The sequence below is a fragment of the Corynebacterium nasorum genome (genome assembly GCF_022345765.1).
GTDB lineage: Bacteria > Actinomycetota > Actinomycetes > Mycobacteriales > Mycobacteriaceae > Corynebacterium > Corynebacterium kefirresidentii.
Genome location: NZ_JAKRDR010000002.1, coordinates 169,688 through 281,253 on the forward strand (window position 1 = coordinate 169,688; position 111,566 = coordinate 281,253).

The following is a 111,566-nucleotide window of genomic DNA, read 5'->3' on the forward strand; positions in this document are numbered from 1 at the left end:
TCAACGAGCTGGCGAGATTCCAGGTCCTGTGCGTCCAGCGCCGCGCGAGCGATGGTGCGGATTTCCTCAGAGACCTTCTGCTCGTGCTCCAAGGAAGCCTGGAAAGCATCCTGCGGGTTAGCGGCCTTCACCGAACCAACCGGAATGTCATTGAGCTCTACGCGATAACCGCGGGAGAGCAAATGGTCCGCAATCTTTTCAGCATGCACGCGCTCTTCTGCTGCCTGACCCATGAACCAATCGCGCATACCCGGGAAGGAGAGGTTGTCCATCTCGAAGGCCAACTGGGTATAGACCATGGAAGCGCCGTACTCGCTAATGACCTGGTTGTTCAGGAGGGTTTGTAGTTTCTCGTCCATTGTAAAAACCTTTCTGTGCAGGGAAATCAATAAGTGCTAAGCACCACACTACCGAAGATTCCCCTGCGATCCAGCAAGGCCTACTTAAGTAAACTTGCACGTCATTACGCTTTTTTAGATTGGATAACCTAAGTTAGCCAAGACAAAGCTTGCCACCACACGCAGGCAAAGTTCCCCTAAGAACGCGAGGTCATCGCGGATCCTTTGCATTTACGCCAACGTGAACTCAAGGTCAGTTCGGCGCCTACTACTTAAGCCCCTGCACCCTAGTCCATAAATGTGATTTTAGTCACCTAGGTGGCCGCTAAGGCGATTAAGGCGCTGCGCACTAGCTCCCTCCAGGCCGCGAAACTCTACTTCGATGCCCCGCTCGGCATATTTCTTCTGCACCGCATCCAGCGTCGCCACCGTAGAGGCATCCCATACCTCGGCCTCCGTCATATCTACCACCACGCGCTGGGTGTCCAGCGTGTAGTCAAAGGCATAGACCAAGTCATTGGAAGAGGCGAAAAAGAGCTGGCCCCGCACCGCATACTCGGCATCGCCTACTTGTTTTACCTCCACCAGGTGCGCCACGCGACGGGCAAAGCCAATGGATGCTGTCACCACGCCGAGCACCACACCGACCGCCAAGTTATGCGTGGCCAGCGTGCCTACGACCGTCACCAGCATCACCAGCGTTTCTGATAGCGGCATGAGCTTAAGCGTGCGCGGGTGAACCGAGTGCCAATCCACCGTAGTTGCGGCCACGATGATCATCACCGCCACCAGGGCGGCCATCGGAATGCGGCCGACGGTCTCGCCCAGAAGAAGGCAAAGGATAAGGAGGAAGGCGCCCGCGAGGAACGTCGACAAGCGCGTGCGCGCCTGGGATGCCTTCACGCCGATCATGGTCTGGCCAATCATGGCGCACACGCCCATACCGCCAATGGCCGCGGCGAGGATATTGCCCACGCCCTGGCCAAAGGACTCGCGCGTTTTATCGGAGTGGGTATCCGTAATATCATCCACCAGCTTCGCCGTCAGCAGCGACTCCATGAGCCCCACCAACGCCATGCCAAAGGCATAGGGCGCAATCAGCTGCACGGTATCCAGGTTCCACGGAATATCCGGCACGAAAAGCCCCGGCAGCGAGGTAGGCAGCTCGCCTTGGTCCGCCACATCGGGGACCTTCCACCCGGCCGCGACCGCAATGATGCTGACCACCACAATGGTAACGAGCGGGGCGGGAATCACCGTGGTCAGCCGTGGTAGCCCCAGCATGATGGCTAGGCCGATGGCCACCAGCACATAGACCATCCACGGCACATCACTAAGGTGCGGCAGCTGCGTAGTAAACATCATGATTCCCAGCGCATTGACAAACCCCGTCATCACCGAGCGCGGGATAAAGCGCATGAGCTTGGCGACGCCCACCGCGGCAAGCACCACCTGCATGATTCCCGCCAAGAGCACCGCGGCGACCACGTAGTCATGCCCATGTTCATGCGCGAGCGGTGAGACAACGAGCGCCACCGCGCCGGCCGCTGCGGAAATCATCGCCGGCCGGCCACCGGTAAAGGCAATGGACATTGCCATGACGACGGAAGAAAACAATCCCACCCGCGGGTCCAAGCCCGCAAGGATGGAAAAGCTTAAGACCTCCGGGATCAAAGCAAGCGCCACCGCCAGACCGCCGAATACCTCTTTGCGCAGCCGCGCGGGCGAGGAAAATGCATAACGGAAACTGGCGATGACGCCGGTTGGGGCAGGCTGTTCTTTAATCACGCCTGCACATCCTAGTGGACTTTAGGAGCCTTCCTTAAAGGAGCCATCTGCAGTGATAACTGGCAGCACGGACCAGGCGAAGTTGATCCACTGATCGGTCTTCTTCCACGAAAAGTCCGGTTCAAAGATGGTCTTCGGCTTGGTATAAATGACGGCCGAGCGCACCTCGTCTGCGGTTTCCTTAAGCAGATTTACCACCAGATCCAGGGTCTTGCCGGAGTCCGCGACGTCATCTACGACCAATACCTTCTTGCCCTTCAGCGAATCCGTGTCCAGCTGCGGGGACAAGATGATCGGCTCTTCCAGGGTCTGCCCGATATCGGTGTAGAACTCCACATTGATAGCGCCCATGGCCTTCACACCGATGGCATAACCGATAGCACCGGCTGGAATGAGGCCGCCGCGGGCGACGCCCACGATGAGGTCAGGGAACCAACCAGATTCCACAATCTGTTCCGACAGGTTACGGCTCGCCTCGCCGAAGACCTCCCAGGTGAGGTTTTCCCGGTCCGGGTGGATCCAATTTTCAGTCACGATTGTGTGGCTCCTTATGCGTCATGGGATTTCTTTGTAGTTTAACGAGCATTGCCTGCCAAAGAAAAGGCACCTACCGGAATGGAACCTCGCCCAAAGTCCGGCGCAGCTTGCGCGTGCGCAGGCGCTCCGGATTTTCGGCTAGATGCTCCATCGCACGCACCGCGCACATCACGTGAGCTTCCTTCGAGTTGGAGTAGAAGGCCTGCGCCTGGGCCGGCAGCTTCGGCACCGCGTGCAGCGGCAGGTCAGAGACCGAAAGGAGTGTGCCGTAGGGAACGCGGTAGCGATAGCCATTGGCCGCGAGCGTGCACGATTCCATATCGACAGCCACCGCGGTGGAGGTACGCAGCCACTCCCACAGATCCCGGTTAGTGCGCCACTCCCAATTGCGATCATCGGTGGAGAGCACCGTACCGGTTCGCATGAGCGAATTATCGTCTCCATATACCGCCTTCACCGCAGACTCAAGCATGCGCTGTACCTCCGGAATCGCCGGGATGGGAGAGGTCGCCGCAACCTTTTGGTCCAAGATGTGGTCATTGCGCTGGTAGGCATTGCCCAAAATCAAATCCCCGATGCGCATGCGCCCATCCATGCCAGCGCAGTGGCCAATCATGATCCAGGCTTCCGGCCGCAGTACCGCCAAGCAATCCGTGATCGTCTTGGCGTTGGAGGGCCCTACACCGATATTGATCATCGTGATGCCATCACCACCGGCAGTGATCAGGTCAAAGCGCGGCATTTGGAAGCGAGACGTCAAGGTCAGACCGTCCACATCGAGGTCCACCGCATCGTTGGGATGAATGGTCTCCCCATTGGGCAGCACCAAGGCGGTATAACGCGAGTCTTCCCTGGTCAACTCGCGCAAACCGAATTTCACAAACTCGGTGGTGTGCATCGCGTAGTTAGTAAGCAAAATGTATTTTTGCACCGTATCGACCTCGATGCCGGTGTAATGCTCAATGCGCGCACACGCGATATCAAAGCGCTGGGCACCAAAATGAAAAAGCGGCTTTTCCGCACCGTGGAAGGCATCCCATTCGCCATCAATGATTGCATCATTGACCTCATCCAGCGTCGGACGCGGAATAGGCCCGCGTTCCTGCGGGGCTTTCCTTGTGTCCTTGATGTACTCCGGTGGAATGCGCTGGTCGGATTGGCCAACAAAGATATCGCACGGATAATTCCCCGCCAGGCGAGTCAGCTGCTCGTGCAGGTAGTCCCGAATGATGTGCGGCTTGGAGATTACCGCCGAGTACTTGCCCGCCTCGTTGACGTAGCCAAACGGCTCGGAACGATCGATCGGCTGCCATTTGCGGATATCCACCGTGACCTTTGGATAGACGACATAGCGATAGTCATCAAGGTTTCCTGATTCCAAAGTCTTGCGCGCAAGCTCGCAGGAATTCTCGTAAATCTCAATCAGGCGATTTACCGCCTCATCAACGGAGTGGACATGCTGCAGATCGGTCATAAGCGCGAGTGTAGCGGGGACTTCGCAGCGCGGCAGCGGTCCGCGCATTTCATTATCAGCAAGAAAGGCGCAGGAAAGTTGAAGGGTGCCTAAGCCTGTACCCCAGGGGAGGTAACAAAGCGGTATCCCAATCCAGGTTCAGTAAGCAGATATTGGGGATTAGATGGATCTGTTTCCAGTTTGCGGCGCAGCTGCGAGGTATAGATGCGCAGGTAGTGGCTTTGCCCTTCGAAACCCGGGCCCCAAATCTCTGCGAGGAGGTCTTCTTTGCGCACCAAACCGCCGTGGGCACGCAACAGCGTCGTAAGCACGCCCCACTCAGTAGGGGTCAGGTGAAGCGGCTTTCCTGCCTTGGTGATGGAGTGTCGAGGGACGTCGATCAGCACATCGCCCGCCCGCACCATCGTGGCTTCCCGCTGGGCAGATGGATGCTGGGGACTGCCATGCCGCAAAGCCACGCGCACGCGGGCCAAGAGCTCTTCCATAGAAAAGGGTTTGGTCACATAATCATCAGCACCGCGATCTAGGGCCGAGGCACTAAATAGGGGATCGGACCGGGCCGTAAGAATCAGAACGGGAATTGCTGACCACCCTCGAATCCCATCGAGGACCTCCCGCCCATCCATATCCGGCAGACCCATATCCAAAATCACCACATCGGGCTGATGCTGGGAGACCACCTGCAGACCCTCCGCCCCGGTGCTGGCTGAATACACCTCATACCCACGCGCTTTAAAATTAATGCTCAAGGTGGTGAGCAAACGCGGATCATCATCCACAATGACAATCGTGGCCTTCTTATCAGTCATGGCTTTTCTCCTCCCGCAGCGGGAAACTCAGGATAAAGGTCGCTCCTGGAGTGGCCTCTACGGTGATAGTACCGTCCATGGCCTCCACAAATCCGCGTACGACGGAGAGGCCTAAACCCACCCCGTTGTCATTGCTGGTATCGCCCAAGCGCTGAAAAGCTTGGAAAAGCTCCTGCTGCTTTTCTGGTGAAATTCCCGGCCCTTCATCGCTCACACTCAGCTCCACACGTTCATCCTTAACCTGCGCATCAACGTTGACTGGTCCGCTCGGCGCATAGCGCAAAGCGTTATCGAATAGATTCGCCAGCACGCGTTCGAGCAAAACGCTATCCGCGCAACAGGTGCGGCCACGGAGTCCAGAACCAATATGAATGCGACCAAGTTGGTCCTTGCTATGTCCAAAGGCACAGGAAGCAATAGCCCGATTGGCTACCTCATATAACTCCACAGTATCCCGGCGTGCAGTTACCGCTCCTGCACTCAAGCGCGAGTGATCCAATAAGTTGGTCACGAGCAGCGTGAGTTGATCGATGCTAGCTGCGGTTTCCGCCAGCAGTATTTCTTGATCCTCTGGACTGAATTCGATTTCGGAATTCCGCAAAGAGGACACAGCCAGCTTGGCCGTTGCTAGGGGCGTGCGCAGATCGTGGCTCACGCTCGATAGCAGTGCACGACGCAATTCATCAGCGGCAGCAATGGCATCGGCACGTGCGGCTTCAGCCGAAAGCTTGTCGCGGCGCACTATGCCGGCTAAATAGCCTGCCACAACCGCCACCAAAGCACGGTCGCGGGCGGATAACGCTGGGCCTTCCATCACAATCTGGACCGTAGTGTCCTCGCTGGAGACCAACGTTTCTACCTCACGTTTATGAGTCTTTGCGGGGATATGCAGGTGTCTACTTTGCCGGGGCGAGGCCGCCGAAGCGTGCCAGGTAGAGAGTATGTCCCCGGAGGCGTCAAGAAGCACGGCCTTATGGCAGCCGAAGGTCTCTCCTACCTTGCGAAGCACTGCGTCGATGGGAGATACGTCCGCACGGCGGTTGAGGGCTGCGCGGGAAAAGACCGTCAAGAGCTCAGCATCGCGCGTGGCAATGGCCGCATTATGGTGCTCTATTTTGGTGCGCCGCACTTGTAGGCCCACGGCCAGGGCAATGGCTACCATGACCACGAGGATGACAGCGTTAGCCGGCTCAGCAATATCGAAGGTGTACAGGGGTTCGGTAAAGAACCAATTGACCGCCAAGCCCGAGGCAAACGCAATAATTACCGCCGGCCACAGGCCAGCAAGCATGCTCACGAGGAGGATCAGCGCAAAGTAAAAAGCAGAACACGTACCTGTTCCCAATGCCGAGCCGTCGATGCCTTGCAACAGTGCGGTCAAGGCGATGAAAGCGACAGCCGCGCCCACCCAAGACACCGCCCGGCGCGGGAGGGAATGCAATGGTCGCAGCAGTGGTGAAAGAGGCGAGGGTTTATCGGACGGAAGATTAACAATGTGGCAGTCAATCTTGCCCGAATCCCGCAGCACGGCCTCAGCAACGGTGCCGCGCCAGTGCAGGCCTAAGCGACGCCGTGGTGAAACCCCCAGGACCAACTGGGTGGCGTTGACGCTGCGGGCAAAATTAAGCAGCGCTTCTGGCACCGAGTCACCGGTGACCTGATGCAAACGGGCACCCACGTCCTGAGCCAAGGATTGTAATTTGGACAGTTGTTGAGCGGAACCGGCAACGGAAGATCCACCGGATGAAAAGGAATCCCCAAAAATTACGTGGACCACATGTAGCTCGGCTGAGGATTTGGACGCGATGCGGCGCCCGCGGCGAATGAGCAGTTCTGCGTGCGCAACGTTCTGAATGGCCACAACCACCCGTTCCCGCGCCTCCCAGGTATCGGTAATATCCTGCTCAGAACGGTAAGATGCGAGAGCCTCATCAACCTGGTCCGCCAACCACAACAGGGCTAGCTCCCGCAGTGCAGTCAGATTGCCCACCCGAAAATAATTATTCAACGCTGGGGCAATGCGCGCTTCTTTATAGACTTGGCCATCACTCAAGCGGGTGCGCAAGAGCTGCGGGGATACATCCACCAACTCGATCTCGTTCGCCGCACGCACCACCTCGTCCGGCACCGTCTCCTGCGGGGAAATACCGGTGATCTGGTTTATTACGTCATTGAGGCTTTCAATGTGCTGGATGTTCAGGGTAGAAATCACATCGATTCCTGCGGCTAGGAGTTCCTCTACGTCCTCCCAGCGCTTAGCGTGTTCCTCACCGCGCGGATTGGAATGGGCAAATTCATCGACCAGAACGGTTTCCGGCTGGCGCGAGATGATGGCTGCAGTATCGAGTTCTCCGGTGGATAGCCCGGCGGCGTAGCGCCGCGGGATGGTCTCAAGGCCATCACACAGCGCCCGAGTGAATTCGCGCCCATGATCTTCCACGATGCCAATGACCACATCGCGGCCGGCCAGCACAAGGCCGTGCGCCTCGTTGAGCATTGCACAGGTCTTACCAGACCCAGGCGCCGCGCCGAGGTAGATCTTCAAAGCGCCACGCTTGGTGCGCGCCGGAACTTTCTTGTCGTTCATATGGCACTCATCTTATGAGCAGGACGGTGGATTGGGCAGCGCTCGGTTGAGAGTAGTGACGTTGACTGCGTCTTCGCCCAAGAACCCGAGGCTGGCATACTCCGTGTTGTCCTCGATGAGGCTTCGCACTTCTTCGGTGCTCATCCCCTGCTCTCGAGCGACACGTGGAGCCTGTAGTTCAGCGTACGCAGGGCTAATGCCAGAGTCGACACCAGAGCCGGAACCGGTTACCGCATCGGTGGGAACATCTTCTGGAGCGGCGCCTTCACGCTTGGCGATGTCCCCGCGCCGCTCCTGCACGGCTTTTTCTAGCTCGGAGCTACTAGCGCCGTAATTGCTCATGCCTTCGGAACGGGGGAAGAAGTACGGGCCTTCGGTCTGGCCATCTTGGAGCTGGGTCGAGCCAGCTAGGCACTCACCTTGGTAAATGAGGTTGCCCTCGGCGGAGTCCGGCTTGATGCGGGAGATTCCCCACACGGCAGCAGGATAAATCATTCCCAGTGCGATAACGCACAATAGTACGGCTAAGAATCCAGCGGCGAGGTTACGAAAATAGACACGCATTTTTGGTCCTTCTTTTTCTATATACCTGGAAGCAGGTTGACTACCTGGTCAATGAGCCAGATGCCTAGGAATGGGGTGATAACGCCGCCCAGGCCCCAGATGCCCAGGTTACGGCGTAGCAGGGACGAAGCAGAGGCCGGCTTATAGGCCACGCCCTTGAGCGCCAATGGAATAAGAGCAACGATGATGAGCGCGTTGAATACGACTGCAGACACAATGGCGGATTGCGGCGAGTGCAGGTGCATCACGTTGAGGCGCTCAAGGTGCGGAAGCTGGGTAGAAAACAGGGCCGGCAAAATGGCGAAGTACTTCGCTAAGTCATTGGCCAAAGAGAAGGTGGTAAGCGCCCCACGGGTGATAAGCAACTGCTTGCCAATGCGCACGACATCGATAAGCTTGGTCGGATCAGAATCCAAGTCCACCATATTGGCGGCTTCCTTCGCTGCAGAGGTACCCGTGTTCATGGCCACGCCCACGTCCGCCTGCGCCAGCGCTGGTGCATCGTTGGTACCGTCACCGGTCATAGCGACCATGCGGCCATGCGCCTGTTCCTCGCGGATCCTGGCCAGCTTATCTTCCGGGGTGGCCTCCGCGATGTAATCATCTACGCCTGCCTCTTTCGCAATGGCCGCTGCCGTCAACGGGTTATCGCCGGTCACCATGATGGTTTTGATGCCCATCTGGCGCAGTTCGGCGAAGCGCTCCGCCATGCCCGGCTTGACGACGTCGCTGAGCTGCACCACCGCAATAACCCTGCGGGTGCCGTCGGATTCTTCCACAGCAACGGGCAGCGGGGTTCCACCGCCTTCAGCAATCTGGGTCACGGAGTCTGCAATTTCTTGTGGCCAGTCGCCACCTGCTTCAGTTACCCACCGGCGCACAGCATCGCCTGCACCCTTACGCAGCTTTCGGCCTTTGAGATCAAGCCCAGACATGCGGGTAGAAGCGCTAAATGGAATGACCTCGGCGGTCTTTTCTTCCTCTCCTGCTTCGGCAGAAAGGTGGTAGTTTTCGGTCAACCACGACACGATGGAGCGACCCTCTGGGGTCTCATCGGCAACCGAAGCAACGCGGGCTATTTCCGCAGCTTCCTGCTCATCGACACCGCGCGCAACGATAAGCCCGGTAGCCTGCCGGTTGCCATAGGTGATGGTGCCGGTTTTATCCATGAGTAGGGTCGCTACGTCTCCCGCCGCCTCCACCGCTCGTCCGGACGTAGCCAGAACATTGTGGTGCACGAGGCGGTTCATTCCCGCGATTCCTACTGCGGATAGCAGGGCAGCGATGGTGGTTGGGATGAGGCAGACCAACAGGGCCACCAGCGAGAGCGGGGAGAGCTCCGCGCCGGTAAACAACCCCATTGGGGCCAGTGCGGTAACCGCAATGAGGAAGAGGATAGTCAAGGTAGACAGGAGGATGCTCAGCGCGATCTCATTCGGGGTCTTGCGGCGCTCCGCTCCCTCCACCAAGGCAATCATCGTATCGACGAAGGTTGATCCCGGCTCCGAGGTGATCTGTACCAGGATGGAATCAGACAAAACCACGGTACCGCCGGTCACAGCACAGCGATCTCCACCGGCCTCGCGAACCACGGGAGCAGACTCGCCGGTAATGGCAGATTCATCGACGGTTGCCGCGCCTTCAATGACGTCGCCGTCGCCCGGGATAGTCTCTCCGGCCTCCACGCGCACGATAGCGCCCTTGGTGAGCTCAGAAGCGGCAATAACCTCGATGCCGCCATCGGTGACTAGGTTCGCGGTGGCGTCATCGCGCACGGCGCGCAAGCTATCCGCTTGGGCTTTACCGCGGCCTTCGGCATATGCCTCAGCGAACGCGGCGAACGCAATGGTAAACCATAACCATACGGTCACCACCCAGCCATAAACGCTGGGGCTAAAGATGGACCACAGGGTAGTCAGCGCGGCGCCTACCCACACCACGAACATGACGGGGTTGCGGGCTTGGGCGAGCGGGGACATCTTGTGCGGCAACGATTTAAACGCTGCCGCAGCCAACCCACTGTTTTTGGTGGCAGAGCGCTGGGGAGTGCGTTGCTCAGTGGTCATAGTTGGTGTTGTCATGAGAGTGCCTCCGAAATGGGACCCAAGGTAAGAACGGGGAAGAAGGTAAGGGCGGCGACCAACACAATGACGCCGATGGTAAGCAGCGCGAAGGTCACACCGGACGTCGGCAAGCTGCCGGCGGTAGTGGCCTGCCGGCGTTGACCGGCTAGGCTGCCCGCCAAGTACAGGGTGAAGACGATGGGGAGGAAGCGGCCCAGCAGCATGGCGATACCGAGGGTGACTTGCCACCAGGGCTCGGTTACCGTCAGGCCCGCGAAGGCCGAGCCGTTATTATTCGACGCCGAGGTAAAGGCATAGAGCACCTCGGAGAGACCGTGCGCGTTATCCGAGGTTCCCGGCGCGCCGAAGTTGGTCGCGGAAAGCTCCACCAGCTTGCGCTGAGCCACCGATGCGCCCACGCCTACTAGGACGAGGACCGGCATGGTGAGGATGTACAGGCTCACCGCGGAGATTTCCTTGCGGCCGACCTTATTGCCCATAAACTCCGGTGTGCGCCCAACGAGCAGGCCGCCGATAAATACGGCGAGGATTGCTACCATCAGCAGACCGTAGAGACCCGTGCCCACGCCGCCTGGTGCAATTTCGCCCAGGAGCATATTGAGGATCAACAAGCCGCCACCCAATGGTGAGTAGCTATCGTGCATCGAATCGACCGCGCCGGTAGAAGTGCCCGTGGTAGACACCGCAAAGAGTGCGGAAGCGTCAATACCTAGGCGCTGTTCGATGCCCTCCAAGTTGCCGCCCGCAGCGTGAGCTGCCGCACCGGTGGTAGTGTGCTGTGCCCATACCACCAAGGCAACCATAACGGTCCAAATGCCGCCGATGACGCCAAGCAGGGTCCAGGTATGTTTTTGCGATTTCAGCATTACCCCATAGGCACGGATAAAGCAGAAAGAGATAACCAGCAATGAAAAGATTTCCACGAGGTTGGTAAAACCAGTGGGGTTCTCAAAAGGGTGCGCCGAGTTGGCGCCGAAGATGCCACCACCATTGGTTCCCAGCAGCTTAATTGCCTCCTGGCTAGCTACCGGAGCGCGCGGAATATCCACGCCCGCGGAGCTCACCAGGTTGGACCCGAAGGTTTGCATGGTTCCGCCCAAGATGAGGACGAAGGAAATCAGTAAAGAAAGCGGCAAAAGAATGCGCACCAAACCGCGGGTGAGGTCAACCCAGAAATTTCCGATGAGGTGCTGTCCACTCTCAGTGCCCAACTTGTCACGGCTATATCCCAAGTGACCGATACCGCGAATGAGCGCAACCGCCACACACATGCCGACAGCCGCGGAGGCGAAGTTCTGGACGGTCAGGCCAAGCATCTGCGCACCATTGCTCAGGGTTTCTTCGCCTGAATAGGACTGCCAGTTGGTATTGGACACGAATGACGCCGCCGTATTGAACGCCATCCACGGTTCCACCGCTGCAGAGCGGGAATTGCCAAAGCTAGGCAAAACGGTTTGTAGGCGCTGCACCGCGTAAAGAACGAGTACGGATGCCAAGCTGAAACCAAGCAATGCACGGCTGTAATTCTTGCTGTTATGCCCACGGTTTGGGTCAACGCGCAGGACCTTATACACCGCACGCTCTACCGCCCAGTCCTTGTCAGAGGTGTAGCTGCGTGCGATCCAGTTGCCCAAAGGAACATATGCCGCCGCGAGCAAGACGACGAGGGCGAGGAACTGCGGTAACACCGCCCCAATGCCGGCGATCATGCGAAACGCTCCGGATCAACTAAGGAAATGATGAGGTAGGTCACCAACGCCACAACAATGACGAGGCCAATGACCGCTGTAATGGTGTTCATGGTTATGCATCACCGTCCAGAAGCTCGTTGAGGACGGAGGGACAGCCAACCGTCAGGATGGCTATCAGGATTGCCACGATGTCTAACATGTGGGAAACCCCCTTGTGCGAGTGAAACTTTCCTGTGCCTGACAGGTATGCCTGCCAGGTGCCGGTACCAAGGCAGCACCTGCTACGCACAAACGTTAGGACCACACCCCCGCTGCCCTAGGCAATCTTTGCGCTATCTTTACGCCTCCCGCTCGCAATTTTTATATTTCCTTTACACCCCTTGTGCGCCACCTTTTCTTCAGGCCGGGAAGCGCCCTTTATCCACAACGAAGGCCCGCCGACAGCGCATCGGCGGGCCTTCTCCCCATGACTAATCTCTCGGTACCCAAGGAGGGAATGGAGCGCACCCTCCTACAAGCACCGCCCGTGATTAGGCAAGCCTAAGTTTATAAACCTTTCGTAGGATGGTCAAGGGTTTGCCCATAAATTTCTTAACTCCTGACAAAAACACAGTTAACCTGCAATAACGAGTACAATCCGGAACCATGGCTGAGTTGAAATCCACTATTTCCGAACAACTCCGCAAATTCTGGCGTGCCAGCGAGAAGGAATTGACCGATTCCCCGCGTCGCGGTGTCGCCTCCCCTGCCGAAGCCACGGCACTGCGCGAGGAGGTCGCGGCCGAGATTGCGGACCTCATCAAAGCACAAAAGGTCAAAACCAGCCCCGGCGATACCGCCCTCGACGCCGATGCGGCCGCCACCCTCCCGCTAGGCGCACGCATGAAGCCACGTGGGATCTTCGAAGATGACTGGGGCGCACGTCCTACCGCACAACGCCCCTGGCCGGTCATCCTCATCCACGGCACCTGCGATACCAAGGGCGTATGGCAAATCCTCGGCAATGAGCTGCGCCAAGACGGCTGGGCGGTCTTCGCCCCTGACTACGGCCGCCGCGCCACCCAACCCCTTGCAGAATCCGCCGAGCAACTCGATGCCTATATCCGCACCGTGCGCATGGTCACCGGCGCGAACAAGGTCATCCTCATCGGCCACTCGCAGGGCGGGCTCCTCGCCCGCTATTGGATGCGCATGATTGGCGGCGCCGAGCATGTCCTCCACCTGATGTGCATCAGCGCGCCAAACCACGGAACTACCTACGGCGGTATCGTCAGCCGCCTCATTCGCACCCCGCGCCAAGAGGCGGTAATGCGCTCCGTCATCGATGGCTGGTTTGGGCCGGCGGGAATGGACCAAATTGTCGGCAGCGAAGCGCTACGCGAGGCCAATCGCGATGGCGACTTGGAATCTGGCGTGAGCTATACCTGCATTGCCACACGGTCTGATGCCGTCGTGGTCCCACCCGAAACCTGCTTCCTTGATCCCCGCGGCGTCGCAGAGGGCACCGTGCGAAATATTTATGTCCAAGACTTCGACCGCCGAGCAGTGGTCATGCACGAGGATATGCCCATGGATAAGCGCGTCCATGCCATCGTGCGCACCATCTTGGAATTAGTAGAGACTATCCCCCGCTAGTTAGAGCTCCAGCTCATCAAGGACCGCGTCAAAGGCTGGGCCCACCTGCGTGCGCCACAGCGTATCCACCTTCTGATCACCCCGGCCGGGGCCGCCATTGATGACGGCTACGCGCTTGCCCTGCTTCTTTGCCTCCAGCACAAAGCGATACCCACTCATCACCGCAAGAGAGGACCCAGCCACCAGCAGCGAGCGCGCCTGTCCCAACACGGCAAAGGCGGCATCGCGGCGCTCAGCCGGCACGGGTTCGCCAAAGTAGACGACGTCTGGTTTCAATAATTCCGATCCACAGCTCTCGCATCCGGCCATGCGAAACGCTGCCACGGCGGCCTCATCCAGGGTCACGTCACCATCCGGATTCACTTGGTCCGCCTCCACCACTAGGCGCTCCAAGTACCCCGGATTTGCTGCGGCCAAACGCGCATCGAAATGCGTCCGCGCCTCCCGATATCCGCACATCAGACACACGACGGTTTCCATATCGCCATGCAGCGCCACCAAGTTCGCGGTCCCGGCCTGTTTATGCAGGCCGTCCACATTCTGAGTAACCACGCCATTAATCAGCCCGGCGCGCTCCAGTTCCACCAGCGCATAATGCGTACGATTCGGCGCCGCAGCATCCATGACTCGCCACCCCACAAAACTGCGGGCCCAATACCTATGGCTCGCGGCCGGGTCGTGGCGAAATTCCTGATAGGTCATCGGACGGTGCCTACTCAGCGAGCCACGCGGCCCCCGATAATCTGGCACCCCTGAGTCCGTAGAAACCCCGGCCCCCGTTAGCACCATCACTGGGCCCTCGCGCAGCTGCTTGACGACGTCCCCTAAAGCCCTCCCCGGCTCCGTATGCGGCGCCGATTCCTCTACCACTCGGGCGATCGAGCGCAGCGCGGACTGGTGGGCAAGGGAGACGGCTGGATCCATTCTCCCGATGCTAGCTTTCGGGCAAGTGCTCTACGTATAGCCACTCCGAATCCAGCTCCCCGTGGCGCGAGCACTTGGTATGCCAGCCATCGGGGCGCACCTGGGCCACCATGCGCCGGCCACAAATTTGGCAATAGCGCGGCACATCGAGGCCAGCTGCGGCTGCAGGGTGCAGCGTAAAGACCTCCTCAATCGGTTTGCCGGTATTCGGATGGAAAATCGGCTCTTCCCCGGAAAGGACGGCAGCGGCCAAATCGGAAGTCGGCTCGGATAAACCAGCCACTACAGGGCCTTAATCGGCAGATCGATGCGGTTCAACATGTCCACATCCTTTTCAATCTGCTGGCCCAGGGTGGTCAGGTAGTTGCCGGCAATGATGGCGTTGATGCCGCCGAGCAGGCCGCGCTCCGTGCCGTCGTCGCCAAGCGAAAGCTCGCGGCCACCGGCAAAGCGCAAGGTGGTAGACGGCATAGCCAAGCGGAATGCCGCCACGGCGCGCAGGCCTTCACCCAGCGGAACCAGCGGGCGATCCGCAAAGGGGGTGCCCGGGCGCGGATCCAGGAAGTTCATCGGCACCTCGCAGGGATCAATTTCTGCCAGCTGCGCAGCGAACTCGGCGCGCTGTTCCAAGGACTCGCCCATGCCGATGATGCCGCCGCAGCAGACCTCCATGCCTACCTCGCGCACATAGTCAAGGGTCTGCTTGCGTTCCTCCCAGGTGTGGGTGGTGACCACATTGGGGAAGAAGGAACGGGACGTCTCCAGGTTGTGGTTATAACGCTGCGCGCCCATGTCCTTTAGGCGCTGCGCCTGCTCGCGGGTCAGGGTGCCCAGGGAGCAGGAAATCTCGATATCGACGGCGTCATTAATCGCTGCAATCGCCTCGCCTACCTGGTCCAGCAAGCGATCATCCGGGGACTTCACCGCAGCGACGATGCAGAACTCAGTAGCACCGGTCTTGGCGGTCTTCTGCGCTGCCTCCACCAACTCCGGGATGTTGAGGCGCACGGCGCGCACTGGGGACTCGAAGAGGCCAGACTGAGAACAGAAGTGGCAATCTTCTGGGCAGCCGCCAGTTTTAATGGAGATAATGCCTTCCACCGATACGTCTGGACCACACCACTTCAGGCGGGTCTGGTGGGCGATATCGGCGATTTCCTCCAATTGGGAATCCGGAACCTGTAGTACTTGCAGCAGTTCTTCCTGGTTGAGGCCTTTGCCTTGCTCCAGTGCTTTTTCGCGGGCGATGTCAATAATGCTCATAGTGTGAACCATACTTGAACAGCGTTCAGCTTTGGTTAAAATCACATAAAATTTTTCCCAGCGTTAGGCTCGATAGCATGACGCTTTATGATGACACCCTCTCCCTCCTCCAAGAACTTATCCGCAATGCCTGCGTAAACGACCTCACGCCGGACTCCGGTCACGAGGTACGCAATGCGGATAGTTTAGAAAAATTCTTCGCGGGCGAAGACGTGCAGATTGAGCGCTTCGAGTCCCACCCAGGCCGCGTTTCCATCGTCGTGACCGTCCCCGGCGATCCGGACAAAGAACCGCTCACCCTCATGGGGCATACAGACGTCGTCCCCGTCGACGAACCTAAATGGACCAAGCCTCCCTTCGAGGCGCTCATCGAGGACGGCAAGCTCTACGGCCGCGGTTCCGTAGACATGCTATTTATTACCGCCACCATGGCCGCCGTCACGCGCGAGGTCGCCCGCACCGGCAATACGGGCGGCACCCTTGCCTTCGTCGGCATGGCCGATGAAGAGGCCCGCGGCGGTCTCGGCGTGCGCTTTATGTCCGAAAACCACCCCGATGCCTTTTCCTGGAAGAACTGCTTATCTGAAACTGGCGGTAGCCACCTGCCCGGCGCGGTGGGCTTCAACGTGGGCGAAAAGGGCGCCGGCCAGCGCCGCCTGCATGTGCACGGCGATGCCGGCCATGGCTCTACCCCTTATGGCAAGGACTTTGCCATCGTAAAGATCGGTGAGGTGGCCCGCCGCATCGCCGCCGCCGAACCGCCCACGGCCTCCAATGAAATCTGGGAGGGCTTTGTGCGCACCTTCAAGTTTGACCCCCAGACCGAGCAGGAGCTTATCGACGGCACCGGTGACTACTCCAAGTTCGGCAACCTCGACGCCTACGCGCATGCCTTTAGCCATACCACCATCGCCGAGACCGTCCTGCGCGCCGGCGGCGCCATCAACGTGCTGCCTTCACATGCCTACCTGGAAATGGACGTGCGCCCCTTCCCCGGCCAGACCCAGGAGGATCTGGATGACTTCCTGCGCAGCGCGCTTGGAGACATGGCCGATGAGGTAGAAATCGAACACCTCATTACTGAAGATGCCACGCAATCTTCCACCGATACCGAGCTGTGGCGCGCCATTGAGGCCACCTCCAAGGAATTCTTCCCCGATAAAGACGTCGTCCCAGTTCACGCCACCGGCGGCTCGGATCTGCGCTTTGCTCGGCGCAAGGGTGGCAACGCCTATGGCTTTGCCATGCACGCCGAGGGCCGCGATATGGCTAGCGCCAATTCGCAGCTGCACAGCCACGACGAGCACCTCTACTTGGAGGACCTCGAGCTCACTGTGCGCGCTTACCGCAGCCTGGTCAATCGCTTCCTAGGCCTGTCACAGGCTTAACAAGTGTGGCAAGATGTCTGGCATGAGCTTTGCACGTAAGTCCGCGCTGCTATCTGCAGCTACCGCCCTGACCGTAACCCTCGCCGCCCCTGCCGCTGCCCATGCCGACGCCGTTGACAACCTCCTAGCCAAGATGCCTGCCGGCCAGATTTCCTGCTCCCAGGCGAAGCAATACTGGACCAACTCCGCTGACTACAACCAGAAGAAGTCCCAGGCCCTCGCCGTTGCCACCGTGCACCCACGCGGCAACGAGGTTCGCGACGCCATCGGCCGCATGGACGAGGCTATTGCCCGCTGCGGCCTAAACGGCACTACTGGCCAGGGCAAGCCGGTCAACACTGGCGGCCAGCGCGGCAATGCTCCCGCACCAAAGCCGGCTCCGGCTCCGTCCCCAGCGGCAGCCAAGAACACCAAGGTCATCGAGCTGGGCACCATCCCTGGCCAGCCGACTGTCGACGTCCCGTTCTTGGGCCAGACCTTCCGCATCCCGGACGCGGCCAAGATTGCCCAGAACGCTATATCCCAGTTCCAGCTGCCGCAGATTCCGCAAATCCAGCAGCTACAGCAGCTGTCTTCTTTCTAGCGGTCTAGCTGAAAATAGATCCCGGCATGCGCGCTGCAGCCGGGATTAAATTTATGCCCGCAGTGGGGACACGCAGGCGCGGCGGAATAAGCGTGGTAGTTCATCTCGGTGCGGCAGGCGCCGCAGAGGACTGAGGGGGCGTCGGCAAGCATGGGCCCAAACTCATGGTCAGTGAGTTCGGCGTGGCACAACGCGCAAGCAAAATACTTCCCGCAGGTGGCGCACTTATTGGCCACCACGTCCAACGGGGAATGCCAATGCTTGCACCGGCCTTCCGCATCAATCGCGCCGTGAATCTTCATGGCCGTCAGCATACGCGCCACCCTGTTGCCACTGCTGCTTCTTTTCTTCAGACTTTTTGGCATTGCGCACTGCCTGAATGCCCACCACGATGGCAATGATGATCGGCACCCACACCTTGCTGTAGTCCATTAAGAATACGAGCCAATCGGGCAGGTCTATGTCAATATTAAGGTCGATATTTGGCACGGGCAGCTCAATCTGCGGCAACTCCGGAACCGGGAGCGCGATATCCGGCAGGTCGATATCCGGCAGCTCCCAATCCGGCAATAACCGAGACAAGATGCGGCTAATGATCGGACCAAGCACGATCACGCCAATGGCCCAGCCGGACTTTCCCAAGCCGCCCAGGAGCGGATACAACACCCGCTTAAAGGAGCTTTCCTCCATGGCCGTGCGGCGCTTTTCTCCTAGTGAGTCGGCCGGTGGATCGAGGGCAACTGCCTCCTCACCATTGCGGTAGTAGACGTCTAAAAGCTCGCCAAAGGGAGAGGCTTGGATATCCAGATAAGGTTTGCTGCGCGAGGCGGAGTTCTCAAAAAGGGTGAGGTCTTTTTCAATCTTCTTCTTAAGCGAATACCGGCCCGCACGGGGCCGATCGTGGCGGCTACGTACCTCCCCGTTGACCACAATCTGCAGGCGCGGGCTGGGATTCTTCCGCCACAGCTGTAGACGCTGCAACGGCGAAGCATCGCCCGGTACCGGGGTATAGTCCTTCGCCTTCTTCGGCCACTCACCTAGCTCAGCGAACTCGGCATCGTATCCGCGCTGCACCTCAATAGTGCCCACCTCGGGGTGCTCTAGGCGCCAGGTCTCCATTAGCTCTTCCCCGCCTTGGAGCCCACCACGGCACCTAGCTTGCTCGCAGCCCATGCCAAGAAAACAAACACTGGGAGGTAAATCCACGTTCCCTCATTGAAATACAGGGACATGGCGGCAAAATAGGCCAGCCCAGCCACACAGAAGATGGTCCAGGAGGCGCGGAAAGTGGCGCCGTCGACAAGAGCAATGATCACCGTCAGCACGGCCATGAGGATGAGCAGGATAAGGCCGGAAACAAGGTGGTAGATAGCGGGCGGCAGGACAACGAAGACCGCGACCATGGCGATGGGCGCCCACCATTGCCACCAGACGCGGCTGGGCTCGTCTTTCGTTTCCGCTTCTTCTAGCTCCTCAAACACGCACCCAACCTATCACAGGACTTGGCAGAACTTATGGGGGAGAAATCCTCCCTATGTCCGGCTTAATCCTCCCCGCGGAGGATACCGCGCTGAGCAGGGCATACCTAGCGTTGAGTACATGAAAAGCACACCACTCATCCTCGCGGCGGGCGTGATATTTGGTGCCATCTACGGCACCAATGCACTCCTGCCAGACTTTTATGACAACCCTACGTCTGAAGTGCAGGCCGGCCAGGCCCGCATCCCCGGACTGTCCTGCACGGAAGAAGATGGTTCCACCGGCAGTGAGCCGCGCTGGGACTGTGACGGCACCCAGATCCGCGCTAAAGAAGTCGGCGTACAGGACAAAGACCAAGCCACCCGCCGGTACCTCCGGGCAATGGGGGAAGGTACGGCCATGCCGGAAGGAGACATCGACCGCGACGGGGATAAGCGCACGCTTAGCGATGGCGACCTCGTAGCCATCAGCATTGAGGGCGATGGCCCCACCACGTTCCTCTCCTTGCACGGACCGCGCGCTGCAGAACTTGCCCAGGAGGTAGAAAAGGCATGAAGAATCTGTACTGGCTATCTATCGCTTTCGGCCTGGTAGTTTCCGGCTTTTTCTTTGTTGATCGCCGGTTTACCGAGGTGGGGCTCATCGGTGCGCTCATCTGCGCTGGCCTGACACTCGGTCTGGGACTCTGGTGGTTTAGGCCGCGGCCGATGTGGCAGGGCATCCTATGGGGTGCGCTCGCCCAGCCGGTGGTGGTGAGCCTCAACGATCAGATGGTGGGGATCTCGGACAAGCTGGGGCTCACCCACCTAGACGCGGCCTTCTACTCGCCGCTTCCGGAAGAAACCATCAAGCTCCTCGGCGTTGTCATTATTGTTGCAGCCTTTAAGAACGTGCGGCATCCCTACCAAGCCGCCGCGATCGGAATGGCGGTAGGCCTTGGCTTTGATGTCATGGAAAATATTCCATTCATCCTGAGCGCGACCATCACTAACCTGGATGGCGATCTCTGGGGCGCCATTATTACCGGTACCGGGCGAATCCTCACTGGTGCCTTTAGCCATGCACTGTATACGGGGGTTGCGGCGTGGGGCGTCGGCAAGCTCTACGCGGGGGCACGCCACGGATACTGGCAGGTGGCCGGATTCTGGCTGGCCGCTATCGCCCTGCATACCCTGTTCAATGCCTCGCTGATCATTACGGGTGATTGGCCGGTGACCTTTTTCCTTACCGCTCTCATTACGTGGACACTGATTATCTGGGGCCTGCGTTTCATACGCAAGCAAGAGAAGAAATATGCGGCACAAAAAAGCGAAACTACTCTACCCACCAAGGATCCAGAATATAGCTCTTGAGCTGTGTAAATACGAAGGAAGGGGCTCGTGTCCGAGGGGTGTTATAAGGTGTAATTCGTACACAGGTTCACACGATAATTTAGGTACGATGCGCCATGGAAGAACCCTACTTTTCCACGACCAATACCACCGACCCCACCACACGCTTAGCCTTTGAGATGCGAAAGGCGGAATACGAGTTCTGGGTGAACCAAGTCCCAGAACTCGATTCTGATTTCGAATTAGTCACCAACTCCCTCTACCGCACCACCGGCGTCAATGAAGGCCGGATTGGCCATATCCTCATGGCACTGCACCGCTTGGAGGAGCTGCCCAAGCTCCAAGCGCTGCAGCACCGCCTCTATCACTTAGACCTCGACCGGATTATTGCCATCAATAAGTCCCTCAACCGCTTGGGCAATCCGACGCCAGAGGTGGTGGCGCGCATCGATGAGCAGCTCACTGCCTACCTCACCCCTACCCGGCCGAACCAGACCATGCGTACGCAAGCACAGATCAAGCGCAAGCTCAACGAGCTCATCAACCTCGCCGATGACACATTGGCCGTCACCCAGGGCCCTACCCAGCCGCGCTACACCATGGAAAACTGGGGCGATAACACCTCGGCGGTGACTTTGAGTGCGGACCCGGCGGTTATCGCGAGCGTCGATAAGTGCATCCGGCAGACCGCGCTAGAGCTAGATTGCTCGCTTGCCGACGCCGCCGTTGCACTCCTCACCGGCCGCACCCAAGCCCCCGAAATCATCCTCAACGCCTATAAAGCCACCGACGTACCCAATTCCCCGGCCTTTATTGAATCCGTGGGCTGGCTCGACCCGGCGCGCTCGAATGCGCTGCCCTACACCAAAATCCGGGCGATGGACCCTAACCACGAGGTCAAGGGCTACGTCACCCCGGCGGCCATGGCTGCGTACTTAGAAGGATTTGACGGCACCTGCCGTTATCCCGGCTGCAATCGCCCGGCCACGGCCTGCCAGAAGGATCACCGCATCAATCATGCGGATGGCGGTCCGACTACTCCGGCTAACTTAGCCTGCCTCTGCCAGCACCATCACAATGTGAAGACCGATGGTCGTGCTTTCTACGTCATGGACCCACATACGCGCGACATCATCTGGCTTTTCGAGGATGGAACCTGGACCGCCACGGAGCCCTCCGGGCCACTAGCGCCTAAGAACAAGAATTGGGTGCAGACCTTTGCTCAAACCATGACCGCCCACCGCGCCCGAGCATATGAAGAGGCCCAAGAACTCATGCGCCAGCAGAAAACCACCCCTAGGGAGGAGGAATAATTCCACCAGCTGCCCTACAGTGGCTGGCATGACGCAAAATTTATTCACACTAGATGAGCTCGTAATTACCCAGACCAAGTCCTTCCTCAATGATCAGTTCATGATCACCGATATCGACAACACCCCTGTGGGCACGATCCTGCAATCCACCAGCCTCAAAGACATGGTGTTTAAATCTTCCCGCAGCTTGGAGGTTGCACTCACGGATGCCGAGGGCAACCCTCTACAGACGGTCATGACGATTTCGGATCCGCCGAATTTTCTGCGGGATACCTACGAGGTGCACTTGCCGGGAATCGAACAGCCCATGGCTGTCATTACCAAGCGTTTCTCCATGCTCAAAACAAAGCTGGAGCTGACCATGAAGGGCTTTCCTGACGTCGAAATTCGCGGCGATTTCTGGGACTGGAATCTCTCCATCACCTCCCACGGCCGCCAGCTTGCCAACGTCACCAACGAGTGGACCGGCGTAGGCAACTACTTCATGGGTAAAAATACCTACTGCCTGGCCATCACACCGGGCCTCAACGAGCAACAACATGCTGCCATCATCGGCGCCGTGATGAGCATGGATATGCTGCGGACGAAGGAAAAGAATAGAGAGTAGATGTCTGCTACGATATGAACATGTTCACTGAACCTGTTCATAAAAACTCACGTGCGCGCTCGAAGAACACAACGCGCCTAAAGGTGTTAACCGCTGCAGGCGAACTTTTCGAAACTACGGGATATGCCGATACCAGCATTAGAGAAATTGCGAAAAAGGCTGGTGTCAGCGTTGGCACAGTCATGTCTGTCGGCGAAAAGCGCGCACTGCTGGTTCAAAGCATCAGCCACAAAATTGCAAAGATTCATGACGGACTCAGGACTCAACCACCTGGAGATCTCATTTCGGTCATCAATCCATTTTTGGAGATGTTTGCAGGACACAGCGAACTATCCCGCGCTTACGCATCTGCTCTCATTGAACTTGGCGATCAAGGGCAAGAGCTCAGACGCTTGGAACATCTTCTCACGGAAGAAATCCTTCGACGTCTCGCGGCATCAAGATTGACCGAGGATGAGTCTCGCGATCTTGCAGGAGTCTTGTATCACGCCTATCTAGGTTTGCTAATCGGCTGGGCCGCCGGACTTTATTCGTCGCAAGAACTAAAAGACCAAGCACGCACAATCATCAATCGCCTAGAAAGCGTATTTGGAGTCCAACTATGATTTTCGACGAAACAGCCCCTATCTGGCCTTCCATTCTCCTTGCCGTCATTCTTTCAGGCGACGTCATACTGTCAATTCGTCCCGTTAAGTTCATTGAAAAATGCCTCACCGGCGTAAAATTCCCACGCCAATGGTGGTGGGCTCTCATCTATATCAAATGCGTCGCGATTTCCGGGCTGATAGTCGGACTTGCCTACCCCGGAGTCAGAGTTGCGGCACTAGCAGGCATCGTCACATATTTCTTTGCTGCAGCCTTCGCTCACCTGAAAGCCAAATTCACCGGCACCGAATTCTGGGCTAACTGTTTGGGCATGCTTATCCTTTCCATCGCGGCGCTAATTGTAACGCTCGCCGCATAATGCAGAAAGGAGTTCTACATTCCCGTAGGCACTTTCAGATCTAACCCCTATTAGGTGGACACCTGATGCCCAGTCCGGTTAGGTTGGGTACAAAGGTAATCTACCACCATGTCTAGGTACTCCGAACAGTTCAAACGCGATGCCGTAGCACTCTACAAGAACAATAAGGAGAACTCGCTGAGCTCAGTGTCAGCATTGTTTAGAATCAACCGTGCATCACTGCATTCTTGGACTAAGCTCTACGCACCGTCAAACACACTCGTACGAAAACCGTCCATGATAAAGCCCATTCCGCTTTTTCACCGTGGTAGAGATATTTGCGTATTCTTTGCGGCATAATCTAAGGGATACACAACGGATTGCTCAGTACATGGGGATTTCTGGACCTTGGCCACGGAAGTTTTCGGTCAAAAATCCGAACTCGACTTCCCATATATGATACTCACTCGGTAAGAATGAAGGCTCCTTTTTCTGCCGAGAAACGACCTCAGTTTGAGCTGCTTCACGCGTGGTAAATGCAGCCAATATATCTGGGCTCATTTCTTGGAAACACACGGAGGAATGTTGCGCATACCCCTCCCTAAAAACGAGATAGACAAGTCTCGGGAAACGAGACTTGTCTAGTTTTCCGTCCCAGCCGTCAAGGGGAACTTCTTCAGTCCAACAGGTTATACTTGGAGAATCAACATGCTCGCCCATGGCACGCTCCTGCTCTCTGGTTAAAGCTATTCCGACAAATTCTTCGTCAGACGTAGCTTCCGTACGCGCAAAGAGCACAAAAATTTTAGCCTGGTTGCTGCTATCTGAAATTCTACCTATTAAGCCTTGCATACTTCTCTAAACGGTTTAGTTTTAACAGTCGCAGTGTAAGTTTTATCGGAGCGTGTCAAATTATTTGTGTGTGGAAAAACTTTTATTCCCGTTTATGCCGCCAGGGTAGAGAAACCACAGCACCAATAAGCAAGATGGCAGTGACACCTACTAAATATGCTATGGATACCCAGGGGATTCCATCGCCGCCAAAGAGGCCGTATCTAATGGCTTCACTTATGTGGACAGCCGGGTTGGCTTCTCCCACTATCTGAAGCCACGAAGGCAACAAGTCTTCAGGAACGGCAACCGGGCCGAGACTTAGCAGCGTAATAGCCAATAACAATGAGATGGAAGATGCCTGCTCAAGGCTGGAACATAATGCTCCAATTATCATTCCGGCAGAAAGAAAAGCACAACCAGCAAAAAATAGGGCTGGAATGATAGTGAAAGAAGGAGATAAAGAAAGCCCGAGAATCTTAACTACCGCAACTGGAGTTATGAGCAGTGAAGGAGTAGCTAAGAGACTAAAGGCGATAAAGCTCCCCACAACAAACTGGAGGCGCTTTGCCCCAGTAGCAGCTAGTTGATCTAGAGCTCCATTCGCCTTCATAAAGGAAATATTGGTGGCAATTTTACCCTGCAACTCGAATAGCAAAGAAAAAGATAGACCACCAATAACAGCGTACTCAACGGCGGCCCCACCTAAATTTTGTGCGTACACACCAAGCCCTAAGGACATTAGAACAGGAACGACAATCCCAGTAAGCAGCATGGACGGCCAAGACCAGCGCCAATTAGTCAGCTGTATGCGTGTAAACGTAAAGGTGTTACTCATGCTTCATTCGTTTGGGATGCGATTAGGTTGACAAAAACATCCTCGAGATTGGGTGAGCTAATAGTAATATCGCCGGCTCCTTCGTCACATAGTTTCGAGACAATTCTCGGAACTTCGTCGACACCTACTATCTGCTCGCAAGGTTCTGAACTTTTATCACTATTGGACTCAGTGCGGTACGCAATGGTTCGTCTATTTTGAACGTTTTGCATGACTTGGTTAACCGTGCCGTTGGCAATGAGCCGCCCTTTATCCATAATTCCGAGATGAGTTAGGCAGGATTCAACTTCGGAAACTGCATGAGTGATTACCAATACGGTAACTCCCTTATGAGAGAGTGCCTCAATTTCGTCCCATACTAGACGGCGATTTAACGCATCCAGCTCATTCGTGGGCTCATCCAGAATGACGAAAGGGCGGTTTGAGGAGATAGCGATTGCAAGTTGGACAAGTTTACTTTGTCCACCAGATAGCGATCTCACCTCTCGATTGCGGAATCGAAGAATGCCTAGCTTTTCTAGGAGATGTTTCTGCTGCTTGTTCGATGATTTCGTCCCGTACAGCCGACCAAAGAAATTCATTGATTCCTCTACAGTCATGGTGTTTAGGGCTAGCGGAGATTGCGACAAATATGCGACGTTTGACCTCTGCCAGTGAGTGGTTGCGGACGCATCTCTGCTTTCATTTATCCAAATGTGGCCGGAAGTAGGGCGTAGTATGCCGGTGAGGATACGAGCTAAGCTGCTCTTTCCTGAACCGTTGCGCCCAATTAAACCGTAGACACTACCCCTGTCGATATTTAGCGAAACGTTGTCGACTGCGGGCTTTTCTCGATTAGGATAGGACTTACAGAGACGCTCTAGTCGTACAAGTTCTGACATGACCCACTGTCCTTTAGTTGACGACGAAGCTGCCTAGACTTACGGCGGACGACGTTAAAGCAGTCGAGATGTGCAATGTCATCATCCGAGAATGATTGCGATAGTAGCATTCTCAACGCTTTGCTGATCATGGTCATAAACAGCATTACGGTTTGGACACCAATGTAAACTGTGGGCCTGACCCTCGGAAAGTAGACACGTCGGGAGTAACTTTGCTGCTTGCCATATTTACCATCGCCAAATAAGCGTACTCACCTGATTAAATAGTCCCATCAAGGTCGAATATATAATCGCTCACCGCTGTTTAACGCCTATCGCAATGGAGTTCTTACCCAGGGCAAAGAGCGTAAGTACTGCTACGACTGACACGAGGATAAAAGTAACTGTCACCGATAAGAAACCGGAATACTCCAGTAACAGCCCAGCCAAAATAGCACCCACCATCATTCCAGCCGGCGGAAGCATTTCAACACGCCCCCGTGCAGCTGGATTAGCTTTTCCGAACAGGTGTTGTTGCAAAGTTGGGCGGAGAGCAGCGAAGACTCAGTTTCTCATTCCCTGATGGCCGCTGCGTGTGGGCGTTGTTAGGTCGTCTCGAAGACCTGGTTGACGATCACCGCGTCCGGGTTCGGTTGCCCGTAGGCAAACATCGCGCCTTGCCCTTTCCACAATGATTGCATAGCCTTCATCCCTTTCAACGTCCGATATACAGATGTCCGGTTCTTAAACGCGCCTTTCGGCCCGAGGATCCGCTTCAGCCGACCATGGTCGCCTTCCAGGATGTTGTTGAGGTATTTCACCTACCGGTGTTCCATTGTTGGCGGGCAGATTCCCTCTGACTTCAACTCGGCGATTGCCCTGGCAAGGGAGGGTGCTTTATCGGCGTTGATCACTCTGAGATACCCGCCTGACGCATTGAATCTGAGGGCCTTGGCCAGGAAACGCTTCGCTGCGGCCACGTTCCACTTCGGAGAGAGGTAAAAGTCCAGGGTCTGGCCACCGGCGGTGATCGCCCGATAGAGGCAGCACCACCTGCCGCCGACCCGGATATAGGTCTCATCCACCCGCCAGGAACTAGCTTGCCAGTCAGGTACCTGCCGGCACCACCGTGTTTGCTGGTCCAGCTCAGGCGCGTATTTCTGGACCCAGCGGTAGATCCTGGTGTGATCGACCGGCACGCCCCGCTCGGTCATCATTTCCTCCAGAGCGCGGTAGCTCACCCCGTAGCGGCAGTACCACCGCACTGCCCATAGAATGATGTCACGGGGAAATGACAACCGGAGAAGATACCCATGGCTGTGATTACATCACGTCGCTCTTCCTACTGCCCCAACTTTGCAACAGCACCTTTCAGGGTCATATGGGGGCAGTGGAGAGAAGTGGTGGATCAGTGGACGGCGGTGGATGCCGGAGTAGGCGTGGTGTGTTCCTCCTTCGACTCGGTCGAAGCCAGGCGAGCCGGATCCAGATCAATGCGGCGCAGCAGCTGGGCGTTCAGGGCCACCACGATGGTCGAGGCAGACATCAAGATCGCGCCCACGGCCGGGGACAGCACGAACCCGATCGAGGCGAGCACTCCGGCAGCCAACGGCACGGCGAGGATGTTGTAGCCAGAGGCCCAGATCAGGTTCTGGATCATCTTGCGATAGCTGGCCTGGGACAGCTCAATCATCGACAGCACTGCCCGCGGGTCATCACTGGCTAGGACCACCCCGGCAGATTCCATAGCCACATCCGTGCCGGCACCGATGGCGATACCGACGTCCGCGCGGGTCAGAGCGGGGGCGTCATTGACACCGTCACCGACCATGGCCACGCTCAAACCCCGGTCCTGTAGCTGCGTGACCTTGGTATCTTTGTCCTGGGGTAGGACCTCGGCGAAGACCTCATCAATGCCTAGGTCCTGACCAACCGCCTGGGCCACCTGCTGCGCGTCGCCGGTGATCATCGCGACCTTCACCCCGCGGTCCTGCAGGGCTTTCACGGCGGCGCGGGATTCGGGGCGGATCTTGTCCTCGACGGCCACCGCACCGATGATCTGACCGTCGCGGACAATATGGAGCACACCGGCCCCACGCCCGGTCCAGGCGCTGGTGGTGTCGGTGAGCTCGGCCGGGGTGGTGAGGTTGAACTCGCGCAGCATGTTCGGCCCGCCCACGAGGATCTCAGCGCCATCGACAGTGGCCCGGACCCCTCGGCCGGAGGCGGCGCTGAAACCAGTTGCACGGATTTGCCGACGGGAGGCCTCGGGATGGGCGGCCGCGGCTGCCACGATGGCGCGGGCCACGGGGTGCTCGCTGTCGGCCTCCGCGGCGGCGGCTAGGGCCAGCAGCTCGGCCTCGGTGACGCCGACAGCTGCCGCGACACCGGTGACCGCGTGCGCACCCTCGGTCAGGGTGCCGGTTTTGTCGAAGAGCACCACGTCGATGGTGCGCATCCGCTCGAGCGCCATCCGGTCCTTGATGAGCACCCCGGATTTCGCAGCCCGCTCGCTGGAGATCGCAATGACCAGCGGAATCGCCAGGCCCAGGGCGTGCGGGCAGGCGATGACCAGCACCGTGACTGTGCGCACCACGGCATCGTCCGGGCTGCCGATGATGGTCCACACCACCGCGGTGATCAGAGCGGAGATCAGCGCGAACCAGAACAACAACGCCGCCGCCCGATCCGCCAGGGCCTGGGCCCGGGAGGAGGACTCCTGGGCGTCGGCAACCATGCGTTGGATCCCGGCCAAGGCGGTGTCCCCGCCGGTAGCCTCCACCCGGATGCGGACGGTGTTGTCGGTGGCCACGGTACCGGCGACCACCTTGTCACCGGTGTCGCGGAAGATGGGACGAGATTCGCCGGTGATCATCGCCTCATCGAATTCGGCGGCTCCGTCGAGGATGGTTCCGTCGGCCGGCACCCGGGCACCGGCCCTCACCAGCACGACGTCGTCGACGACCAGCTCGGAGATGGCCACGGTGCGGGTGGTCCCGTCGATGACTTTCTCGGCCTCATCCGGCAGCAGGGCAGCCAGCGCATCAAGCGCGGAGGACGCGGCCCCGAGAGCGGACATCTCCAGCCAGTGGCCCAGCAGCATGATGGTCACCAGCAGGGCCAGCTCCCACCAGAAGTCCAGCTCAAAACCGCCCAGCCCCAGAGTGGTGACCCAGGAGGCGACAAACGCCACGGTGATGGCCATGGCGATCAGGAGCATCATCCCGGGTTGGCGGGATTTCAGTTCTTTCCATCCGCCCTTGAGGAAAGGCGTTCCGCCGTAGACGAAGATGATCGTGCCCAGCACCGGGGGGATCCAGGTGGATCCGGGGAATGCCGGGAGGTGGTAGCCGAGCAGGTGGGCGACCATGGGGCTGAAAATAACGACGGGAATGGACAGAATCAGCGACCACCAGAAGCGGTCGCGAAACATTGCGGTGCTGTGTCCAGCGTGTTCGCCGTGACCATGAACGTGGTGGTCTTCGTCCGGGGCGGAATGCGGGTGATCGTGGGGCATCGCCTGGCCGTGAGTGTCGGCATCTGCGTGGTGTTCGTGGCTGGCATGATCCGGGTGGTGGGTGTGGTCTGTTTCCGGAGTGGGGTGATCACCATGGTGATCACCGGAATGGTGGGGAGTGCTCATGACGTTCCTTTCGCTCAACCCGGTCGGGGTCGAGATGATGGGTAAAACTGATCAGGATAAGACGGTGTAGCCGGCCTCCTCGATGGCCCGGCGAACCATCTCCGGAGGTACGACACCGGTGACTGTGACGGTGGAAACACCACCAGCAGCGAGATCAATCTGGACGTCGTCGACCTGGGGGAGAGTCTGAAGGGCCTGGGTCACGCTTTTCGCGCAGTGCCCGCAGGTCAGGCCGGTGACCTGGTAGCTAGGGGAGGACCCTCCTGCTGACGAGTCGCTGGCGGCAGGGATGGAGGCAGTGTCTGCACGTGAGGCAGGTCCGCAACAGCTGCAACCGTGGGAGGCCATCGGCAAAAGGCGGGGCGGGGAGGTGATCATGGAAAAGCTCCTTCGGTTCGGTGGGGTGCGGCGATGCCGCCCTCTAGCGTATACCCCCAGGGGGGTATATTTTCAGCATACCCCCCCGGGGTATATTTTCAAGGGTGGAGGGCGCGGCCCTCACGCGGGGCAGGGTGTGGTCACCGAGCAGCCTCCTCACTGTCGGGAGGGGACAGCGGGAGGCGGAGGGCAAACACCGCTCCGCGACCGGGTCCGGGGGAGGTGGCGGTGAGAGTGCCACCGTGGGCCTCGATCAATGCCTTGGAGATGGTCAGACCGATACCGGACCCGCCGTCGTCCCGGCTGCGGGCGGCATCCCCCCGGTAGAAGCGTTCGAAGATGTATCTGAGCTGGTCAGGTGGGATGCCCTCGCCGTCATCGGCGACGTGGATGAGCGCGGTGGACGCCCCCTGTCGGTGGACGCTGATCCGGACCTGCCCGCCAGCCGGGGTGTGCCGTAGCGCGTTCGACAGCAGATTGCTCATCACCTGGCCGAAGCGTTGCCGGTCCACGAACACCCGGGCGGTGTCTGTAATGGTCTCGACCTGTAAATCGACGCCTTTGTCAGCATAAGCTTCCCCCGCGGCAACAGCGGCGGTATGGAGCAGATCCCCGAGCCCTTCCTCCGCCAGGTCCAAATCGATCCGGCGTTCCTGGGCCCGGGAGACATCGTCGATGTCTTCCATCAACCGGGTCAGGCGGGTGAGTTGGTCAGCCATGATCGTGTGGGTGGCATTATTCCAGTCCACGACCCCGTCCTGGAGACCATCGAGGTAGACCGTGAGCACCGATAAGGGGGTGCCCATTTCGTGGGCCAGATCAGAGAGCATCTGGCGGCGGACCTGTTCGGTGTGTTCCAGCCGGTCGGCCATGGTGTTGAAGGCATGCGCCAGGGTGGTGACCTCGGGGCCTGCTTTTCCGGCGGGCACGCGGATACGGGAGTTGCCGGCCGTCAGATTGGTAGCGGCGCGGGTGAGATCCTGCAGGGGGGTGCGCAGACGACGCGATAACCACAGGCTGGCCAGCAGGGCGCTGATCAAGGCGGTGGGCAGGGCGACGGCCAGAGTGATCAGGTTGGCTCCCCGGTAGGCCTGCTCGGCATGGAACAGCTCCAGCGAGGGGTCCTCCCGGCCGGTCATCAACATATGATCATGGAACAGGGTCGGGCCCACCATCGTGGCCACGGCCGCGGCCACCAGCAGGCTAATCACCACGACCAACACCTGGGCGGCCAGGAAGCGGAAGGTCAGGCCGGGTCCGTGATTCATGGCAGCCCCACCCGGTAGCCCACGCCACGCACGGTGTCGATAAACCCCCGGCCCTGGGTGTCGGTGCCGAGCTTGCGACGCAAGTTGCCGATGTGGACATCGACGATGCGTTCATCACCGACCCAGGTGGTGTCCCAGACCTCGGTGACCAGGTCGTGGCGGGTCAGCACCTGGCCGGGGCGCAGGGCCAGGGCAACCAGCAGCTCGAACTCCGTGCGGGTGAGCTCCACGGTCGTCTCCCCCACCCGCACCTGATGGGCGACGGGGTCAAGGATGAGGTCACCAACGATCAAGGGGGTGGTCACCTGCGGTGGGGTGGTGCTGGTGCGCGGGCGGCGCAGCACCGCATGCACTCGGGTCACCAGTTCCCGGATGCTAAAAGGTTTGGTGATGTAGTCATCCGCCCCCAGGGTCAAACCGCTGATCTTATCGTCCTCGCTGCCACGCGCGGTGAGCATGAGGATGTAGCAGTCCGAGAAGGTGCGGATCCGTCGGCACACCTCCAGGCCGTCGAGTTCGGGCAGCCCCAGATCCAGCACCACAACATCGGGGGAAAAGCGACGGGTCTCGTCCACGGCCTGGGTGCCGGTGTGCGCCTGGCGGGTATCGAAACCGGCCCGGATGAGGTAGGAGGCCACCATCTGAGCCAGGGGTTGTTCATCATCGACGACCAGCACCCGCCCCGGGGGCGTGGTGGTGGTCGGTGTGCGGTCAGCCATAGACCCCAGTATCGCTCCGGTCAGGGGGGAATACCACCCTCGCTCAGTGCCCGGCGGGGAAATCTTCATCAAATCTTCAAACATCACCCTTCGACCGCCGTCGCCCCTGTGCCCCACCCCGGGCCAGCAGCATCGCCTCCCCTGGTCGGTTCAGCAGGAGCCACCAGGGATTTCACTGCCTGCACCGCATACCCGGGGCGAGTAGAAGGACATCGCCCACGGCTGTGGGGTGGTGTCCCGGTGGTGACCCAGCCCACCGAATTCACCCTCTTTTCGCCCTGTTATAAAGCTGTGAGCAGGGTTTTTGATTTCTAGTCCGTCAGGCACCCGTGCTAGATAAAGGTATGGCATCGACCTTGAGGCGGTGCCTTCTCACGGTCTTACCACGATCCAAGGAGATTGACGTGAAACGAGCAGCGATCGCAGCCGCCGCCCTCGCCCTCACGGGGTGTTCGGCCGCGGACCCGGAACCCACCGCCGACGGGACGGTGTCCCAGGATACATTCCTGACTACCCATGGCCTGGCCGACATGGACGCGGTGGAGATCATTGATCACCTCGACCGGCAGAAGGTCACTGAGCGTCCCACGGATCTGAAAGCCTCAGTGCGTGCCGATGAACTGCTGCTCTCGAGCGATGACCAGGAAGTCGTGGTCGATCTTCCCGACAATCAGACGTATGTCTCGATCGCACCCTATCTCACCTCCACCCACGACTGCTTCTACCACAGCCTCACGACCTGCCTGGGGGAACTCGACAATGAGGATATCCAGGTCACGATCACCGATGAGGCGACTGGTGAGGTGCTGGTGGACGAGGCGACAACCACCTTCGACAACGGGTTTATTGGCTTCTGGCTTCCCGATGATGCCACCGGCCTGATTGAGGTCAGCTACCAAGGGCGCACCGGCACCGCGGAGTTTTCCACCGCCGACGACGGTGCCACCTGTGTCACAGACCTGCACCTGACGTGATGGCTCAGCAGGGTCCTCACCTGCGCCTGTCTCCCGTGTCACTGAAATCTAACACCAAGGAAGGTTAAATCATGATGAACGGATTTTCCCGACGACAGTTTCTGCTCGGCGGACTCGTCCTCGCCGGCACCGGGGCCGTGGCCGCCTGCACCAGCGACCCTGGACCCGCTGCCTCGGCACCAGGTTCCTCTCTTCGCCCCACTCCCACCCCCACTGCGCTCGGTGAGCCGACGGTGCGCCGGACACTGACCGCCCGGCCCCTCTCTCTGGATATCGGCGGCATCGAAGCCAAGACGTGGGGATACGTCTCTGACACCGGGGATGCGGCCATTGAGGCCACCGCCGGCGACGTCCTCCAGGTCGATATCACCAATGAACTGCCTGAGAGCACCTCCATCCACTGGCATGGCATCGCACTCCACAACGCAGCCGACGGTGTGCCCGGCATGACCCAGGACCCCATTGAACCTGGCGAGTCTTTCTCCTATGTTTTTGAAGTCCCCCACGGTGGCACCTACTTCTACCATTCCCACTCCGGCCTGCAGCTTGATCGCGGCCTCCACGCCCCACTGATCGTCCGTGACCCGCAAGACGCTGAGGACCAGGACGTCGAGTGGACCATCGTGCTCGACGACTGGGTCGATGGCATTCAGGGCACTCCCGACGATGAGCTCGACAAGCTCACCGGAATGGGTTCGGGCGACCATAACGGGAAGAAGGGGATGGGAGGCCACGGCCATATGATGCACGGCACCCCGGACCGGGTACTGGGCGGGGATGCCGGCGATGTGATGTATCCGCACTACCTCATCAACGGACGTATCCCCCGTGCTCACCGGACCTTCGAGGCTCGCCCGGGCGACAAGGCCCGCCTACGGTTTATCAACTCCGGCGGTGACACCATCTTCAAGGTGGCCCTCGGTGGTCACCGCATGACCGTCACCCACACCGACGGCTTCCCTGTCCAGCCCAGGGAGACCGAATCGATCTACCTGTCGATGGGCGAGCGTGTCGACGTCGAGGTCATCCTCGGCGACGGCATCTTCCCGCTCACGGCTTTGGCGGTGGGTAAGGACGACCGCGCCTTCGCCGTCATCCGCACCGCCGGCGGCCAGGCCCCCCACCCCGATGTCGACTTCCCCGAGTTGTCGTCCACCGGACTGCTTCTGTCCTCCCTGAAGCCAGCAGACCGTGCACTCCTACCCGAGGACACACCAGACCGAGAAGTCAGCATCGACCTGGACGGGCAGATGATGCCGTATGAATGGAGCATTCTCACCGACGGCCAATCCTCCTCCGCGACCGTGCAGGAGGGCCAGCGCCTGCGGATGGTCATGCGCAACAGGACCATGATGCCCCACCCCATGCACATCCACGGCCACACGTGGGCGCTGCCCGGCAGCGGCGGACTACGCAAGGACACCGTCCTCCTCCGCCACGGTGAAACCATGATCGCCGACCTGATCGCTGACAACCCCGGTGAGTGGGCATTTCACTGCCATAACGCCTATCACATGGAAACCGGGATGCTCAGCTCGCTTCGCTACGAGTAACCCCCACAGCAGGGTTGAGTGCCGAGGTGGGCGGGGGTGTCCCCCGAGTAGTGAACACGGCGTTGGTGTCAGGGGTGAGCAATGTGTGCCAGGAGTCAACGGGATTGAAGTATGCGTCAGCGCGCACGGCAGCAAGTCCAATGATGCGGTCGTAACGCTTGTTAAAGCCGGTGGTTTCGGTATCAATGACCGCAAAGACCGGCTTGCCCGGTGTGCGCGGGGCGTAGCGGTTGAGGAGGTTTTCTAAAAGCCCATAGCCCCAAGCCTAGAGGCCCGTACCGACATGCCCGCCTAAACGCTATCGAACACTGCAACCAACGTGGATTTCTGTGGATAACCACACTAGCCCTGTGCGGGTTGTCCACAAGGTTAGTGTGGTTGGCCTTTCGTAGCGGACGTGGGTGTGGTTGCCTTAGTGCTATGAGCACTTCGCAGGACTATCCGAACTCCACCCCAACCCCCGCTACTACGACCACTGGGGAGGGTCAGCGGCGGGGCCGAGTTTGCGGGATATTTCCCAGCAGGAATTAAATACTGCTACCCAGTACATGATTGATGAGCATGGATATGCTGCGTACTAAGCAGAAGAACTGCGACTAGGAAAAATAAAAAGAACCGGAGTGGAAACTTCTGTGGTTTCCATCTCCGGATTTCGATGGTGTGATGTTCACGATGGCAGCTCAGCATGGCTTTTCAAAGAGCATATCCCGTACTGCGGATATGGATTCTTCCCTAGTGCTTCCAACGACGAGAAGCACTAGGGGAGTTTCCTTTTATTGAGCGCCGTTTTCCTTCGGCCGGCCAGGGGTTTCGTGGAAAGATTGAAGATGTTTCTTGAAAGCCCCGTGACGGACGAGGGGCTTTTATGAAACTTCCTGACCAGATGTATTAGGTCCGCGGCAACACCCCGGTTACACGCAGTTTCGCCTCGGGTTACACAACAGAAGTAAATTTTTGACGTGAGCAGGAGCGCTCCTGAGAACGGGAAGTCAGGAAATTCCGCTTCCGACTCTTCCTGCCTCTCGGCAAGCTCCACGCTCCACGGTGAACGTTCGACAAGTTCGTCAAAGGTGAGCACCTCCGGTGACTTATGGTTCGAGCGGAAACTTTCAACGCTACGGAACTTCGAGCCAATTCGGTTGCCTTCGGCGCGGCACAAATCGCACATGGGCCGATCATCAGAAACGAGCGTGGTTCAGCTGTTTTCGCAACTTTGCCGGAATCTGCGCCATCTCTGCTACTTTCACTGTCTCTTCAGCAGCGCACACAGCTGCACCGCTACCCGGAACTTGACTAGTTCAGCGATCGCTGTATAGTTCAGCGCATGCTGACTATTGCTTCGCGTCTCGACGTGATGAACCGCCTGGGTCGTGCACTGGCCGACCCCACTCGATCCCGGATCATCTTGACCCTGCTCGACCATCCCGCCTACCCGGCGGAACTATCCCGAGATCTGGACCTGACACGCCCGAACGTGTCCAACCACCTGACATGCTTGCGCGATTGTGGGATTGTCGTCTCCGAGCCAGAGGGGCGTCGGACACGATACGAGATCGCCGATCCGCACCTGGCACAGGCACTGACAGCACTGGTCGATGCCACCCTGGCAGTAGACGAAGACGCCCCGTGCATCGATCCCGTCTGCACGCTTCCCGGGTGCTACGCAGCTGGGGAGGACGCATGATCCTCACCTCGGCCTTGCAGGCGATAGGCCTGTTCGCAGCTACCAACATCGACGACATCATCGTGCTCTCCCTCTTCTTCGCGCGAGGGGCAGGCCAGCGCGGCACCACCGCCCGCATTCTGGCCGGCCAGTACCTCGGATTCGCGGGCATCCTCGTCGCCGCGATCCTTGTGACCACCGGCGCCGGAGCATTTCTGCCCCCGGCAGCCATTCCATATTTTGGTCTCATCCCTCTGGGCCTCGGCCTCTGGGCCGCATGGGAGGCCTGGCGCGGAGACGGTGACGACGATGACGAGGCCAAGGTTGCCGGCAAGAAGGTCGGCGTGGGGGCGGTCGCAGGCGTCACCTTTGCCAACGGTGGCGACAATATCGGCGTCTACACCCCTGTATTCCTCAGCGTGGAGCCTCTCGCAGTAGTCGCCTACTGTGTTATCTTCCTCGCGCTCGTTGCGGTCCTGGTGGCCCTGGCAAGGTTCGTCGCAACCCGCCCCCCGATCGCGGAAGTGCTCGAACGCTTTGAGCACATCCTCTTTCCCATCGTTCTCATCGGCCTCGGTATCGTGATCCTCGTCAGCGGCGGAGCCTTCGGGCTCTGACGTAGCGGCAGCGTTCCAAACGGCCCCGACCGGGCGTTATCGGTGGCTCCTATAACACCTGGAAGGTCTTTTTGAAGCGCTGTCGGGGCGTGTGAATCTAATCACACAAAGTTTACAGAATCCCAGCAATTAAACTTTCGGCTACCCAATTTCACCCGCGGACGCAATGAGACTAGCACCGACGCTTTCCCCAACGCGCCACCGCTTGCGGCGTAGCCCGACCAAAGCCACCGGTTGGTTCTCAAACGAGGACGAAGCCCGTGGCCTAGAGCTCGTGTCGGAGTAAGCACTGCTGATGCGGTCGCCGAAGAACTGGGGATGTCCCGACGATAGATATACCGACTTCTGACACGCCACCGCGAGGGTTCAGGGGTAGTAACTGATCTGCTCGCGGATTTTCCCGCGCGGTGCGCAGCTTGTCCCCGCTGAGCAGTGGTGGCCGGCTTTCCGTGCGGCCACGAACCCAGGCAGGCTCCAGACCGGCCTGTCTCCGCCCCCGGATCAGATCACATTCAAACTCCGCCGGGCGGGAAGATGTGGAACACTTTTCGGCCCCGGAGGATGAGGTGCCGGTGTTTCCTGCAGCGATCGAAACTCCACTCCTCTCGTTGTGCTGACGACAGAATGCCCCTCGGGGTTGCCAGCCAGGCGGGGATTACTTGACGGTCATGCCGAATGAGTCCGCGATAGTCCGCGCGGTCTGCTTGGCGTAGGGGCCTACCCCGGTGAGCGTGGCGGATCCGGGGCCGGTCCAGTCGCCGTAACCGACCAGGTGCAGGCCCGGGTATTTTGGGGTCGTGCCGTCTAGGAGCCGGCGCACCGGCCCGAGGGACGGCCGAAACCCGGTACACCAGATCAGATGATCGGCCCGTACTTCGTTGAGGGAGTTAAACATCGGCGTCGCCGCCAACCATCCGGCGTCGCGGGCAGCGCGCACCTGAGGCAGCACGACAATGTCGCCGAGCTCCGAGTCGGCCCCTGGATCGGTCTCGCCGCGCTGGACGGCCAGGGCGCGTTGCCGGTTCCGGCGAAACAGCACCCGCCCGTCGACCTCATCGGGCATCCACCGTGGTGGATGGCGGGTATACCAGGTGACTTCGGCAACACCGGTGAGCTCGGCGGCGATCTGCGCGGCGGAGTTCGCCGCCCCCACCACAGCCACGGACGACCCCCGGAAGGGGCCCACCCCCGGATAGTTCGCCGAATGCCACTGCGTGCCGGTAAACAATCCCGGGTAGGCCGGAACGAAGGGAGTAGACCAGGTACCGGTGGCGGCTACGACATGGGGAGCCGTCCACGACCGATCACCGGCGTGGAGGCGGTAGCCTCCAGCCACCCGCTCGACGCGGTCCACGTGCACGGGGCGCTCGACGGGGATCCGGTAGCGCTGCTCATAGTCGGCAAGGTAGTCGATGACATGGTCCGACGGTGGAAACCCCTCGTAGGCTGGCATAGGCTTGCCCGGCAGGCTGGAAAACTCCGCGGTGGAAAACAACGTCATTGATGGCCACACATGCCGCCACGCCCCACCCGCATCCTCCTGATCGTCGAGGACCAAGATGTCCACGCCTGCTCGCAGCAGGTAGTAGGCGGTGGCCAGCCCCGCCTGGCCACCGCCAATAATGATCGCCTCGAAGTCTTTGCTGGTCACGTGTATGGTCATCTCCTTCTCGTCGGTGGTGATTCAGTCCATTTGCAACACGGTGCGCAGCTCCGCGAACAGCTCCGGGCGCACCTGATGGGTCACCGTCCGGCCGACCCGGACCTTGTCCAATAACCCGGCCTCGGTCAACCGCTTCAGGTGGTGCGACACGGTCGGCTGGCTCAACCCCGATGTCTCTGTCAGCTCCCCGACGCTGACCGGGCCGCAGCCTTCGGCCGCTAACTGCGATAGCAAGCGCAGGCGGGCGGGATCGGCCAACACCTTGAACAATGTGGCGTAGCGTTCGGCCTCAACACTGGTCAAGGGGCCAGCACCCAGTGAGCAACAGTCGGACAAGTCTGCCAGCGGGAGAGTCTGCGAGAGTGTCATACCAACCATTCTATATTGACAATCATCAATATGAAAGCTACTTTTTGTATTGATGCTTGTCAATACTGTGAAAGGCTCGTATGAATATGAATGTTGATAACCGCCCACGCATGACCTTTTTAGATCGCTTCCTGCCGGTCTGGATCATTCTCGCGATGGCCGCTGGCCTACTCATCGGCCGGGTGGTCCCCGGTATTAGTGACGCCTTGGGCGCTTTAGAGGTCGGTGGGATTTCCCTGCCGATAGCGCTTGGCCTCCTGGTGATGATGTATCCGCCACTGGCGAAGGTTCGCTACGACAAGGCCGTCGAGATCGCCGCCGATAAACGCCTGATGACGGTGTCCATCGTCCTCAACTGGCTGGTCGGTCCGGCTTTCATGTTTGCCTTGGCTTGGATCTTCCTGCCAGATCAGCCGGAACTGCGCACCGGGTTGATCATCGTCGGCCTGGCTCGGTGTATTGCGATGGTGCTCGTCTGGAGTGATCTGTCATGTGGTGACCGAGAGGCCACGGCCGTGCTGGTGGCGATTAACTCGGTGTTCCAAGTCATCATGCTCGGCGTACTCGGCTGGTTCTACCTCCAGGTCCTGCCGGCCTGGCTGGGCCTGGAGACTACCTCGGCCGAATTTTCCTTCTGGTCGATCGTGGCTTCCGTGCTCGTATTCCTTGGCATCCCGCTGGCCACCGGAGTGGCCTCCCGGATCATCGGTGAAAAAACCAAGGGCCGTGCCTGGTACGAAAACACCTACCTGCCGAAGATCTCCCCGCTGGCACTGGTCGGCCTGCTCTATACCATCGTGCTGCTGTTTTCCCTGCAGGGCGAGCAGATTACCTCCCAGCCGTGGACCGTCGCCCGCGTGGCTGTGCCGCTGCTGGCCTACTTCGTCGGCATGTTCGCCGTCGGACTGATTGCTGCGAAGGCGTCGGGAATGAATTACGCCCAGTCGGCGTCGGTGTCGTTTACGGCCACGGGCAATAACTTTGAGCTGGCCATCGCCGTGGCCATCGGCACCTTCGGGGCGACCTCCGCACAGGCGCTGGCCGGTACGATCGGCCCGTTGATCGAGATCCCGGTGCTTGTCGGCCTGGTCTACACCATGCGGTGGCTGGGACCGAAACTCTTCCCCCAGGATCCGACCCTACCCGTATCCTCGACACTGTCCTCGCAGACTGCTGTATCCGAGAAGGAGAACTTCACCTCATGAGCACCCACCCAACAGTTCTGTTCGTTTGCGTCGGCAACGGCGGCAAGTCCCAGATGGCCGCAGCCCTAGCCGCTAAGCACGCTGGTGACCGGATCGAGATCCACTCCGCCGGCACGAGACCCGGCACGAAGCTCAACCCCCAGTCCGTCGAGGTCATCGCCGAGGCCGGTGCCGACATGTCCGCAGGCCACCCTAAGGGTGTAGATCCACAGCTGTTGCGCGAGGTTGACCGCGTGATCATCCTGGGAGGTGATGCCCAGCTGGAGCTTCCCGACGACGCCCACGGAACGTGTGAACGGTGGGTGACCGACGAGCCGTCTAGGAGGGGGATAGAGGGGATCGAGCGCATGCGTCTGGTCCGTGACGACATCGACACGCGTGTACGCCGGCTCGTTGCCGAGTTGCTCGAGAACTAACCACCCCACCTCACACCATCAACGACCCCGCGCGAATTCGCGCGGGGTCGTTGATTCCTGAACTGATCATCAGCGTCGTCGGCCTGAAACCGGACATGCTGGTAGATACCAGGAGCGTGGCAGGTTAGGACTGAGCCTGCGGATGCTCCTCCTCCTGGTCACTGGTGGTGTCGGTGTCGTCGTCGGCGACGATCTCGACACTGCAGCAATCGGAGTTCGTATTCTTCTTGTGAAACAGGTCTTTGAAGCCCATGAGGGTCTCCTTTCGTTAGAGGTACGTGGTTTAGAGGATGATCGTCATCGCGTAGCCGGCCAGCATGGCCGCCAGCAGAATGGTGATCACGAAGGTGGCCAACAGTTTCGGCTTGAACACTGCCGCCAACATCGAGATTTCCGGTGGCGAGGCCCCGGACCCGCCGATCATCATCGCGAAGATCGGGCCGATGGCCACCCCGGCACCCGATAAAGCCAGGGCGACCGGCAGCATCGTCTCCAGTCGGACATACAGCGGGATACCAATCGCCGCAGCCAGTGGAATCAGCCACCAGACGTTTCCACCGGCCATAAATCTCAGGCCGTCTTCGGGCACAACCCCGTAGATGAATGCACCGATGGCCACGCCGATGATCATCGGAAGGAGCATGGGGCGAAGATCGTCCCATGCCTGACGGATTGCTGCCGGGGTTTCTTGTTTGATTCCACGCCACGGGGTCCCGTCCAGCTGGCGCCCGCCCTTGACCTTGACCTTGCGCAGCTGGTCTTCCATGCCCAGCGCGGTCCAGACCCAGGGTGCTCCCAGCGACAGCAGCACCATGATCACTGCGTAGCTGATCGCGACCTGCCAGGTAAGGGTCAGCCAGATCCCGCCGACGATAACCGGGTTGAGCAGCGGCGAAGCGATCAGGTAGGTCACGGTGGTACGAAAGGCCACCCCGGCTTTGAGCATGCTGACAAACATCGGGATCGTCGAACAGGAACAAAACGGAGTGATCGCCCCCAACGCCAGTCCCTTGACCTGACCGGGAACCGCTCCACCAGCCATCCAGCTCTGCAACCGCTCCGGGCCGAAGCGCCGGTTGATCAACGCGACCACATAGGAGATCACCAGAAACAGCAGGAGCAGTTCGACCAGGAGGGTAGCGAACGTGCCGAGCGCGCTAATCAGCATCAACGACCTCGTTTCTCAGGGAGGTGTCCGTGCAGCAGGCGCGTTGTCCCTCCGGCGTCAACGTCGCCAGGTGCGCCAGCCAGCGCACCGGATCAGCCAGCTGAGCACAACACACCGAATTCAGCGTGGCACGACCCGTCGGCTCCGAGTCCACCAGTCCGGCCTTGCGCAGGGCAGCCAGATGATGGCTAACCAACGCCTGACTCATCCCGGTGACCTCATGGAGCTGGCGGTTGGTCATCGACTTCTCCGCCAAGGTGAGCAGGATCGTCAACCGGTTTTCATCCGACAGCGCGGACAGGGTGGGCACGAGTAACTGGGCCCGCTCGGCGGGACTGAGATCCGACGCGGGGATGGATAAGGAAATCTCTGTAAGCATACTCCAACATTAACAAGCGGTTACTTGTATTTCAAGCGATGGTTTAAACGTCGGAAAAGGGGACCCTTCCCGCCTTTCCCGAGTACCTCACTTCTAAGGAAGCGAGACACCATTAACGACAATAGATTGAAAATACATAGCCCCAGGAGGAGCATGTCTCACAAGTCACACTCCAAAAGAACAGTTTTGAATTACAAACGCCCTCGCAAACATCATGTGAACTTGCCTCCGAAAATTGGACTGGTTTAACTTCAGGCGGTTAGGGTTTCAAGGGTCTGACTCCGATATTGCATCGGGGCCAGGCCCTTGAGTCGTTGTTGGAGTTGTACCACTGGATGTACTCGTCGACTGCAGCGGTGAACAAAGCTATTCAAGTCTCAGAATAAAAACGGCCACCTCGTCTATCCAACAGTTTATAACTGGCCGAAGAGACGAGGTGACCTATACGACTTAGCTTCGGCAAATCGATATTTGCATAGTTCTTAGTCGGGTATGACGGGTAGTTGAACCACTTGTACCCCTGCCTGGTCAACGACCGAATTAATTACCTCCTGTTGCGCATTGGCTCGTCGTAACAGGAACGGTGAGGAGGTCTCGGTTGCAGGGAGCGACTGGTTGATTACCCATGCCCACGGCTCAATACCTGCTCGCGACAGGTCAGCTGCGAGGGATTGCGCCTCGAGCATTGGCGTGGTTTCTGGCAGTGTCACGAGGATTGGCCGGGTCACTTCCGCATTTTGCAAGTGTTGGAGCGTGGTCGCAGAATCGTCACGTCCAGATTGACGCATGAGTTCGCGGTGGTAGGACCCAGTGGCGTCCAGTAACAGCAGGGTGTGCCCGGTGGGGGCGGTATCGAGGACAACCCACTGGTTTTCGGCCGTTGATACGACCTCAGAAAATGCGTTGAAAACGGCCACTTCTTCTGTACATGGGGAGCGCAGGTCTTCCTCCAACTGTGCGTACCCGTCGGCATCGAGAGAAGCGCCTTTGCTGGCGAGCACTTCTTCTCGGTAGCTAGCCGTCACCGCGTCAGGATCGATAGACGACACCGTCAAACCTTTGACGCTGTCTTCGAGGGAACCATCGAGGTGATTCGCAGGGTCCGTGGTGGACAGATGTACCGGCTTGCCGCGCTTAGCGAGCTCCAATGCCAGCATTTGCGCCACGGTGGTTTTGCCAACCCCACCTTTGCCCATGCACAAGACGAGTTTCGGTTTCCCCTCTGCTAGCTCATCCACCAGATTGGATAAATCAACGTGCGAATTTGAAACGGACTGCGTCAAGCCCGGCTCTAGGGCGCGACCCGCGTTCGAACTTTCATTATCGTCAGGCTCGCCCAGGTGTAATAGGCCGTCTACCCCCATCACCGGGTTAGCCTTCAACTCGAGCCGTACCGTTGGAATACTATTGATCGCGCTCAGCTCAGGATTTGCGGCAAGGCCATCAAGTAATGCCTGCTCCCTGGCATAAATTGACTCCGACAGCTGATCAGTAGCGGCGCCTACTGGCAGGATGCCATTGATCACCAACAGTGCCGGTTCGATTCCCATCTCAAGTAGTTCACCGGTGGAACGGTTAGCTTCCTGCAGAGTCGAGATTTGAGCTCTGGCCACCAGAACCAGTGAAGTTTGTGCCGGGTCAGACAGAGCGGCGACCGCCTCGTGATAGGTTTGCCGATTCTTCTCCAGCCCCGACATCGGCCCCAGACACGAGGCATCGCCCGCGCCTTTATCAATGAAACTTGACCAATCGCCAGGCAAGGACAGTAACCGCAGAGTGTGTCCGGTCGGAGCGGTATCGAAAATGATGTGGTCATAGCGGCTAGTAATGTCTTCGTTAGTTAGATAATCGACGAATCGATTAAAGCTAGCGACTTCAACGGTGCAGGAACCGGACAAGGTTTCTTCGGTTGTTGCTAGCACCTCGGGTGGCAGCAAGCCACGAACCGGCCCCAGGATAGATTCGCGATACCGCTCCGCTTCTGCTTCCGGGTCAATCTCTACCGCATCAAAGCTGGTAGCGCCGGGCACAAGGTCGGTTAGCTCTGCTCCGCCCGATCCGATCTCACGGCCGAATACCTGCCCAATGTTCGAGGCTGGATCAGTTGACACTAGCAGCACTCGTTTACCTTCACCTGCCGCACGGGTGGCTAGAGAGCAAGCAACCGTGGTCTTTCCGACTCCACCTTTACCAGTGAAAAACGCAAACTTGGTGCTCAGCTCAGGAAGGGACACTAGCAGCACCCACTTTCGCCACAGCAGCCAGACTCAACGACGGGCAAAGTGGTCTTTTCCTCCGGGGATACCCCGGCGAATTGACGGAGCTGATCGACTTGCGGGTAAGAACCAGTAGCAACGATAGTGCCATCGACCACAGTAACTGGCAGGCCGTCTGTACCCGCCACCTCGACATATGCGCGAACTGGCTCGCACGTCGCAAAATCATTGGGGGCAGACGCCAGATTATGCCTAGTCACGGTAATACCCTCCTTTTCCAGAGTGGTCAACGCTGCATTGAAATCAACGAGAGCTTGGTCTACGTCGGTTCCGCAGACCCCAGAAGAACAGCACAAAGCCGGTTCATAAATATCGATTTGACGCACAATTAACTCCTTACATTTCGATAGTTGCCGTACTGACTCGAACTCTATCACGTTTCGATGTTTATCGAAACGTGATAGAGTTCTTGCATGACCAACCAATATGCTCCGAATTGCTGCCCCGCACCTGCAGTTGCCGACGAAGGACGGTGTCGGGACGTGACGAGTATTTTTGCGGCACTTAGTGATGTCACGCGGCTGCAAGTGGCTCTGTTCATATACCGCTGTTCACCGAACCCGGTGTGCGCATGTTCATTCCCCGAGGTTTTTAATATCAGCCGGTCAACCATTTCGCACCATCTCACCAAGCTGGTAAATGCTGGCATATTAGGCCGTGAACAGCAGGGTAAGTGGGCCTACTATTCGATCGCCTCGGAATTTGATACTCAACTCCTTGACGTTGTCGCTAAACACGTGCCTCAACAAACCACACGCCGAAAGGAAGCCGCCGTGACCAAAATCCTTTTCGCCTGCAGACAAAACGCTGGTCGCTCACAAATGGCAGCTGCCATTGCGCAAGAACTAGCAACATCTGACGTGACCATCATGAGCGCAGGCACCGAACCGGCCGAGGAAGTACACCCCGAGGTACGCGACGCCCTCGCCGAAATTGGGTTAGAGCCGTTTGCGCAGCCAGAAAAACTGGATCCGGCGAAAGTGAAGATGGCCGATTGGGTGATCACGATGGGATGTGGCGAATCATGCCCAATTTTCCCCGGAACCCACTATGAAGACTGGGAGGTCGCTGATCCGTCGGAGGAACCCACAGAGGTCGTACGCGAAATCCGCGACGATATTACCAAGCGCGTAAAAGAGTTGTTGAGCCGAATTTCTTAAGGAAAATCTGCGCACCCCTAAGGGGGTGCTGTTGCAAAGTTGGGCGGAGAGCCGAGACGACCCAGTCTTCATCCTCTGATGCTCGCTGCGGGTCGGCGTTCTCAGGCAGCCTCGAAGACCCGGCTGACGATCACCGCATCCGGGTTCGGTTGCCCGTAGGCAAACATCGCGCCCTGGCCTTTCCGTAATGAATGCATCGCTTCCATCCCTTTCAACGTCCGGTACGCCGAGGTCCGGTTTTTAAACGCCCCCTTCGGTCCGAGGATCCGTTTCAGCCGCCCATAATCTCCTTCAATGACGTTATTGAGGTATTTCACCTGCCGGTGTTCCACGGTCTGCGGGCAGATTCCCTCTGACTTCAACTCGGCGATTGCCCTGGCCAGGGAGGGTACTTTATCGGTGTTAATCACCCGCGGGAACCCGGTTATCGTGTTCGACCTCAGGGTCTTGGCCAGAAAACGCTTCGCTGCGGCGACGTTACGCTTTGGGGACAGGTAAAAATCCAGGGCATGCCCACCCGCGGTGATGGCCCGATAGAGGTAGCACCACTTTCCCCGACCCGGATATAGGTCTCGTCCACCCGCCAGGACCGGGCCTGCCAATCCGGGACTTGTCGGTACCACCGGGTCTGCTTGTCCAGCTCAGGAGCATATTTCTGGACCCAGCCGTAGATGGTGCTGTGATCGACCGGTACGCCGCGTTCGGTCATCATTTCTTCCAGATCGCGGTAGCTGAGCCCGTAGCGGCAGTACCACCGCACCGCCCACAGGATGATTTCACGGGGGAAATGCCGACCGGAGAAGATGCCCATGGCTGTGATTATTTCACGCCGGTCTTTCTACTGCCCCAACTTTGCAACAGCACCTTATAGGCTCAGTTTTGGTTGCGAGTGCTGTGGTGGCAACTGTCAGTCCAGAGGCCAAGAAGCTTTTGGCTCAAAATGCACCAAAGGTATTATCCTCAACCGCCAAAATGTTACTTCCAGGTAAGAAATAGTCCCTATGTATAGATAGCTCCTGGCGGTTAATCCTGTCATCCTGGCTCTCGTCGAGCTGCAACTCTCGCATAGCGTGGTTGCTAAGGAGGTGTGCCCAATTGGATTACAAGTACCTACACACTTGATCGGTGCTGCACGTTTCAGGGTCCGGGTGTGCGGCGTCCTGTCTGAGGTCCGCGATAGTGTCGCGCAGCACGGAGAGCTGCGCGATCTGCTGCTCGATCTCAGCGAGGCGCACGTCAAGCAGGTCGCGCACGTGCTCGCAGGGCGCCTGGCCGCCGTCGCGGATGTCGAGGATCTGGCGGATCTGGGCGAGGGTCAGCCCGGCGGCCTGGCCCCGGTGGATGAACCCGACCCGACCCACGGCATCCTCGGCGTAGTCCCGATAGCCGGAGGCCAATCGCTCGGCCGGAGGGAGCAGCCCCGACTCCTCGTAGAACCGCAGGGTCTTGGTCGTGGTTCCGGTTGCTTCCGCAAGCTGTCCGATCCTCATGTTCGCCGATTCCCCTTCCAATGGCCACCACACTTGACCTTCCATTGTACTGGAAGGTTCACAATGGTTCCATAGGAACTTTTGAACCACAGGGAAGAGACATCTGGAATGACAAACGAAAAGTTCGATCTGGCGATTATTGGTTCCGGCGGCGGAGCGTTTGCGGCCGCGATCCGGGCCACCGGACTGGGCAAGCGCGTCGTGATGGTGGAGCGCGGCACCGTGGGCGGGACATGCGTGAACACGGGCTGCGTCCCGTCGAAGGCGCTCCTGGCTGCCGCGGAGGCCCGCCACGTGGCGTTGGATTCGGCCCGCTTCCCTGGGGTGGCGGCCTCGGCGGGCCCGGTGGACATGCCGGCCCTGATTCAGGGCAAGGCCGCGCTGGTTGAAAGCATGCGCACGGAGAAGTACGTCGATCTGGCCGCGGACTACGGGTGGACGATGATCTCGGGGGACGCGTCGTTCACCGGAACCCAGGACGCACCGCTGCTCCGGGTGATCTCCCCGGATGGTGCAGTGAGAACGATCGAGGCCGGGCACTACCTCGTGGCCACTGGCTCCGCACCCTACGTGCCGCCCGTTCCCGGACTGGCCGAGGCCGGGTACCTGACCTCGACGACGGCGATGGAACTGGACGAGGTGCCCGAATCAATGCTGATCCTGGGCGGAGGCTATGTTGCCCTGGAGATGGCACAGCTTTTCTCCCGGCTGGGCTCCCGGGTGACCATGCTGGTCCGTTCCCGGTTGGCCTCGCAGGAGGAACCGGAGGTATCCAAGGCGTTGGCGGGGGTGTTCGCCGACGAGGGGATCCGGGTGGCCCGGCGGGTCATGGCCGACTCCGTGGCCTCCGGCCCGGACGGGGTCTCGGTGACGGCAAACGTGGCCGGGGGCGAGGAGGTGTTCCGCGCTTCCCGCATCCTCGTGGCACTGGGCCGCCGCCCGGTGACCGAGGGACTGGACCTTGACGCCGTCGGGGTGAAGACCGGCGCATCCGGCGAGATCGTGGTCGATTCCCGCCTGGCCACGTCCAACCCGCGGGTTTGGGCCGCCGGGGACGCGACCGGCCATCGGGAGTTCGTTTACGTCGCAGCGGCCCACGGCGCCTTGGCCGTGGACAATGCGTTCACCGATGCCCTGGCCGAGGTCGACTACCGGCACCTGCCCCGGGTCACCTTCACCAGTCCCGCCATCGGGGCGGTCGGGATGACGGAAAAGGAAGCTGTCGCCGCCGGGATCAGCTGCGAGTGCCGGGTCCTCCCCCTGGAGTACGTGCCGCGAGCCGTGGTCAACCGCGACACCCGCGGCTTCATCAAGGTTGTCGCGGACCGCGACACCGGACGGATCCTGGGCCTCTCCGCGGTGGCCAAGGACGCCGGGGAAATCGCCGCCGCCGGCGTCTACATCCTCGAAGCGGGCATGACCACCGCGCAGGTCGCCGCCGCCTGGAGCCCCTACCTGACGATGGCCGAGGGAATCAGGATCGCCGCCAAGGCCTTCACCACCGACGTCTCCGAGCTCTCCTGCTGCGCCTGAGCTGCAGCCCCCACTACCGAAGCAAAGGAATGCCATGACCGCCACCGACCAGGCCCTCACCTATCTGTTGTCCCCCGAGCACCACCGCACCGACCACGGCACCGCCTGAGTCCCCATCCCCATTCCTGGAAGGAACCACCAGACACCATGACATACCCGAGATCCCGCCGTTCTCTGTCCGTTCCCCGGCCCAGGCACCTCGCCTCCGCCCTGTTTCTGGCAGCGGTCATGGCACTGACAACCGCCTGCGCCAGCTCACCGAGCGGCCCGTCGGCCGCGCCAGGCGGTTCGTCGCCCGACGCGGCCGGTGCCGTTGCTGTTACGGTCTCCGACATTGACGGCACTACCCGGACCATCCCGGAAGGTAAGCCCGCAGCACTGTTCTTCTTCTCTGCCGGATGCGGTGAGTGTGCGGAAGGGGCCGATTCCCTGAACAAGGCCTCCACGGCCCTGGGAAGCTCGGCCGACTACCTCCTGGTGGACGTGGACCCCCGAGAACCGAAGGAGACCATCAACGGATTCCGCGATTACATCAAGGCCCCTGAGCTCCCTGCCGTCATCGACACCGAGGCCACACTGACCACCCGGTACAAGGTCACCTCCATAAGCACCCTGGTGGTGGTCGACGCGAAGGGCGACGTTACCTTCCGGGCCACCGACCCGTCTGCGGAAAAGATCCAAGAAGAACTCACCAAGGCCGGTGCCCAATGACAGCCCTGCTTGCCCTGGCCTTCGCCGCTGGAATGATTGCCCCGGTCAATCCCTGCGGTTTCGCCCTCCTGCCCGCCTGGATAGCCCAGACCATCGGGGACGCCCGGACGCGCCCGCTCGCGCTGCGTCTGGCCCACGGGCTCCGGGCCGGGCTCGCGCTCAGCCTCGGCTTCGCCGGGACCCTGGCAGCCTTCGGGCTGATCGTCAGCGCGGGCGCCAGGACCCTGATCAGCGCAGCGCCCTGGCTGGGAATGGCCACCGGGGTGATCCTTCTCCTGCTGGGCCTGGCCATGCTCACCGGACTCACACCACGGCTCCGTCTGCCGGCCTGGGCCACGAAACCCCGCACACAAGAAGCCGCAGGGGCAGGTCACAAAACCGGGCGCATGGTGGCCTTCGGGATCGGATACGCCGCAGCATCCCTCGGCTGCACCCTCGGGGTGCTCCTGGCCGTGATCGCCCAAGCCCAGGCCGTCGCCAGCTACGCCGGGCTGCTCGCGGTCTTCGCCGCCTACACCGCAGGCTCGGCCACTGTCCTGATGCTCGTTTCGGCAGGCACGGCCATCGCCGGGGCCGCCCTCGGGCGAAGAATCACCGGCCTGGCCAAGCACAGCAACCGCATCGCCGCCTTCATCCTCACCATAACCGGCGCCTACCTCAGCTGGTATTGGTATCCCGCCGCCACCGGCGGAACCGCACAGGCCAACAGCCTCGCCGTATGGTCAGCCGCCGCCAGCGCCTGGATCAGCGACAACAGCACCCTGATCGCAGCCCTCGCCGCAGCCGTGGTGCTCGCATCGGCATTGGCCGCCCTCAACCGGCGCAGGAGACTGCGCATCAGACAGGGAACGCCGCCCACAGGCGAGGGCCCCGGGCAAAGCGGGGAACCCGACTGCTGCACACCAACTCCGGACAACAACTCGACCGAGGACCGGCCAGGCACGATCCCGTAGCTGGCCGAGGACTCCCAAAAAGCAATGGGGAGAGGGAACCTTGCCCATCTTCTGGCAAACGAGGCGCCCGCCTATCAGGACAGGTTGGTACAGCGGCATCAGGCCGGAAGTCAATTCGTGCAGAGGACTTCGGGCAATCCGTCAGGAGCCCTCTGTACCGCCCCCGCAATGACGGGAACGTCAGTGTGGTGGACTTCGGAAAGCCACAGTGACACCCACTAGTTGTACTCGACCGTGACGTTGGTGGCACTTTCGGTCTTGTGAAATAGCTAGGCCTCCTGGCTTAGTGGAGCTGTCTAGTTCTTCACTGCCAGGAGGCCTCTATGCCCAACGGTAACGCCCGCTTGACCACGCATGCGAGAGCGTTGCTGGTGGCCAGGCAAGCTCATCCATATCGATGTGAAGAAACTCAGCCGCATCCCCGACAGCGGCGGTTGGCGAGTCCACGACCGATCCGCGACCGGAAGACCCGATCGGGTTCGACCACGTCCATGCCGCTGTCGATGACCACACCCGACTCGCTTATATGGCCCACTAGCGGTCGCGGAGCGTCCTGAAAACCTAAAGTTTTATGAGACACCCGGCAGGAACTGGAATGTGAGACCGTTTCATGGGGCAATTGGCCTCCTCCCCGTCTCACTAAAGCGTCTCGCCCTAAGTTGTCGCAGGGTGGTGCTCGGTAGGGGTTTGTGAGGCATAATCGAGACATGAGGCTTTGGGGTACACCCTATTGTTACGCCGGTCTGTCACAGAATGTTGCCTGTAAAATAGGGTCACTTCGGCCATTGTTTTACATGTTCCTAGTGAGATCTGGGCCTTATGTTTGCAGATGGGGGTGAGTGTAGTGTCGGCAGCTAAAGATCCCGGTTCGCATGGGCAGCGAGTGGACTATATCCGTGTTTCGACAGTAGAGCAGAAAAATCAGCACCAGAAAAAATACTAAGCGCTTCCGGCAGGATTGACCGGTTCTTTGAGGATATGATTTCCGACCGCATCAAGAATGATTAAAGGATGGAGCCAATATTCAGATCCAACGGTAGCGTTTGCTGCATGGATAACCGACAATTCAGTCCGAAATATGCAGGGTAATACTATTGCTTTCATCAACAAAGAACATGTGTTTTCTCCTAGTGGTATAACCTTAAGACGCTTTATCAACGGGTGCTTCTTGGACTTGAGCGGTAGTGCCGTCGCCGCACTCATGCATTCAAGCACCGGCCCTCAGAAACCCGTCCTTTCGGTTCCTCCTATTCCCCCAATCCCATCCATCTCTCCTATTCCCTCTATCGAACCAGTGCAGCCCGTATGGCCGATCCCTCCATTGAGAGGGTCCTCTACCAAATGGGAAGACTTTATAGGGGCCTAGTTGCCGTCAGTGCAGTGGCACTTCACCGAAACATCGAAATTAACCTCTGTTAAGCTCAGCCGAACTTCACCAATCGTAAGAGACTTTCACCCCTGAGGGCACTCTAAACATCCGAAGCCTTACTCCACCGCCCCCGCGAGTGAAACGAAAGCCATCGTTCCTTACATATCTCCAACCACAAGGCTCTAGAGGACTCCTAGAGTGTCAGCGCACCTTTTACCGTTTTCAGCAGAGAGTTTACGACGGCATCCCGATGCCCATCAATGGTTTCTATGATTCAGGATTTGTGGTCCCGCTATGGCGTTTCGCAAGTTCATTAGCTAGCTCAGCAATGATTTTTACGGCTTCTGGAGGATGAGTGATCCAGATGTGGTCCCCAAATTGAAGTAATTGCCTTGCCCCCTGAATATCCGCATATCCCACCACGATACGGACAAAGTCTTCGTCCACGGATTCTTGATGGATAAGCCGTGATCCTAAAATACGAGATGCCATATCAAGCCTATTCGCTCGAAGAAGTGCGGTGATACGAACTGGCATGTTCCCTTCCAATTGCGCAACAAGCTGCGCCCACACCCTTGCCAAACTTTGTCCTGGACGAAGCTGAGCAGCTTGACCTAAAACGCGAAAGGTTTCCAAGCGCGAAACTGCCAACATCCTTGGTTCCCCATCGATATCGACGACCAAGTACCAATTGCTACCCTTGTGCACAAGCCCATAAGGGTCAGCCACAGCTCGTTGCCGCTTCTTGTTCCCACTTCGGCGGTACAACACCTCAATTCGAGCTTCATTCCGTACAGCCTCTAGCAGACCTTCTAAGTCGCTTTGGGTTTCATTGCTAAACCAGCCACTGGAATCAAGTAGAACCTTCTTGTCCAAATTATGAGTATCGGACGCTTTCGAGAATGAGACTGCGTTCATTTTCTTCTGCAACAAGGCGATGTCCTGGGCAAAACCCAAGTGTGCGAGTGAATCTGCCCCCACACCCAGAACCCTCAGCAGCTGAATCTCAGTCGGATCCAAGCGAGAAGCGTTCAACCGAGAACGCCTATCGAGCACAATCCCACCATGAATACCTTGCTCCGTATAAACAGGTATCCCTGCGGCCGAGAGCGCATCAACGTCACGCAGTATTGTGCGCTGCGAAACTTCAAAATGTGACGCCAACTCGGCAGACGTAGCACGGCCTCGTGTTTGCAACAACAAGAGCATAGACAACAGTCGCGCCGATCTCATGCCCCAATTATCGCCGGAACCAAAATATTTTCGGATTATGACACTCTTTGTCAGGTTTGTTTGGTCCAATGCTCTTTGGCCACGTAAACAACACCACTCACCGAGAGGAGAATGGCAGTGCCAGCCCCCAATCTTTTTCTGACTTATGTCTCTGATGTCGAGACCTCGACTGCCTTCTACAGCGATTTATTCGACATGCAGCCATCGTTCATCAGTCCTCGATATGTAGCATTCGAAATTTCACAGGATGTCCTGTTTGCTGTATGGACCGGCCATAACACCCACATGGAGAAACAAGCACCGCGAACGAGCGAAATAGGTTTGATGTTGGATGGACCGGCAATCCGCATTGATGAGACATACCGTCTATGGAAATCAAAAGGAGTCCAAATTGTGCAGCCACCCTACGATGACGTCTTCGGCCGCACCTTCGTAGTTGCTGACCCTGATGGAAACCTTATCCGCGTCAGCCCAGTCGATTAATTCTTAAATCGGGATTCAACAGCTAGGAAATCCTCCAACACCCCAAGGAAAACATCTCAGTTGGAGGATTCCAATTGCCCCGAATCAGGATCTAAAACCAGGGCGTCAGATCAAAATAACAAGCAAAATGCCTTGTTGATACGTTCGAAAACAAAAGTACGAAAGCCGAGAGCGGGAGTTCGGATGTAAATCCCCACACTTACAATCCTCGACCGCCAAAGTTGAGAAAAACAAAGAAACCGGAGGTCACGAACCCTTTCGAGTTTGTTACCTCCGGTGTCGCAGTTTGTACAACTGCTCATGGTGCCCGGGGCGGGACTTGAACCCGCACGTCCTTATCGAACACTGGCACCTGAAGCCAGCGCGTCTGCCAATTCCGCCACCCGGGCAGGGTGTGGATGTCTTAGCGACTTGATAAAGATACCACGAATGCTGCTCAGAACTACAAATCGGCAGGAAAAATAAACTATTTCGGGGAAGGAGCAGCGAAATTTCTGGGAACTTTCGCGTCGCCATCTACGTTTCGAGGGGGTGAACAAACTATACTGATCGCTACTGATCGCTGCATGGTGGAAAGGAGAATGGCTCGTGGCGTTTTTAGAAAAGCTGGCGAAGCTGGACTCCGCCATGCAACGCGGCCTTGATAACGGCATGGCCCTTGTCTTCGGCGGCAAGGTCGTTCCCGCGGAAATTGATGAGCTTTTAAAGCAAGAAGCTCAGGACAATCTCGCGCGCGGCGACGATGACAACCTTTATAGTCCGAACGTAATGACTGTGGGTGTCTCCTCCAAGGATTTGGAGAACTTGTCGCAGGATCGCAATGTGCCGGCCGATTGTGCAGACCAGTTGACGCGCTTTATTCGCAATAGCGGATGGTCCCTCGCGGGCCCCGTGATTGTGCGAGTGGCCGAAGAATCTGGTTTGCGCACGGGTCAGCTTCGCGTGTCCTCGTTTATTGATCACGAGCCCACGGAAGAGACCGGATTTGAGGCTATTTTCCACGACTTTGATGGTCAGGAGGACCAGATGACCGAGCAGCACGAGAATACGGCTGATGACGCGGTAACTACCGCTTTCATCGCTCCAGATAGTCAACCCGCCCCGCAGCCGCAGGGCCCCGCAGTCAACCTGATGCTGCAGGATGGCTCCTCGCGCGTTTATCACGTGCAAGAAGGCTCCAATATTATCGGCCGCAGCAACGACGCCGACCTGCGCCTTCCGGATACGGGCGTATCCCGTCAGCACGCGGAAATCACCTGGAACGGCCAGGATGCGGTTTTGGTGGATTTGCAGTCCACCAATGGCACCACCGTGAATGAAACGCCGATTGATAATTGGCTGCTTGCCGATGGCGACGTGATCACCATGGGCCATTCCCACATCGAGGTCCGCATCACGGGCCTTGATTCGCACAGCTACTAAGTTCAGTTAAGGAAGGGAGGTCGCCATGGATGCAGTCATCATGCTGGCGCTTCGCATCGGCTTGTTGGCTCTGCTCTGGATTTTTATCCTGGTGGCCTTGAACGCCATGCGCCGCGATACCAATAAGTCCGCCGGTGCTATCCGCCAGCAGTCGAAGAAGGTGGGGGCACCGCGGCGTCGGGAAGCGATTAAGCAGCTGTCCATCGTTGAGGGGCCGTTGCAAGGCTCCCACATGGAATTGGGCACACTAGAGGATTGCACGCTGGGCCGAGCCTCTGATTGCGATTTTGTCACGGGCGATGATTATTCTTCTGGCCACCATGCCCGGCTATTCCGCCGCGGTAGCGAATGGGTAGTAGAAGATTTGGAATCTCGCAATGGCACTTTTGTCAATGGCGTGCGCATCGACCAACCCGAGGTAGTCGGCGCGGACTCCGAAATTAAGCTGGGCCGCACTACCGTGAGGTTGAACGCATGACACTGAAGCTGAACTTCTTTGCTAAGTCCGATCGCGGCCTCATTCGCGATAATAACGAGGACTCAGGCTACGCCGGTCCTCACCTTTTGATCTTGGCCGATGGCATGGGCGGCCACGCGGCAGGCGAGGTTGCCTCCGAGCTGATGGTCAACCACCTAGAAATTTTGGACCAAGATCCGGGCCAAGAAGACACTAAAGCACTGCTGGAAGCGGCCGCTGACCAGGCCAATGAGGCCATCAGTGATCACGTCAAGGCCCATCCAGAAACCGAAGGCATGGGCACCACGCTAACCACCATGCTCTTCAACGGCACGGATTTCGGCGTCTGCCATGTGGGTGATTCCCGCGGATACCTGCTGCGCGACGGCAAACTCGAGCAGATCACCAAGGATGATACCTACGTGCAATCCCTAGTGGATAAGGGCGAACTGGACCCAGGCGATGTCTCGTCGCACCCGCAGAAGTCCCTCATTCTAAAGGCCTATACGGGCCGCCCGGTCGAAGCAACGCTATTTACTCTCGGCGCCAAGCCCGGCGACCGTATCCTGTTGTGCTCCGATGGGCTTTCGGATCCGGTAACCGCCTCCACTATTGAGACCGCACTGGGGCAAGGCAGCATTGAGCAGGCCGGCTCCACCCTAGTGGACCTAGCCATCCGTTCCGGAGGCCCGGATAATGTCACCGTGGTTATCGGTGAGGTAACTGAGGAAAGCCCCCAGGAGCACGAACCATTCCGCGTCGGCGCCCTCGCGGGCCCGACTGAAGAGCCAACCCATCCGGATTCTTCCGCCTCGCGGGCGGCACAGCTCTCCCGCAAGCCTCAAGTAATTCCACCGGCCGTCATGTCCGATGGTGAGGAGGAGCGCCCCGAGCCAGCTGATGAAGAAGCGGAGGAGGAAACTTCCGGCCGAAAGACCGGCTGGAAGGTCCTTCTTGCCCTGCTCATCGTCCTCGCACTGGTCATCGGTGCCGGACTGTGGGCAAAGAACTTCTTGTCCAATAATTATTACGTAGCTACCAACGAGGCACAGGAAATCACCATCCAACAGGGTGCTGATTACTCCGTCTTTGGCAAGGAACTACACTCCACGAACCAATACGTGTGCATCAATGACAGCAATTCGCTCCTCTTTTCCGGCGAGCCGTGCAAGGGCGACTTTGCACCGCTAAAGGTTACGGACCTACCGGAATCTGAACGCAGCGCCGTCGACCATCTCTCCACTGGTGATCTGGGTGAGGTGCAGCAGCAAGTCAATGATTTGGGCGATAAGGCGCTCAAGCCATGTATTACTGCGCCGAGCCAAAAAGATAAGAAGGATGCCAAGAAAAACAAGCCTGGCGTCACCTGCCGGGAGGTGTAGGTTGTGAAAAAGTTTTTTAGCCGAGGGACCGAACTCGGCCTGCTCATCCTAGCCGCCATTGTCTTCGCTATTACCTTGGTGAGCTTGGAGCTTTCCCAGGACAACGCTCTGACCATGGACTTGGTTTATCTCATTGGCGGTTTCATTGGCGTCTTTACCGTCGCCCATCTGGTGATGTGCTTCTTAGCACCTTATGCCGATCAGATCATGCTGCCCATCGTGGCGATCCTCAATGGCATCGGGCTCATCATGTTGGCCCGCCTAGATCTGGTTAAAGAAAGCGGGCTCGCGGTGCGTCAGGTCATGTGGACCGTCGTCGGACTCGTACTCTTCGTGCTGGTCTTGGCCATTTTGAAGGATCACCGCTCGCTGACGCGCTACTCCTATATCTTGGGTGCCGCAGGCCTTGTCCTGCTGGCTCTGCCGCTGGTATGGCCGCAGCCTGCGGACGTGGAGGCACGCATCTGGATAAACTTGGGTCCGTTTTCCATCCAGCCCGGCGAGTTCTCCAAGATCTTGCTGATCTTGTTCTTTGCCATGCTGCTGACGCAGAAGCGCTCCCTATTTACCGTGGCGGGATACCGAGTACTGGGTATCTCCCTGCCGCGCTTGCGCGACCTCGCACCCATCCTGATCATTTGGGCCGTCGCGATCGTCATCATGGGTATCTCCAATGACTTCGGCCCAGCGCTGCTGCTGTTTAGCACCGTCCTTGGCATGCTGTTTATGGCCACCGGCCGCGTGAGCTGGCTGCTTATCGGCGTTGTCCTCGTCGGAGTGGGCGGTTTTGGTATTTATCAGATCTCCGCGAAAATCCAGCAACGCTTTTCTAACTTCTTAGACCCGCTGGGCAATTATGACGTCACGGGTTTCCAGCTCTCCCAGTCGCTATTCGGCTTGTCTTCCGGCGGCATCTCTGGCAGCGGCTTGGGCGAGGGGCATCCAGAACTCGTTCCGGTGGCCCACTCGGATTACATCCTTGCTGCAATCGGTGAGGAGTTCGGCCTCATTGGCCTTGCCGGCGTACTGGTGCTTTTCGGTATGCTGGCCATCCGCGGCTTTGGCACTGCGCTGCGCACCCGCGATACCTATGGCAAGCTGGTGGCTTCCGGTCTTTCTCTTACCTTGGCAGTCCAGGTCTTCGTGGTCACCGGCGGCATTTCTGCCCTGCTGCCGATGACCGGTTTGACCACGCCGTTCATGTCTGCCGGTGGTTCCTCTCTCATGGCTAACTATGTGTTATTGGCGATCTTGCTGCGGATCTCTAACGCGGCTCGTCGCCCCATGCAGGAGACCTCGAGCAATGCGCCGAGCGATACCTCCATGTTCCCGTCGGTCCAGGAGGCTCACCGATGAATAGATCCATCCGTCTAGTGTCCTTATTCGCCATCATTTTGACGGCCATCTTGCTGGTCAACTTGACGGTGATTCAGGCTTTTTCTGAAGATAAATACGCCCATAATCCGCGGAATATGCGCGGCTTCATGGAAATGCAGACCACCCCGCGCGGCCAGATCTTTGCGGGCAATACCGTGTTGGCACAGTCGACGCAGAACCCAGACGAGACCTACTCACGCTCCTACCCCATTAATTCACCGGCCTTTGGCAACTTGACCGGCTACCTGTCTAGCCAATTTGGTGCCTCGGAACTTGAGTCCTCCCAAAATGACATCCTCAATGGCACCGATGATTCTTTAATGAAGCAAAACTGGCTCGATGCTCTGGCCGATAAGCCGAAGCAGGGCGCCAATGTAGAGGTCACCATCGAACCTGCACTCCAGCAGGCTGCCTATGATCAGCTGGTGGGCCCGGGTTACGAGGGCTCTGCGGTTGCCATTCAGCCTTCCACCGGCAAGATTCTGGCTATGGCCTCCAACCCTGGCTATAACCCGAATGATCTGATGGGCGATTCCGCCGAGGATATTTGGGCCAACCTGCAAGAACAGGAGGGGCAGCCGCTGGTCAACCACGCCGGTGCAGAAACGCTGCCTCCTGGTTCCATTTTCAAGATCATCACCACCGCGGCCGGTCTGAACAACGGTTTTAATCCTTCCTCCACCTTGACCGGTTCCAATGTCATTACCTTGCCAGACACGGTGACGGAGCTGACTAACTATGCCAACCAAAAGTGCAACGGCCAAGATGCGGTAACCCTGCAGACCGCCTTTGCACTGTCGTGCAATACCGCTTTTGTGGAGATGTCGGAGCAGCTCGGCGCAGATGAATTGCGCAAGTATGCCAAGGCCTTTGGCGTGGGCGAAAACTATGACCTCGGCGTCTCCACCTCCGCCGGCACCTTGGGCGATTTGCCGGATGGGGCGGCCACGGCGCAGTCCGCCATTGGTCAGCGCGATGTCACCATGACCGCGCTGCAAGCCGCTGTTATGGCGGGCACCGTGGCCAATAAGGGCACCCGCATGCAGCCTTACCTGGTCAATCGCATTACCGACTCCCAGATGAAGGACATCCGCACCACCAAACCAAAGAAGGCGGACCAGGCGGTTAACGAGGAAACTGCGGCTACGCTTACTGATTTGATGTATGCCTCGGAGCGTTCCTCCGCTGGATATGATGGCAATGGCTTTGCTTCCAAGACCGGTACCGCTGAGCATGGCGAGGGCCTAGCCCCGCACGTGTGGTACGTTGCCTTCGATCCGGAGCGGGATATCGCAGTGGGCGTCGTGGTAAAAAATGGTGGTAACTTAGGTGAGTCCGCGACGGGCGGCAAGGTTTCCGGCCCAATTGGCCGCGCTATCCTGCGCGCATACCAGGGGGAGCAGTAATGAATAGCGCCGAGAATAAGGAACATCTCCAGGCACTGATTGGCAGCGACTACGAGCTGCAGTGGGTAATCGGCCACGGCGGAATGTCCACCGTGTGGTTGGCCGATGATACCCGCAATGATCGGGAGGTCGCGCTCAAGGTTCTCCGCCCGGAATTTTCCGATAACCAAGAGTTCCTCTCGCGTTTCCGCAACGAGGCGAAATCGGCCGAATCTATTCAGTCCGAGAACGTGGTAGCTACCTATGACTACCGCGAGTTGGAAGACAACGGCCGCAAATTCTGTTTCATGGCCTTGGAATACGTCCGTGGCGAATCCCTTGCAGACCTGCTGGCGCGCGAAAATACGCTGCAGGAGGAGCTGGCTCTCGACGTCCTCGAGCAGGCTGCGCATGGCCTGTCCATCATCCACCGCATGGAGCTCGTGCACCGCGATATTAAGCCCGGCAACTTGCTCATTACGCAAAATGGCCAGGTCAAGATCACGGACTTTGGCATTGCCAAGGCAGCCGCAGCCGTGCCGCTTACTCGCACCGGCATGGTGGTAGGCACCGCACAGTATGTGTCCCCCGAGCAAGCACAGGGAAAGGATGTCACGCCGGCTTCCGACGTCTATTCGCTCGGCGTCGTTGGCTATGAAATGCTCGCCGGCAAGCGTCCCTTTACCGGAGATTCCTCCGTATCCATCGCTTTGGCCCACATCAACCAGGAGCCGGAGCCACTATCGACGAATATCAGCGCCCCTGCGCGCGAGCTCATTCGCATTGCGTTGCGCAAGGACCCGGCCACCCGCTATGCCGATGGCAATGAGTTCACCCTGGCCATCTCCGCAGTTCGCTTGGGCAAGCGCCCGCCGCAGCCCAAGTCCGCTCCGCTAGCGCAGCGCGCACCAGAGCCATCGCCGTCCGCCTCGACGGAGATGTTGGGCAACGTTGCCCAACCCACCACGATCCATCCGGCAGCGGGAACCGCTCCAGTTAAGGAATCGAAGGGTGGCTCCTCCTTTCTGAAGGGCCTGGGCATCACCTTGCTCCTCGCGGCCTTGGCCGGCGGTGGTTACCTCGCCTACCAGCAGCTAAGCGATAGCGAGGGAACGAGCGCACCCTCCAGCACGCCGGAAACCTCGGTGGTTACGGAGTACCGCGATCCCACCACCACCCACCAAGACACTCCGGAAGAAGATACCCAAGAGGCCCCAGCACCGGTGACGGTGACAGAGACCGAGCCGCAGGAGACGGAGCAAGAAGAGACTCCGCGTACTACTCACCGGGAGACACCCACGCGCCACTCGCCCACCCACCAACAGCAGCCCCCGGCCCTACCGACGCAACAGAATCCGCAGGATACGCACGTTGAAAACACACCTGAGCTGGATACTCCAGTAAACTCGCAGGCTAATGAGCTCCCCGGAGACTTGGCTGATTTACTGACACAGGAGGGTGACTAAGCGATGGTCAATGACCGCTATCGGAGAGGCGAGATCATCGGAGCCGGCGGCATGTCTGAAGTCTATGCTGCCGAAGACACTGTCCTAGGCCGCCAGGTTGCGGTAAAGATGCTCCGCCCGGAAATGGCGCGCGACGTCAACTTCCGGGAGCGTTTTTACCGCGAGGCCCAGAACTCGGGCAAGTTGAATCACCCCAATATCGTGGCGGTTTATGACACCGGGGAAACCGAGCTGGATGGCATGACCATCCCGTATATCGTCATGGAGCGGGTCAATGGCCGCACCTTGCGCGATATCATTCGCGAGGATGGAGCACTATCCGCCCAAGAAGCGGCGGATATCCTCAAACCGGTAGCGGATGCACTGCAAGCCTCGCACGAAGCCGGCATTATCCACCGCGATATCAAGCCAGCAAATATTATGCTCACCAACACCGGCCAGGTGAAGGTGATGGACTTCGGCATCGCTCGCGCCTTGGATGATTCCACCTCGGCGATGACGCAAACCTCCGCCGTTATCGGCACTGCCCAATATCTTTCTCCCGAGCAAGCCCGCGGTAAGAACGCGGATGCCCGCTCGGATGTCTATGCACTGGGCTGCGTGCTCTACGAGGCCCTTACCGGTCAGACCCCATTTGAGGGCGAAACCCCGTTTGCGGTTGCTTATCAGCACGTACAGGAAGAGCCGACACCACCGTCGGAGCTCATCGCGGATCCTTCACTAACCCCCACCCAGCGCGTCAATATTGATGCGGTGGTGCTTACCGCAATGGCGAAGCACCCTGCGGATCGTTACCAATCCGCCTGGGAGATGGCCGGCGATTTGGAACGCCTGCGCAATGGACAGGTCACCGCAGCAGCGCGCATGCACGTTAATGAGGACGAGGTCGAGCAGCCTACCGAGATGGTAGGTGCCGCCGCGGCCCCCGCGGCAGCGCACCGCGCACCGATTCAATCCACCCGCCCCACCGAAGAGGATGACAAGCAGGGCGGCGGCTGGATGAAGTGGTTGGCTGCCTTCTTGGCCGCCCTCTTGGTAGCTATCGTCGGCTACTTCGCATGGGACTTCTTCTCCAATGACAAGGAGGATCCCGAAAAGCCACGCCAGACCCAATCTGCCCCGCACGACAAGATCATCGTGCCAGAGGTGGAAAACCGCCCACGCAATGAGGTGGTTAAGGAACTCGAAGACATGGGCCTGCAGGTTACCGTCAATGAGGAAGCCAACCCGGATATCCCTCGCAATAATGTCATCCGCATCAACCCCGCCCCGGGTTCCGAGCTGCAAAAGAATGCCTCGGTTACGTTGACTGTGTCCTCTGGTAAGGAAATTACTGATGTCCCGGACATCACCGGCATGACCTTGGATGAAGCCTCCCAGGCCCTCGAAGAGGCGGGCTTGGCACTCAACTCCGACGTTTCGGAGGAAAACGATGAAGCACCAGCCGGCCAAATCATCAAGCAGGATCCGGCCGGCGGCACGCAGCTGTCTAAGGGATCGAAGGTACGGGTGACGGTATCTAAGGGCGTCGAAAAGAAGCGCGTGCCCAATGTTTCCGGCATGAATGTAGAAGACGCTCAGAGCCGCCTCGAATCCAGTGACTTTGATGTAGACGTGCGCGAGGTCGATTCCTTGGAGCCGAAGGGCACGGTGCTGAGCGTATCCAATGAGGGCGCGGAGCTGGAAAAGGGCAAGCCGGTCACCGTTGAGGTCTCCAATGGCATGCTCTTTAAGGCTCCTGACCTGGTAAGACAGAGTCAGAAGCAGGCCGAAGATGAACTCCGCGCGGCTGGGTGGACTGGCCAGCTGGTGCCGGGTGAGCCCGTGCCGACCGGCGCGCTGGTGGATAACAATAAGATTGGCTGGGCCTCTGTGAATCCAGGCGATACCATGCGTAAGGATCAAAACATTGAGGTCCGCCTGTGGAATTTCGACCCCGCTGCACTTCTGCCGCAGCCATAGCTGCTGGTATCCTAAGGTCTCAGTACGAACTTAGATAAGAACTTAAATCTAGAAAAGGTATTTTATGCCGAAGTCAAAGATTTCTCAGAGCTCCTCCGTCCCTACCTCGAGCTCTGCTACCAACCGCACCCCCGTCAAGATCAATTCGGAGGGCACCCCGAAGTGGTACGTAGCCATCATGCTAGGCCTGATGGTCATCGGTTTGCTGTGGCTCGTGGTCAATTACCTCGCTGGCCAGGACATCCCGTTCATGGCGGACCTCGGCGCTTGGAATTATGGCATCGGTTTTGGCTTGGCCATCATCGGCCTGCTGATGACCATGGGGTGGCGCTAAGCTAGACCTCCCAGCCTGTTCCCTCGCTCCCTGCTTCCTGTAGGTGGCGAGGGTTTTTCATATCTAGGAGCCACATGTCTCGCCACATTCTTGCTGCTGGCCTCATCATTTCGGTGGCCTACGCGGCCGTGCACATCGCGTTTGCCGACCCCACCCTACTCACCGGCGCCGCTCCCCTCCGCCTTTCCGTGCGCAACTACCTAGGCAATGTCCTGGGCTCGGGCATGGTGTGGGGAATCTTTAGCTACCTCATAGGCAAGAATTATTCGGGCCGGTGGCTCAAGGCACTCCTGGCCGGTACGGGAATTATCGTTTTGATGCTGGCCGTGCACTACGCCTTGCTCGTGGTCTTCGGTGTGTACAACTGGCGGGAGGCATTTGAGTACAACGCCCAGTGGTTTATCCTGGCGCTCATCTCTGGACCGGTATTGGGGCTGGCCGGCGCGGCCTCGGCCCAGTTCCGGTGGTTCGACTATCTCGCCGTCCTAGGCTTCCTCCTCGAGCCTGTCATAGCAGGACTCGTCCCAGGCAGTTCCTACTTGCCCCGCACCACGACCATCCCTGGGTACTTCGCCGCTGCGACTCTCTGGCTCATCGGCGCAGGCTTCCTTATTTGGCAGCGGCGAGCACGACCCAAGGTACAGCAGGATTAACCGTTAAGTGCGACCAGGAATACCACGGCGTTGTTTACGCAGTGTATGAGAAACGGCGCAGTGAGGGATCTAAACCACAGTCGTGCCACAACAAGTGATGTGCCAGCAAAGAAGAGGTAGACCACGACCATGGGGATGCCGTGCATTACTGCAAAAATGGCCACTGTTGCGGAAGCAGCTGTGGCGGTAGGCATCTTTCCTTGCAACCAATCAAAAAGGATTCGTCGGAAGGCAACTTCTTCGATTAGGGGAATGACCACTGCACCGCACACGGCCGCGAGCACAGAAGCAACAGGACTGATGCCTATACCATCAGCAATACTTGAAGATTTTTGCTCAGTACCAAAAAGCCATCCAATCACTCCCGTAGCCGCGCCACCGCCCAGCAGGGTAAGCGGTATCCACCACAGGAGGTGCCAAAGCGAATGTGTACAGGGGAGAAATCCGAGTTCGCGGTGGGACCAGCCTAGACGCCGACAGAAACCGTACCATAAAATGCCCAACCCACTAATCGCGCCGCCTAGTGAAACCCCCAGGGCAACCCAGGACCGCTGCCCGCCGGAAAACAGCCCACAGGCGATACCGACAATCGCCGCACCAGCGAACATGGCAGCTACACTTGCTGCCGCCCACGCCATATGCACACCTCGGACCGGAGGATGAAGCTGAGAATTCTTCAATACAGTAATCATACTGTCTAACGTTCCATCCCCCGTCTAATACTTGGGAATGATTTTATTTGCGAGTTCCGTGCTTCCTCGGCGGCCCACCATCCCGGCATACCGTGCACACCAGCACCGGGAGCGGCGGAGCTGGAGGCCATATATACTCCCGGAGCGAGGCGATGCGGATGGGGCGAAAGGCGTGGCCGCAGGAGAGTTTGCAGCCCAGTCATGGATCCGCCGGCAATATCGCCGCCCACCAGGTTGGGATTCCACCGCTCCAGCTCGGCTGGGCTAGTGGCGTGGGTAGCCAGGATGGTATCCCGAAAACCGGGGGCAAAGCGTTCGATCTGCGCAGTAATCAGCTCGGTTACCTCACCCGGATAGCGCTCCGCATAGCCGCGCGGGACGTGCGCATAAGTCCACAGCGTAAGCCCACGGGAAGGGTCGGCCACGTATTGTTGGCATGCCATTACTAGGGGGTGATCGGGCATGCGCCGCTTGCCGACGTCCCCCTCTGCCTTACAGATCTCCTCCACCGTGCCTCCCACATGCACGGTGCCGGCCTGGCCCACGCGCGGGTCGGTCCACGGCACGGGCTCGCTGAGGTGGAAATCCACTTTGAAGACGGCGCTGCCATATCGCCAGCGCGTCAGGCTGCGGCTAACACGGCTGGGAAGCTCCAGCCCACGTAGCCCCAGGATCTGCTGCGGGGTCAGGTTCACAATGATCGCCTCGGCTGCGGGCAATTCCCGCAGGTCGCGAACCTCGCAGCCGGTGTGGAGGCGGGCATGATGGGAACGGAGGAGGTTTAAGAGGGCGTCGATAAGAGCGCCGGTGCCGCCCTCCACTACGGGCCAGCCGCGGGTCATGCCTAGCCCGCCAAAGAGCAAGCCGAATGCGGAGGTAAATGGCCTCGTAGGCGAGGTAATCGCGTGGACCGCGCTGCCCGCGAAGAGGGCGCGGGCCTGTGGCGTAGCAAAGGCCGCTCGGCCGAGCTGACTGGCGGGCACGATGCCGGCCGCGCCGAACTGTGCCAAGCGCACGGGGCGATCGGGCCAGCGTACCAGCGGCGTTAGTGCATTCCCCACATGCTCATCAATGTGCCGGACAATGTGTCCGTGCAACCGCGTCCACGCGCGGGCATCGGCTCCCAACTCCGCGGCCGTATCCGCCAAGGAACCCTGCAAGATCCCGGCCGGGGCTCCCTCTAGCGGATGGGCCATGGGATAGGGGGCGTTAAGCCACCGCAAACCATGGGATTCCAGATCGAGGGCGCGGAACGCCGGACTCGCCGCGCCAAAAGGGTGCCCGGCCGCTCCGAGATCCACAATCGTGCCCGGAAAAATCTCCGCCGAGGAGGCTGCCGCACCACCGGCCCAGTCGGCCCGTTCGTAGATATCCACGCTCCAGCCAGCCATGGCCAAACGCGCCGCGGCCGTGAGTCCATTAGGTCCTGCGCCGACGATCACAGCGCGAGGTTGATTATCCACAATGCTCCTTATGCAGGTCAGTACCCAAATTTATCAGTCTTGCTCACACAGTGGGTAGAAAGTTATCCACAGGCTGTGGAGAAAGCCTGTGAAATGTGAATTTCACACAATTATTAACACCCTGTGGATAACTGTTTTCACGGACTTCCACAGGCGGATTTTCTTACTTCCGCACGGTCTAGACCAGCGTGATCAGGGAAAACTCCGGAAAAGCGTTCGGTAAATTACAAAAATGTAGTTATCCACATTGTGGATAAACATTGTGGAATTCTTTCGCACATGCTTTCCGGTGATCAAAATTCACAGTTATCCCCAAAACCCAGCTTGTTGGGCCAAGAGCGCGAGGATTACCGCGGCCACCACAACAACACCGCCCCAGCGAAGAAAGGGGCTTTTTCGATAGAGAAAAAGGCTCAACACGAGGCCTGTGCACAACCCACCCAAGTGTCCCCACAGGGATACGCCATTGGCCAGGAAGGTATAGGCCACGTTCGCCACAACCAAGGCGATGGGTGCGCGGAGATCGAGTCCGCGCTGGCGATAAGCACCTACCAGCATGACCATGAGCGCGAAGAGCGCACCGGAGGCGCCGACGGTGGGGGTATTGAAGTCGAATTTCAAGATCATGGCGGACGCGCCTAGGCAAGAGGTGAAATAAGCGGCAAGATACAACCCGGTGCCAAGCGTCCGCTCCACTTCCCTGCCTATGAGCAAGAGCATGATCATATTCACCGCCAAATGGCCCACGTCTAGGTGCATGAACTCCGAAGACAGCGCAGTCTGGGGGCGGAAGGGATAATCCGGTCCCCACAGGCCCCAATCCGCTGCGAGCGGGGAATCATAGAAGGTGGCTCCTAGCGTGCGCGCCTGCACCGCGGTAATCAGCCAAGCGATGATGCACACCGCGGCAATGAGCGCGGTCGCTGGGGTAGCGCGGACATAGTTTCTCACCATGGTCATGAAGTTGTCAGTCCTTTAGGCGGGGGTCTAGCTATGGATAGCTCGGGGAAAACTGCAACGAGCCCGCCGCCGCACGAATAATGCGGTGACGGGCCCGAGGAAAAAGGCGATTATGCGATATCGATGGACTCGATAACAACGTCCTCGTGCGGACGGTCCATGCGGTCGGTATCCACCTTGGCGATCTTGGAGACGACCTCCTGGGAAGCAGCGTCAGTTACCTCGCCAAAGATGGTGTGGTGGTTGTTCAGGTGCGGGGTCGGCGCCACGGTGATAAAGAACTGGGAGCCGTTGGTGCCTGGGCCGGCATTAGCCATGGCCAGCAGGAATGGGCGATCGAACTGCAGCTCCGGGTGGAATTCATCCTGGAACTGGTATCCCGGGCCACCGCGGCCGGTGCCGGTCGGGTCGCCGCCCTGAATCATGAAGTTATCGATGATGCGGTGGAAGATTGCACCGTCATAGAACGGGCCGGACTGCTCGCCCTTTGCATTCTGGGAGGAGTAGTCCTTCTCGCCCTTGGCCAGGCCGATGAAGTTTTCAACGGTTACCGGTGCATGGTTACCGAAGAGATCGATAACAATGTCACCGTAGTTGGTATGCATCGTTGCAGTTGCGGTCTTCTGAGTCATGCCAGCCATTGTAAAGAATTTAACGCGTGCCTGCCGCGCATGACATAACGCTGTCAGCGATCGCGCTAGCCTGAAGGCATGATTCGCGCGCTTCTTTTTGATCTGGATGACACCTTGCTCGATCACACCGGCGCGGCCCGAGACGCGGTGGATCAGTGGTGCCGCGAGCTCGGCCTGCCCGAGGGTCAGCATGCGCGGTTCGCGGCTATTGAACGAAAGTGGTTTCAAGCCTATGAGCGCGGCGAGGTCTCCCACCACGGCCAGCGCGCGGCGCGCTGCCGCGAATTCCTCGGCCGGGACATGAGCGATGCCGAGGCGCTGGCCGCCTACGACGGCTATCTTTCCGCCTACCGGGAGCAATGGCGCGCTTTTTCCGACGCCCTGCCCACCCTCACCTGGGCCCTCGAGTCCGGCTTTCAGGTAGGCATACTCACCAACGGCGAGCGCGAAATGCAGCAGGCGAAGCTGGAAGCTACGGGCCTTGCGCTTGCCGACGTCCTTCTCATCCCCACCGTCGACCTCGGCTGCCCCAAACCACAACGGGAGGCCTATCTCGCTGCTTGCCGCCAGCTCGGCGTGGCCCCCGCAGACACGCTCATGGTGGGCGATTCCCTGGCCAATGATGTGCAGGGCGCGCGCACAGCGGGGCTGCGAGCGCTCCACCTCGACCGTACCGGTAAGGGAGATCTGAACTCGCTTAGTGCGCTGAGAGAGGTTCTCCCCCAAAGAGCCAGCTGACCACGATGGCGCCCGGATCGGTAACGCCCTTGCTGCGATCTCCCAGGTAGGAGGCGCGGCCCTTCTTTGCAGCAAGGTCCTCGGTCTCGAGGGCGCCGGCATGGGCGGCGTCGAAAAGCTCCTGCAAGGTCTCCGCGTCCGGATCCTTCGCACCTAGTTCGCGGGCCTTTTCTGCAGCCGGAATGAGGGCATCGAGCATGGTGCGATCCCCGCGCTGGGCGCCGCCGAGCTCGTGGATTAATTCAGCCGCTGCATTGAGCCCGTCCGCCAGCGACTCCGCCCGAGCCAATTCATTAAAGAGCGTGCCGAATACAGCGCCGGAGGTACCACCGGCGAGGACGAGCAGGCGCTTGGCCAGCCCGGTGAAGATCTCGGTATCCGTGCCGCGCAGGGGGAGCTCAATGCCGCCGAAGGCCGCCTCCATGTTCTGGCCAAAGTCGCCGTCGCCGGCTTTGCGGTCCAGCTCAGTAAGCGCCTCGAAGGAGGCTTGGAGACGCTCCACAAAGGCGGTGAGCCACTGGTTCTCCTCGCCCTCGGTAGGAAGTTCATCCTGGAAGGTGATGGTGGCGGGTTCTACCGCCTTCGCGCGGCCCAGGGCATGGGGCCAGGCAGGGGCGGCAGTGGGGGCGTCGATAAGCTCGAGCAGCTCCGCATCTGCCTTGAGCAGAGTAAAGGAAGCACCGTGCATATTGACTGCGGTGACATAGGATCCCACCAACGACCGGGCTACGGTGACGCCTCGCTGGGCCAGCTGCGCGGAGGCCTCACCAAAGAGCAAACTCAGCTCCAGCGGGGTGGTGCCGCCTAAGCCGTTGACCAGGCATACCACTTCATCGCCTTGACCCAACTTAAGGGCTGGCACGATCTTATCCAGGACCTGATTCACGATGGCGCTCGCGCTATCTACCTGCTCGGTATGCGTGCCCGGCTCACCGTGAATGCCCACTCCCACCTCCATCTGACCGGTTGCAAGATCAAAGGTCTCGCGGCCGGTAGTCGGCTTAAAACCGGCACCCAACGCCACGGACATGCTGCGAGAATTATCCGCAGTGCGCTGCCCTAATTCAGCAACCTTATCCACGTCGTCCCCGCGGTAGGCAGCAGCGCCTGCGACCTTTTCCACCAGGATGGTTGCCCCCGTGCCGCGACGGCCGGGGCCATCCTCGTGGCCATCAGTGGCAAGATCATCGGCTACCAACACCGTGCGCGTGGTTACCGCCTCAGCAGCATTGCGGGCGACGGTGAAATTCATGACGTCTCCGGTGTAGTTTTTCACCACGTGGACTACTCCCCTGCCTTGGTCAGCCCACTGGGTGGCCTCGCTGACTTGCACCGCGTTGGGGGAGGTAAACAGCAGTCCCGGACAGGCCGCAGCGAGCATGCCTTGGCCTATGAAGCCGGCGTGCATCGGTTCATGACCGGAACCGCCACCGGAAATCACCGCCACTGCTGGATCACCGTCTTCGGTGCGCAGCGATGTGGTGCGGCCGATGAATCCGACGTCGTGCCAGCAGGCATCGGGGTGGTTGGCGATGAGCCCGGCAAGGGCATCAGAAAGGAAGGTGTCTTGGCTATTGCGGAATGCGGAGTGATTCATACTCCCACGCTAGTGGTGTTTCTTACCCGAAAGCCAAGACGAGAAAAGAAACATACCGGTTCCATTCGGACACCCAGCTGATTCGCAGCATTTTCGCAATGTGCAGAGGATACTAAAGAAAGCACTACGAAAGGATCCACACATGGATTTCTTGTCCTCCCTCCACAACCTTATGGATGCAGGCTCCCTGCTCCACAGTTTTGGACCCTATATTCTGCTCGGCGTAGCCGTGGTCATCTTCATCGAATCCGGCGTGCTTTTCCCCTTCCTGCCGGGCGATTCGCTGCTCGTTACCGCCGCAATCCTGCGCCACGAGCTAGACATCAATGCCTGGCTGCTCTTTGTCGTAGCAGCAGTGGCTGCCTTCGCAGGCGACCAAGTGGGCTTCTATTTGGGTCGCCGCTTCGGGCGCAAACTCTTCAAGGACGATGCCCGCGTCCTGCGCACTGAGCACCTCGATAGCGCAGAAGACTTCTTCCAGCGTCACGGCCCGGTGGCCCTCGTATTGGGCCGCTTCGTACCAATCGTGCGCACTTTCGTCCCCTTCGCCGCCGGCACCGCGGAAATGGGCTACTCCTCCTTCTTGCGCTGGAATATCCTCGGCGGCATCGGCTGGGTAGGCTCCATGCTGCTCGTCGGCGTACTTCTGGGCGGTATCCCCGGCATCGCCCACTCCATCGACATCATTATGCTCATCGTCGTGGCAATTTCTGTGCTGCCAATGATCATCGGGTGGATCAACAAGCGCCGCAAAGCAAAGCGCGAAATCCCGGCCAGTTAAGGGCAAGTTGCCCATTTCCCAGCCGGGATTCTATGAGGCTAAGAGGACTTAGAGGGAATCACGTACCTCATCGCGGGCCAGAACCATATTGCGTAGGGAGGCCTCGGTCTCTTCGTAGCCGCGAGTCTTAAGGCCGCAGTCCGGGTTAACCCACAGGCGCTCGACCGGTACGTGCTTGAGCGCGGCGCGGATAAGCTCGGCCATCTCCGCCACGGAGGGCACGCGTGGGGAGTGGATATCGTAGATGCCCGGGCCGATCTCGGAGTGGAAGGTCTCGTCAATATCCTCCAGCAGCTCCATGCGGGAGCGGGCCGCCTCGATGGACAGCTCCATGCGGGAGCGGGCCGCCTCGATGGAGGTGACATCGGCATCGAGGCCGGCAACGGCATCGATGATTTGGCCGAACTCGGAGTAACACAGGTGCGTGTGGATCTGGGTGGTCGGCTTGGCCTCGAGTGCAACGAGGCGGAAGGAGCGCACGGCCCAATCCAGGTAGGCCTTGCGGTCTTCCTCACGCAAAGGCAACAGCTCGCGCAGGGCGGGCTCATCGATCTGAATGATGTCGATGCCGGCCTCTTCCAAGTCACGGACCTCATCCGCCAACGCGACGCCGAGCTGGTCCGCGGAGACGGACTGGTGCACGTCATCGCGAACGAAGGACCAAGCCAGGATCGTCACCGGGCCGGTGAGCATACCCTTGACGTGGTGCTCCGAGAGCGACTGTGCGTACTTGGACCACTCGGTGGTCATCGCAGCCGGGCGGGAGATGTCACCTACGACTATTGGCGGGCGGGTGCAGCGGGAGCCATAAGACTGGACCCAGCCGTTTTCGGTGGTTACGAAGCCATCGAGCAGCTCAGCAAAGTACTGGACCATGTCATTGCGCTCCGGCTCGCCGTGCACGAGTACATCGAGGCCGAGGCGCTCTTGCAGCTCAATGACGGACTTGACCTCATCCTTGAGGGCGGAGTTGTAGTCGGCGTCGGAAAGCTCGCCCTTGCGGTGCGCCGCACGCGCTTGGCGGATTTCCTTGGTCTGTGGGAATGAACCAATGGTGGTAGTCGGCAGCTGCGGCAGGCCGAGTTCCTTTTGCGCCTCGTTGCGCTCGGCAAAGGCAGGCTCGCGCTTGACCTCGCCGGCCGGCAGCTTCTCGATGCGCGCCTTCACCGCCGCATTGTGGATACGCTCAGAGTCAGCACGGGTGCGCACTGCGCGGTCGCTGATGTTGTACGCCTCCGGTGCCTCCAGCGGACCCTGGGAGAGGGCTACGACTTCCTTGACCTTCTCGTTAGCAAAGGAGAACCACGTAGCGACGTCGGCAGGCAGCTTGGTTTCTGCCTCCACGGTGTGCGGCACATGCTGCAGGGATACGGAGGTAGACACGGAGAGGGAGTCAAGGCTTCCCTCTAGGTCCTCGTACTTGGAGCGCAGGTCACGTAGGTTGGCGGCCCAGACATTGCGGCCGTCGATAAGCCCAGCAACCACGTGAGAGTTCAGCTTCTTCACGCGCTCAAGGTAGCCCTCATCGAGTGCCAGGGTGCCCACGGAAAGATCCACCTGGACGGCCTCTGGCTTAAGTTCCGCCAGAACGTCAAGGCCCTTGCGCGCGGAGCCATACGGGGTGGTGAGGTAGACCTGCGGGCGGTTGTCCGCGCCCAAAATGGCCTCGTAGGCGCGCTTGGTGTGGGCGGCCAGTTCCTCATCGTTGGCAATGGTCAGGTCCGCTACCAGGGCAGGCTCAGCCAGCTGTACCCAATTCACGCCGGACTTATCCAGCTCGGCCAGTACCTCCTGATATGCCTTGACGGCATCATCCAGGCGGTCGAGCGGGGACTTGGTAGCGCCCTCGGCCTGCTTGGACAGGGCCAGCAGGGTAACCGGGCCGACGAGGTATGGGCGCACGGTGTGGCCTGCTGCGCGGGCTTCTTCCACCAGCTTGATAACGCGCTGTGGGTGCGCTTTGAAGTCCTGGCCATCAGCAATTTCCGGGACGATGTAGTGGTAGTTGGTATCGAACCACTTAGTCATCTCTAGCGGCGCGGTGTCCTTATTGCCGCGGGCCAAGGTGAACTCATCATCCAAGGTTTCGCCGGCTACGGCGCCTACGGTCAGTGCGGTCTCGAGCACCTGGTCGTAGTAAGCGACGTCGGCAGGAATGGCATAGTCCTCAGTAAGACCGAGGTCGCGCAAGCGGTTATAGGTGTCCAAGCGCAGGGAATGTGCGGCGGACTCGAAGGTTTCCGCATCGATGCGGCCGGCCCAGTAGGATTCCAGCGCGCGCTTGAGTTCGCGGTTAGCGCCGACGCGAGGGTAGCCCTCAATTGTCGCCTTGGGGAAGTTAGTGTTCGTCATTGCTTACTCCGATTCGAGATAACAGGTCTTGGGTAATGTCGGGATTGTTGTGGGTATAGATATGGAGGCCGTCCGCGCCGCCGGCCACGATGGTGCGGGCCAATTGGGCGGTAAGCTCCATGCCGATTTCGTATTCCTCTTCTGGGGTTGTCGCTGCCGCGAGCTGAGTGCGCACCCTCTCGGGTACAGTCAGCCCGGACAGCTGGCCCATTCGCTCCAACCGGCGCAGGCTGGTCATGGGCATAATCCCCGGAATGAGGGGGATTTTCACCCCGGCCAACTCCGCCCGTTGGGCGAAGCGGAGGAAATCCTCGGCGTCAAAGAAAAGCTGGGTGATGGCAAAGTCCGCGCCGAGGCGCTGCTTATTAAGCAGGACGTCGAAGTCCTCGTCCTCGTTCTTGGATTCGGCATGGCCGCTGGGGTAGCACGCCACGCTTACCGCGAGGCGGCCGGCGGCAAAGCGGGCCGCCTGGTGACTTTCCAACTCACGGATGAGGCGAACCAGTTCATCGGCATGCTGGAGGTAGTGCTCTGGCATGCCCCCTTCGGGGAGGTCGCCGCGCAGGGCCAGCAGACCGCGCACGCCAGCATCTACCAAGCGATTAATCCACCCGATGAGCTCATCGCGCGAGCCGGCCGTGCACGCCAGGTGCGCCAGCGGACGCATGGAAGTGTTCTGCGAGATCTTCTCGATGAAGGCCGCAGTTCCTTCCAACCACCCGGAGCGCTGAGAGCTGGTCACAGCGATGTAATCGGGGTGATAGCTTTCCAGCACCTCTAATAAGCGGTCGATTTTGGCGGCATCGGCATCGTGGCGCGGTGGGATTACCTCGAAAGAAAGGGCGAGGCGCTCAGGCACATGGGACTCCTCTTCGCTTTCATAATCCAAGGGCGCGGAAGCCGAAAGTCGCGGGCTCATGGTCACCTCCTTTGCTGGTCGTCGTCGGTATGTTGAGAAAACGTACCAAGCTGTTCAGTTTGCGCGGTAGCGATTTTGCAATGGTATTACCATTGCAAGCCTGCAAACTGCGAGGTTGGCGAAAAATTGGCTGAATAATAATCGCACATTCTGAACCAAGCGGTCTATTTCTGGCACGTTCCCCCTGCACGCCTTCGCGCTCACGGTGGTACACCACCCGACACGTCACTATGCTGGGTGAAAGCGAATTGATAAATCTGAGTTAAGGAGTGTTCCACCCCATGAACCCCACGACACTGAACGTGGCCTTCAAGACCGCATCGAACCTGTGGAGCCAGTTCAACAACTACCGCGAAGAAAAGTCCCGCGAAGCCTACACCGCCCTGGAGGAGGCCGCGCAGAAGATGGACGAGCGCGATAACGGCAGCTTCGCCGAGTCCCGCCGCCAAGCGGGCGCCGTCACCCGCGCCGCACACTCCCGCCTCGAGCGTGCCCTAGAAGAGTTCAACAACTACCGCGAGGACGCCACCGAGCGCTTGAACGACGCCAAGGAAGAGGCCACCAAGAAGGCTAAGAAGGCCCGCAAGCAGGCCAAGAAGGATTCTCAGAAGGCGCAGAAGAACCTCAAGAAGAAGTCCGCCAAGGTAGCCAAGAAACAGAAGAAGCAGAAGTCCTCCAAGGGCTGGATCTTCGCCGGCATTATCGCTGTGCTTTCCGCCGCGGCCGGTGCCGCCTACTACTGGCTGCGCTCCAACGACAAGCCATCCCAGACCCCACCGCGCGTGGATGACTTCCAGTCCGCTTCGCACACCGCCCCTGAGTCCACCTTGGTCTACACCTCCACCAGCGAGAATGACACCCAGTCTGACCTCGTTGAGGAAGGCGCCGTACGCGATGAGGAACTGCTAGGTTCCATCGACGAGCAGCTGGCCAAGCACCGCGAAGAAGAAGCAGCTCAGCCAGCCGATACCACCCGCATTACCGATGACCACCAAAACGAGGGCAAGCACCGCCTGTAGGTCAAAGAATAAATACGCTTTCCACCCCGCCGTGGGGGTATATTCAGCGTTGCCTAGATCTCATTTCTTTGCTTAGACAAAAATCTCTTGATTGAATTCCCACATTAGGGATCTTTCTACAAGGAGATGAACAATGAGCTTTGAGACCCTTACCGTCAAGCTCAAAGACGGCGCAACGTACTACTTCCCAGCGGGTGCGGTGTCTAAAGACCCTTCCTCTCGCGTGGATAACCTGCGCTTCGCCATCGATAACGGAACCACTTTCCACTCCGTAGACGAGGCCGGTATCGAGCGCGAGTTTAACGGTCACGACGTCCGCAATTACCACCTAGCCTAAGCGGCAGCCGCATCCCTTCCCACAGGTCACTGGCCTGTGCGGAGGGGATTTTCGCATGCGTACCCCGTGTGCACCACTGGCGACTATCGTGGATTCCATGGAACTTCGCGCAACCCAAGAATCTGACCGCACCTATCTCGCCCGCCTCAACTTCCTCACCGATACTTTCGGCGACGAGCACGGCGAGCTCTCCCCTGACTTCGCCGCTGATTTTGCCTTCTACGTGGAAAATTGGGATCCCAACCAGGGCGGTTTCATCGCCTGGGAGGAGCTTGTCCCGGCCGGTGGCGTGTGGCTCAATTGGGGCACGGAGGACAACCACGGCTTTGGTTTTGTCGAGCCCGCCATTCCGGAGATCGCCATCGCGGTTGAGGCCCGCTATAAGGGACAGGGCATTGCCACCGCGCTTATCGACGCCGCTATTTCCCTCGCCCACACCCTGCATGCCCCCGGCATCTCCCTAGCCGTCCACCCCGATAATCCCCGCGCCAAGGGGCTTTATGAGCACCTCGGCTTCGAACACGTGGGCAGCCACGAGGGTCACTTTGTGATGCTGAAACGCTTCTAAAGCGAGCGCAGGCGGGCGTGCGTTACGTAAATCGGCTCATTATCCACGGCCGTCTTAAATTCCTCGGTCAGCCCGGCCATAACCGCCTCGCGCGCCTCTTCGCGAGTGCCGTGAAAGCTCATGACCTCGCCATCCACTGCGGCCTCGCCACGTTTGCGCACCACAACGTATTCTGCGCCCTCCGGCGCCGAAGCTTTCTTCTCTGTGGAGGTAAAGGGATCGTTGTAGCGAACGTTGGCGGCCATGGTTAGTCTCCTAATGGTTTCGCGTAATAGTAATAATTCCCCACTTACTGTACTTAAAGTTTCCTCCCCGCGACCTTGCACTATCTGTCCGGACTTCCGAAGATCAGGACTTTTGTCCATCTAAACCCCATTTTTCGTCGACGGTTTTGCTGGTTTAGATGGACAAAAGGCGCGACATAAACGTATATCCACCCATTGCATTGAAAAAGTCCGGCGCCCTCCGAAGAGGAAGCCGGACTTCATGCTGTGGAGCATAGGAGAATCGAACTCCTGACCTTCTGCTTGCAAAGCAGATGCTCTACCAATTGAGCTAATGCCCCAGTGCCTACACACTTTACTACCGCAGCCGAAGCAACCACAAACCGCTCAAAACCCAGATCTCTCAAATCACTTTGGACACTTTAGGCATGTCCTATCACTTTGGTTACATTCGGGCGCTAGGGTCATGGGCACATCATGTCCATTTTCCCTCATTTTTAGGAACACTATGCGCCGCATCCTCACCTCTGCACTCACCGTGCTTATTGCCGCCGCCATGCCAGCAGCCGCTCATGCACAGTTACCGCAAATCCCACGATTGCCTGCGTCTTCAAGCGCGGATATTCAAGGAGAAATCAACCATCGCCTCGAGGATGCCCGCGCACAGGTCGAAGATTTCAGCTCCCAGGCATTTCCACACACTGCCCCCGGGAAGAAGGCACCCGCCGCCCCAGCTCCAAAGAAGCCGCAGCCGCGCAGCGAAGGTGGCGTCGACTGTGCCAACTGCGTAGCTATCACCTATGACGACGGCCCCGGTGCCGAGACCAACCGCCTACTGGACAAGCTCAAGGCGAAGAACGCGCACGCAAGCTTCATGGTGCTAGCCCCCAACGCGAACCAGCATCCTGAGCTGCTCAAGCGCATGAAGGCCGAGGGCCACACCATCGGCAACCACACCAAGAGCCACCGCCAGCTCAACACCCTGTCTTATGACCAGGTATCCCAGGAAATCGACGCCGGCAATGCCGCCATCACAAAGGCCACCGGCCAAGGCACGCGCTGGGTACGCCCGCCTTATGGCGCGACCAACGCGACCGTGGATCAGGCCACCCGCAATAAGGGTGTCTCCCAAGCGCTGTGGGACGTCGACACCATGGATTGGAAGGACCGCAACTCCGACCACGTCTGTTCCGCGGCCGTGCAAGGCGCCCGCGCCGGTTCCATTGTTTTGATGCACGATATCCACCCCACCACTGTGGATGCCGCAGATTGCGTCATCGACGGTCTGCGTGCCAAGGGCCTCGAGCCCGTGAGCTTGGATCGCCTCCTTCGCACCCCCGTGGCAGGTAAGCGCTACTACGCTCGAGGTTAATGATTGATTTTGCCCTGACTGCCGACGCCGTCGCTCCCCAACTCCTCGGCTGCACCCTCACCCATTCCGGGGTCAGCATTCGCCTTACAGAGGTGGAAGCTTACCTCGGGGCCGAGGACTCCGCGGCACACACCTTTAAAGGAAAGACCCCGCGCAATGCGGCCATGTTCGGTCCGCCGGGTAAGTTCTACGTCTATATTTCTTACGGCATCCACCGCAACGTCAATATCGTCTGCGCCCCTGAAGGGACTGGCCAGGGCTGCCTGCTGCGCGGCGGTGAAATCATCGAGGGTGCCGATATCGCCTTCGCTCGCCGCGGCACCACTGATTTTCATAATCTCGCCCGCGGACCAGGAAATTTGGGCAAGGCCCTAGGCTTCACGTTGGAAGATAACCACCAACCGATTCAGATTGTAGAGCGAACCTCCGAACCAGAATGGGTACGCGGACCGCGTATCGGTATCTCTAAAAACCAAGAAGCGGCCCTACGGTTTTGGATCCCTTTCGATAAAACCGTCTCGGCCCGCCGCGGCTATCCCAAGCAATAGCCCCGCAAAGTGCGCTGCTTAATAGCGCCCACCATAACGCTCATCATTCTCAATGGCCTTTATGATCCGCTCATTGATCTGCAGCATCTGGCGGATCTGCGTGCGGGTCAGGTTATCCATCACGGACCTCCTCGCCTGCTTAGCGTGTCTAGGCGCGGTCTCTACTACTTTGTCCCAGCCGCTATCCGTGAGCTTTGCCATGGTGGTGCGGCCATCAGTCGGGCACGGCTGGCGCACGACCCACCCCTGCTTTTCTAGGCGCGTAACGACCTGGCTCAAGCGGGACAAAGATCCATTGGCCGTAATCGCCAAATCACGCATACGCATCTCGCGATTTTCCGCCTCAGATAGCCGAGAGAGCACCGTGTATTCAAAAAAGCTCAGGCCTGCGTCATCACGCAGCTGAGCATCCAAAATATTGGTCAAGCGAATATTTACGCTCATTAAGGACATAAATGATGCGAGCTCTTCATCATTTAGCCAGTAGTCATCGCGCTCGGTCATGGGATTTATTCTATCAACATGGCTTTAATTTTAAAGTGACTCGCCATTGTCCTTAATACAAAGGGCTTTAGTGCACAGAGGACGGATCGATCGGCCGCCGCCCTCTCGGCAGCTTTTCCACCACCAAACGATAGGAGTCCGTGACTAACTCCTCTACCAGCCGTTCGTGCAGATCTGCGTGTGGATAGACAGAAACCCAATGCCGCTTATTCATGTGGTAGCCCGGCGCAATGAATGGATACTGCTGCTGTAGCGCTTGGCAGTCCTCCGGCTCGGCCTTAATGATCATTTGCTGTTGACCGGTCACCGCTGTCAACAGCAAGAAAATTTTGCCGCGTACTTTAAATACGTCCCAGTCGGGACCAAAAGGATGCAGCACCTGCGAACCGAGCATCTCTTCGGCGCGCTGCCGCGCAACCTTGTAGATGCCGCTCCCGTCCAACATCGCCCCCCATTTCGTTGTTAGCAGTTCCACCTCAGGGCACCGAAGATTCATAGCCTGTCCACCCGATTGGGCGGGTTATGTTTATTTCCGTTCCCTCCGTCTGAAAGGACAGTAGAACTAGTCGCTGGCTTCGGTATGGCTTATTCCCGCCCCTGTCTGAAAATGATCCGGGGGTGATGCCGCCGAAGACAGTGACATACTCAAACAGCTCAATAGGAACCTGACCCAGCCCAGGTGGTATGAGGTCTCACAGTAATGTAGATGCCAGTACTAAGTATGTCCGACCACCCCCAGCGATGAAGCTCAAATAGTCCAACTTCTAATTCATCGCTAGGAGGAACACACCCATGGCCTATGACTTCGTCATTGGCGTGGACGTCGGCAAATACTTCCACCACGCCTGCGTCCTCGATCCCCAAGGCAGGCAAGTCCTGTCCAAACGCATCAATCAGCATAAAGGCTCGCTCCGCAAGCTCTTCGGCCAATTCCTCGCCGACAACACCTCAGTCCTTGTCATTGTCGATCAACCCAACAACATCAGCCGATTAACCGTCGCAGTCGCCCAAGACATGGGGGCAGACGATCGCTATCTACCAGGGCTTGCGATGCGACAGCTCTCTCGCATCCACGTCGGCAACTCAAAGACCGATGTACGCGACGCCTACGTCATCGCCCATGCCGGTCTTAACCTTCCAGACGCCCTGCGCAACGTCGACCGCGTTGAGGAAGTCTTTACCCAGCCAAAAGTTCTCAACGGTATCGACGAAGACCTCGCCCGAGCCTACACACGCCAAATTAACCAGATGCGATCCGCGCTCGTGGGAACCAATCCTGCATTCGAACATGTCCTGCGCGGACAGATGATTCACCGAAAATGGATCCTCCACCTACTTGCAAAATACGGCGGCCCCACCAAGATTCGACGCATCGGTAAAACACGCCTAGCAGCCTTTGCGCGCAGTCACAAAGCACGCAATCCCGAGCCTGTCATCAATGCCATGCTTGCTGCCATCCACGGACAGACCATGTCCATTGCCGGCGCAGAATACGCCGAACTTGGCGTAGCAATGTCCGCCAAAGACGCACTGGCCAAACTCGAGCATCGCAAGGAAATCGAAGCACAGGTACTCAAGCTCATTCAAGACATTCCTCAAACCGAGATTCTTTTATCCATGCCCGGCATCGGCCCACGTAGCGCCGCGCAGATCCTCATGACTGTTGGCGATATGTCCGACCTCCCCGATGCAGCGCACCTAGCGTCCTATACAGGCCTATCACCACGGACAAATCAATCAGGAACGTCCATTATGCCGAATTCACCCAACCGCGCTGGCAACAAAAATTAAAGAACGCCCTATGGCAATCGTCTTCTGCATCGACCAGATTCCACGAGCGTTCCCAGCAATTCTATGAACGAAAACGCAAAGAAGGCAAAAGACACAACGCCGCAGTCGTCGCACTCGCACGCCGACGCCTCAACGCTCTCTTCTCCATGATGCGAAACGGCGAGCACTACCGAGACATCTCTACAGCTCAGGAGGCTGCAGCAGCCTAAAGCCAACAGACCCCCATCCAAGCCGATTGCACAGCAAGCCCAACCGGCTCCTCAAGGTACCCAAAACAACATCTACGAGACGAAGCAGAAACCCTTCACACCCCCAACAAGCCCACCCACGGAGTTGACAACCTATATAGGAACACCCCCCTTTTCGAGACTGGCTTAGCCGTTGTCTTCAACGATATCGTCCATCCAAAACTCGGTTTTCGTCGACGGTTTTGCTGGTCTATATGGACGAAAATGGTGATCCGAGTAAATCACTCGCCATTGTGTCACTTCTCAGAGTGCTTGAGAATGAGCGCAGAAATGAAAAATGTCCGGCCCCTCCGAAGAGGAAGCCGGACTACATGCTGTGGAGCATAGGAGAATCGAACTCCTGACCTTCTGCTTGCAAAGCAGATGCTCTACCAATTGAGCTAATGCCCCATTGTTCCGTGGTGGGCCTAGCTGGAATCGAACCAGCGACCTCATCGTTATCAGCGATGCGCTCTAACCGACTGAGCTATAGGCCCTTGTGCGGAACGAGAATTAACTCTACATACTATCCCCGGATTTACACAAATCGCCTGTTCAGCAGATATTTCCGGCAACTCAAAAGCGGGGAAAGATTCGCACGAAAGAAAGAAAAATACCGGCACCCGAAGGTGCCGGTATCTTCAAACGCAAGAGAGGCGCTAGCGGCTGTCTAGGTCGACCCGCAGGCCGCCAAAGACGTCCACGATGGCGTTGTAAATAACCGCCATCAGTGGTGCCAGCAACGTAAGGAGAACGGCGAAAATAACGCCGATGAGCGCGGAGGCGGAGATGACGACACCGAAGGTGACCTCGAATCCGCCGCCGACGCCGCCGACGAGGCTATTGAGCGATTCCCAAATCCCCACCTGGTTCAGGCCAATATAAAGCAGGCATACGGCCAGCATCCAGGCGATCAGTCCGACGAGTGACAGGGCCAGACCGACGCGGAACGCCGAGATAGGCGAGATTCGCGTAATCGTTACGTCTCGTCGTGCCATTAATTACTCCTCATCCTTGGAAGCATCGCCAGCCTTGTGCTCCTGCTGGACTTCATCCACGGTCTTTTCGCCCTTAGCCACAGCTTGAGCGTCTTCCTCACCATCTTCTTCGACGTTGCGGTCGATGGCAAGCAGTTCGACATCGTCGGCCAGGTTCACCAAGCGCACACCCATGGTCGCACGGGAGGACGGACGAATCTGGTCCACCTCGGTGCGGATGACGCCACCGGCGGAGGTAATGGCGAAGATTTCATCATCCTCATCCACAGAGATGGCGCCGATAAGCTTGCCGCGCTTCGGGGTGTACTTGAAGGTCATAACACCAAGGCCACCGCGGCCCTGCGTGGTGTATTCCTCGATAGCGGTGCGCTTGCCGTAGCCGCCGGAGGTGGCAACCAAGAGGAACTCGCCATCGTGGACTACCGACATGGACAGCAGCTGGTCATCGCCGCGGAAGCGCATGCCCTTCACACCAGCGGTAGCGCGGCCCATGGGGCGCAGCTGGTCGTCGTCCGCAGTAAAGCGGATGGCCTGCCCCTGCTCGGAGGTGAGCAGGATGTCATCGCCCTCGGAGACGAGCTGTGCACCAATGAGCGCATCGCCCTCGTTGAGGTTGATGGCGATAAGGCCAGCGGAACGCGCGGACTCATAATCGGTCAAACGGGACTTCTTCACGCGGCCCTGCTGGGTGGCGAGAACCAGGTAAGGAGCATCCTCGTAGGACTGGATCTGGATGACCTGCGCGATCTTTTCTTCCGGCTGGAATTCCAGCAGGTTAGCCACGTGTTGGCCGCGTGCGGCGCGACCGCCCTCTGGCAGCTCATAGGCCTTGAGGCGGTAAACACGGCCGAAGTTGGTAAAGAACAAGATCCAGTCGTGAGTGGAGCAGACGAAGAAGTTCTTGACAATATCGTCCTGCTTGAGCTCAGCGCCGCGTACGCCCTTGCCACCACGCTTTTGCGCCTTGTAGGAATCCACCTTGGTGCGCTTAGCGTAGCCCGTGGAAGTAATGGTGACTACAACGTTTTCGCGGGCGATAAGATCCTCATCGGTCACATCGCCGGTTGCCGGAATGATTTCGGTGCGGCGTTCATCGCCATACTTATCGACGATCTCTGCCAGCTCATCGTGGACAATCTGGCGCTGGCGCTCCTCGCGGGCGAGGATATCCTTCAGATCAGCGATCTCGCGCTCGATTTCCGCCAATTCATCGATGATCTTTTGGCGCTCCAGGGCAGCCAGCTTGCGTAGCTGCATGGCCAGGATGGCATCGGCCTGGATATCGTCGACGTCGAGAAGCTCCTTCAAGCCCTCGCGCGCTTCGTCCACGGTGGGCGAACGGCGAATAAGGGCGATGACCTCATCGAGCATGTCCAGTGCCTTGACCAAACCGCGCAAGATGTGGGCGCGCTTTTCGGCCTCATTCAGGCGGTACTGGGTGCGGCGAACGATGACCTCGATCTGGTGCTCCACGTAGTAGCGCAGCATCTGATCCAGGCGGAGAGTGCGCGGCACGCCATCGACAATGGAGAGCATGTTGGCACCGAAGGACGTCTGCAGCTGGGAATGCTTGTAGAGGTTATTGAGCACCACGCGGGCCACGGCGTCGCGCTTGAGGGTGACGACGATGCGCATGCCAACGCGGTCGGAGGACTCATCCTCAATCTTGGAAATACCCGCGATCTTGCCGCTGGCCACGGACTCCGCGATATTGGAGATGAGGTTATCCGGGTTGACCTGGAACGGCAGCTCGGTAATCACAATGGTCTGGCGGGATCCAGATTCCTCGATGGAGGTCACGCCGCGCATACGGATGGATCCGCGGCCGGTGGTGTAGGCATCCTTGATGCCCTGATCGCCCACGATGAGGCCCGCGGTGGGGAAATCCGGGCCCTTAACGCGTTCCATGCAGGCTTCCAGCGCAGCCTCTTCATCGGCGTCTGGATTATCCAGTAGCCAGTAGATGGCCTCAGCCAGCTCGTTGAGGTTATGCGGAGGGATATTGGTGGCCATACCCACGGCAATGCCGCCCGAACCGTTCATCAGCAGGTTTGGAACGCGGGACGGCAGTACGTCCGGCTCGCTGGTTTTGCCATCGTAGTTGGGCGAGAAATCAACGGTGTTTTCGCGGATATCGCGCACCATCTCCATGGCCAGCGGAGTGAGCTTACACTCCGTATAACGCATTGCTGCTGGGCCATCGTTACCGCGGGAGCCGAAGTTACCCTGCCCATCCACCAGTGGGTAGCGCATATTCCACGACTGGGCCAAGCGCACCAAGGTGTCATAGATGGCGGAGTCACCGTGCGGGTGGAACTGACCCATGGTGTCCGAGACCGGGCGGGCGGACTTTACGTAGCCGCGCTCCGGCCGGTAACCGGAATCGAACATCGCGTAGAGGATGCGGCGGTGCACCGGCTTTAGTCCATCGCGCACCTCCGGCAGGGCACGGCCGACGATGACGGACATGGCGTAGTCGATGTAGCTCGACTCCATCTCCTCATTAATGTCAATGGGAAATATGCGATCAAAAAGATCGTCGTTATTGTCACTCATAACGCCAGATTCTACCCTTTAGCGCCTTTCAGGGCCCGAATTGCCGCACGCATGGTATCACCGTGGTATCACTGAGGCATGGCAATGACATTGCGGCTTACGGCCGAACAGGATCACGCGCTCACGCTACTGGCTTCCGCGCAGGGCACCTCCAAGCACGAGGCGGTGGTGCGCGCTGTTGTTGCGGCGGCAGCCCGCACGCTTGCCGACGCCCACGTGCAATCCACCGCCCGCGCCCTCCTCCCCGGCCGCGCTGAGCTGGAGGCGGAAATCCGCCGCGCCCGGCCACGCAGTCCTAGGTGATCATGAGTACCGAACAGCTCTACCTTTTGGCACGCGAGTTTTGCGCGCGCTTTAACGTCCGCGTCACCAATTTTGCTGCTCTTGCGGCCGCTGCGGCGGCCAGCACTGCCAAGGTGGAAGGAATAGCCATCCACGATAGCCACCGCGATGCCGCCCGCGCTATGGCGGAGGTTTTAGCCCGCGTTCCGGCGCTGAGCGGGTATAACGCAGAGTTCGCAAAGTTCACCGTGCGCGTCTACCTTAGTGTTAAAGAAGTTGCCTAAGTTTTGGGAAGAGTGACCCAAGGAAGGAACTAGCACCATGTCCCACGTCAAGAAGATCGCCGTATCGAGCCTTACGGCCGTTGCCCTAGCTGTCACCGCCGTCACTGCTCCTACCGCTACTGCAGCTGAGGCGGATTCCTGGAAAGACGAGGTAAATCCGGAATTTGAACAGGGCCAGACTGGTGGTTCCTCTACCGGTTCTTCCCAACTGGATCTCACGTTGATCATCACCGCAGCGGCCGCGGGCGTCACCGCCCTGGCCAGCGCCGTGGCCCTCTACTCCCCCAACGTGGATCTGGAAAAGGCAGCCCGCGATGCTGGCTTGGGCCAGATCGCCGATCAGATTGCTGCCATTCAGGCCAACCTCCCTGGCCTGCCGGGACAGCCGGCTTAACTCGCGTAAGGTGGTGCAGCATGGGACATCTTTCTGAACTTATGTCAGGTCCGCAGCGCACTGCGGTGATAAGCGATTGTGGCGAGCTGGTTGAGAGGGTCGTCGCCAAGCAATCGGGCATTACCGGCATGGCGCTGAAGGGCGCAGTCGCCGCCGCGAAAAAGGTCGACTCCGCCATCATCACCAAGGCGCTAGGCCGCGTGCTACCGGATGTCCTCGACGCTATGGACCCGCACTGGCAAGAGTTTGCAGGCAGCGCCGAGCAGGATTTCGGTTCCTTCCTGGAACCGCGTAGCAACGAAGTAAGTGATTCCATCATGGCGGTAGCCGATAAGCACGCCGAGCAGGTCAACTCCCCCGCGCTGTCTAAGCCTTATAACTCCCTGCGCGGTAAAGCCTCGAAATTCCTCACCCCTGCGGTTCCGGATTTCGGCCGCGTGCTGCAGAAGCATATGTAGATTCACGGCAGTTGAATCGCCTTCTCACCGCCAGGTATAAGTGTGGAAGTGATTACTTCCGCAGCTAACCAGACCGAGTACCCCGCCGGCCAAGATCCCGCCCGCTGGCGGGTACTTATCGTTTTGCTCACGGCGCTTTTTATGTCGCTGCTGAGCGTATCCATTGTTAATGTGGCCCTGCCCTCTATTCAATCGGGTTTAGGGGCCTCTAATTCGGATGTGCAATGGGTGCTCTCCGGCTATGCGCTCACTTTCGGCGTCATCCTCGTGGCGGCCGGCCGCGCCGGAGATCTCGTCGGCCGCGGCGGCATCTTTCTAGCTGGCATCGCTATCTATTCCATCAGCGCCGCAGTCGCCGGTTTTGCCCCTAATGCTGAGGCACTCAATGCCGCCCGCTTTATCCAAGGCATAGGTGCTGGCCTGCTTAATCCCCAGGGCGTGGGCATGATCCAGCAGTACTTCCGCGGCCCCGAGCGGGCCCGCGCCTTCGGCTATTTTGGCTCCACGGTGGGCCTCGCCGTGGCCATTGGACCGGTACTTGGCGGCTTGCTCATACGCCTGGGTGGCGCAGACCTGGGCTGGCGGTTGACCATGCTGGTCAATTTCCCCGTCGGCCTTATTGCCATCATCTTGGGATTGATGTGGTTTCCGCGGCCGCTGTTTTCTCGTGTACGCGATGAAATGGGCAATAAACTGGGAATTTTCAAGACCCTAGCCACCCTTGATCCCATTGGTGCTGTGATCCTTGGCGCCGCCGTGTGGGCCATCCTCTTCCCCTTCATGGAGTCTTCTGGAACACCTGGCGTGTGGTGGCTGCTGCTCCTGGGCGCGTTTTTACTGGTGGCATGGGTGCTTTGGGAGCGACGACACAAGGCCACCGGTCATCCACCAATGGTGGATCTTAATATCTTTGCTACTGCGAGCTTTCGCAATGGCACCATCATCGCCACCTTGTGGTTTATGGGTATTACCAGCATTTGGGTGCTCGTCGCGCTCTACTTCCAAAGCGGTCTCGGGCACTCCGCCCTCGCTGCCGGATCCGTAGGCATTCCGGCCGCTTTGTTGAGCTCTATTTCTGCCACACTGGCCGGCCGGTCAGTGTCCGTCCACGGCCGCAAGGTCGTGGTTATCGGCATGATGGTGACCATCTCCGGGCTCGTTGCCACCATTGCGCTCATCTGGGCCACCGAGCAATGGGGTACCAGCGAATGGTGGATGGTCCTGTCGCTCTCCTTGGTGGGCGGCGGGCAAGGCTCGGTCATCTCCCCTAACCAGACGCTCACCTTGGCACATGTCCCTCAGGCCTACGCTGGATCGTCGGGAGCTGTCCTCCAGACCGGCCAGCGCATCGGCACGGCCATCGGTCTTGCCGTCATCACGGCCATAGTCTTTGCCACCCTGCACGGCACGAACGCGGACTGGCCGCTTTCCATCGTCGCCGGCTTCGGCGTCATCCTAGCCATGTGCCTAGCCTCCCTGGGATTCGCCGTAGCGGATCAGCGCAGCTCCCAGGCCTAGGGCTCGCGCTTTAAAACGCCACAATTAAAGCCCACCGCAGTATTTTCCACGGTGGGCTTTGTGCTGCGCTTTAGATGTCTAGGAAGCGGACGTCCTTCGCGCGGCGGGTAATGAAGGAGCGGCGGGCCGAGACATCGTCACCCATGAGGATGGAGAAGAGCTCATCGGCGCGCTGCGCGTCTTCCAAATCCACGCGGCGCAGGATGCGGGTGCTCGGGTCGAGCGTAGTTTCCCATAGCTCGGCGGCGTTCATCTCGCCCAGACCCTTGTAGCGCTGGATGCCGTCATCCTTGTTGATCTTGCGGTTTTGCTCCAGACCCTCGGCCAACAGTTTATCGCGCTCGTCGTCGGAAAAGGCATAGCCCGGAGTGCCCTTGGACCACTTGAGCTTGTACAGCGGCGGGTTAGCCAGGTACACGTGCCCGTCCTCAACCAACTGGGGCATGAAGCGGAAGAGCAGGGTCAATAGCAGCGTAGCAATGTGCTGGCCGTCGACGTCGGCATCGGCCATGAGCACGATCTTGTCGTAGCGCAGCTTCTTGATATCGAATTCCTCGTGGATACCGGTACCCAGTGCGGTAATAATCGCCTGGACCTCAGCATTCTTGAGGACCTTATCCATGCGGGCCTTCTCCACGTTCAAGATCTTGCCGCGCAGTGGCAAGATGGCCTGGAACATGGAATCACGGCCGCCCTTAGCGGAACCACCTGCGGAGTCACCCTCCACGATGTAGAGCTCGGAAATCTTCGGGTCCTTAGAGCGGCAATCCGCGAGCTTGCCGGGCAGTCCGCCCAGGTCGGTGGCAGATTTGCGGCGCACCATCTCGCGGGCCTTGCGGGCAGCCATGCGAGCATGTGCGGAGGACACGGCCTTATTGATAATGGCCTTTGCCTCAGCCGGATTGGCATCGAACCAGTCATTGACGTGCTCGTTCACCGCACGCTGGACAAAGCCCTTGATTTCGGAATTGCCCAGCTTGGTCTTGGTCTGGCCCTCGAACTGCGGATCGCCCACCTTGACGGAAATGACGGCGGCCAAGCCCTCGCGGCAGTCATCGCCGGAGAGGTTGCCATCCTTTTCCTTGATGAGCTTATGCTCCTTGGCATAGCGGTTCATCAAGGAGGTTAGGGCCGCGCGGAAGCCCTCTTCATGCGTGCCGCCCTCGTGGGTATTGATGGTATTAGCAAAAGTGTGAACGGACTGCTTATAGCCCTGGTTCCACTGCAGTGCTACTTCCACCTCATGATCTTCGCCCTTGGCATCGAAAGAAACGATAGTCGGGTGGATCGCGGTCTTGGACTTATTGAGGTACTTGACGTAATCGGTCAAGCCATCCGGGTAGTGGAAGGTGATCTTCTTACGGCGCTTCTTTTCCGCCGCAGCTTCCGCCGCTTCACCGGATTCTTCGTTGAAAGTATCGCCAGCGTCCGGGGCATCATCGAAGGAGGTTTCATCCGCACTGGTCTCGCCGGATTCTGCATCGGCGATTTCTTCCAGCTCGATCTGCTCTTCGGTAACGCGCTCATCGATGAGCTCAATGGATAGGCCCTTATTCAGGAAGGCCATTTCCTGCAGGCGGCGAGCAATGATGTCGTAATCGTACTCGGTAGTTTCAAATACTTCCGGATCCGCCCAGAAGCGGATTTTGGTACCCGTGCCGCGGGCGTTGCCGCCCTCAACGAGATCATCCGGGACGGCGTTCTGGAAGTTTTGATACCAGTGCTTACCATCGCGTTTAATTTCCGCTTCTACGCGGGTAGAAAGCGCGTTCACCACGGAAATGCCGACGCCGTGCAGGCCGCCAGATACGGCGTAGGAGTCGGAGTCGAATTTACCGCCAGCGTGCAGCTGCGTCATGACCACTTGGACGGTAGGTGCGCCGGAGGCGTGCATTTCTACCGGGATACCACGGCCATTATCGATGACCTCGACGCCGCCATCTTCCAGCAGTTTGACGGTAACCTTATCGGCGTAGCCGGCCATAGCCTCATCGACGGAGTTATCAACGATCTCCCAAATGAGGTGGTGCAGGCCGCGCGAACCGGTCGAACCAATGTACATGCCGGGGCGCTTACGGACGGCCTCGAGGCCCTCCAGGATCGTAATTGACCCGGCATCATATGCGTGTTCTTCAGCCACGGATTCGTGCTCTCCTTTTGGCTATAGCTAATTCTAAGACTTTAACTATTCTACACGGATACCCCCTACTGAAAGACACCCCACACCCGTGAGAGATAGGAATCTGGCGCGCTCTGAGGTTATTTAGGATTTAAAGGTCGGATCCAAGTGCAACCTATTAGCCATACGTATCTTGCGATCCTTGTGGTTTCACCCACTGCCGCCCCTCATAATTTCGCTGCTGCTTGGGCCCATGAATGCGCAGCTCAACAATGACATCCGGGCCTAGGCGATCAGAGATTTTCCGCAAGATTTGCCGCTGCAGGTAGCGCAGCTCCGTAGCCCAGGTGGAGTTATCGCAGGACACAAAGACAACCTTGTCCTTAATCCGCTGCGGCTGCGTATGGGCGGCGATACGCTCGCCCACGAGATTCTCCCAATTACCCATCACCCAACCATTGGCTAGGTCGTGCTCCCAGCCGCGATTGACTACCTCGCGGCTGATTTGGGCTCCCAGGCTCGGCACCGCCAGCGTTCGCCGTTTCTTCCTGCCATCTGGTCCCGTAGGGATACCCCGTTGATAGCCCATATACCCCTGCTTTTGTGCCTTCTCCAGAGAGGGCACCGGCATCTTTGGCACAGGGCGGGTTAGCTTCGGCGGGTTCTTGGAGGTGGACCGTACCAATTTAAAGTACTGGGTGACAGGATCAATGCGCTGCTTGCCGACGCCCCCTTGTTCCTCACTCATCCTTGTCACCATCCCCATCCTCGCCGGCATCCTCAGCACTGAGCTTGGAGATACGGCCGGTATCGGTATCTTCCACGCTCACGCGGTAGCGCACGATGGGTTCCAAGTTCCCCGGTAGGTCCTCATCTACCGCCGCGGTAATGAGCACCTGCTCGGCCTCGGCGGCAAGGTGGACAAGCTGCTTGCGGCGCTTGGCGTCAAGCTCGGCAAATACATCATCCAAAATGAGCACCGGATCCGATCCTCCCTCCTGACGCAGGAGATTAAACTCCGCTAGGCGCAGCGCAATAGCATAAGACCACGTCTCACCATGGCTGGCAAAGCCCTTGGCCGGCTGATCGCCCAGGTTAAGCACCAGATCGTCGCGGTGCGGGCCCACCAGGGAAATGCCGCGTTCAATCTCGCGCTGCCGGGCGGTGGCCAACTCGGTAAGCAAGACGGCCTCTAGTACCTCGCGATCCGAGGTGTCGATCGTGGACTTATATTGCACCTGCGCCGGCCGCGATTCTGGTGCCAGGCCGGAATAAGCGGCGGGGATGTGGTCTAAGAGGGCGTCGACAAGCGCAAGGCGCGCGGCGATTACCTGGGCGCCGAGGCAGGCAAGCTGCGCATCCCAGGTATCCAAGGTAGCCAATGCAGCGGCACCGTCGCTATCGGAATAGCCACGGCGCAGGCTGCCGGAGGCTGATTTCAGCAAGGCATTGCGTTGCTTGAGCACCTTGTCATAGTCGGCCTTCACGCCCGCAAGGCGCGGGGTCCGTGAGGCAATGATGCTATCGAGATAAGCGCGCCGCCCGGCCGGCTCCCCGCGCACCAAGGCCAAATCCTCCGGGGAAAAGAGCACCGTTTTTACCACGCCCAGCAGCTCACGGGGGCTGCGCAGGCGCGTGCGATTGATCTGCGCTTGATTGGCCGCGTGGGGTTTAATCAGCAAATGGGTGGTGAGCTCGCGGCCCTGGTTCACCGCGGTAATAGACACCCGTGCACTATCGGCACCCTGACGCACCAACGGCGCATCGTGAGATACGCGATGGGAGGAAAGATGGGCAGTATAACCAATGGCTTCGACGATATTGGTCTTGCCAAAGCCATTGCGCCCGACAAAAAGGGTGATCCCCGGCCCTAGCTGCACATTAAGTTCGGGCCACGAGCGAAAATCCCGAACATCGAGATCCCTGACGTACATTAGCCCGGCAGGCGAACCGGCATGAGCAGGTAGGTGAAGTTGGTCTCTGGCGTGGGGAAGTTGCCATCTTCATCGGCCTCAGGCAGCTCTTCCGGTTCTGGGATCATAATGGCTGGGCGGGAAGGCTCGGTGAAGCCGAAGACCACGCGGTCGGTGTTGATGACGGCCAAGCCATCTTTGAGGTAGCCCGGATTGAAGGCAATGAGAAACTCATCGCGGCCATGGAAAGCGCACGGCAAGGTCTCGGTCGCGTTACCGGCATCCGCGCCGGCAGATAGGGTTACCTGACCATCGGCGAATTCCATGCGAATCTGTGCATTACGATCCGTCAGCAAAGAAACGCGACGGATTGCTTCCTGCAGCGGTGCCACCTCAATGGAGGCAATATTGGTGTGATTCTTCGGCAGCAGCGGCTGAACATTGGGGAAGTCCGCATCCAGCATGCGCGTGGTGGTTTCGCGATTATCCGCGTGCAGACCAAAGAGACCATCGGCACCAATATTGTCATCGGTGCCAACGGCGATCTCCACTGGAATGTTGAGATGTGGATCCAAGGAACGGCCGGTTTCTTGGAGGGTCTTAGCAGGTACCAGGAGCTTGGCTTCCACGTTCGGGGACTTGGGCTCCCATTCCAAGGTGCGCATGGCCAGACGGAAGCGGTCCGTTGCCGTCATCTCAATGTCTTTGCCATGGATATCCATGTGCACACCGGTGAGCATAGGCAGGGTGTCATCCTTGCCGGCTGCGGCAGCGACCTGGTGGATGGCCTCGACGAAAAGCTGTGGCTGGATAGTGCCCGTAACCTCTGGCAATACCGGAAGCTGAGGGTAATCATCCAGTGGGATCAGTGGCAGCTCGAAGCGAGAGGAACCACAAGTAACCAGTGCTTTGGAATCTACCTGGGAGATCTCTACTTCCTTGTTGGGCAAAGAAGCAACGATATCGGAGAGGAGCTTGCCGGCTACCGCAATCTGTCCGGGCTCATCCACCATGCCGGCGATGCGGACGCGGGTAGAAACCTCATAATCGAAGCCGGTGAACTCAAGACCATTGTCATCCGCGGTGATCAACATCGCGCGAAGCACGGGCTGAGTGACCTTGGAAGGCAGGCTGCGAGCAACCCACGCTACGGCGTTGGCAAGGTCATCTTTAGCAACGCGAAATGACACGGCTTCATCCATGGTGCGAAGAGCTCCTCTGAGGCAAGTAGGAAATTTGTTACTTACAAAAGACTGGCTTCCAACTTACCGCATTGGGCGCGGTGCGCCACAACGTGTAATTCCATCTTTGCCCGCTCGATCCGCGCCTGGCCGGAGGCGGGGCGGGCCGAATTCCACACACCCTCTTTCTTCTATACAGATCAGAGAAATAATTTAGTAGTAGTAATAAGCGCTGTGCAATCTGTGCGTAACTAGGTAAATGACAAGTTCATGGCGCAGATCCGGGGTGTGGCAAATCTTGTGATCTTGCTGTGATCAATCGGGGTGAATTGTGGACAACTAGTGGGATCGCCGTTTTATCCACAGGTTTTGTCATTTGATCACTGATCTACACACAACACTGATCACAGGGTGGTTCTCCCAGCACAAGGCCTGTGGAATTTAAAACTGTGAGCAAGATCCATGAATTACAAAGATGAAATTACACAAGTGTGAATAACGCTGTGGATAACTTTTCTTGCAGATAAACGGCCCTTTTTAGAGGGTTTCGGGCCTTATTTGTGAAATTACACGGGTGTGCCGGTGCGGCGTGGAGGATTCTGTCTAGCTTTCTAGCTGGTTTCAACCCCAAGTGACCCCGGCGAAATCTGGGAAGCGGGATCGGGAAAACAAAAGCGCCCTCCTTATATAAAGGAGAGCGCTGAGGCAGCACGCTAAGGCTTAGGCGCGACTGCGATTCTTGATGCGTTGGGTAAGCGCCTGGATCTCGTCATAGGTATTGCGCTTTTCGGTCATCTCTTTGCGGATTTTGCGATCGGCATAAATGACGGTGGTGTGGTCCTTACCGCCGAACTGTTCACCGATCTTGGGCAGGGATAGCTCGGTAAGCTCGCGGCACAAATACATTGCCAGCTGGCGAGCATGCGCTACCGCGCGCTTCTTGCCGGCGCCGCGCAGAGTTTCCACATCAATATCAAAGAAGTCTGCCGTGACCTCCATGATTGAGGTAGCGGTGATCTGCCGATCAGCGGAATCCGGGGCCAGATCGCGCAATGCGATTTCCGCCATCTCTACGTTGATTGGCTCATCTACCAAAGAGGAATAGGCCGAAACGCGGATAAGAGCGCCTTCGAGCTCGCGAATGGAAGATTCAAAGCGCGAGGCAATGAGCTCAAGCACGGAGCGATCCACCTCGGTGCCGTCATTTGCCGCCTTCTTCATCAAAATCGCGATACGCGTTTCCAGATCTGGCGGCTGAATATCGGTAATAAGTCCGCCTTCAAAGCGCGTGCGGAGGCGATCCTCCAGCGTTGTCAGCTGCTTCGGCGGGCGGTCCGAAGACAAAATGATCTGCTTATTGGCTTGGTGCAGCGCATTGAAAGTATGGAAGAACTCTTCCTGGGTGGATTCTTTGCCCTCTAAGAACTGGATATCATCGACCATCAAGATGTCGAGGTTGCGGTAGCGCCGTTTGAAGGATTCCTGGCGGTCATCACGTAGCGAATTAATATAGTCATTCGTAAACTCTTCCGAAGACACATATTTCACGCGCAGACCCGGGTGCAGCACCTGGGCGTAATTACCAGCGGCGTGCAAAAGGTGCGTTTTGCCTAGACCAGAGCCACCCCAGATGAATAGTGGGTTATATGCACGGGCGGGATTTTCGGCCACAGCAACGGCTGCACCATTGGCAAAACGATTCGAAGAACCGATAACGAAGCTATCGAAGGTGTGCTTCGGATTCAGTGAAGTTTCACGGTTGGGATCATGTGCCGGAGCCTCGCGCGGGATGCGAGCGGAGTTAGAGCTAGCATCGGTGAAATTTCCCGCGGACTGCGCCTGCTGCTGGTTATAGTGCTGGGCAAGTTCATCCAAGCTGGCTGGGGCATGGCTGGATTGCCAGTTGTTTTGTGCGGGCGCTGGTTGCGTACCGGTATCAGAGTGTTGCGGGCGCGGAATGTAGTTCTGGGGAGGCTCCGTGTGCTGGGGTTGTTGCGCTTGCGGAGCCTGCTGCTGTTGCGGCGGAGCTGCCTGTGGAGAAGGCTCTGTGGCCGCTGGTTGTGGTTCCTGCGGAGTGGCCAAGGTAACCGCGAAGGAGCAGGGGCGCCCGAGATGCCGGGTCAAGGCCTTGGCGATGTACTCACCCAGTTCATTTTCGACCACATTTTTGGCGTCGAGGTTCTCGGCGGCAACGAGGGTGTAGCCCTCGACCATCATGATGGGGCGGACCAGTTGGAGGTAAAGGCGCTGTGAATGGGAAAAACTAGGGACCTCGGAATTGGGTTGCTCGGATTGTGCGAGCAGGTCATCAACGACCGCGCGCCAAATGGCATGCAGGTTCGCTTGTGGGTCAGTCACAACAGGCTACCTTTGTGGAATTCAGTCGGGAACGGGTGGACATTGAATAACAATTTTCACCGTGGATTCCACCGTGGTTTTCACAGTGGTTTTTATCGAGTCACCTCGATCTCCACAGAGTTATCCACAGGTGTGGATGAAAGAGTTATTCACAGCTTAGTTCATGGCTGTGGATAACTCTTCATTGGCCGGTTTATGGCGTTAAGCTGCGGAAACTGCAAAAGTCTCAAGCGTTGATTTAGAGTTATCCACATGCCAGGCTTGGCTGTGGAATTTGATTCTTCTGTTGTACCGCCGAAGCGGCGGGTGTGTCTAGTGAGAAAAATTCACCCCCTGGACGCCGATCTGGATAGGTCCTCCAGTGCGGTGGATTCGGCGCAGTAAGAGCCCGGAATCTGGCCGCCTAGCTGCAGGAAAAAACATTTATGTAATTTCGGGTGTACCCGGGTGTCGATTTGTTTCTAGCGGCAGAAATCACGTAATCTGGCATGGTCTATTGCAACAAAGAGTTGCGCGTGAAAGTGACAGCGTCACCTCGCACTGGCTGGGCCCGTCGGCTCGCCGTGCACCGGAGAGACTGTGATGCGTCAGGTTCATGGAATCTAATCATCAGTGGGTGCGCCGCTGTTAGCGGTGGTGTGCCTACGCACAACTTCAAGGAGAATTAACGTGGCAAAGGGTAAGCGCACGTTCCAGCCGAACAACCGTCGTCGTGCTCGTAAGCACGGTTTCCGCACCCGCATGAGCACTCGTGCAGGTCGCGCAATCGTTGCGGCTCGTCGCAAGAAGGGCCGCGCAAAGCTGACTGCGTAAGTTATGCTTCCGGCCCAGCACAAGCTCACATCGCCGACACAGTTTCGGCGCACGATGAAGGGCAGTCGCCGGGCGGGCACTCGTACGGTAGTCGTGCATGCGCGCGATAACGCAGGTACGGACAAGGAGGCCGAAATCGCAGCCACTGGGCCGCGCTTTGGCTTAATTGTTTCTAAAGCCGTCGGGAATGCAGTGGTTCGCCACCGCACCTCCCGGCGGCTTCGCCATGTGTGCATGACTTTCATTCCCAAGCTGCCCGCCAGCGTGGATGTGGTCATTCGTGCATTGCCCGCTAGCGCCACTGCTAGCAGTGAGCAATTAGAAAAAGATCTTGCTAAAGCACTGCGCAAGCAATGGGATATCTAAATTCCCGCGGGGAGGAGATTCCCCCAGCCAGAGGATTGGCCACACCAATGGTCAAAGTGGTTCGTTTCTACCAAAAACATGTCTCTGGCCTTAAGATGGTATCGACCTGTCGGTTTGAACCGACATGCAGTGCTTATGCTCTTGAAGCGCTATCCAAACATGGCGCATTCAAGGGTACGGCGATGGCAATTGCCAGGGTCTGCAAATGTGGCCCCTGGCATCCGGGCGGATTTGATCCGGTTCCGGACCCCAACAACAACTGAGGATTAAACACTCGTGCTTAATTTCATCTACTGGCCAATTTCGGCCGTTTTATGGTTCTGGCACTGGCTGCTTTCCCTCGTGATGGACCCATCCTGGGGCATTACGTGGATTCTGGCCATTGTGCTGTTGACCTGGACGCTTAAGGCGCTAATGGTCAAGCCGACCATCAGCCAGATTCGTTCCTCGCGCAAGATGCAGGAAATCCAGCCTAAGGTGCAGGAAATCCGTGCGAAGTACGGCAACGATCAGACCAAGGCCGCGCAGGAAATGCAGAAGGTCTACAAGGAATCCGGCGTTCGTCCGATGGCCGGCTGCCTGCCGGTATTCGTGCAGATTCCAATGTTCGTTGGTTTGTTCCACGTACTGCGCTCCTTCGACCGCACCGTCGCCGTAGCCGGTGGCATTGGCCACCCCAGTGGCGATCCAATGTCCGTTGAGGACAACGCAAATACTGCCAACTACATTTTTAAGCCGGAGCTGGTCCAGCAGTTCTTGGATGCCAAGATTTTCGATGTCCCGCTGGTGACCAACCTGCGCTTGAACTCGCCGATTGTGGAGGGCGTAACCACCAGCCAGGCCGCCGTTATCATCGTTCCGATGATCGCCGTGATTGCGGTTATGACGCACTTCAACGCCCGCATGAGCCTAAACCGCCAGGAACAGCGCCGCGCCGCCGGTAAGACCCAAGCGCCACAGGGCCAGAATGCGGAAATGATGCAACAGCAAATGGCCATGATGTCCAAGATGATGCTCTGGGTCATGCCAGCTATGCTGATCTTCTCCGGCTTCATCTGGCCAATCGGTTTGCTGTTCTACATGATGGCCAATACGGTCTGGACCTTCTTCCAAACCCGCATCGTCTATGCCAAGATGGACCGCGAGGAAGAAGAAGAGGAAGCCGCGAAGGCTGAGGCCAAGCGGACTTCCGCACCTAAGCCGGGTGCCCGCAAGAAGGACAACCGCACCAAGAAACAGCGCAAAAACAAATAAACACGGAGGAGAACCCCATCGTGTCCAAGATGGACCCGTCAGTAGTATTCGGCTCCCGCTTGCCCCTCGCGCAGGCTTACCATGATTCGCTCGCTACAGACGGGTCCACTCGTGGTTTTATAGGCCCCCGGGAGGTGCCGCGTTTGTGGGACAGGCACATTATTAACTGCGCCGTCGTCAAGCAGGCAATCCCCGAGGGCACTACGGTCATCGATGTAGGCTCGGGTGCCGGACTGCCTGGCATTCCACTGGCCATTGCGCGCCCAGACCTGCGGATAACCCTGATTGAGCCGCTGTTGAAGCGCTATAACTACCTCAACGAGGTGGTAGAAGAACTAGGGCTCGACAATGTGACGGTCCTGCGCGGCCGTGCTGAGGAAGGCCCGATTAAAAAGGCCGTGGCGGGGGCCGATGTGGTGACCTCGCGCGCCGTCGCGCCCTTGGGTAAGCTTGCGAAGTGGTCGCTGCCGCTAGTGCGCAAGGGGGGCGAGATGATCGCACTGAAGGGCTCTTCGGTACATGAGGAACTAGAACGCGATGCCGCTGACATCAAGAAGGCCGGCGGTGGAAAGGCCGAGGTCAGAACCATCGAGGGAACCACGATCATTCGTGTCCCGCGCGTGAACTAAAGTAGACGGCATGACTAATCCGCGCCTTATCACCATTGCTAACCAGAAAGGCGGCGTAGGCAAAACCACCTCCGCCGCCAACTTGGCCGCAGCGCTTGCCGCAGAGGGCAAGAAAGTGCTGGTGATCGATCTTGACCCGCAGGGAAATGCTTCCACGGCCATGGGTGCGGAACACAATTCCGGCACCGATTCCAGCTATGAGGTGCTCCTCGGGGACTGCAGTGCCGAGAAGGCTATGCAGCCTTCTTCGCACAACGAGAACCTTTTCTGCATCCCCGCCACCATTGATTTGGCTGGCGCGGAGATCGAAATGGTGTCCTTGGTACGCCGCGAATTTCGGCTTTATGACGCCCTGCACAACGGCTTCCTCGAGGAGCATGGCTTCGAATACGTTTTCATTGACTGCCCGCCATCGCTAGGTTTGCTTACCATCAATGCGATGACGTGCGCGGAAGAGGTCATCATCCCGATTCAATGCGAGTACTACGCCCTCGAAGGTGTGGGCCAGTTGCTGGGAAATATTTCCATGATCCGTGAACACCTCAACGAGGATCTGCATATCTCTGCCGTGCTGTTGACCATGTATGACGCCCGCACGCGCTTGGCAGAAGATGTGGCAGATAACGTTCGCGAGCAATTTGGTGCTGTGGTGTTGGGCAATGTTATCCCGCGCTCCGTGCGCGTTTCGGAGGCGCCGGGATACGGTACTACGGTTATTGATTACGCTCCTTCGTCCACCGGTGCCCGCGCCTATCTTGCGGCGGCGCGCGAGCTTAACCGGCGCGGCGATTATCGCCCGCACCCGACCACCGGGGCGATTGGCGTGAGCCCAGAGATTTACGCGGAATTGGAAGGATAGGAACTCATGGCAGAACAGAAGCAAGGTGGACTCGGCAAGGGTCTCGCCGCACTCATCCCATCCGGCCCTGATGCCCCTACCCGCAAGCCGCGGCTGGGAGATTCCGCGGCGGATATCATCTTGGGAAATGCCACCCCGCAGCCTGGCCGCAAGGGCGGCGACGGCAAGCGTGTAAAGGGCGCGCCCACCATTCAACAGGGTTCTGGCTCACAATCTTCGAAGAAGCGTCAGGCCACCCCGGCTCCCATCGGTGCGACCTACCGTGAGATTTCCATTGGGGATATCATCCCTAATCCGAAGCAGCCACGCACCGTCTTCGACGAGGATGAGCTGGGCGAGCTCGTCCATTCGATCCGCGAGTTTGGCCTCTTGCAGCCCATCGTTGTTCGCCCTTCCGAGGAGGGTGGCTTCGAGCTCATCATGGGTGAGCGCCGTTGGCGCGCTTCTTCCAAGGCGGGTCTGGCTACTATTCCAGCCATCGTGCGCGATACCAAGGATGACAACCTTCTGCGCGATGCCCTGCTGGAAAACATCCATCGCGTGCAGCTCAACCCTCTGGAAGAGGCCCACGCCTACCAGCAGCTATTGGAAGAATTTGGCGTTACCCAGAACGAGCTGGCGGACCGCATTGGCCGCTCGCGCCCACAGGTGACCAATATGCTGCGCCTGCTTAAGCTGCCGGTAGAGGTACAAAAACGTGTAGCCGCTGGTACCTTATCCGCCGGCCACGCGCGTGCGCTTCTATCTTTGGATGACACGGAGGCGATGGAATATATAGCCAACCGCATCATCGCGGAGGGCCTGTCTGTCCGCGCCACTGAGGAGGCAGTCACCCTTTATAAGCGCGATGGCAAGCCGGCCGAATCAAAAAAGAAGCAGTCGGCGCCACAGCCGCAGTTCTTCACCGATTCTGCCGAGCGCCTATCGGACCGCTTTGACACCAAAGTCACCGTGACCATGGGCAAACGCAAGGGCAAGATGGTCGTGGAATTTGGTGATCAAGAAGATTTTGAGCGCATCATGGCACTAATGCAGCCAGGTGGATAACTTTCGAAAGATGGAAAGTTTAAACAAATGCTAGTTTGCGGTCACTTAAAATATTCGATCTTTTAATCCCAAGGCAGGCTTTAGTAGCAGCACTGATTATTTAACTCCTAAAGTCAGGCTAATGGCTTTCTGAACTTTCGATTGACGTCTCCAGGTATTTAGATTTGATACGGACGTAGGATCCTAAAGGGGGGGGTTCTTGTGTCGTTCAATAGAATGTTGCTAACTTTGGGATGATGAATTATTTGCAATTATTGCATTGCTGCCGAATTTGCTTTATGTAGTTAAATACCTCTCTGTGAAGTTTTACAATTCACTTGCAAGGAAATCGGTACTCTTTGTCAAAGTGAAAAGTAGAAGAAGTAATTGGTACACCCCTGAATTGCACTTTTGATCTGCTCGGGTTGAAAGGCCGTCAGAGAGGGACGTTGGCGTTACTCTCCTATTCTGATTCAGAATCGTTCAATGACAGCTACAGCCTGTCAAGCAGAGCGTGTTCGACTCGGATCATTTGTCCGAAACTCCACGAATTGACCATAAAATAGTCACAGTGAAGATTGTGGGAATCGGATGCCTCAGTTCTACTGTTGTTTAGGTTACTTACCAAAAATAAACGGACTTTTAGATTGTTCCGTTTCAAAATCAGGGCTAAGAGGGATACCTTTTCTTTCTTGGAGAAGCAAGATAGCGGTAAAACCTACGAGGCTTGCAGTTACTAGATAGATTGTAACCGCAACTGTTGTGCCTGTTGCATCTACTAAAGATGCAGCGATCATAGGTGCAAATGCGCCGCCGAGAATTGATCCAATGGCATAAGATATCGATACCCCTGATGCACGAACGGATGCAGGGTAGAGCTCAGCATACATGGCGGACTGGGCACCATAAGTTAGTCCTAGGCCTACAGTTAGAAAGATAAGCGCGACATAAAGAAGGCCCAGTGAAGCTGAGTTTACCAGTGGGAAGAGTATTCCAGCTCCAATTGCCTGTACGACAAATCCAATGAGATAAGTCCTTCGTCGACCGATATAGTCCGACACCCAGCCGGCGAATAGCGTGAATATTAACCAAGTTACGGCAGACAAAGTAACTGCGTTGAGCACATCACCGCGCTCAAAGGAAATGGGTCCTTCTGGGTTGGTGGCATAATTTTGAATATAGCCTCCTGCTGTCATATAACCTACAGCTCCGTTGCCTGCAAATACCAGTGCGGCGACAAATACAAGAGGTAGATGCTTTTTGAAGAGAACTCCAATGGGATTCGGGCCCTCATGACTTTTGTTGCCCGCTATAACTTTGAAAACCGGCGATTCATCGACGCCGATTCTTACTACGTAGCCCACGATAACCAACACGAAGGAAAGTAAGAAGGGGACGCGCCAACCCCATTGAAAGAATGCATCTCCGGGCGCAATTCTATTCATAATGGATAAAATTCCCGAGGACATGAGAAGACCGATGGGAACTCCAATTTGGGGTCCGGCACCGTAAAGGCCACGCTTCTGGTTCGGAGCATGTTCAACCGCTAGCAATACCGCTGATCCCCACTCCCCTCCAGCGGATACGCCTTGAATAATGCGGAGAAAAATGAGCATAATGGGAGCCCATAGACCTACCGTTTCGTAAGTAGGTAAGAGGCCGATTAAAGTGGTTGCGCCCCCCATGGAGAAAAGTGTGACCATGAGGACGATTCGTCGACCGTAGCGATCTCCATAGTAGCCGGCTAAAAACGCACCGAGGGGCCGAAACAAAAACGATAGGCCCACAGAAGCGAAAGACACGATGCTGGCCAAACTTCCGGTTAAGGGAGAAAACATTACTTGGTTAAAAACGAGTCCGGCTACTGCCGCGTATAGAAAATAGTCGTACCATTCAATCGCCGTACCGATTGTGGTTGCAGCTACTACACGTCCCATTTCCTTGGGAGAGATCGCGGAGGGGCTCGAAGCATCCATCATGAAGATCCATTCAAATAGTAGAAATGAAGACTATCAGTAGATACTAATCGAATGATTCGCTTCGAGCCAAGATTTGTGGGCAAATCTCGTTGACTTAGGACTGCTCAGCTTGAAGGAGTTCAGAAAATTTATAGGTACCTGTCACAACTGTATCCTGATCCATGAGATACATACGCTTTACCGCGATGACGATGGCCTCAGCGATATCGTCGCGGCGGGACGGATTGGTGAGGATCTTTATGTCTTCTGGGTTGGTGAGGTAGCCCAGCACGATCTGGATGACCGGCATTTGGGTCAGGCGAAGCAGATCCCAGGTGCGGCCGTGGTTGCCGCAGTCCAGCAGCTCGGTGCGCGCGACAATCTCACGCTGGATAAAGCCGGATAGGGTCTCACCAATAAGCGAGGAATTGCCGGATTCGGAACCGAAATAGAAGGTGGCAACACCATTGGCCTTTTCATTGGGGTAGGAATCACAAGCCAAAGAGATGACAATGTCCGCATCGAAGGCGTTGGCCAACTCCGCGCGGGACTTCACGTCCGCATCGGAGGTCCGAGGACGGGAGATGATGGTCTCCATGCCGGCGGCAATCATGCGTCCCTCGATGCGTTGGGTGAGGTCCCACAGGATCTCTTGCTCAGAAATATCACCAAAGCGTCCCTTGACCTGTTGGCCGGCGTCGCCGCCGCTCAAGGCGGGATCGATCACAACGCGCTTGCCCGCCAGTTTAGGGCCGGCGTTGCGCACGCGCTCGCGCTCTTGGATATTGTGCGCGGATCCGCCGGTGATACGGCGGCCAAGCAGACTGAGGGCGCGGATGGTGGCGGGACCGCATACACCATCTTCTTGCAAACCACAGTTGTGTTGGTATTCCTTGAGCGCCGCGTAGGTATTGGTGCCAAAATGGCCGTCTACGCGCTGCTGGTAAAAGCCCAGCTCCTGCAGCTGTTGCTGGAGCTGCGAGATATCATCACCCACGAGCTCATTTGCGGGCTCGTAGGCAAGTACACGGCTGCCGAGCGTATACGAGGCCTGGCGCAGTTCGCGCAGGGTGAGATCATCGATCTCTCCCGTGGGCACGATGCCGCGCGATTGCTGGAAGGCCTTGAGGACCTCAGACAAATTGGCATCAAAGCTCTTGTCGCTCTCGGAGTACTTCTGCTTTTTCCACGCAGAAAGTTCCCCCTTGAAATCTGACAAGAGGCCGAGACGGGCCAAGGTGGCGCGAGCCTCAGCTACACGCACGCTTGTATCGCCGACTCGAAGAACGCGGTTCACGCCTTTTACCCCTTTCACAGCCCGTGTTTAGGGGCCGCATTTCAGAATTTCTACACGCTTAATCTAATAGGAATTAGATTAACAGTTAAAGTTGCTTTTTCACTTGCGCCACGATGTCATCTTTAGAACGCAGACCAACAAATTCGTCTACCTTCTCGCCGTGGTTGAAAATCAGCACGTTAGGGATGGACATGATCTGGAACATGGCACCTAGGTTGCGCTCTTCATCGACGTTGACTTTGGCGATGGTGACCTCGCCGTCTAGCTCCTCTGCTACCTCTTCCAAGATGGGGGATAGCTTCTTGCAGGGGCCGCACCATTCGGCCCAGAAGTCGACGACGACGGGCTTATCGGACTCGATGACGTCCTTGCGGAAGGTATCGGTGGTTACTTTCTTGACGTTGCTCATACTGATTTAACGGCTTTCTGCGAGGAAATGTTCCGCATCAATTGCCGCGCGGCAACCGGAGCCGGCCGCGGTAATTGCCTGCTGGTAGTGGTCATCCACCAAGTCACCGCAGGCAAAAACGCCAAGCTGGGAGGTCTTGGTGGTGGGTTGTTCAACTACAACATAGCCATTGTCATTTAGCTCGACCTGACCATTGAGGAAGGAAGAGCGCGGATCATGGCCAATTGCTACGAACATGGCAGTCACGTCCAAGGTAGAGGTCTCGCCGTTGGTGACGTCCTTGAGCTTGAGACCGCCAACTTTGCCGTCGGCTTCAATGACCTCTTCGACGACCTTATTAGTCTCCCATTTAATCTTCTCATTGGCCTGGGCGCGCTCCAGCATGATTTTAGAGGCGCGGAAGTTCTCGGAGCGGTTCACAATGGTGACGGAGTCCGCGAACTTGGTGAGGAAGGTTGCTTCCTCCATGGCGGAGTCGCCGCCGCCGATAACCGCAATATTGTGGTCCTTGAAGAAGAAGCCATCGCACGTAGCGCAGGTAGAAACGCCGCGGCCGGTAAGTTCTTCCTCACCTGGAACGCCAAGGTGGCGCGGGGTGGCACCGGTGGCGAGGATGACGGCGCGGGCCTCGAAGAACTCGTCACCCACGTGCAGCTTCTTAATATCGCCTTCTAGCTCTATCGAGTCAACGACTTCCATGCGCAAATCCGCACCGAAGCGGATGGCCTGGGCGCGCATTTCCTCCATCAGCTCAGGGCCCATGATGCCCTTTTGGAAGCCGGGGTAATTTTCTACCTCGGTAGTATTCATAAGCTCGCCGCCGTACTCGAAGCCCTCGAAGACAATCGGGTTGAGCTCGGCGCGTGCCGCGTACAGCGCGGCGGTATAACCGGCAGGGCCGGAACCTACGATGGCAACATCGTGGACGGTCATTGCTAACTCCCTTAAATCAGTGTGTGGTTTCGCGTAACGCCATGAGTCTACCCGCCACACTGACAAACGTCGGTATTAGCAAACTCACCCAATGGCCGCGCGTAGGACTTCCCTCGCTCGGGCGCAGCGGGATTTAATGGTGCCGGGCTTTACTCCTTGAGCAGTGGCAACTTCTCCGACGCGGAACCCGGCGACGTCGGTAAGCACCAGCGCTTCGCGTTGATCCTCGCGCAGCAACTGCATGGCTTCGCGCACCGCCAGCTGCTCCGCTAGGTTTTCGGAAGGATTATGCGCGAGCAGCGGGTTGCGATCGTCGTCGAAGTCCTCCGTATCTAATGAGGCATTTTCCCTATTCGAGCGATGGTTGAGGTAGTCATAGCCAGAATTTTTCACCAGCCGGTGTAGCCAGGTTGAAAGCGCGGATTCGCGGCGATAAGAGTGCAGGTTGCAGCTGGCGCGCAGGAAGGCTTCCTGGACCACATCTTGGGCATCGTGATCGTTTTTGGTGTAGCGGCGTGCCACGGTGGTCAGCCGCGTGCGGTGGCGTTCCACGATGGTGGAAAAGGCCTTATTATCACCTTCAATGAAAGCATCAACTAATTCTTCGTCACTGCGGTCATGACTCAGTGTCATATGTAGATTCCCCCCGGATCAACAACTGTTAACCACAGTGTGACCCGAGGGGAAGCAGAGCGCGAGCGCTGGACAGTACAGTCTATTGACCAGCCCGCACGCGAAGCGTGCGCCGCAGATTATCGCGACACTCGAGCAGTACGCGGCGCAGTGCTCCTGGCAGCTCACGGTGCAGCAGACGGGTGGTGGCGTCGTCGGCCATGGGCAGCTGTGGATAGAAGCCGCGGATGAGGCGGTTGGCAATCTCAATCGGGTGCGCGGCCCAGATCTCTTCCACGCGGGAGAAGAATTCCTCCGCAAAGGCCTCCTGCAGTGCAGCTGAGCGCGGGGCATTGAATCCGGCGACCAGCGCGTCTACCTCGGCATTGGAGTAGGCGCCCGGCGTGAGCGCCTTATCGAACGCGGCACGCTTGGTCTCTGGCGTGGGGAAAGCGTGGCTGGCGCCGAGGAATTCCGTAGCGCCGGTCAGCGTATTATCGCGCTGTTTTTCTTTCTCCAACTCGTCTAGTTCTACGGCATTTCGGGCGGCGAGTGCGCGCAGGATGGACCAGCGGATTTCGGGGTCCAAGCGAAGGCCGGCAATGTCACCGGCGAGCAGGGCCTTAAGGCGCGTGGTGCCTGATTCCTCCGGCGTTGCGGCGAGTGCGCGGATGGCGGCGCGTGCGAGTACAAGCTGGGCGTCCGAGGCTGGTTCGGCCTCGTCCAGATGGCCCCAGATCGCCTCGGCATAGTCGGTGCGGACCTGCTCGCGGTCGGCTTCCGAAACATAATGGGCAATCGCAAAATTGGCATTTGCGCAGGCAGTAGCCAGCAGCGTCGTGTTGGTCTCGTAGGCTTCGTGCTTGACGACGACCCCCACATAATCAATCGCCGACATTTCCCCATCGCGGGTGAGGTTCCATAGTGCGGTCCAGATGATAGCGCGGGTGAGATCATCTTCGATTTCGGTCAGGCGGTTCCCTGCCGTTTCTAGGGAGGTGTCGTCGAAGCGGATTTTGGCGTAGGTATGGTCGGCGTCGTTAAGCAGCAGCAATTCTGGGGCCGGAAGGCCGGCCGCCTCATCGATAATGGTGCGGGTGGTGTCATCGCCGGCGGGGAGATCGATGTCGATCTCGCGATACTTGTGTAAGTCGGCATCAAAAAGCGAGGCGGTCAGGCGGTGTGGCCGGCAGACGTCCTCGGCTTCTGCAAGGATGGCCAGCTCCGCAATCTTCTCGCCTTCGGTGTGCAGCTCCGGGATGAGCGTATCTGGACCCCACGTACGTAGCCAGGCCTGCGACCAAGCATCAAGATCGCGGTCTGTGTGCTTTTTTAGCGCCTTCAGGAGGTCATCAAAGGTGGCGGCGGCAAAGGCGTGCTCCTGGAAGTAGTCGCGCGCCCCAGCGTAGAAATTATCGCGACCGACATAGTGCACCAGTTGCTTGAGCACCGCCGCGCCCTTGGCATAGGTGATGCCGTCGAAATTTTGGCGCGCGGCATCTACGTCCGGGATCTCCGCCTTGATGGGGTGCGTGGTGGGCAGCTGATCCTGCAAGTAGGCCCAATTTTTACGGGCGCCGGCAAAATTGGCCCAGGCCTCGGTGTAGTCGGTGCCGTGGACGGAAGAATCCGCGCCCATAAATTCCGCGAAGGACTCTTTGAGCCATAGGTCATCCCACCACTGCGGAGTGACCAGGTCACCGAACCACATATGGGACATCTCGTGCAGGATGGTATTTGCACGGCCGGCGTGCTGCGCGCGGGTAGCGCGGGAGCGGAAGATGTAGTTCTCCGTAAACGTCACCAGGCCGGGATTTTCCATCGCGCCGAGGTTGTATTCGGGTACAAAGATGGAATCGTACTTGCCCCACGGATAGGGATAGCCAAAGTTCTGGTGGAAAAAGTCCATACCCTGGGCAGTAAGGTCCAAGATTTCCTCGTCGAGGTACTCAAGCATGGACGCGCGAGCAAAGGCGCGCAACTGTGCCGAGTGGCTGCCATCCGGGGCGGTCCACGTGCGTTCTTGATACTGGTAAGGGCCTGCCGCGAAGGAAGTCAGGTAGGTCGACAGCGGCGGTGTCGGCGCGAAGGTAACAGTGGCGAGATCGCCATCCTCACTGCGCTCGACTTCCGGTTGGTTAGAGAGGATCTGCCACTGCTTCGGTGCGGTCATGCGCACGTGGAAGACGGCCTTGAGATCCGGCTGCTCGAGGCAGGGGAAGATGCGGCGAGCATCGGAAGGCTCGAGGTGTGAGTACAGGTAGGTCGCGTCATCGGCCTGATCGTGCATGCGGTGCAGGCCCTGGCCGGTGCGCGAATAACGGGAGTGGCTGGTGACCTCGATGGTCAGCTCCTCCCCTACCGGCACGCCGTGTAGCCGGATGATGCTGCCATCAAAGTCCACCTCCTGCTGGGTGCCATTGACCTTTAACTCCGCGACCGATTCGCCCAGGTAATCCAGGAAGAGCTCGGGCTCATTGCTGGTCAGCTCGAGGCGGGTAGTCACGCGGTAGGTGGGGCTATCGAGTACCTCCGAAAGATCAAGGTGGAGGTGATAGGCGCGCAGGTCCACCGCTGCCGCGCGTTCTTGGAGCAATTCGTGCTGCGTCTTATTTTGTGGTGCGGTCATACTTAGGAACTATAGTTACCTCCGTCACGTAGGGTGCGGGGTTGGGGTCCTAAGTTCCGCTGCCTTCTAGGAGCAAAATACCCAGCGGGTATTGGGACCTCGCTGCGGACCTGTTGGACTAGTTTTGCCCGTCCCATACTCTTCAAGCGGCGCTAGATGTCAGTGACCATCAGCAAGCGTTACACCACACTAGAGGACGCAACCTCGCGCGGAGGTGGGCGATCTCATCTCAGCACGCAAGATTTGCGAAAGAACCTAGTTGCCGTCTCAGGTGCACAGTAAGGTGGGCCTCACGACTAGATCTAAAGACGTGCAAGAAATTAATCGTCCGGAAAAATCAATAACCTCGGCGATTTACTCCTACTTTCGTAGTGCAGGGATCGTTCCGAGGCTTTCAAGATAGAGATTAGCATTTCCATAATGAGTAATCCAAGATTGGCCCCCGTACCGCTATCCCAATGGTTTTCATCCGCGCGGATGAGCCGGTACGCCGATCACCCCACACCAGAGGCGCTATACCTTTGGAATACTCACCTCACGAAGACCTATCTCGCTGACATTGAGCATGTTGAAGTACTTCTTCGAAACTGCATTCACAGTGCCCTAACCAGAAGGTACGGTGACCGATGGTTTGATGACGATCGAATACCTTTCAACGTTGCGGCAAAGAAGAATATCCGCAAAGCGAAAAGACGAGCTGGAGGAGGAGGGGCGTTACCGGGAAAAATCATTGCTGAACTCAGCTTCGACTTCTGGCGTTACCTTTTAAGTAACCACTATCAAGCAAGCATCTGGCCTCAGGTAAAGAGGGCGTTGAAGAAACCCCCTGACAGCAGACAGCAGTTCGAAGAGCTTGTAGTCATTGTTTATGAAATGAGAAATAGGTGCTCTCACCACGAATCAATCGTTCAACAGCGCGATAGAGCCCGTGAAGTCGCACATCTCGACTCCGTTGATAACGCTATCCAAGAAATAGCGGGTTTCATTGATCCTCATGCCGCAACATGGATCAAGAACAATTCCAGAGTCTCCGCTTTACGAGCACAGCGCCCTTAGGCATATATCGCAGTACAAAGTGGGAAACTGAAACCGTCATCACAGTTGGTGTGCATTCTAACTATTTTCCGTTGAATCATGCCGCCGCCTCGTTCGCTAACATCCAAGGATTACTTTTCACTAGGCAAGGAACGACGTTTCAAGAAAGTCCTCAAGACTCCAATAGTCAGGATCGAACCAAGCAACGCCTTCGTTCACTTCGATTGCGACTAAGTGGTCAGGCAATAAGATGAGGAAATTATTTGTCTCGGTGCGGATTCCTTGGCGTTGTAGCTCTTGTGCGACTCGTTCAGTGCTCTCCTGTGCGGTCTCGGCGGGGTGACGATTAAGGTCAACGCCATAGAAAGTATCCGTGATTGGTACCTCCATGTACTTCATTTCAACGGTGACGCACTTACCGTCCTCCACGCAGCACCATATTTTCCATGAAAATTACTTTTTATGTCTTCATGTTCACGCTGAAATGCCTTCCCAGGGTTAAGGAGTGGCTGTACCGCAATACCGGAAGACGTAGGAAAAGCCCGCGGCCAGAAGGTGGCTGCGGGCTTGGAGAAGCTTAATGCTTCTAGTGCGTCTGGGGCACGGGTCTACTGCTTGATAGCGGAGACCTCGAGCTCAATCTTGATCTCCTCGGAGACCAGCACGCCGCCGGTCTTCAGTGGAGCGTTGAAGTCAATGCCGAAGTCCTTGCGGTTGATCTTGGTGGTTGCCTCGAAGCCCAGGCGGGTATTACCAAAGGGGTCCTCAGCGGTAGCAACATCTTCCACATCGAGGTCGACGGACTTGGTGGTGCCCTTGATGGTGAGGTCACCGGTGACGGTGCCGTTGCCATTCTCATCAACGTTGAGGTTGGTGGCCTTGAAGGTGATCTTCGGGTACTGCTCTACCGCGAAGAAGTCCTCGTTCTTTACGTGGGCATCGCGGTCATCGTTGCCAGTGGAGATGGATGCGGTGCGGATGGTGGCCTGAGCGTTGGACTCAGCGATGTTCTCGGCCACGGTAATGGTGCCCTCAAAATCGGCGAAGTTGCCGCGGACCTTGGTGACCATTGCGTGCTTGGCGACGAATCCGATAACGGTGTGGGCTGGATCGAGTGCGTAGGTACCTGGTGCGAGGGACATAGTGAATACTCCTAAAATTGTTGCTTGCGTTACACCCCACAGTGTACGCACTACTCCTAAATGGTCAATACTTGAAGTAAAAAAGTTTAGAAGGCGCAGCTCATGAAGTTTTGTGTTGAAGAAAAATAAAAACTAAGGCCGAACTGAAGGCGATTTTCTTCAGTTCGGCCGTCATTTCATGGACTGCAATGTGGGTTCATGTATCCGAAGTTTTCCTAGGGCTGTCCAACGAGCCCAATGTCTGCGATGGTTGCCTTATTGGACTTGGGGAGCTCGGTGATCATGAGCAGCAGCCCGTCGAATTGCTCGGGGGTTTTCTCCAGCTCGATGTCTTCCTTGCCGTTTTTGAACTTGCCTCTTGCCAGTTGGTACAGAGAGCCGGCCTGTGGGTTTTCTGGGTTGAAGCGGTCACGATTAACGCCATAGACGGCATATTTCGCCCCAGCCGAATTGGATTGCACCACCGGCAAGACTGCGAAGTGCGTTGGCGAATCCACAGTGACGAGGACGCCGGTGTCCTCCTCTTCGGTGGACCAGGTGGTGGCCGTTTTGCCGTCGATAAGCGCAGCATCGTCCTTGTTATCAGGAACGGTAACCGCAGAGGAAGGCTGGAGACGCACCGGCGGGGCATCCGGAATTTCGGTGCTGCCGTGGATGGTTTCGCTGACCGGATTAGACGCCTTTACATCGCTGAGCAAGGACATGATCCAGGTGGTCAATGCAGCCATCGCTACGACGAAGATGGTGGCGAAGATACCGATAACGATGACGCCGGAACCGGAATAACCGCGGCCGCCGAAGCCAGGCTCTTGGGCCGGGTCATCCTCTTGGGCCGGTTCTTCTTCTGCCTTTACCGGCAAGGCCTCGGGTGCTTCCTCCGGTTCCTCCGGTGCGAAGTCGTGCAGGCGCTGGGCGATGCCGGCCAAGGTCAGCGCTTTTGCCTCCTGCAGCTGTTCCATCTTTTCCTCGCGGCTGTCCTCATCAGCACTATCGAGGGCAAAGTGCGCGTCCTCGACGCGCTGGGCGGCCTCGTTGGCCGAGAGGTTGGCATCTTCAGAAATATCGCGCAGCTTCTTCGGCGAAGGCTCCGTGGACTCCACGAGCAGCTCCAGGGCGGAGCTGAGGGCCTCGCGGTCGGTGGCGGCGGAGGTGCCATCCAGTACGGCGGGGAAGGCCACCTTGACTACACCGTCGGTAGAAACGCGGAAGCGGTCGCGGTGTTCCACTCCGAGGATGAGGCCGGCATCGTGGGCAGCGGCGGCGTCAGCAAATAGCGGCGCAGTAGCACGAGCCACAGAATGGGGGTCGAGGTTATCGGCCTCAGCCACCTGCTTGAGGGAGGTGCCCTCGAACCAATCCGCCACCACCAGGCAGCCCGTGCGGTAGGACAGGACTTGGATATTATCCGCCACGGTATCGAGCTCCAGCTCGGCAAGGCGGCGGGTATTGCGCGAAATCTCGGCGGAGCGGCGGGCGGCAACTCCCGGAGTCGATGGCGCAATCGGTGCCAGGCTATTGGTATCGACGAACGTCAATGCGACTAGGCGGCCGGTGGACTGCTCGCGTGCTTGCCAGAACTGTGCACCGGTGACCGCACCGTGATCTTGGAGCAAGCGGAAGCGACCATCCGATACCGGGGCGCCCGGCACGAGGCGTGGGCCGCGGACGATACCGGCGGACATTGGTGGCGGTACCAGGGTGGCATTGAAGGCATCCTGGGTGAATACCGGCCGGATTTCCGGCACGTCGGGCTCCTCCAGCTCGATAGCCTTGGAGGAATCGACCTTGATGAAGCGGGACATGCCCGGGATGCGCTGCAAGGCGCGGGCCAGGTTCTGGACCTCCGGCAAGGAGGACTTAGAGAGCACCAGGCCGGTGGCGATGAGGAAGATGACTCCAAGCACCGCGACCTTGATCAGCGAGACGATGGAGGGCAAATTCTCTGGAAGGAGGTAATTCACGCCCCAGTACAGCACCCAGGAGACAACCAAGCCTACGAGACCGGCACCAGAAGCCCACAGCACGGTCTGCGTGACGGCTTTGCCGCCGAGGCTGCCGAGCTTGCGCTTGAGCAAGAAGCCACCGATGACCGCACCGGAGACGAAGCCAAAGCCATTGGCCGTACCGAGCAAAATCACCACGCGGTCCGGGTTGGACGTCATCAACGGGGCCAAAAGCGTAAGGACGATCTTGGTCAGCGTGATGCCGGCGATGATGAAGGTCGGCGTCCAGGCTTCCTCGCGGGCATAGAACACGCGCAGGTGCAGCAGCACTAAGGCATACGGGATGAG

109 protein-coding genes, 4 tRNA genes and 5 pseudogenes (1 of these 118 cut by a window edge) are annotated in these 111,566 nt (G+C 58.2%); 52 read left to right on the top strand and 66 right to left on the bottom strand.

The window, feature by feature from the left end:
- The 10 genes from MHK04_RS02725 to kdpF form a co-directional block, all read right to left on the bottom strand.
- On the bottom strand, positions 1-359 hold the 5' portion of the coding sequence (locus MHK04_RS02725) for a ferritin (RefSeq protein ID WP_023020290.1). It extends 142 nt beyond the left edge of the window; 359 of the gene's 501 nt are visible here — the first part of the coding sequence; its start codon is at positions 357-359; its stop codon lies off the left edge, out of view.
- 285 nt (positions 360-644) lie between these two features.
- Positions 645-2,126: a SulP family inorganic anion transporter gene (locus MHK04_RS02730; protein ID WP_239207770.1), complete on the bottom strand. Its 1,482-nt coding sequence runs from the start codon at positions 2,124-2,126 to the stop codon at positions 645-647.
- Between the two features lie 21 nt (positions 2,127-2,147).
- On the bottom strand, positions 2,148-2,660 hold the full coding sequence (locus MHK04_RS02735) for a phosphoribosyltransferase (protein ID WP_005326355.1): 513 nt from the start codon (positions 2,658-2,660) through the stop codon (positions 2,148-2,150).
- Positions 2,661-2,733: 73 nt separating this feature from the next.
- A complete protein-coding gene (amn, locus tag MHK04_RS02740; protein ID WP_239207769.1) occupies positions 2,734-4,137 on the bottom strand; it encodes an AMP nucleosidase in 1,404 nt (467 codons plus the stop codon).
- An 89-nt stretch (positions 4,138-4,226) separates the two neighbouring features.
- Positions 4,227-4,946, bottom strand: coding sequence for a response regulator (locus tag MHK04_RS02745; RefSeq protein ID WP_239207768.1), 720 nt, complete (start codon positions 4,944-4,946; stop codon positions 4,227-4,229).
- Positions 4,939-7,533 carry an ATP-binding protein gene (locus MHK04_RS02750; protein WP_239207767.1) on the bottom strand — a complete coding sequence of 865 codons (2,595 nt, stop codon included), beginning with the start codon at positions 7,531-7,533 and terminating at the stop codon, positions 4,939-4,941. Before MHK04_RS02750 ends, MHK04_RS02745 begins: the two co-directional genes overlap by 8 nt.
- Positions 7,534-7,545: 12 nt before the next feature.
- Positions 7,546-8,097, bottom strand: coding sequence for a potassium-transporting ATPase subunit C (locus tag MHK04_RS02755; RefSeq protein WP_239207766.1), 552 nt, complete (start codon positions 8,095-8,097; stop codon positions 7,546-7,548).
- Positions 8,098-8,114: 17 nt separating this feature from the next.
- Positions 8,115-10,178, bottom strand: coding sequence for a potassium-transporting ATPase subunit KdpB (kdpB, locus tag MHK04_RS02760; protein ID WP_239207765.1), 2,064 nt, complete (start codon positions 10,176-10,178; stop codon positions 8,115-8,117).
- Positions 10,175-11,890 (bottom strand): potassium-transporting ATPase subunit KdpA, encoded by a 1,716-nt coding sequence (kdpA, locus tag MHK04_RS02765; protein ID WP_239207764.1) that lies wholly within the window; start codon positions 11,888-11,890, stop codon positions 10,175-10,177. The genes kdpB and kdpA overlap by 4 nt, the downstream gene beginning before the upstream one ends.
- Entirely contained in the window at positions 11,887-11,982 is a 96-nt protein-coding gene (gene kdpF / locus MHK04_RS02770) for a K(+)-transporting ATPase subunit F (protein ID WP_005328272.1), read from the bottom strand. The genes kdpA and kdpF overlap by 4 nt, the downstream gene beginning before the upstream one ends.
- Before the next feature lie 535 nt (positions 11,983-12,517).
- Between kdpF and MHK04_RS02775 the strand changes: the two genes are divergently transcribed.
- Entirely contained in the window at positions 12,518-13,507 is a 990-nt protein-coding gene (locus MHK04_RS02775) for a lipase family alpha/beta hydrolase (RefSeq protein ID WP_200288427.1), read from the top strand.
- On the opposite strand, the gene MHK04_RS02780 is transcribed toward MHK04_RS02775, so the two are convergent.
- Genes MHK04_RS02780 through bioB form a run of 3 tightly spaced genes read right to left on the bottom strand, consistent with a single transcriptional unit; the run spans position 13,508 to position 15,694 of the window.
- Positions 13,508-14,431: a Sir2 family NAD-dependent protein deacetylase gene (locus MHK04_RS02780; protein ID WP_200288428.1), complete on the bottom strand. Its 924-nt coding sequence runs from the start codon at positions 14,429-14,431 to the stop codon at positions 13,508-13,510.
- 10 nt (positions 14,432-14,441) lie between these two features.
- Positions 14,442-14,714, bottom strand: a complete 273-nt coding sequence (gene bsaP, locus MHK04_RS02785) for a biotin synthase auxiliary protein BsaP (RefSeq protein WP_200288429.1) — start codon at positions 14,712-14,714, stop codon at positions 14,442-14,444.
- Complete coding sequence (gene bioB / locus MHK04_RS02790; RefSeq protein WP_034655643.1) at positions 14,714-15,694, bottom strand: biotin synthase BioB; 981 nt, start codon at positions 15,692-15,694, stop codon at positions 14,714-14,716. The genes bsaP and bioB overlap by 1 nt, the downstream gene beginning before the upstream one ends.
- A gap of 77 nt (positions 15,695-15,771) precedes the next feature.
- On the opposite strand from bioB, the gene MHK04_RS02795 reads away from it, so the two are divergent.
- Positions 15,772-17,082 (top strand): M20/M25/M40 family metallo-hydrolase, encoded by a 1,311-nt coding sequence (locus MHK04_RS02795; protein WP_086589014.1) that lies wholly within the window; start codon positions 15,772-15,774, stop codon positions 17,080-17,082.
- Positions 17,083-17,104: 22 nt separating this feature from the next.
- Positions 17,105-17,665: a hypothetical protein gene (locus MHK04_RS02800; RefSeq protein ID WP_239207763.1), complete on the top strand. Its 561-nt coding sequence runs from the start codon at positions 17,105-17,107 to the stop codon at positions 17,663-17,665.
- Here MHK04_RS02800 and MHK04_RS02805 read toward each other — a convergent pair.
- From MHK04_RS02805 to MHK04_RS02815, 3 genes are read right to left on the bottom strand one after another with little or no spacing between them, the layout of a single operon-like run.
- Positions 17,662-17,967 (bottom strand): CHY zinc finger protein, encoded by a 306-nt coding sequence (locus MHK04_RS02805; protein WP_049378600.1) that lies wholly within the window; start codon positions 17,965-17,967, stop codon positions 17,662-17,664. The two genes, MHK04_RS02800 and MHK04_RS02805, sit on opposite strands and share 4 nt — an antisense overlap.
- Positions 17,945-18,784, bottom strand: a complete 840-nt coding sequence (locus MHK04_RS02810; RefSeq protein WP_239207762.1) for a hypothetical protein — start codon at positions 18,782-18,784, stop codon at positions 17,945-17,947. The genes MHK04_RS02805 and MHK04_RS02810 overlap by 23 nt, the downstream gene beginning before the upstream one ends.
- The gene (locus MHK04_RS02815; protein WP_239207761.1) at positions 18,784-19,146 is read right to left on the bottom strand and encodes a heme transporter; all 363 of its coding nucleotides are present in this window, start codon (positions 19,144-19,146) and stop codon (positions 18,784-18,786) included. The genes MHK04_RS02810 and MHK04_RS02815 overlap by 1 nt, the downstream gene beginning before the upstream one ends.
- A gap of 118 nt (positions 19,147-19,264) precedes the next feature.
- Here MHK04_RS02815 and MHK04_RS02820 point away from each other — a divergent pair, with 118 nt between their 5' ends.
- The 6 genes from MHK04_RS02820 to MHK04_RS02845 all read left to right on the top strand — a co-directional run bounded on the left by MHK04_RS02820 (position 19,265) and on the right by MHK04_RS02845 (position 23,359).
- The gene (locus MHK04_RS02820) at positions 19,265-19,699 is read left to right on the top strand and encodes a hypothetical protein (protein ID WP_239207760.1); all 435 of its coding nucleotides are present in this window, start codon (positions 19,265-19,267) and stop codon (positions 19,697-19,699) included.
- Positions 19,696-20,496, top strand: coding sequence for a PrsW family intramembrane metalloprotease (locus MHK04_RS02825; RefSeq protein ID WP_239207759.1), 801 nt, complete (start codon positions 19,696-19,698; stop codon positions 20,494-20,496). Before MHK04_RS02820 ends, MHK04_RS02825 begins: the two co-directional genes overlap by 4 nt.
- Before the next feature lie 95 nt (positions 20,497-20,591).
- Entirely contained in the window at positions 20,592-21,788 is a 1,197-nt protein-coding gene (locus tag MHK04_RS02830; protein WP_239207758.1) for an HNH endonuclease signature motif containing protein, read from the top strand.
- A gap of 28 nt (positions 21,789-21,816) precedes the next feature.
- Positions 21,817-22,395, top strand: coding sequence for an LURP-one-related/scramblase family protein (locus MHK04_RS02835; RefSeq protein WP_239207757.1), 579 nt, complete (start codon positions 21,817-21,819; stop codon positions 22,393-22,395).
- 20 nt (positions 22,396-22,415) lie between these two features.
- A complete protein-coding gene (locus MHK04_RS02840) occupies positions 22,416-23,000 on the top strand; it encodes a TetR/AcrR family transcriptional regulator (RefSeq protein WP_239206188.1) in 585 nt (194 codons plus the stop codon).
- A complete protein-coding gene (locus MHK04_RS02845) occupies positions 22,997-23,359 on the top strand; it encodes a DoxX family protein (protein WP_239206186.1) in 363 nt (120 codons plus the stop codon). Before MHK04_RS02840 ends, MHK04_RS02845 begins: the two co-directional genes overlap by 4 nt.
- 363 nt (positions 23,360-23,722) lie before the next feature.
- On the opposite strand, the gene MHK04_RS02850 is transcribed toward MHK04_RS02845, so the two are convergent.
- The 8 genes and pseudogenes from MHK04_RS02850 to copR form a co-directional block, all read right to left on the bottom strand.
- On the bottom strand, positions 23,723-24,190 hold the full coding sequence (locus MHK04_RS02850; RefSeq protein ID WP_239207756.1) for a hypothetical protein: 468 nt from the start codon (positions 24,188-24,190) through the stop codon (positions 23,723-23,725).
- An 82-nt stretch (positions 24,191-24,272) separates the two neighbouring features.
- Positions 24,273-25,007 carry an ABC transporter permease gene (locus tag MHK04_RS02855; protein ID WP_239206184.1) on the bottom strand — a complete coding sequence of 245 codons (735 nt, stop codon included), beginning with the start codon at positions 25,005-25,007 and terminating at the stop codon, positions 24,273-24,275.
- On the bottom strand, positions 25,004-25,888 hold the full coding sequence (locus tag MHK04_RS02860; RefSeq protein ID WP_239206182.1) for an ABC transporter ATP-binding protein: 885 nt from the start codon (positions 25,886-25,888) through the stop codon (positions 25,004-25,006). The genes MHK04_RS02855 and MHK04_RS02860 overlap by 4 nt, the downstream gene beginning before the upstream one ends.
- A 584-nt stretch (positions 25,889-26,472) precedes the next feature.
- Positions 26,473-27,182 (bottom strand): annotated as a pseudogene (locus tag MHK04_RS02865) (IS6 family transposase).
- 93 nt (positions 27,183-27,275) lie between these two features.
- Complete coding sequence (locus tag MHK04_RS02870; protein ID WP_239207755.1) at positions 27,276-29,510, bottom strand: copper-translocating P-type ATPase; 2,235 nt, start codon at positions 29,508-29,510, stop codon at positions 27,276-27,278.
- A 51-nt stretch (positions 29,511-29,561) separates the two neighbouring features.
- Positions 29,562-29,888, bottom strand: coding sequence for a heavy-metal-associated domain-containing protein (locus tag MHK04_RS02875; RefSeq protein ID WP_238801655.1), 327 nt, complete (start codon positions 29,886-29,888; stop codon positions 29,562-29,564).
- A 140-nt stretch (positions 29,889-30,028) separates the two neighbouring features.
- On the bottom strand, positions 30,029-31,156 hold the full coding sequence (gene copS, locus MHK04_RS02880) for a two-component system sensor histidine kinase CopS (protein WP_239207754.1): 1,128 nt from the start codon (positions 31,154-31,156) through the stop codon (positions 30,029-30,031).
- Positions 31,153-31,875 (bottom strand): two-component system response regulator CopR, encoded by a 723-nt coding sequence (copR, locus tag MHK04_RS02885; RefSeq protein ID WP_239207753.1) that lies wholly within the window; start codon positions 31,873-31,875, stop codon positions 31,153-31,155. Before copR ends, copS begins: the two co-directional genes overlap by 4 nt.
- Before the next feature lie 404 nt (positions 31,876-32,279).
- On the opposite strand from copR, the gene MHK04_RS02890 reads away from it, so the two are divergent.
- Both MHK04_RS02890 and MHK04_RS02895 read left to right on the top strand, forming a co-directional pair.
- Positions 32,280-32,849 carry a CueP family metal-binding protein gene (locus MHK04_RS02890; protein ID WP_239207752.1) on the top strand — a complete coding sequence of 190 codons (570 nt, stop codon included), beginning with the start codon at positions 32,280-32,282 and terminating at the stop codon, positions 32,847-32,849.
- 71 nt (positions 32,850-32,920) lie between these two features.
- On the top strand, positions 32,921-34,402 hold the full coding sequence (locus MHK04_RS02895) for a multicopper oxidase family protein (protein WP_239207751.1): 1,482 nt from the start codon (positions 32,921-32,923) through the stop codon (positions 34,400-34,402).
- Here the strand turns inward: MHK04_RS02895 and MHK04_RS02900 are convergent.
- The gene (locus tag MHK04_RS02900) at positions 34,380-34,589 is read right to left on the bottom strand and encodes an exonuclease domain-containing protein (RefSeq protein ID WP_367404175.1); all 210 of its coding nucleotides are present in this window, start codon (positions 34,587-34,589) and stop codon (positions 34,380-34,382) included. The genes MHK04_RS02895 and MHK04_RS02900 overlap by 23 nt on opposite strands.
- Before the next feature lie 1,137 nt (positions 34,590-35,726).
- Between MHK04_RS02900 and cmtR the strand changes: the two genes are divergently transcribed.
- Positions 35,727-36,086, top strand: a complete 360-nt coding sequence (cmtR, locus tag MHK04_RS02905) for a Cd(II)/Pb(II)-sensing metalloregulatory transcriptional regulator CmtR (protein WP_003849933.1) — start codon at positions 35,727-35,729, stop codon at positions 36,084-36,086.
- A complete protein-coding gene (locus MHK04_RS02910; RefSeq protein WP_239207750.1) occupies positions 36,083-36,682 on the top strand; it encodes a cadmium resistance transporter in 600 nt (199 codons plus the stop codon). The genes cmtR and MHK04_RS02910 overlap by 4 nt, the downstream gene beginning before the upstream one ends.
- Positions 36,683-37,337: 655 nt before the next feature.
- Here MHK04_RS02910 and MHK04_RS02915 read toward each other — a convergent pair.
- Together MHK04_RS02915 and MHK04_RS02920 are read right to left on the bottom strand one after the other, a co-directional pair.
- A complete protein-coding gene (locus MHK04_RS02915) occupies positions 37,338-38,345 on the bottom strand; it encodes an ArsO family NAD(P)H-dependent flavin-containing monooxygenase (protein ID WP_239207749.1) in 1,008 nt (335 codons plus the stop codon).
- A gap of 21 nt (positions 38,346-38,366) precedes the next feature.
- Positions 38,367-38,714 (bottom strand): ArsR/SmtB family transcription factor, encoded by a 348-nt coding sequence (locus tag MHK04_RS02920; protein ID WP_239207748.1) that lies wholly within the window; start codon positions 38,712-38,714, stop codon positions 38,367-38,369.
- A gap of 86 nt (positions 38,715-38,800) precedes the next feature.
- Here MHK04_RS02920 and arsB point away from each other — a divergent pair, with 86 nt between their 5' ends.
- Both arsB and MHK04_RS02930 read left to right on the top strand, forming a co-directional pair.
- Complete coding sequence (gene arsB, locus MHK04_RS02925; protein WP_239207747.1) at positions 38,801-39,919, top strand: ACR3 family arsenite efflux transporter; 1,119 nt, start codon at positions 38,801-38,803, stop codon at positions 39,917-39,919.
- A complete protein-coding gene (locus MHK04_RS02930; RefSeq protein WP_063279266.1) occupies positions 39,916-40,335 on the top strand; it encodes an arsenate-mycothiol transferase ArsC in 420 nt (139 codons plus the stop codon). The genes arsB and MHK04_RS02930 overlap by 4 nt, the downstream gene beginning before the upstream one ends.
- 124 nt (positions 40,336-40,459) lie before the next feature.
- Here the strand turns inward: MHK04_RS02930 and MHK04_RS12175 are convergent, their stop codons facing one another.
- From MHK04_RS12175 to arsD, 6 genes and pseudogenes are all read right to left on the bottom strand, one after another.
- Complete coding sequence (locus MHK04_RS12175; protein WP_003849984.1) at positions 40,460-40,588, bottom strand: hypothetical protein; 129 nt, start codon at positions 40,586-40,588, stop codon at positions 40,460-40,462.
- A 30-nt stretch (positions 40,589-40,618) separates the two neighbouring features.
- On the bottom strand, positions 40,619-41,503 hold the full coding sequence (locus MHK04_RS02935) for a permease (RefSeq protein ID WP_239207746.1): 885 nt from the start codon (positions 41,501-41,503) through the stop codon (positions 40,619-40,621).
- Positions 41,493-41,882, bottom strand: a complete 390-nt coding sequence (locus MHK04_RS02940) for an ArsR/SmtB family transcription factor (RefSeq protein WP_003849997.1) — start codon at positions 41,880-41,882, stop codon at positions 41,493-41,495. The genes MHK04_RS02935 and MHK04_RS02940 overlap by 11 nt, the downstream gene beginning before the upstream one ends.
- A gap of 251 nt (positions 41,883-42,133) precedes the next feature.
- Positions 42,134-42,243: pseudogene (locus MHK04_RS02945) on the bottom strand (IS3 family transposase); the annotation flags it as partial.
- A 121-nt stretch (positions 42,244-42,364) separates the two neighbouring features.
- Positions 42,365-44,116, bottom strand: a complete 1,752-nt coding sequence (gene arsA, locus MHK04_RS02950; RefSeq protein ID WP_239207745.1) for an arsenical pump-driving ATPase — start codon at positions 44,114-44,116, stop codon at positions 42,365-42,367.
- Positions 44,116-44,484 carry an arsenite efflux transporter metallochaperone ArsD gene (gene arsD / locus MHK04_RS02955; RefSeq protein WP_239207744.1) on the bottom strand — a complete coding sequence of 123 codons (369 nt, stop codon included), beginning with the start codon at positions 44,482-44,484 and terminating at the stop codon, positions 44,116-44,118. The genes arsA and arsD overlap by 1 nt, the downstream gene beginning before the upstream one ends.
- A 156-nt stretch (positions 44,485-44,640) precedes the next feature.
- Between arsD and MHK04_RS02960 the strand changes: the two genes are divergently transcribed.
- Positions 44,641-45,318 carry a metalloregulator ArsR/SmtB family transcription factor gene (locus MHK04_RS02960; RefSeq protein WP_239207743.1) on the top strand — a complete coding sequence of 226 codons (678 nt, stop codon included), beginning with the start codon at positions 44,641-44,643 and terminating at the stop codon, positions 45,316-45,318.
- 101 nt (positions 45,319-45,419) lie between these two features.
- On the opposite strand, the pseudogene MHK04_RS02965 reads toward MHK04_RS02960, so the two are convergent.
- Both MHK04_RS02965 and MHK04_RS02970 read right to left on the bottom strand, forming a co-directional pair.
- Positions 45,420-46,129 (bottom strand): annotated as a pseudogene (locus MHK04_RS02965) (IS6 family transposase).
- 289 nt (positions 46,130-46,418) lie between these two features.
- The gene (locus tag MHK04_RS02970) at positions 46,419-46,808 is read right to left on the bottom strand and encodes a heavy metal-responsive transcriptional regulator (protein ID WP_004601215.1); all 390 of its coding nucleotides are present in this window, start codon (positions 46,806-46,808) and stop codon (positions 46,419-46,421) included.
- A gap of 108 nt (positions 46,809-46,916) precedes the next feature.
- Between MHK04_RS02970 and merA the strand changes: the two genes are divergently transcribed.
- The 5 genes and pseudogenes from merA to MHK04_RS12330 all read left to right on the top strand — a co-directional run bounded on the left by merA (position 46,917) and on the right by MHK04_RS12330 (position 51,371).
- Positions 46,917-48,341, top strand: coding sequence for a mercury(II) reductase (gene merA / locus MHK04_RS02975; RefSeq protein WP_239207742.1), 1,425 nt, complete (start codon positions 46,917-46,919; stop codon positions 48,339-48,341).
- A 147-nt stretch (positions 48,342-48,488) separates the two neighbouring features.
- Complete coding sequence (locus tag MHK04_RS02980) at positions 48,489-49,052, top strand: TlpA family protein disulfide reductase (RefSeq protein ID WP_239207741.1); 564 nt, start codon at positions 48,489-48,491, stop codon at positions 49,050-49,052.
- A complete protein-coding gene (locus MHK04_RS02985) occupies positions 49,049-50,005 on the top strand; it encodes a cytochrome c biogenesis CcdA family protein (protein WP_239207740.1) in 957 nt (318 codons plus the stop codon). Before MHK04_RS02980 ends, MHK04_RS02985 begins: the two co-directional genes overlap by 4 nt.
- Positions 50,006-50,380: 375 nt before the next feature.
- Positions 50,381-50,531 (top strand): annotated as a pseudogene (locus MHK04_RS02990) (IS481 family transposase); the annotation flags it as partial.
- Between the two features lie 474 nt (positions 50,532-51,005).
- Positions 51,006-51,371: a 4-fold beta flower protein gene (locus tag MHK04_RS12330; protein ID WP_396127278.1), complete on the top strand. Its 366-nt coding sequence runs from the start codon at positions 51,006-51,008 to the stop codon at positions 51,369-51,371.
- Between the two features lie 270 nt (positions 51,372-51,641).
- Here the strand turns inward: MHK04_RS12330 and MHK04_RS02995 are convergent, their stop codons facing one another.
- Positions 51,642-52,583: a helix-turn-helix transcriptional regulator gene (locus MHK04_RS02995; RefSeq protein WP_239207739.1), complete on the bottom strand. Its 942-nt coding sequence runs from the start codon at positions 52,581-52,583 to the stop codon at positions 51,642-51,644.
- A gap of 135 nt (positions 52,584-52,718) precedes the next feature.
- On the opposite strand from MHK04_RS02995, the gene MHK04_RS03000 reads away from it, so the two are divergent.
- Positions 52,719-53,090, top strand: coding sequence for a VOC family protein (locus MHK04_RS03000; RefSeq protein WP_275434228.1), 372 nt, complete (start codon positions 52,719-52,721; stop codon positions 53,088-53,090).
- A gap of 301 nt (positions 53,091-53,391) precedes the next feature.
- Here the strand turns inward: MHK04_RS03000 and MHK04_RS03005 are convergent.
- Positions 53,392-53,479, bottom strand: a tRNA-Leu gene (locus tag MHK04_RS03005).
- Between the two features lie 199 nt (positions 53,480-53,678).
- Between MHK04_RS03005 and MHK04_RS03010 the strand changes: the two genes are divergently transcribed.
- From MHK04_RS03010 to MHK04_RS03050, 9 genes are all read left to right on the top strand, one after another.
- Complete coding sequence (locus MHK04_RS03010; protein WP_239207738.1) at positions 53,679-54,512, top strand: FHA domain-containing protein; 834 nt, start codon at positions 53,679-53,681, stop codon at positions 54,510-54,512.
- Between the two features lie 25 nt (positions 54,513-54,537).
- Positions 54,538-54,990 carry an FHA domain-containing protein FhaB/FipA gene (locus MHK04_RS03015; protein WP_005329668.1) on the top strand — a complete coding sequence of 151 codons (453 nt, stop codon included), beginning with the start codon at positions 54,538-54,540 and terminating at the stop codon, positions 54,988-54,990.
- A complete protein-coding gene (locus tag MHK04_RS03020; protein ID WP_239207737.1) occupies positions 54,987-56,351 on the top strand; it encodes a PP2C family protein-serine/threonine phosphatase in 1,365 nt (454 codons plus the stop codon). The genes MHK04_RS03015 and MHK04_RS03020 overlap by 4 nt, the downstream gene beginning before the upstream one ends.
- Positions 56,352-56,354: 3 nt before the next feature.
- The gene (locus tag MHK04_RS03025) at positions 56,355-57,707 is read left to right on the top strand and encodes an FtsW/RodA/SpoVE family cell cycle protein (protein ID WP_200288459.1); all 1,353 of its coding nucleotides are present in this window, start codon (positions 56,355-56,357) and stop codon (positions 57,705-57,707) included.
- Positions 57,704-59,134, top strand: a complete 1,431-nt coding sequence (locus tag MHK04_RS03030) for a penicillin-binding transpeptidase domain-containing protein (protein WP_239207736.1) — start codon at positions 57,704-57,706, stop codon at positions 59,132-59,134. Before MHK04_RS03025 ends, MHK04_RS03030 begins: the two co-directional genes overlap by 4 nt.
- On the top strand, positions 59,134-60,579 hold the full coding sequence (locus MHK04_RS03035; protein ID WP_239207735.1) for a serine/threonine-protein kinase: 1,446 nt from the start codon (positions 59,134-59,136) through the stop codon (positions 60,577-60,579). The genes MHK04_RS03030 and MHK04_RS03035 overlap by 1 nt, the downstream gene beginning before the upstream one ends.
- A 3-nt stretch (positions 60,580-60,582) precedes the next feature.
- Positions 60,583-62,541, top strand: a complete 1,959-nt coding sequence (gene pknB, locus MHK04_RS03040) for a Stk1 family PASTA domain-containing Ser/Thr kinase (protein WP_239207734.1) — start codon at positions 60,583-60,585, stop codon at positions 62,539-62,541.
- A gap of 64 nt (positions 62,542-62,605) precedes the next feature.
- Positions 62,606-62,875 carry a cell division protein CrgA gene (gene crgA / locus MHK04_RS03045; protein WP_005326260.1) on the top strand — a complete coding sequence of 90 codons (270 nt, stop codon included), beginning with the start codon at positions 62,606-62,608 and terminating at the stop codon, positions 62,873-62,875.
- Between the two features lie 74 nt (positions 62,876-62,949).
- A complete protein-coding gene (locus MHK04_RS03050) occupies positions 62,950-63,528 on the top strand; it encodes a hypothetical protein (RefSeq protein WP_239207733.1) in 579 nt (192 codons plus the stop codon).
- Here the strand turns inward: MHK04_RS03050 and MHK04_RS03055 are convergent.
- The 4 genes from MHK04_RS03055 to MHK04_RS03070 all read right to left on the bottom strand — a co-directional run bounded on the left by MHK04_RS03055 (position 63,525) and on the right by MHK04_RS03070 (position 67,284).
- Positions 63,525-64,220 carry a CPBP family intramembrane glutamic endopeptidase gene (locus tag MHK04_RS03055; protein ID WP_239207732.1) on the bottom strand — a complete coding sequence of 232 codons (696 nt, stop codon included), beginning with the start codon at positions 64,218-64,220 and terminating at the stop codon, positions 63,525-63,527. The genes MHK04_RS03050 and MHK04_RS03055 overlap by 4 nt on opposite strands.
- A 5-nt stretch (positions 64,221-64,225) precedes the next feature.
- A complete protein-coding gene (locus MHK04_RS03060) occupies positions 64,226-65,683 on the bottom strand; it encodes a phytoene desaturase family protein (RefSeq protein ID WP_239207731.1) in 1,458 nt (485 codons plus the stop codon).
- A gap of 306 nt (positions 65,684-65,989) precedes the next feature.
- Complete coding sequence (locus MHK04_RS03065) at positions 65,990-66,643, bottom strand: rhomboid family intramembrane serine protease (RefSeq protein ID WP_239207730.1); 654 nt, start codon at positions 66,641-66,643, stop codon at positions 65,990-65,992.
- 110 nt (positions 66,644-66,753) lie between these two features.
- Positions 66,754-67,284, bottom strand: coding sequence for a peptidylprolyl isomerase (locus MHK04_RS03070; RefSeq protein WP_034656094.1), 531 nt, complete (start codon positions 67,282-67,284; stop codon positions 66,754-66,756).
- A 69-nt stretch (positions 67,285-67,353) separates the two neighbouring features.
- On the opposite strand from MHK04_RS03070, the gene MHK04_RS03075 reads away from it, so the two are divergent.
- Positions 67,354-68,013: an HAD family hydrolase gene (locus tag MHK04_RS03075; RefSeq protein ID WP_239207729.1), complete on the top strand. Its 660-nt coding sequence runs from the start codon at positions 67,354-67,356 to the stop codon at positions 68,011-68,013.
- Here the strand turns inward: MHK04_RS03075 and MHK04_RS03080 are convergent.
- Complete coding sequence (locus MHK04_RS03080; RefSeq protein WP_239207728.1) at positions 67,973-69,610, bottom strand: dihydroxyacetone kinase family protein; 1,638 nt, start codon at positions 69,608-69,610, stop codon at positions 67,973-67,975. The two genes, MHK04_RS03075 and MHK04_RS03080, sit on opposite strands and share 41 nt — an antisense overlap.
- 142 nt (positions 69,611-69,752) lie before the next feature.
- On the opposite strand from MHK04_RS03080, the gene MHK04_RS03085 reads away from it, so the two are divergent.
- On the top strand, positions 69,753-70,391 hold the full coding sequence (locus tag MHK04_RS03085; protein WP_023020218.1) for a DedA family protein: 639 nt from the start codon (positions 69,753-69,755) through the stop codon (positions 70,389-70,391).
- Between the two features lie 48 nt (positions 70,392-70,439).
- Here MHK04_RS03085 and metE read toward each other — a convergent pair whose 3' ends face one another.
- Complete coding sequence (gene metE / locus MHK04_RS03090; protein WP_239207727.1) at positions 70,440-72,743, bottom strand: 5-methyltetrahydropteroyltriglutamate--homocysteine S-methyltransferase; 2,304 nt, start codon at positions 72,741-72,743, stop codon at positions 70,440-70,442.
- Positions 72,730-73,662, bottom strand: coding sequence for a methylenetetrahydrofolate reductase (locus tag MHK04_RS03095; protein WP_023020216.1), 933 nt, complete (start codon positions 73,660-73,662; stop codon positions 72,730-72,732). Before MHK04_RS03095 ends, metE begins: the two co-directional genes overlap by 14 nt.
- A gap of 281 nt (positions 73,663-73,943) precedes the next feature.
- Here MHK04_RS03095 and MHK04_RS03100 point away from each other — a divergent pair, with 281 nt between their 5' ends.
- The 3 genes from MHK04_RS03100 (at position 73,944) to MHK04_RS03110 (ending at position 75,586) form a co-directional block, all read left to right on the top strand.
- The gene (locus tag MHK04_RS03100; protein ID WP_023020215.1) at positions 73,944-74,681 is read left to right on the top strand and encodes a hypothetical protein; all 738 of its coding nucleotides are present in this window, start codon (positions 73,944-73,946) and stop codon (positions 74,679-74,681) included.
- Between the two features lie 133 nt (positions 74,682-74,814).
- On the top strand, positions 74,815-75,018 hold the full coding sequence (locus tag MHK04_RS03105) for a hypothetical protein (RefSeq protein WP_005329698.1): 204 nt from the start codon (positions 74,815-74,817) through the stop codon (positions 75,016-75,018).
- Between the two features lie 97 nt (positions 75,019-75,115).
- A complete protein-coding gene (locus tag MHK04_RS03110) occupies positions 75,116-75,586 on the top strand; it encodes a GNAT family N-acetyltransferase (RefSeq protein WP_239207865.1) in 471 nt (156 codons plus the stop codon).
- Here MHK04_RS03110 and MHK04_RS03115 read toward each other — a convergent pair.
- Both MHK04_RS03115 and MHK04_RS03120 read right to left on the bottom strand, forming a co-directional pair.
- On the bottom strand, positions 75,583-75,831 hold the full coding sequence (locus MHK04_RS03115) for a hypothetical protein (RefSeq protein WP_239207726.1): 249 nt from the start codon (positions 75,829-75,831) through the stop codon (positions 75,583-75,585). The genes MHK04_RS03110 and MHK04_RS03115 overlap by 4 nt on opposite strands.
- Before the next feature lie 247 nt (positions 75,832-76,078).
- Positions 76,079-76,151: transfer RNA gene (locus tag MHK04_RS03120), tRNA-Ala, on the bottom strand.
- A 167-nt stretch (positions 76,152-76,318) separates the two neighbouring features.
- On the opposite strand from MHK04_RS03120, the gene MHK04_RS03125 reads away from it, so the two are divergent.
- Positions 76,319-77,182, top strand: a complete 864-nt coding sequence (locus MHK04_RS03125) for a polysaccharide deacetylase family protein (protein ID WP_239207725.1) — start codon at positions 76,319-76,321, stop codon at positions 77,180-77,182.
- A complete protein-coding gene (locus tag MHK04_RS03130) occupies positions 77,182-77,730 on the top strand; it encodes a DNA-3-methyladenine glycosylase (RefSeq protein ID WP_239207724.1) in 549 nt (182 codons plus the stop codon). The genes MHK04_RS03125 and MHK04_RS03130 overlap by 1 nt, the downstream gene beginning before the upstream one ends.
- 18 nt (positions 77,731-77,748) lie before the next feature.
- Here MHK04_RS03130 and MHK04_RS03135 read toward each other — a convergent pair whose 3' ends face one another.
- Positions 77,749-78,234: a MarR family winged helix-turn-helix transcriptional regulator gene (locus MHK04_RS03135; RefSeq protein ID WP_238801892.1), complete on the bottom strand. Its 486-nt coding sequence runs from the start codon at positions 78,232-78,234 to the stop codon at positions 77,749-77,751.
- 67 nt (positions 78,235-78,301) lie between these two features.
- On the bottom strand, positions 78,302-78,709 hold the full coding sequence (locus MHK04_RS03140) for an MmcQ/YjbR family DNA-binding protein (RefSeq protein WP_239207723.1): 408 nt from the start codon (positions 78,707-78,709) through the stop codon (positions 78,302-78,304).
- Between the two features lie 317 nt (positions 78,710-79,026).
- On the opposite strand from MHK04_RS03140, the pseudogene MHK04_RS03145 reads away from it, so the two are divergent.
- Positions 79,027-80,234 (top strand): annotated as a pseudogene (locus tag MHK04_RS03145) (IS110 family RNA-guided transposase).
- A gap of 356 nt (positions 80,235-80,590) precedes the next feature.
- On the opposite strand, the gene MHK04_RS03150 reads toward MHK04_RS03145, so the two are convergent.
- The 4 genes from MHK04_RS03150 to gyrA all read right to left on the bottom strand — a co-directional run bounded on the left by MHK04_RS03150 (position 80,591) and on the right by gyrA (position 83,806).
- Positions 80,591-80,663: transfer RNA gene (locus MHK04_RS03150), tRNA-Ala, on the bottom strand.
- 9 nt (positions 80,664-80,672) lie between these two features.
- Positions 80,673-80,749, bottom strand: a tRNA-Ile gene (locus MHK04_RS03155).
- 162 nt (positions 80,750-80,911) lie between these two features.
- On the bottom strand, positions 80,912-81,250 hold the full coding sequence (locus MHK04_RS03160; RefSeq protein ID WP_239207722.1) for a DUF3566 domain-containing protein: 339 nt from the start codon (positions 81,248-81,250) through the stop codon (positions 80,912-80,914).
- A 3-nt stretch (positions 81,251-81,253) separates the two neighbouring features.
- On the bottom strand, positions 81,254-83,806 hold the full coding sequence (gene gyrA / locus MHK04_RS03165) for a DNA gyrase subunit A (RefSeq protein WP_239207721.1): 2,553 nt from the start codon (positions 83,804-83,806) through the stop codon (positions 81,254-81,256).
- A gap of 78 nt (positions 83,807-83,884) precedes the next feature.
- Here gyrA and MHK04_RS03170 point away from each other — a divergent pair, with 78 nt between their 5' ends.
- From MHK04_RS03170 to MHK04_RS03190, 5 genes are read left to right on the top strand one after another with little or no spacing between them, the layout of a single operon-like run.
- Positions 83,885-84,109, top strand: a complete 225-nt coding sequence (locus tag MHK04_RS03170; protein WP_239207720.1) for a CopG family transcriptional regulator — start codon at positions 83,885-83,887, stop codon at positions 84,107-84,109.
- Between the two features lie 2 nt (positions 84,110-84,111).
- Positions 84,112-84,372: a hypothetical protein gene (locus MHK04_RS03175; protein ID WP_023020206.1), complete on the top strand. Its 261-nt coding sequence runs from the start codon at positions 84,112-84,114 to the stop codon at positions 84,370-84,372.
- 37 nt (positions 84,373-84,409) lie between these two features.
- The gene (locus tag MHK04_RS03180) at positions 84,410-84,766 is read left to right on the top strand and encodes a hypothetical protein (RefSeq protein ID WP_239207719.1); all 357 of its coding nucleotides are present in this window, start codon (positions 84,410-84,412) and stop codon (positions 84,764-84,766) included.
- Positions 84,767-84,786: 20 nt separating this feature from the next.
- Positions 84,787-85,224, top strand: coding sequence for a DUF6918 family protein (locus tag MHK04_RS03185; RefSeq protein WP_023020204.1), 438 nt, complete (start codon positions 84,787-84,789; stop codon positions 85,222-85,224).
- A 42-nt stretch (positions 85,225-85,266) separates the two neighbouring features.
- The gene (locus MHK04_RS03190) at positions 85,267-86,742 is read left to right on the top strand and encodes an MFS transporter (RefSeq protein WP_023020203.1); all 1,476 of its coding nucleotides are present in this window, start codon (positions 85,267-85,269) and stop codon (positions 86,740-86,742) included.
- A 70-nt stretch (positions 86,743-86,812) separates the two neighbouring features.
- Here MHK04_RS03190 and gyrB read toward each other — a convergent pair whose 3' ends face one another.
- From gyrB to dnaA, 5 genes are all read right to left on the bottom strand, one after another.
- Complete coding sequence (gene gyrB, locus MHK04_RS03195) at positions 86,813-88,882, bottom strand: DNA topoisomerase (ATP-hydrolyzing) subunit B (RefSeq protein WP_023020202.1); 2,070 nt, start codon at positions 88,880-88,882, stop codon at positions 86,813-86,815.
- Between the two features lie 157 nt (positions 88,883-89,039).
- A complete protein-coding gene (locus MHK04_RS03200) occupies positions 89,040-89,609 on the bottom strand; it encodes a DciA family protein (protein WP_239207718.1) in 570 nt (189 codons plus the stop codon).
- Complete coding sequence (gene recF, locus MHK04_RS03205) at positions 89,602-90,795, bottom strand: DNA replication/repair protein RecF (RefSeq protein WP_239207717.1); 1,194 nt, start codon at positions 90,793-90,795, stop codon at positions 89,602-89,604. The genes MHK04_RS03200 and recF overlap by 8 nt, the downstream gene beginning before the upstream one ends.
- The gene (gene dnaN / locus MHK04_RS03210; RefSeq protein WP_023020199.1) at positions 90,795-91,976 is read right to left on the bottom strand and encodes a DNA polymerase III subunit beta; all 1,182 of its coding nucleotides are present in this window, start codon (positions 91,974-91,976) and stop codon (positions 90,795-90,797) included. Before dnaN ends, recF begins: the two co-directional genes overlap by 1 nt.
- A 699-nt stretch (positions 91,977-92,675) precedes the next feature.
- Positions 92,676-94,313 carry a chromosomal replication initiator protein DnaA gene (gene dnaA / locus MHK04_RS03215; protein WP_023020198.1) on the bottom strand — a complete coding sequence of 546 codons (1,638 nt, stop codon included), beginning with the start codon at positions 94,311-94,313 and terminating at the stop codon, positions 92,676-92,678.
- Between the two features lie 669 nt (positions 94,314-94,982).
- Between dnaA and rpmH the strand changes: the two genes are divergently transcribed.
- Genes rpmH through MHK04_RS03250 form a run of 7 tightly spaced genes read left to right on the top strand, consistent with a single transcriptional unit; the run spans position 94,983 to position 99,281 of the window.
- A complete protein-coding gene (gene rpmH / locus MHK04_RS03220; protein ID WP_003847033.1) occupies positions 94,983-95,126 on the top strand; it encodes a 50S ribosomal protein L34 in 144 nt (47 codons plus the stop codon).
- A 3-nt stretch (positions 95,127-95,129) separates the two neighbouring features.
- Complete coding sequence (gene rnpA, locus MHK04_RS03225; protein WP_023020197.1) at positions 95,130-95,492, top strand: ribonuclease P protein component; 363 nt, start codon at positions 95,130-95,132, stop codon at positions 95,490-95,492.
- Between the two features lie 47 nt (positions 95,493-95,539).
- Positions 95,540-95,755 (top strand): membrane protein insertion efficiency factor YidD, encoded by a 216-nt coding sequence (yidD, locus tag MHK04_RS03230; RefSeq protein ID WP_080971176.1) that lies wholly within the window; start codon positions 95,540-95,542, stop codon positions 95,753-95,755.
- Between the two features lie 13 nt (positions 95,756-95,768).
- On the top strand, positions 95,769-96,746 hold the full coding sequence (gene yidC / locus MHK04_RS03235; protein WP_200288486.1) for a membrane protein insertase YidC: 978 nt from the start codon (positions 95,769-95,771) through the stop codon (positions 96,744-96,746).
- 29 nt (positions 96,747-96,775) lie between these two features.
- Positions 96,776-97,375: a 16S rRNA (guanine(527)-N(7))-methyltransferase RsmG gene (gene rsmG / locus MHK04_RS03240; protein ID WP_034656078.1), complete on the top strand. Its 600-nt coding sequence runs from the start codon at positions 96,776-96,778 to the stop codon at positions 97,373-97,375.
- Between the two features lie 10 nt (positions 97,376-97,385).
- Positions 97,386-98,234, top strand: a complete 849-nt coding sequence (locus MHK04_RS03245; RefSeq protein ID WP_023020194.1) for a ParA family protein — start codon at positions 97,386-97,388, stop codon at positions 98,232-98,234.
- 6 nt (positions 98,235-98,240) lie between these two features.
- Positions 98,241-99,281, top strand: a complete 1,041-nt coding sequence (locus MHK04_RS03250) for a ParB/RepB/Spo0J family partition protein (protein WP_239207716.1) — start codon at positions 98,241-98,243, stop codon at positions 99,279-99,281.
- 596 nt (positions 99,282-99,877) lie between these two features.
- On the opposite strand, the gene MHK04_RS03255 is transcribed toward MHK04_RS03250, so the two are convergent.
- The 6 genes from MHK04_RS03255 to pepN form a co-directional block, all read right to left on the bottom strand.
- Positions 99,878-101,239 carry an MFS transporter gene (locus tag MHK04_RS03255; RefSeq protein WP_396130209.1) on the bottom strand — a complete coding sequence of 454 codons (1,362 nt, stop codon included), beginning with the start codon at positions 101,237-101,239 and terminating at the stop codon, positions 99,878-99,880.
- Positions 101,240-101,333: 94 nt separating this feature from the next.
- On the bottom strand, positions 101,334-102,515 hold the full coding sequence (locus MHK04_RS03260) for an N-acetylmuramoyl-L-alanine amidase (protein ID WP_023020191.1): 1,182 nt from the start codon (positions 102,513-102,515) through the stop codon (positions 101,334-101,336).
- A gap of 85 nt (positions 102,516-102,600) precedes the next feature.
- Positions 102,601-102,924, bottom strand: a complete 324-nt coding sequence (trxA, locus tag MHK04_RS03265; protein WP_023020190.1) for a thioredoxin — start codon at positions 102,922-102,924, stop codon at positions 102,601-102,603.
- Between the two features lie 6 nt (positions 102,925-102,930).
- Positions 102,931-103,857 (bottom strand): thioredoxin-disulfide reductase, encoded by a 927-nt coding sequence (gene trxB, locus MHK04_RS03270; RefSeq protein WP_239207715.1) that lies wholly within the window; start codon positions 103,855-103,857, stop codon positions 102,931-102,933.
- A gap of 84 nt (positions 103,858-103,941) precedes the next feature.
- The gene (locus MHK04_RS03275) at positions 103,942-104,490 is read right to left on the bottom strand and encodes an RNA polymerase sigma factor (protein ID WP_023020188.1); all 549 of its coding nucleotides are present in this window, start codon (positions 104,488-104,490) and stop codon (positions 103,942-103,944) included.
- Between the two features lie 82 nt (positions 104,491-104,572).
- Complete coding sequence (gene pepN, locus MHK04_RS03280; RefSeq protein ID WP_239207714.1) at positions 104,573-107,098, bottom strand: aminopeptidase N; 2,526 nt, start codon at positions 107,096-107,098, stop codon at positions 104,573-104,575.
- Between the two features lie 420 nt (positions 107,099-107,518).
- Here pepN and MHK04_RS03285 point away from each other — a divergent pair, with 420 nt between their 5' ends.
- A complete protein-coding gene (locus MHK04_RS03285) occupies positions 107,519-108,154 on the top strand; it encodes a hypothetical protein (protein ID WP_239207713.1) in 636 nt (211 codons plus the stop codon).
- Positions 108,155-108,274: 120 nt separating this feature from the next.
- Here MHK04_RS03285 and MHK04_RS03290 read toward each other — a convergent pair whose 3' ends face one another.
- The 3 genes from MHK04_RS03290 to MHK04_RS03300 form a co-directional block, all read right to left on the bottom strand.
- The gene (locus MHK04_RS03290) at positions 108,275-108,562 is read right to left on the bottom strand and encodes a hypothetical protein (RefSeq protein WP_239207712.1); all 288 of its coding nucleotides are present in this window, start codon (positions 108,560-108,562) and stop codon (positions 108,275-108,277) included.
- Positions 108,563-108,741: 179 nt separating this feature from the next.
- Positions 108,742-109,275 (bottom strand): YceI family protein, encoded by a 534-nt coding sequence (locus MHK04_RS03295; protein WP_239207711.1) that lies wholly within the window; start codon positions 109,273-109,275, stop codon positions 108,742-108,744.
- A gap of 215 nt (positions 109,276-109,490) precedes the next feature.
- Positions 109,491-111,566: lipid II flippase MurJ (locus MHK04_RS03300; RefSeq protein WP_275436561.1), on the bottom strand; the 2,076-nt coding region annotated here is incomplete at its 5' end.

Excerpts from the sequence above, each read along its gene's own strand:
- amn (WP_239207769.1), bottom strand. The coding sequence starts at position 4,137 with ATGACCGATCTGCAGCATGTCCACTCCGTTGATGAGGCGGTAAATCGC.
- MHK04_RS02745 (WP_239207768.1), bottom strand. The coding sequence starts at position 4,946 with ATGACTGATAAGAAGGCCACGATTGTCATTGTGGATGATGATCCGCGT.
- MHK04_RS02750 (WP_239207767.1), bottom strand. The coding sequence starts at position 7,533 with ATGAACGACAAGAAAGTTCCGGCGCGCACCAAGCGTGGCGCTTTGAAG.
- MHK04_RS02755 (WP_239207766.1), bottom strand. The coding sequence starts at position 8,097 with ATGCGTGTCTATTTTCGTAACCTCGCCGCTGGATTCTTAGCCGTACTA.
- kdpB (WP_239207765.1), bottom strand. The coding sequence starts at position 10,178 with ATGACAACACCAACTATGACCACTGAGCAACGCACTCCCCAGCGCTCT.
- kdpA (WP_239207764.1), bottom strand. The coding sequence starts at position 11,890 with ATGATCGCCGGCATTGGGGCGGTGTTACCGCAGTTCCTCGCCCTCGTC.
- kdpF (WP_005328272.1), bottom strand. The coding sequence starts at position 11,982 with ATGAACACCATTACAGCGGTCATTGGCCTCGTCATTGTTGTGGCGTTG.
- MHK04_RS02775 (WP_200288427.1), top strand. The coding sequence starts at position 12,518 with ATGGCTGAGTTGAAATCCACTATTTCCGAACAACTCCGCAAATTCTGG.
- MHK04_RS02780 (WP_200288428.1), bottom strand. The coding sequence starts at position 14,431 with ATGGATCCAGCCGTCTCCCTTGCCCACCAGTCCGCGCTGCGCTCGATC.
- bioB (WP_034655643.1), bottom strand. The coding sequence starts at position 15,694 with ATGAGCATTATTGACATCGCCCGCGAAAAAGCACTGGAGCAAGGCAAA.
- MHK04_RS02795 (WP_086589014.1), top strand. The coding sequence starts at position 15,772 with ATGACGCTTTATGATGACACCCTCTCCCTCCTCCAAGAACTTATCCGC.
- MHK04_RS02800 (WP_239207763.1), top strand. The coding sequence starts at position 17,105 with ATGAGCTTTGCACGTAAGTCCGCGCTGCTATCTGCAGCTACCGCCCTG.
- MHK04_RS02805 (WP_049378600.1), bottom strand. The coding sequence starts at position 17,967 with ATGAAGATTCACGGCGCGATTGATGCGGAAGGCCGGTGCAAGCATTGG.
- MHK04_RS02810 (WP_239207762.1), bottom strand. The coding sequence starts at position 18,784 with ATGGAGACCTGGCGCCTAGAGCACCCCGAGGTGGGCACTATTGAGGTG.
- MHK04_RS02820 (WP_239207760.1), top strand. The coding sequence starts at position 19,265 with ATGAAAAGCACACCACTCATCCTCGCGGCGGGCGTGATATTTGGTGCC.
- MHK04_RS02825 (WP_239207759.1), top strand. The coding sequence starts at position 19,696 with ATGAAGAATCTGTACTGGCTATCTATCGCTTTCGGCCTGGTAGTTTCC.
- MHK04_RS02830 (WP_239207758.1), top strand. The coding sequence starts at position 20,592 with ATGGAAGAACCCTACTTTTCCACGACCAATACCACCGACCCCACCACA.
- MHK04_RS02835 (WP_239207757.1), top strand. The coding sequence starts at position 21,817 with ATGACGCAAAATTTATTCACACTAGATGAGCTCGTAATTACCCAGACC.
- MHK04_RS02840 (WP_239206188.1), top strand. The coding sequence starts at position 22,416 with ATGTTCACTGAACCTGTTCATAAAAACTCACGTGCGCGCTCGAAGAAC.
- MHK04_RS02845 (WP_239206186.1), top strand. The coding sequence starts at position 22,997 with ATGATTTTCGACGAAACAGCCCCTATCTGGCCTTCCATTCTCCTTGCC.
- MHK04_RS02850 (WP_239207756.1), bottom strand. The coding sequence starts at position 24,190 with ATGCAAGGCTTAATAGGTAGAATTTCAGATAGCAGCAACCAGGCTAAA.
- MHK04_RS02855 (WP_239206184.1), bottom strand. The coding sequence starts at position 25,007 with ATGAGTAACACCTTTACGTTTACACGCATACAGCTGACTAATTGGCGC.
- MHK04_RS02860 (WP_239206182.1), bottom strand. The coding sequence starts at position 25,888 with ATGTCAGAACTTGTACGACTAGAGCGTCTCTGTAAGTCCTATCCTAAT.
- MHK04_RS02870 (WP_239207755.1), bottom strand. The coding sequence starts at position 29,510 with ATGAGCACTCCCCACCATTCCGGTGATCACCATGGTGATCACCCCACT.
- MHK04_RS02875 (WP_238801655.1), bottom strand. The coding sequence starts at position 29,888 with ATGATCACCTCCCCGCCCCGCCTTTTGCCGATGGCCTCCCACGGTTGC.
- copS (WP_239207754.1), bottom strand. The coding sequence starts at position 31,156 with ATGAATCACGGACCCGGCCTGACCTTCCGCTTCCTGGCCGCCCAGGTG.
- copR (WP_239207753.1), bottom strand. The coding sequence starts at position 31,875 with ATGGCTGACCGCACACCGACCACCACCACGCCCCCGGGGCGGGTGCTG.
- MHK04_RS02895 (WP_239207751.1), top strand. The coding sequence starts at position 32,921 with ATGATGAACGGATTTTCCCGACGACAGTTTCTGCTCGGCGGACTCGTC.
- cmtR (WP_003849933.1), top strand. The coding sequence starts at position 35,727 with ATGCTGACTATTGCTTCGCGTCTCGACGTGATGAACCGCCTGGGTCGT.
- MHK04_RS02910 (WP_239207750.1), top strand. The coding sequence starts at position 36,083 with ATGATCCTCACCTCGGCCTTGCAGGCGATAGGCCTGTTCGCAGCTACC.
- MHK04_RS02915 (WP_239207749.1), bottom strand. The coding sequence starts at position 38,345 with ATGACCATACACGTGACCAGCAAAGACTTCGAGGCGATCATTATTGGC.
- MHK04_RS02920 (WP_239207748.1), bottom strand. The coding sequence starts at position 38,714 with ATGACACTCTCGCAGACTCTCCCGCTGGCAGACTTGTCCGACTGTTGC.
- arsB (WP_239207747.1), top strand. The coding sequence starts at position 38,801 with ATGAATGTTGATAACCGCCCACGCATGACCTTTTTAGATCGCTTCCTG.
- MHK04_RS02930 (WP_063279266.1), top strand. The coding sequence starts at position 39,916 with ATGAGCACCCACCCAACAGTTCTGTTCGTTTGCGTCGGCAACGGCGGC.
- MHK04_RS12175 (WP_003849984.1), bottom strand. The coding sequence starts at position 40,588 with ATGGGCTTCAAAGACCTGTTTCACAAGAAGAATACGAACTCCGATTGC.
- MHK04_RS02935 (WP_239207746.1), bottom strand. The coding sequence starts at position 41,503 with ATGCTGATTAGCGCGCTCGGCACGTTCGCTACCCTCCTGGTCGAACTG.
- MHK04_RS02940 (WP_003849997.1), bottom strand. The coding sequence starts at position 41,882 with ATGCTTACAGAGATTTCCTTATCCATCCCCGCGTCGGATCTCAGTCCC.
- MHK04_RS02970 (WP_004601215.1), bottom strand. The coding sequence starts at position 46,808 with ATGAGGATCGGACAGCTTGCGGAAGCAACCGGAACCACGACCAAGACC.
- merA (WP_239207742.1), top strand. The coding sequence starts at position 46,917 with ATGACAAACGAAAAGTTCGATCTGGCGATTATTGGTTCCGGCGGCGGA.
- MHK04_RS02980 (WP_239207741.1), top strand. The coding sequence starts at position 48,489 with ATGACATACCCGAGATCCCGCCGTTCTCTGTCCGTTCCCCGGCCCAGG.
- MHK04_RS02985 (WP_239207740.1), top strand. The coding sequence starts at position 49,049 with ATGACAGCCCTGCTTGCCCTGGCCTTCGCCGCTGGAATGATTGCCCCG.
- MHK04_RS12330 (WP_396127278.1), top strand. The coding sequence starts at position 51,006 with ATGATTAAAGGATGGAGCCAATATTCAGATCCAACGGTAGCGTTTGCT.
- MHK04_RS02995 (WP_239207739.1), bottom strand. The coding sequence starts at position 52,583 with ATGCTCTTGTTGTTGCAAACACGAGGCCGTGCTACGTCTGCCGAGTTG.
- MHK04_RS03000 (WP_275434228.1), top strand. The coding sequence starts at position 52,719 with ATGGCAGTGCCAGCCCCCAATCTTTTTCTGACTTATGTCTCTGATGTC.
- MHK04_RS03015 (WP_005329668.1), top strand. The coding sequence starts at position 54,538 with ATGGATGCAGTCATCATGCTGGCGCTTCGCATCGGCTTGTTGGCTCTG.
- MHK04_RS03020 (WP_239207737.1), top strand. The coding sequence starts at position 54,987 with ATGACACTGAAGCTGAACTTCTTTGCTAAGTCCGATCGCGGCCTCATT.
- MHK04_RS03030 (WP_239207736.1), top strand. The coding sequence starts at position 57,704 with ATGAATAGATCCATCCGTCTAGTGTCCTTATTCGCCATCATTTTGACG.
- MHK04_RS03035 (WP_239207735.1), top strand. The coding sequence starts at position 59,134 with ATGAATAGCGCCGAGAATAAGGAACATCTCCAGGCACTGATTGGCAGC.
- pknB (WP_239207734.1), top strand. The coding sequence starts at position 60,583 with ATGGTCAATGACCGCTATCGGAGAGGCGAGATCATCGGAGCCGGCGGC.
- crgA (WP_005326260.1), top strand. The coding sequence starts at position 62,606 with ATGCCGAAGTCAAAGATTTCTCAGAGCTCCTCCGTCCCTACCTCGAGC.
- MHK04_RS03050 (WP_239207733.1), top strand. The coding sequence starts at position 62,950 with ATGTCTCGCCACATTCTTGCTGCTGGCCTCATCATTTCGGTGGCCTAC.
- MHK04_RS03055 (WP_239207732.1), bottom strand. The coding sequence starts at position 64,220 with ATGATTACTGTATTGAAGAATTCTCAGCTTCATCCTCCGGTCCGAGGT.
- MHK04_RS03065 (WP_239207730.1), bottom strand. The coding sequence starts at position 66,643 with ATGACCATGGTGAGAAACTATGTCCGCGCTACCCCAGCGACCGCGCTC.
- MHK04_RS03070 (WP_034656094.1), bottom strand. The coding sequence starts at position 67,284 with ATGGCTGGCATGACTCAGAAGACCGCAACTGCAACGATGCATACCAAC.
- MHK04_RS03075 (WP_239207729.1), top strand. The coding sequence starts at position 67,354 with ATGATTCGCGCGCTTCTTTTTGATCTGGATGACACCTTGCTCGATCAC.
- MHK04_RS03080 (WP_239207728.1), bottom strand. The coding sequence starts at position 69,610 with ATGAATCACTCCGCATTCCGCAATAGCCAAGACACCTTCCTTTCTGAT.
- MHK04_RS03085 (WP_023020218.1), top strand. The coding sequence starts at position 69,753 with ATGGATTTCTTGTCCTCCCTCCACAACCTTATGGATGCAGGCTCCCTG.
- metE (WP_239207727.1), bottom strand. The coding sequence starts at position 72,743 with ATGACGAACACTAACTTCCCCAAGGCGACAATTGAGGGCTACCCTCGC.
- MHK04_RS03095 (WP_023020216.1), bottom strand. The coding sequence starts at position 73,662 with ATGAGCCCGCGACTTTCGGCTTCCGCGCCCTTGGATTATGAAAGCGAA.
- MHK04_RS03100 (WP_023020215.1), top strand. The coding sequence starts at position 73,944 with ATGAACCCCACGACACTGAACGTGGCCTTCAAGACCGCATCGAACCTG.
- MHK04_RS03105 (WP_005329698.1), top strand. The coding sequence starts at position 74,815 with ATGAGCTTTGAGACCCTTACCGTCAAGCTCAAAGACGGCGCAACGTAC.
- MHK04_RS03110 (WP_239207865.1), top strand. The coding sequence starts at position 75,116 with ATGGAACTTCGCGCAACCCAAGAATCTGACCGCACCTATCTCGCCCGC.
- MHK04_RS03115 (WP_239207726.1), bottom strand. The coding sequence starts at position 75,831 with ATGGCCGCCAACGTTCGCTACAACGATCCCTTTACCTCCACAGAGAAG.
- MHK04_RS03125 (WP_239207725.1), top strand. The coding sequence starts at position 76,319 with ATGCGCCGCATCCTCACCTCTGCACTCACCGTGCTTATTGCCGCCGCC.
- MHK04_RS03130 (WP_239207724.1), top strand. The coding sequence starts at position 77,182 with ATGATTGATTTTGCCCTGACTGCCGACGCCGTCGCTCCCCAACTCCTC.
- MHK04_RS03135 (WP_238801892.1), bottom strand. The coding sequence starts at position 78,234 with ATGACCGAGCGCGATGACTACTGGCTAAATGATGAAGAGCTCGCATCA.
- MHK04_RS03160 (WP_239207722.1), bottom strand. The coding sequence starts at position 81,250 with ATGGCACGACGAGACGTAACGATTACGCGAATCTCGCCTATCTCGGCG.
- gyrA (WP_239207721.1), bottom strand. The coding sequence starts at position 83,806 with ATGAGTGACAATAACGACGATCTTTTTGATCGCATATTTCCCATTGAC.
- MHK04_RS03170 (WP_239207720.1), top strand. The coding sequence starts at position 83,885 with ATGGCAATGACATTGCGGCTTACGGCCGAACAGGATCACGCGCTCACG.
- MHK04_RS03175 (WP_023020206.1), top strand. The coding sequence starts at position 84,112 with ATGAGTACCGAACAGCTCTACCTTTTGGCACGCGAGTTTTGCGCGCGC.
- MHK04_RS03180 (WP_239207719.1), top strand. The coding sequence starts at position 84,410 with ATGTCCCACGTCAAGAAGATCGCCGTATCGAGCCTTACGGCCGTTGCC.
- MHK04_RS03185 (WP_023020204.1), top strand. The coding sequence starts at position 84,787 with ATGGGACATCTTTCTGAACTTATGTCAGGTCCGCAGCGCACTGCGGTG.
- MHK04_RS03200 (WP_239207718.1), bottom strand. The coding sequence starts at position 89,609 with ATGAGTGAGGAACAAGGGGGCGTCGGCAAGCAGCGCATTGATCCTGTC.
- recF (WP_239207717.1), bottom strand. The coding sequence starts at position 90,795 with ATGTACGTCAGGGATCTCGATGTTCGGGATTTTCGCTCGTGGCCCGAA.
- dnaN (WP_023020199.1), bottom strand. The coding sequence starts at position 91,976 with ATGGATGAAGCCGTGTCATTTCGCGTTGCTAAAGATGACCTTGCCAAC.
- rnpA (WP_023020197.1), top strand. The coding sequence starts at position 95,130 with ATGCTTCCGGCCCAGCACAAGCTCACATCGCCGACACAGTTTCGGCGC.
- yidD (WP_080971176.1), top strand. The coding sequence starts at position 95,540 with ATGGTCAAAGTGGTTCGTTTCTACCAAAAACATGTCTCTGGCCTTAAG.
- rsmG (WP_034656078.1), top strand. The coding sequence starts at position 96,776 with ATGGACCCGTCAGTAGTATTCGGCTCCCGCTTGCCCCTCGCGCAGGCT.
- MHK04_RS03245 (WP_023020194.1), top strand. The coding sequence starts at position 97,386 with ATGACTAATCCGCGCCTTATCACCATTGCTAACCAGAAAGGCGGCGTA.
- MHK04_RS03250 (WP_239207716.1), top strand. The coding sequence starts at position 98,241 with ATGGCAGAACAGAAGCAAGGTGGACTCGGCAAGGGTCTCGCCGCACTC.
- MHK04_RS03255 (WP_396130209.1), bottom strand. The coding sequence starts at position 101,239 with ATGATGGATGCTTCGAGCCCCTCCGCGATCTCTCCCAAGGAAATGGGA.
- trxA (WP_023020190.1), bottom strand. The coding sequence starts at position 102,924 with ATGAGCAACGTCAAGAAAGTAACCACCGATACCTTCCGCAAGGACGTC.
- trxB (WP_239207715.1), bottom strand. The coding sequence starts at position 103,857 with ATGACCGTCCACGATGTTGCCATCGTAGGTTCCGGCCCTGCCGGTTAT.
- MHK04_RS03275 (WP_023020188.1), bottom strand. The coding sequence starts at position 104,490 with ATGACACTGAGTCATGACCGCAGTGACGAAGAATTAGTTGATGCTTTC.
- pepN (WP_239207714.1), bottom strand. The coding sequence starts at position 107,098 with ATGACCGCACCACAAAATAAGACGCAGCACGAATTGCTCCAAGAACGC.
- MHK04_RS03285 (WP_239207713.1), top strand. The coding sequence starts at position 107,519 with ATGAGTAATCCAAGATTGGCCCCCGTACCGCTATCCCAATGGTTTTCA.
- MHK04_RS03295 (WP_239207711.1), bottom strand. The coding sequence starts at position 109,275 with ATGTCCCTCGCACCAGGTACCTACGCACTCGATCCAGCCCACACCGTT.